Source organism: Sphingomonas sp. SAFR-052, assembly GCF_051965015.1.
Classification (GTDB): Bacteria; Pseudomonadota; Alphaproteobacteria; order Sphingomonadales; family Sphingomonadaceae; genus Sphingomonas.
Genome location: NZ_JBQCMO010000004.1, coordinates 115,344 through 226,381, shown reverse-complemented (window position 1 = coordinate 226,381; position 111,038 = coordinate 115,344). Strand labels below are relative to the sequence as shown.

At 66.5% G+C, this 111,038-nt stretch carries 114 protein-coding genes, 4 tRNA genes and 1 pseudogene (2 of these 119 cut by a window edge); 63 read left to right on the top strand and 56 right to left on the bottom strand.

From position 1 onward, the window contains the following. The 4 genes in view from ACTHQV_RS08910 to ACTHQV_RS08895 are tightly spaced (at most 40 nt apart) and all read right to left on the bottom strand, a layout consistent with a single transcriptional unit that may run on beyond the window. Positions 1-479, bottom strand: partial view of a sugar O-acetyltransferase gene (locus ACTHQV_RS08910; protein ID WP_440489688.1) — the 5' portion only. 67 nt of this gene lie to the left of the window's left edge; only the first 479 of its 546 coding nucleotides appear in the window; it begins with the start codon at positions 477-479; its stop codon lies beyond the left edge, outside the window. After that, entirely contained in the window at positions 476-1,162 is a 687-nt protein-coding gene (gene radC / locus ACTHQV_RS08905) for a RadC family protein (protein ID WP_440489686.1), read from the bottom strand. Before radC ends, ACTHQV_RS08910 begins: the two co-directional genes overlap by 4 nt. A gap of 40 nt (positions 1,163-1,202) precedes the next feature. Further along, complete coding sequence (locus ACTHQV_RS08900; protein ID WP_440489685.1) at positions 1,203-1,439, bottom strand: helix-turn-helix domain-containing protein; 237 nt, start codon at positions 1,437-1,439, stop codon at positions 1,203-1,205. Next, a complete protein-coding gene (locus tag ACTHQV_RS08895; RefSeq protein ID WP_440489684.1) occupies positions 1,439-2,056 on the bottom strand; it encodes a hypothetical protein in 618 nt (205 codons plus the stop codon). The genes ACTHQV_RS08900 and ACTHQV_RS08895 overlap by 1 nt, the downstream gene beginning before the upstream one ends. A gap of 90 nt (positions 2,057-2,146) precedes the next feature. Here ACTHQV_RS08895 and ACTHQV_RS08890 point away from each other — a divergent pair, with 90 nt between their 5' ends. Both ACTHQV_RS08890 and ACTHQV_RS08885 read left to right on the top strand, forming a co-directional pair. Continuing rightward, positions 2,147-2,821 (top strand): acyloxyacyl hydrolase, encoded by a 675-nt coding sequence (locus tag ACTHQV_RS08890; RefSeq protein WP_440489682.1) that lies wholly within the window; start codon positions 2,147-2,149, stop codon positions 2,819-2,821. Beyond that, a complete protein-coding gene (locus ACTHQV_RS08885; protein ID WP_440489681.1) occupies positions 2,821-3,144 on the top strand; it encodes a hypothetical protein in 324 nt (107 codons plus the stop codon). The genes ACTHQV_RS08890 and ACTHQV_RS08885 overlap by 1 nt, the downstream gene beginning before the upstream one ends. A 92-nt stretch (positions 3,145-3,236) precedes the next feature. Here ACTHQV_RS08885 and map read toward each other — a convergent pair whose 3' ends face one another. Next, positions 3,237-3,998 carry a type I methionyl aminopeptidase gene (gene map / locus ACTHQV_RS08880; RefSeq protein WP_440489680.1) on the bottom strand — a complete coding sequence of 254 codons (762 nt, stop codon included), beginning with the start codon at positions 3,996-3,998 and terminating at the stop codon, positions 3,237-3,239. Between the two features lies 1 nt (position 3,999). Then, a complete protein-coding gene (locus ACTHQV_RS08875; protein ID WP_440489679.1) occupies positions 4,000-4,206 on the bottom strand; it encodes a ParD-like family protein in 207 nt (68 codons plus the stop codon). 270 nt (positions 4,207-4,476) lie between these two features. Between ACTHQV_RS08875 and ACTHQV_RS08870 the strand changes: the two genes are divergently transcribed. The 16 genes from ACTHQV_RS08870 (at position 4,477) to ACTHQV_RS08795 (ending at position 18,101) form a co-directional block, all read left to right on the top strand. Beyond that, complete coding sequence (locus ACTHQV_RS08870) at positions 4,477-7,557, top strand: intermembrane phospholipid transport protein YdbH family protein (protein WP_440489678.1); 3,081 nt, start codon at positions 4,477-4,479, stop codon at positions 7,555-7,557. Then, positions 7,554-7,748, top strand: a complete 195-nt coding sequence (locus tag ACTHQV_RS08865; RefSeq protein ID WP_345876623.1) for a YnbE family lipoprotein — start codon at positions 7,554-7,556, stop codon at positions 7,746-7,748. Before ACTHQV_RS08870 ends, ACTHQV_RS08865 begins: the two co-directional genes overlap by 4 nt. 2 nt (positions 7,749-7,750) lie before the next feature. Then, complete coding sequence (locus ACTHQV_RS08860) at positions 7,751-8,134, top strand: YdbL family protein (protein ID WP_440489676.1); 384 nt, start codon at positions 7,751-7,753, stop codon at positions 8,132-8,134. Between the two features lie 162 nt (positions 8,135-8,296). Next, the gene (locus ACTHQV_RS08855; RefSeq protein ID WP_440489674.1) at positions 8,297-8,425 is read left to right on the top strand and encodes a hypothetical protein; all 129 of its coding nucleotides are present in this window, start codon (positions 8,297-8,299) and stop codon (positions 8,423-8,425) included. Positions 8,426-8,620: 195 nt separating this feature from the next. Then, on the top strand, positions 8,621-8,941 hold the full coding sequence (locus ACTHQV_RS08850) for an AtpZ/AtpI family protein (RefSeq protein WP_440489673.1): 321 nt from the start codon (positions 8,621-8,623) through the stop codon (positions 8,939-8,941). Positions 8,942-8,978: 37 nt separating this feature from the next. Beyond that, positions 8,979-9,764 (top strand): F0F1 ATP synthase subunit A, encoded by a 786-nt coding sequence (locus ACTHQV_RS08845; RefSeq protein ID WP_440489671.1) that lies wholly within the window; start codon positions 8,979-8,981, stop codon positions 9,762-9,764. Positions 9,765-9,803: 39 nt separating this feature from the next. Then, positions 9,804-10,031, top strand: a complete 228-nt coding sequence (locus ACTHQV_RS08840) for a F0F1 ATP synthase subunit C (RefSeq protein ID WP_055998526.1) — start codon at positions 9,804-9,806, stop codon at positions 10,029-10,031. 110 nt (positions 10,032-10,141) lie between these two features. Then, complete coding sequence (locus ACTHQV_RS08835; RefSeq protein ID WP_440489670.1) at positions 10,142-10,633, top strand: F0F1 ATP synthase subunit B family protein; 492 nt, start codon at positions 10,142-10,144, stop codon at positions 10,631-10,633. Further along, the gene (locus ACTHQV_RS08830; protein WP_440489668.1) at positions 10,626-11,258 is read left to right on the top strand and encodes a F0F1 ATP synthase subunit B family protein; all 633 of its coding nucleotides are present in this window, start codon (positions 10,626-10,628) and stop codon (positions 11,256-11,258) included. The genes ACTHQV_RS08835 and ACTHQV_RS08830 overlap by 8 nt, the downstream gene beginning before the upstream one ends. 125 nt (positions 11,259-11,383) lie before the next feature. Continuing rightward, positions 11,384-11,704 carry a DMT family transporter gene (locus ACTHQV_RS08825; RefSeq protein ID WP_440489667.1) on the top strand — a complete coding sequence of 107 codons (321 nt, stop codon included), beginning with the start codon at positions 11,384-11,386 and terminating at the stop codon, positions 11,702-11,704. 392 nt (positions 11,705-12,096) lie between these two features. Continuing rightward, positions 12,097-12,879: a DUF4349 domain-containing protein gene (locus ACTHQV_RS08820; protein WP_440489666.1), complete on the top strand. Its 783-nt coding sequence runs from the start codon at positions 12,097-12,099 to the stop codon at positions 12,877-12,879. Positions 12,880-13,342: 463 nt separating this feature from the next. Continuing rightward, positions 13,343-14,284: an alpha/beta hydrolase gene (locus ACTHQV_RS08815; RefSeq protein ID WP_440489664.1), complete on the top strand. Its 942-nt coding sequence runs from the start codon at positions 13,343-13,345 to the stop codon at positions 14,282-14,284. Between the two features lie 368 nt (positions 14,285-14,652). Then, on the top strand, positions 14,653-14,952 hold the full coding sequence (locus ACTHQV_RS08810; RefSeq protein ID WP_440489662.1) for a hypothetical protein: 300 nt from the start codon (positions 14,653-14,655) through the stop codon (positions 14,950-14,952). Between the two features lies 1 nt (position 14,953). Continuing rightward, a complete protein-coding gene (locus ACTHQV_RS08805; RefSeq protein WP_440489661.1) occupies positions 14,954-15,943 on the top strand; it encodes an oxidoreductase in 990 nt (329 codons plus the stop codon). A gap of 42 nt (positions 15,944-15,985) precedes the next feature. Then, positions 15,986-17,917 carry an excinuclease ABC subunit UvrC gene (gene uvrC, locus ACTHQV_RS08800; protein ID WP_242116130.1) on the top strand — a complete coding sequence of 644 codons (1,932 nt, stop codon included), beginning with the start codon at positions 15,986-15,988 and terminating at the stop codon, positions 17,915-17,917. Then, positions 17,895-18,101, top strand: a complete 207-nt coding sequence (locus ACTHQV_RS08795) for a type II toxin-antitoxin system CcdA family antitoxin (RefSeq protein WP_440489660.1) — start codon at positions 17,895-17,897, stop codon at positions 18,099-18,101. The genes uvrC and ACTHQV_RS08795 overlap by 23 nt, the downstream gene beginning before the upstream one ends. Before the next feature lie 3 nt (positions 18,102-18,104). Here ACTHQV_RS08795 and ACTHQV_RS08790 read toward each other — a convergent pair whose 3' ends face one another. Then, on the bottom strand, positions 18,105-18,275 hold the full coding sequence (locus ACTHQV_RS08790) for a hypothetical protein (RefSeq protein WP_440489659.1): 171 nt from the start codon (positions 18,273-18,275) through the stop codon (positions 18,105-18,107). A gap of 499 nt (positions 18,276-18,774) precedes the next feature. Here ACTHQV_RS08790 and ACTHQV_RS08785 point away from each other — a divergent pair, with 499 nt between their 5' ends. The 6 genes from ACTHQV_RS08785 to ACTHQV_RS08760 all read left to right on the top strand — a co-directional run bounded on the left by ACTHQV_RS08785 (position 18,775) and on the right by ACTHQV_RS08760 (position 24,381). Next, positions 18,775-19,728: a polysaccharide deacetylase gene (locus ACTHQV_RS08785; protein WP_440489657.1), complete on the top strand. Its 954-nt coding sequence runs from the start codon at positions 18,775-18,777 to the stop codon at positions 19,726-19,728. Beyond that, positions 19,725-20,636, top strand: a complete 912-nt coding sequence (locus ACTHQV_RS08780; RefSeq protein WP_440489656.1) for a GNAT family N-acetyltransferase — start codon at positions 19,725-19,727, stop codon at positions 20,634-20,636. The genes ACTHQV_RS08785 and ACTHQV_RS08780 overlap by 4 nt, the downstream gene beginning before the upstream one ends. Positions 20,637-20,753: 117 nt before the next feature. After that, positions 20,754-21,275: a hypothetical protein gene (locus ACTHQV_RS08775; RefSeq protein WP_440489654.1), complete on the top strand. Its 522-nt coding sequence runs from the start codon at positions 20,754-20,756 to the stop codon at positions 21,273-21,275. 43 nt (positions 21,276-21,318) lie between these two features. Beyond that, on the top strand, positions 21,319-22,050 hold the full coding sequence (gene recO, locus ACTHQV_RS08770; RefSeq protein WP_440489653.1) for a DNA repair protein RecO: 732 nt from the start codon (positions 21,319-21,321) through the stop codon (positions 22,048-22,050). A 72-nt stretch (positions 22,051-22,122) separates the two neighbouring features. Then, positions 22,123-23,166 carry a 3-isopropylmalate dehydrogenase gene (gene leuB / locus ACTHQV_RS08765; RefSeq protein WP_440489652.1) on the top strand — a complete coding sequence of 348 codons (1,044 nt, stop codon included), beginning with the start codon at positions 22,123-22,125 and terminating at the stop codon, positions 23,164-23,166. A 105-nt stretch (positions 23,167-23,271) separates the two neighbouring features. After that, a complete protein-coding gene (locus ACTHQV_RS08760; protein ID WP_440489651.1) occupies positions 23,272-24,381 on the top strand; it encodes a glycosyltransferase family 2 protein in 1,110 nt (369 codons plus the stop codon). On the opposite strand, the gene ACTHQV_RS08755 is transcribed toward ACTHQV_RS08760, so the two are convergent. Then, positions 24,378-25,610 carry a phospholipid carrier-dependent glycosyltransferase gene (locus ACTHQV_RS08755; RefSeq protein WP_440489650.1) on the bottom strand — a complete coding sequence of 411 codons (1,233 nt, stop codon included), beginning with the start codon at positions 25,608-25,610 and terminating at the stop codon, positions 24,378-24,380. The two genes, ACTHQV_RS08760 and ACTHQV_RS08755, sit on opposite strands and share 4 nt — an antisense overlap. Before the next feature lie 218 nt (positions 25,611-25,828). On the opposite strand from ACTHQV_RS08755, the gene ACTHQV_RS08750 reads away from it, so the two are divergent. After that, positions 25,829-27,052, top strand: a complete 1,224-nt coding sequence (locus tag ACTHQV_RS08750) for a class I SAM-dependent methyltransferase (RefSeq protein WP_440489649.1) — start codon at positions 25,829-25,831, stop codon at positions 27,050-27,052. Between the two features lie 39 nt (positions 27,053-27,091). On the opposite strand, the gene ACTHQV_RS08745 is transcribed toward ACTHQV_RS08750, so the two are convergent. The 7 genes from ACTHQV_RS08745 to ACTHQV_RS08715 all read right to left on the bottom strand — a co-directional run bounded on the left by ACTHQV_RS08745 (position 27,092) and on the right by ACTHQV_RS08715 (position 32,446). After that, positions 27,092-27,844 (bottom strand): DUF4019 domain-containing protein, encoded by a 753-nt coding sequence (locus ACTHQV_RS08745; protein WP_440489647.1) that lies wholly within the window; start codon positions 27,842-27,844, stop codon positions 27,092-27,094. A gap of 200 nt (positions 27,845-28,044) precedes the next feature. Continuing rightward, entirely contained in the window at positions 28,045-28,314 is a 270-nt protein-coding gene (locus ACTHQV_RS08740; protein ID WP_440489645.1) for an HPr family phosphocarrier protein, read from the bottom strand. Beyond that, a complete protein-coding gene (locus ACTHQV_RS08735; protein ID WP_056454184.1) occupies positions 28,311-28,718 on the bottom strand; it encodes a PTS sugar transporter subunit IIA in 408 nt (135 codons plus the stop codon). Before ACTHQV_RS08735 ends, ACTHQV_RS08740 begins: the two co-directional genes overlap by 4 nt. Positions 28,719-28,741: 23 nt before the next feature. After that, positions 28,742-29,599 (bottom strand): RNase adapter RapZ, encoded by an 858-nt coding sequence (gene rapZ, locus ACTHQV_RS08730; protein ID WP_440489942.1) that lies wholly within the window; start codon positions 29,597-29,599, stop codon positions 28,742-28,744. A gap of 32 nt (positions 29,600-29,631) precedes the next feature. Next, the gene (locus ACTHQV_RS08725; RefSeq protein ID WP_440489644.1) at positions 29,632-30,045 is read right to left on the bottom strand and encodes an HPr kinase/phosphorylase; all 414 of its coding nucleotides are present in this window, start codon (positions 30,043-30,045) and stop codon (positions 29,632-29,634) included. Further along, positions 30,042-31,616: a stimulus-sensing domain-containing protein gene (locus ACTHQV_RS08720; protein ID WP_440489642.1), complete on the bottom strand. Its 1,575-nt coding sequence runs from the start codon at positions 31,614-31,616 to the stop codon at positions 30,042-30,044. The genes ACTHQV_RS08725 and ACTHQV_RS08720 overlap by 4 nt, the downstream gene beginning before the upstream one ends. 122 nt (positions 31,617-31,738) lie before the next feature. Then, positions 31,739-32,446: a response regulator transcription factor gene (locus tag ACTHQV_RS08715; protein WP_440489641.1), complete on the bottom strand. Its 708-nt coding sequence runs from the start codon at positions 32,444-32,446 to the stop codon at positions 31,739-31,741. Between the two features lie 264 nt (positions 32,447-32,710). Here ACTHQV_RS08715 and ACTHQV_RS08710 point away from each other — a divergent pair, with 264 nt between their 5' ends. The 4 genes from ACTHQV_RS08710 to ACTHQV_RS08695 all read left to right on the top strand — a co-directional run bounded on the left by ACTHQV_RS08710 (position 32,711) and on the right by ACTHQV_RS08695 (position 35,459). Beyond that, entirely contained in the window at positions 32,711-34,318 is a 1,608-nt protein-coding gene (locus ACTHQV_RS08710) for a phosphoenolpyruvate carboxykinase (RefSeq protein ID WP_440489639.1), read from the top strand. 371 nt (positions 34,319-34,689) lie between these two features. Beyond that, positions 34,690-35,070, top strand: a complete 381-nt coding sequence (locus ACTHQV_RS08705) for a hypothetical protein (RefSeq protein ID WP_440489638.1) — start codon at positions 34,690-34,692, stop codon at positions 35,068-35,070. A gap of 19 nt (positions 35,071-35,089) precedes the next feature. After that, entirely contained in the window at positions 35,090-35,260 is a 171-nt protein-coding gene (locus tag ACTHQV_RS08700; protein ID WP_440489636.1) for a hypothetical protein, read from the top strand. Between the two features lie 10 nt (positions 35,261-35,270). Beyond that, positions 35,271-35,459, top strand: coding sequence for a hypothetical protein (locus tag ACTHQV_RS08695; protein ID WP_440489634.1), 189 nt, complete (start codon positions 35,271-35,273; stop codon positions 35,457-35,459). Here the strand turns inward: ACTHQV_RS08695 and yaaA are convergent. Next, positions 35,456-36,211 (bottom strand): peroxide stress protein YaaA, encoded by a 756-nt coding sequence (gene yaaA / locus ACTHQV_RS08690; RefSeq protein ID WP_440489633.1) that lies wholly within the window; start codon positions 36,209-36,211, stop codon positions 35,456-35,458. The genes ACTHQV_RS08695 and yaaA overlap by 4 nt on opposite strands. Before the next feature lie 183 nt (positions 36,212-36,394). On the opposite strand from yaaA, the gene ACTHQV_RS08685 reads away from it, so the two are divergent. Next, positions 36,395-37,693, top strand: a complete 1,299-nt coding sequence (locus ACTHQV_RS08685; RefSeq protein WP_440489632.1) for a tetratricopeptide repeat protein — start codon at positions 36,395-36,397, stop codon at positions 37,691-37,693. Between the two features lie 502 nt (positions 37,694-38,195). Here ACTHQV_RS08685 and ACTHQV_RS08680 read toward each other — a convergent pair. Next, a complete protein-coding gene (locus ACTHQV_RS08680) occupies positions 38,196-38,663 on the bottom strand; it encodes an Lrp/AsnC family transcriptional regulator (RefSeq protein ID WP_056454156.1) in 468 nt (155 codons plus the stop codon). A 178-nt stretch (positions 38,664-38,841) separates the two neighbouring features. On the opposite strand from ACTHQV_RS08680, the gene ACTHQV_RS08675 reads away from it, so the two are divergent. Genes ACTHQV_RS08675 through ACTHQV_RS08665 form a run of 3 tightly spaced genes read left to right on the top strand, consistent with a single transcriptional unit; the run spans position 38,842 to position 42,030 of the window. Next, positions 38,842-40,503 carry a histidine kinase dimerization/phospho-acceptor domain-containing protein gene (locus tag ACTHQV_RS08675; protein ID WP_440489630.1) on the top strand — a complete coding sequence of 554 codons (1,662 nt, stop codon included), beginning with the start codon at positions 38,842-38,844 and terminating at the stop codon, positions 40,501-40,503. Further along, positions 40,503-41,489, top strand: a complete 987-nt coding sequence (locus ACTHQV_RS08670; RefSeq protein ID WP_440489628.1) for a polysaccharide deacetylase family protein — start codon at positions 40,503-40,505, stop codon at positions 41,487-41,489. Before ACTHQV_RS08675 ends, ACTHQV_RS08670 begins: the two co-directional genes overlap by 1 nt. Positions 41,490-41,535: 46 nt before the next feature. Continuing rightward, complete coding sequence (locus tag ACTHQV_RS08665) at positions 41,536-42,030, top strand: nucleoside deaminase (RefSeq protein WP_440489626.1); 495 nt, start codon at positions 41,536-41,538, stop codon at positions 42,028-42,030. A 163-nt stretch (positions 42,031-42,193) separates the two neighbouring features. Here ACTHQV_RS08665 and rplA read toward each other — a convergent pair whose 3' ends face one another. After that, a complete protein-coding gene (rplA, locus tag ACTHQV_RS08660; protein WP_440489625.1) occupies positions 42,194-42,892 on the bottom strand; it encodes a 50S ribosomal protein L1 in 699 nt (232 codons plus the stop codon). 4 nt (positions 42,893-42,896) lie between these two features. Then, complete coding sequence (rplK, locus tag ACTHQV_RS08655) at positions 42,897-43,334, bottom strand: 50S ribosomal protein L11 (RefSeq protein ID WP_440489623.1); 438 nt, start codon at positions 43,332-43,334, stop codon at positions 42,897-42,899. A gap of 157 nt (positions 43,335-43,491) precedes the next feature. On the opposite strand from rplK, the gene ACTHQV_RS08650 reads away from it, so the two are divergent. Then, positions 43,492-44,313, top strand: a complete 822-nt coding sequence (locus tag ACTHQV_RS08650; RefSeq protein ID WP_440489622.1) for a hypothetical protein — start codon at positions 43,492-43,494, stop codon at positions 44,311-44,313. A 65-nt stretch (positions 44,314-44,378) separates the two neighbouring features. Here ACTHQV_RS08650 and ACTHQV_RS08645 read toward each other — a convergent pair whose 3' ends face one another. The 7 genes from ACTHQV_RS08645 to ACTHQV_RS08615 all read right to left on the bottom strand — a co-directional run bounded on the left by ACTHQV_RS08645 (position 44,379) and on the right by ACTHQV_RS08615 (position 50,117). Beyond that, entirely contained in the window at positions 44,379-45,620 is a 1,242-nt protein-coding gene (locus ACTHQV_RS08645) for a hypothetical protein (protein WP_440489621.1), read from the bottom strand. A gap of 210 nt (positions 45,621-45,830) precedes the next feature. Then, on the bottom strand, positions 45,831-46,370 hold the full coding sequence (gene nusG, locus ACTHQV_RS08640; protein ID WP_056454136.1) for a transcription termination/antitermination protein NusG: 540 nt from the start codon (positions 46,368-46,370) through the stop codon (positions 45,831-45,833). Between the two features lie 43 nt (positions 46,371-46,413). Beyond that, positions 46,414-46,611 (bottom strand): preprotein translocase subunit SecE, encoded by a 198-nt coding sequence (secE, locus tag ACTHQV_RS08635; protein WP_056454132.1) that lies wholly within the window; start codon positions 46,609-46,611, stop codon positions 46,414-46,416. Positions 46,612-46,808: 197 nt separating this feature from the next. Next, positions 46,809-47,474 carry an outer membrane beta-barrel protein gene (locus ACTHQV_RS08630; RefSeq protein WP_440489620.1) on the bottom strand — a complete coding sequence of 222 codons (666 nt, stop codon included), beginning with the start codon at positions 47,472-47,474 and terminating at the stop codon, positions 46,809-46,811. A 93-nt stretch (positions 47,475-47,567) separates the two neighbouring features. Beyond that, positions 47,568-48,155, bottom strand: coding sequence for a YqaA family protein (locus ACTHQV_RS08625; protein ID WP_440489618.1), 588 nt, complete (start codon positions 48,153-48,155; stop codon positions 47,568-47,570). A gap of 27 nt (positions 48,156-48,182) precedes the next feature. Further along, positions 48,183-48,258 (bottom strand) — tRNA-Trp (locus ACTHQV_RS08620). Between the two features lie 104 nt (positions 48,259-48,362). Continuing rightward, on the bottom strand, positions 48,363-50,117 hold the full coding sequence (locus tag ACTHQV_RS08615) for a fatty acyl-AMP ligase (RefSeq protein WP_440489617.1): 1,755 nt from the start codon (positions 50,115-50,117) through the stop codon (positions 48,363-48,365). Between the two features lie 126 nt (positions 50,118-50,243). Between ACTHQV_RS08615 and ACTHQV_RS08610 the strand changes: the two genes are divergently transcribed. From ACTHQV_RS08610 to ACTHQV_RS08590, 5 genes and pseudogenes are all read left to right on the top strand, one after another. Beyond that, on the top strand, positions 50,244-50,774 hold the full coding sequence (locus ACTHQV_RS08610; RefSeq protein ID WP_440489616.1) for a regulatory protein RecX: 531 nt from the start codon (positions 50,244-50,246) through the stop codon (positions 50,772-50,774). A gap of 130 nt (positions 50,775-50,904) precedes the next feature. Further along, positions 50,905-51,426 (top strand): cold-shock protein, encoded by a 522-nt coding sequence (locus ACTHQV_RS08605; protein WP_440489615.1) that lies wholly within the window; start codon positions 50,905-50,907, stop codon positions 51,424-51,426. Between the two features lie 4 nt (positions 51,427-51,430). Beyond that, complete coding sequence (locus ACTHQV_RS08600) at positions 51,431-51,922, top strand: DUF192 domain-containing protein (protein WP_440489613.1); 492 nt, start codon at positions 51,431-51,433, stop codon at positions 51,920-51,922. A 45-nt stretch (positions 51,923-51,967) separates the two neighbouring features. Then, positions 51,968-52,360 (top strand): NADH:ubiquinone oxidoreductase subunit NDUFA12, encoded by a 393-nt coding sequence (locus ACTHQV_RS08595; RefSeq protein WP_440489611.1) that lies wholly within the window; start codon positions 51,968-51,970, stop codon positions 52,358-52,360. 29 nt (positions 52,361-52,389) lie between these two features. Next, positions 52,390-52,809, top strand: a pseudogene (locus ACTHQV_RS08590) (DUF2155 domain-containing protein); the annotation flags it as partial. Positions 52,810-52,844: 35 nt separating this feature from the next. Here ACTHQV_RS08590 and aat read toward each other — a convergent pair. From aat to ACTHQV_RS08545, 9 genes are all read right to left on the bottom strand, one after another. Further along, positions 52,845-53,585, bottom strand: coding sequence for a leucyl/phenylalanyl-tRNA--protein transferase (gene aat, locus ACTHQV_RS08585; protein WP_440489609.1), 741 nt, complete (start codon positions 53,583-53,585; stop codon positions 52,845-52,847). 48 nt (positions 53,586-53,633) lie between these two features. Next, positions 53,634-54,683 carry a c-type cytochrome gene (locus ACTHQV_RS08580; RefSeq protein WP_440489607.1) on the bottom strand — a complete coding sequence of 350 codons (1,050 nt, stop codon included), beginning with the start codon at positions 54,681-54,683 and terminating at the stop codon, positions 53,634-53,636. Continuing rightward, the gene (locus ACTHQV_RS08575; RefSeq protein ID WP_440489606.1) at positions 54,680-55,273 is read right to left on the bottom strand and encodes a cytochrome c oxidase assembly protein; all 594 of its coding nucleotides are present in this window, start codon (positions 55,271-55,273) and stop codon (positions 54,680-54,682) included. The genes ACTHQV_RS08580 and ACTHQV_RS08575 overlap by 4 nt, the downstream gene beginning before the upstream one ends. Beyond that, positions 55,270-55,650: a hypothetical protein gene (locus ACTHQV_RS08570; RefSeq protein ID WP_440489604.1), complete on the bottom strand. Its 381-nt coding sequence runs from the start codon at positions 55,648-55,650 to the stop codon at positions 55,270-55,272. The genes ACTHQV_RS08575 and ACTHQV_RS08570 overlap by 4 nt, the downstream gene beginning before the upstream one ends. Beyond that, a complete protein-coding gene (ctaD, locus tag ACTHQV_RS08565; RefSeq protein ID WP_440489602.1) occupies positions 55,647-58,172 on the bottom strand; it encodes a cytochrome c oxidase subunit I in 2,526 nt (841 codons plus the stop codon). The genes ACTHQV_RS08570 and ctaD overlap by 4 nt, the downstream gene beginning before the upstream one ends. After that, entirely contained in the window at positions 58,169-59,143 is a 975-nt protein-coding gene (gene coxB / locus ACTHQV_RS08560) for a cytochrome c oxidase subunit II (RefSeq protein ID WP_440489600.1), read from the bottom strand. Before coxB ends, ctaD begins: the two co-directional genes overlap by 4 nt. Positions 59,144-59,269: 126 nt before the next feature. Further along, positions 59,270-60,667: a glucoamylase family protein gene (locus ACTHQV_RS08555; protein WP_440489599.1), complete on the bottom strand. Its 1,398-nt coding sequence runs from the start codon at positions 60,665-60,667 to the stop codon at positions 59,270-59,272. A 70-nt stretch (positions 60,668-60,737) separates the two neighbouring features. Beyond that, on the bottom strand, positions 60,738-63,683 hold the full coding sequence (locus ACTHQV_RS08550) for a TonB-dependent receptor (protein ID WP_440489597.1): 2,946 nt from the start codon (positions 63,681-63,683) through the stop codon (positions 60,738-60,740). An 8-nt stretch (positions 63,684-63,691) separates the two neighbouring features. Then, on the bottom strand, positions 63,692-64,720 hold the full coding sequence (locus tag ACTHQV_RS08545) for a LacI family DNA-binding transcriptional regulator (protein ID WP_440489595.1): 1,029 nt from the start codon (positions 64,718-64,720) through the stop codon (positions 63,692-63,694). A 171-nt stretch (positions 64,721-64,891) separates the two neighbouring features. On the opposite strand from ACTHQV_RS08545, the gene ACTHQV_RS08540 reads away from it, so the two are divergent. Together ACTHQV_RS08540 and ACTHQV_RS08535 are read left to right on the top strand one after the other, a co-directional pair. Continuing rightward, positions 64,892-67,177 (top strand): glycoside hydrolase family 3 N-terminal domain-containing protein, encoded by a 2,286-nt coding sequence (locus ACTHQV_RS08540; protein ID WP_440489593.1) that lies wholly within the window; start codon positions 64,892-64,894, stop codon positions 67,175-67,177. Between the two features lie 169 nt (positions 67,178-67,346). After that, positions 67,347-67,583: a hypothetical protein gene (locus tag ACTHQV_RS08535; RefSeq protein WP_440489592.1), complete on the top strand. Its 237-nt coding sequence runs from the start codon at positions 67,347-67,349 to the stop codon at positions 67,581-67,583. Here the strand turns inward: ACTHQV_RS08535 and ACTHQV_RS08530 are convergent. After that, entirely contained in the window at positions 67,520-68,338 is an 819-nt protein-coding gene (locus ACTHQV_RS08530) for an IclR family transcriptional regulator (protein ID WP_440489590.1), read from the bottom strand. The two genes, ACTHQV_RS08535 and ACTHQV_RS08530, sit on opposite strands and share 64 nt — an antisense overlap. Before the next feature lie 28 nt (positions 68,339-68,366). Then, positions 68,367-69,242: an ROK family protein gene (locus tag ACTHQV_RS08525; protein WP_440489588.1), complete on the bottom strand. Its 876-nt coding sequence runs from the start codon at positions 69,240-69,242 to the stop codon at positions 68,367-68,369. A 172-nt stretch (positions 69,243-69,414) separates the two neighbouring features. Between ACTHQV_RS08525 and ACTHQV_RS08520 the strand changes: the two genes are divergently transcribed. The 3 genes from ACTHQV_RS08520 (at position 69,415) to ACTHQV_RS08510 (ending at position 70,703) form a co-directional block, all read left to right on the top strand. After that, positions 69,415-70,440 (top strand): LacI family DNA-binding transcriptional regulator, encoded by a 1,026-nt coding sequence (locus tag ACTHQV_RS08520; RefSeq protein WP_440489586.1) that lies wholly within the window; start codon positions 69,415-69,417, stop codon positions 70,438-70,440. Positions 70,441-70,505: 65 nt separating this feature from the next. Continuing rightward, positions 70,506-70,581, top strand: a tRNA-Ile gene (locus ACTHQV_RS08515). Positions 70,582-70,626: 45 nt separating this feature from the next. Further along, positions 70,627-70,703 (top strand) — tRNA-Pro (locus ACTHQV_RS08510). Between the two features lie 36 nt (positions 70,704-70,739). Here ACTHQV_RS08510 and ACTHQV_RS08505 read toward each other — a convergent pair. The 4 genes from ACTHQV_RS08505 to ACTHQV_RS08490 all read right to left on the bottom strand — a co-directional run bounded on the left by ACTHQV_RS08505 (position 70,740) and on the right by ACTHQV_RS08490 (position 74,021). Beyond that, positions 70,740-71,540: a hypothetical protein gene (locus ACTHQV_RS08505; protein ID WP_440489585.1), complete on the bottom strand. Its 801-nt coding sequence runs from the start codon at positions 71,538-71,540 to the stop codon at positions 70,740-70,742. 10 nt (positions 71,541-71,550) lie between these two features. Next, on the bottom strand, positions 71,551-72,003 hold the full coding sequence (locus tag ACTHQV_RS08500) for a nuclear transport factor 2 family protein (RefSeq protein WP_440489583.1): 453 nt from the start codon (positions 72,001-72,003) through the stop codon (positions 71,551-71,553). 271 nt (positions 72,004-72,274) lie between these two features. Further along, positions 72,275-72,520: a hypothetical protein gene (locus ACTHQV_RS08495; protein ID WP_055999903.1), complete on the bottom strand. Its 246-nt coding sequence runs from the start codon at positions 72,518-72,520 to the stop codon at positions 72,275-72,277. 142 nt (positions 72,521-72,662) lie between these two features. Continuing rightward, positions 72,663-74,021 carry a M20/M25/M40 family metallo-hydrolase gene (locus tag ACTHQV_RS08490; protein WP_440489581.1) on the bottom strand — a complete coding sequence of 453 codons (1,359 nt, stop codon included), beginning with the start codon at positions 74,019-74,021 and terminating at the stop codon, positions 72,663-72,665. A 283-nt stretch (positions 74,022-74,304) separates the two neighbouring features. On the opposite strand from ACTHQV_RS08490, the gene ettA reads away from it, so the two are divergent. Together ettA and ACTHQV_RS08480 are read left to right on the top strand one after the other, a co-directional pair. Beyond that, on the top strand, positions 74,305-75,984 hold the full coding sequence (gene ettA / locus ACTHQV_RS08485; protein WP_440489580.1) for an energy-dependent translational throttle protein EttA: 1,680 nt from the start codon (positions 74,305-74,307) through the stop codon (positions 75,982-75,984). 10 nt (positions 75,985-75,994) lie between these two features. Next, positions 75,995-77,170: a sensor histidine kinase gene (locus ACTHQV_RS08480; protein ID WP_440489578.1), complete on the top strand. Its 1,176-nt coding sequence runs from the start codon at positions 75,995-75,997 to the stop codon at positions 77,168-77,170. A gap of 244 nt (positions 77,171-77,414) precedes the next feature. On the opposite strand, the gene ACTHQV_RS08475 is transcribed toward ACTHQV_RS08480, so the two are convergent. From ACTHQV_RS08475 to ACTHQV_RS08460, 4 genes are all read right to left on the bottom strand, one after another. After that, positions 77,415-78,191, bottom strand: a complete 777-nt coding sequence (locus tag ACTHQV_RS08475; protein ID WP_440489577.1) for an NYN domain-containing protein — start codon at positions 78,189-78,191, stop codon at positions 77,415-77,417. A gap of 32 nt (positions 78,192-78,223) precedes the next feature. Then, entirely contained in the window at positions 78,224-79,870 is a 1,647-nt protein-coding gene (gene ybaL / locus ACTHQV_RS08470; RefSeq protein ID WP_440489575.1) for a YbaL family putative K(+) efflux transporter, read from the bottom strand. A gap of 121 nt (positions 79,871-79,991) precedes the next feature. After that, a complete protein-coding gene (gene greB, locus ACTHQV_RS08465; RefSeq protein WP_242116216.1) occupies positions 79,992-80,474 on the bottom strand; it encodes a transcription elongation factor GreB in 483 nt (160 codons plus the stop codon). Beyond that, positions 80,471-82,519 carry a lytic transglycosylase domain-containing protein gene (locus ACTHQV_RS08460; protein WP_440489573.1) on the bottom strand — a complete coding sequence of 683 codons (2,049 nt, stop codon included), beginning with the start codon at positions 82,517-82,519 and terminating at the stop codon, positions 80,471-80,473. Before ACTHQV_RS08460 ends, greB begins: the two co-directional genes overlap by 4 nt. A gap of 78 nt (positions 82,520-82,597) precedes the next feature. Here ACTHQV_RS08460 and dapA point away from each other — a divergent pair, with 78 nt between their 5' ends. The 8 genes from dapA to ACTHQV_RS08420 all read left to right on the top strand — a co-directional run bounded on the left by dapA (position 82,598) and on the right by ACTHQV_RS08420 (position 94,274). Beyond that, positions 82,598-83,482 carry a 4-hydroxy-tetrahydrodipicolinate synthase gene (dapA, locus tag ACTHQV_RS08455; RefSeq protein WP_440489571.1) on the top strand — a complete coding sequence of 295 codons (885 nt, stop codon included), beginning with the start codon at positions 82,598-82,600 and terminating at the stop codon, positions 83,480-83,482. Positions 83,483-83,547: 65 nt separating this feature from the next. Further along, positions 83,548-86,160: an ATP-binding protein gene (locus ACTHQV_RS08450; RefSeq protein WP_440489569.1), complete on the top strand. Its 2,613-nt coding sequence runs from the start codon at positions 83,548-83,550 to the stop codon at positions 86,158-86,160. A 72-nt stretch (positions 86,161-86,232) separates the two neighbouring features. Further along, positions 86,233-86,715: an SsrA-binding protein SmpB gene (gene smpB / locus ACTHQV_RS08445; protein WP_066689565.1), complete on the top strand. Its 483-nt coding sequence runs from the start codon at positions 86,233-86,235 to the stop codon at positions 86,713-86,715. Further along, positions 86,708-87,283, top strand: a complete 576-nt coding sequence (locus ACTHQV_RS08440) for a DUF2062 domain-containing protein (protein WP_440489568.1) — start codon at positions 86,708-86,710, stop codon at positions 87,281-87,283. The genes smpB and ACTHQV_RS08440 overlap by 8 nt, the downstream gene beginning before the upstream one ends. Positions 87,284-87,537: 254 nt before the next feature. Then, positions 87,538-89,604, top strand: coding sequence for a M13 family metallopeptidase (locus tag ACTHQV_RS08435; RefSeq protein ID WP_440489566.1), 2,067 nt, complete (start codon positions 87,538-87,540; stop codon positions 89,602-89,604). A 214-nt stretch (positions 89,605-89,818) separates the two neighbouring features. Next, positions 89,819-92,206 carry a response regulator gene (locus ACTHQV_RS08430; protein WP_440489565.1) on the top strand — a complete coding sequence of 796 codons (2,388 nt, stop codon included), beginning with the start codon at positions 89,819-89,821 and terminating at the stop codon, positions 92,204-92,206. A 56-nt stretch (positions 92,207-92,262) separates the two neighbouring features. Beyond that, positions 92,263-92,616 (top strand): response regulator, encoded by a 354-nt coding sequence (locus tag ACTHQV_RS08425; protein ID WP_440489563.1) that lies wholly within the window; start codon positions 92,263-92,265, stop codon positions 92,614-92,616. Positions 92,617-92,699: 83 nt separating this feature from the next. Then, positions 92,700-94,274 (top strand): MFS transporter, encoded by a 1,575-nt coding sequence (locus tag ACTHQV_RS08420; protein WP_440489562.1) that lies wholly within the window; start codon positions 92,700-92,702, stop codon positions 94,272-94,274. Positions 94,275-94,510: 236 nt separating this feature from the next. Here ACTHQV_RS08420 and ACTHQV_RS08415 read toward each other — a convergent pair whose 3' ends face one another. After that, positions 94,511-96,313, bottom strand: coding sequence for a diguanylate cyclase (locus ACTHQV_RS08415; RefSeq protein WP_440489561.1), 1,803 nt, complete (start codon positions 96,311-96,313; stop codon positions 94,511-94,513). A gap of 236 nt (positions 96,314-96,549) precedes the next feature. On the opposite strand from ACTHQV_RS08415, the gene recA reads away from it, so the two are divergent. The 5 genes from recA to ACTHQV_RS08390 all read left to right on the top strand — a co-directional run bounded on the left by recA (position 96,550) and on the right by ACTHQV_RS08390 (position 99,587). Continuing rightward, the gene (recA, locus tag ACTHQV_RS08410) at positions 96,550-97,611 is read left to right on the top strand and encodes a recombinase RecA (RefSeq protein ID WP_440489941.1); all 1,062 of its coding nucleotides are present in this window, start codon (positions 96,550-96,552) and stop codon (positions 97,609-97,611) included. A gap of 219 nt (positions 97,612-97,830) precedes the next feature. Next, a complete protein-coding gene (locus tag ACTHQV_RS08405; protein ID WP_440489560.1) occupies positions 97,831-98,475 on the top strand; it encodes a glutathione S-transferase family protein in 645 nt (214 codons plus the stop codon). 170 nt (positions 98,476-98,645) lie between these two features. Then, positions 98,646-98,933, top strand: a complete 288-nt coding sequence (locus tag ACTHQV_RS08400) for a hypothetical protein (RefSeq protein ID WP_440489558.1) — start codon at positions 98,646-98,648, stop codon at positions 98,931-98,933. Positions 98,934-99,079: 146 nt separating this feature from the next. Beyond that, positions 99,080-99,211 carry a hypothetical protein gene (locus ACTHQV_RS08395; protein WP_440489556.1) on the top strand — a complete coding sequence of 44 codons (132 nt, stop codon included), beginning with the start codon at positions 99,080-99,082 and terminating at the stop codon, positions 99,209-99,211. A gap of 100 nt (positions 99,212-99,311) precedes the next feature. Then, on the top strand, positions 99,312-99,587 hold the full coding sequence (locus ACTHQV_RS08390) for a hypothetical protein (protein WP_440489555.1): 276 nt from the start codon (positions 99,312-99,314) through the stop codon (positions 99,585-99,587). A 185-nt stretch (positions 99,588-99,772) separates the two neighbouring features. Here the strand turns inward: ACTHQV_RS08390 and ACTHQV_RS08385 are convergent, their stop codons facing one another. Continuing rightward, the gene (locus ACTHQV_RS08385; RefSeq protein ID WP_440489554.1) at positions 99,773-100,393 is read right to left on the bottom strand and encodes a helix-turn-helix domain-containing protein; all 621 of its coding nucleotides are present in this window, start codon (positions 100,391-100,393) and stop codon (positions 99,773-99,775) included. A 15-nt stretch (positions 100,394-100,408) separates the two neighbouring features. On the opposite strand from ACTHQV_RS08385, the gene pcaF reads away from it, so the two are divergent. After that, positions 100,409-101,611, top strand: coding sequence for a 3-oxoadipyl-CoA thiolase (pcaF, locus tag ACTHQV_RS08380; RefSeq protein WP_440489552.1), 1,203 nt, complete (start codon positions 100,409-100,411; stop codon positions 101,609-101,611). A gap of 104 nt (positions 101,612-101,715) precedes the next feature. Here pcaF and ACTHQV_RS08375 read toward each other — a convergent pair. Further along, a tRNA-Arg gene (locus ACTHQV_RS08375) sits at positions 101,716-101,792 on the bottom strand. A gap of 56 nt (positions 101,793-101,848) precedes the next feature. Here ACTHQV_RS08375 and ACTHQV_RS08370 point away from each other — a divergent pair. Further along, the gene (locus tag ACTHQV_RS08370) at positions 101,849-102,598 is read left to right on the top strand and encodes a queuosine precursor transporter (RefSeq protein ID WP_440489551.1); all 750 of its coding nucleotides are present in this window, start codon (positions 101,849-101,851) and stop codon (positions 102,596-102,598) included. A gap of 1 nt (position 102,599) precedes the next feature. Here the strand turns inward: ACTHQV_RS08370 and purQ are convergent, their stop codons facing one another. Together purQ and purS are read right to left on the bottom strand one after the other, a co-directional pair. Continuing rightward, complete coding sequence (gene purQ, locus ACTHQV_RS08365) at positions 102,600-103,268, bottom strand: phosphoribosylformylglycinamidine synthase subunit PurQ (RefSeq protein WP_440489550.1); 669 nt, start codon at positions 103,266-103,268, stop codon at positions 102,600-102,602. After that, on the bottom strand, positions 103,265-103,495 hold the full coding sequence (gene purS / locus ACTHQV_RS08360; protein ID WP_242116258.1) for a phosphoribosylformylglycinamidine synthase subunit PurS: 231 nt from the start codon (positions 103,493-103,495) through the stop codon (positions 103,265-103,267). The genes purQ and purS overlap by 4 nt, the downstream gene beginning before the upstream one ends. A 134-nt stretch (positions 103,496-103,629) precedes the next feature. Here purS and ACTHQV_RS08355 point away from each other — a divergent pair, with 134 nt between their 5' ends. Beyond that, entirely contained in the window at positions 103,630-104,109 is a 480-nt protein-coding gene (locus tag ACTHQV_RS08355) for a PH domain-containing protein (RefSeq protein ID WP_440489548.1), read from the top strand. Then, entirely contained in the window at positions 104,103-105,527 is a 1,425-nt protein-coding gene (locus ACTHQV_RS08350; protein WP_440489547.1) for a PH domain-containing protein, read from the top strand. The genes ACTHQV_RS08355 and ACTHQV_RS08350 overlap by 7 nt, the downstream gene beginning before the upstream one ends. On the opposite strand, the gene ACTHQV_RS08345 is transcribed toward ACTHQV_RS08350, so the two are convergent. The 6 genes from ACTHQV_RS08345 to ACTHQV_RS08320 form a co-directional block, all read right to left on the bottom strand. Then, a complete protein-coding gene (locus tag ACTHQV_RS08345) occupies positions 105,516-106,796 on the bottom strand; it encodes a cell wall hydrolase (RefSeq protein ID WP_440489546.1) in 1,281 nt (426 codons plus the stop codon). The two genes, ACTHQV_RS08350 and ACTHQV_RS08345, sit on opposite strands and share 12 nt — an antisense overlap. Further along, positions 106,793-107,713, bottom strand: a complete 921-nt coding sequence (gene cysK / locus ACTHQV_RS08340) for a cysteine synthase A (protein ID WP_440489545.1) — start codon at positions 107,711-107,713, stop codon at positions 106,793-106,795. Before cysK ends, ACTHQV_RS08345 begins: the two co-directional genes overlap by 4 nt. Next, positions 107,710-109,038, bottom strand: a complete 1,329-nt coding sequence (locus tag ACTHQV_RS08335; protein WP_440489543.1) for an MFS transporter — start codon at positions 109,036-109,038, stop codon at positions 107,710-107,712. The genes cysK and ACTHQV_RS08335 overlap by 4 nt, the downstream gene beginning before the upstream one ends. Positions 109,039-109,155: 117 nt before the next feature. Beyond that, positions 109,156-109,983 (bottom strand): alpha/beta fold hydrolase, encoded by an 828-nt coding sequence (locus ACTHQV_RS08330; RefSeq protein WP_440489541.1) that lies wholly within the window; start codon positions 109,981-109,983, stop codon positions 109,156-109,158. Between the two features lie 72 nt (positions 109,984-110,055). After that, positions 110,056-110,247, bottom strand: a complete 192-nt coding sequence (locus ACTHQV_RS08325) for a hypothetical protein (RefSeq protein ID WP_440489539.1) — start codon at positions 110,245-110,247, stop codon at positions 110,056-110,058. 102 nt (positions 110,248-110,349) lie between these two features. After that, positions 110,350-111,038, bottom strand: the 3' end of a protein-coding gene (locus tag ACTHQV_RS08320; RefSeq protein WP_440489538.1) for an ATP-dependent helicase. The gene runs 1,600 nt beyond the window's last position; the window shows 689 of its 2,289 coding nt (coding positions 1,601-2,289); the start codon falls outside the window, past its right edge; it ends in the stop codon at positions 110,350-110,352.

Genomic DNA, 111,038 nt, shown 5'->3' with positions numbered 1-111,038 from the left:
CCGGCGCCGATGATCGCATCGTCGCCGATCGTAACCCCCGGCAGCAGCAACGCCCCACCGCCGATCCACACATTCGCCCCGATCACGATCGGCCGCCCGAATTCCAGCATCTGCGCCCGCACCGTCGGATCGCGCGGATGGTCGGCGGTCAGGATCTGCACGCCCGGCCCGATCTGCGTCTTCGCCCCGATCGTCACCGCGCACACGTCGAGGATGACGCAGCCATAGTTCAGGAACACGCCCTCGCCGATGGTGATGTTATAGCCGTAATCGACATGGAAGGGCGGACGGATGACAACCCCGTCGCCGACCGCGCCCAGCCCCTCGCGCAACAACGCCAGCTGCTCGCCGCGGTCGGCCGCGATCCGCGCATTATACCGGTCCATCCACCGCGCCGCCGCCATGACATCGGCGACCAGTTCGGGATCGCCCGCGTCATACAATTCGCCGGCGATCATCTTCTGCTTGTTCGATGTCATAGCATTCCCTGTGCGCGCAGGCTCGTATGTCCCTTCGCGCCGATGATGAGGTGGTCGTGGACGGTGATCCCCAGCGGCTTGCCCGCGGCGGCGATCTGTCGCGTCAGGTCGATATCGGCTCGGCTGGGGCTATGGTCGCCGCTCGGATGGTTGTGGACCAGGATCAGCGCCGCCGATCCCAGGTCGAGCGCGCGGTGGATCACCTCGCGCGTATAGAGCGGCGCTTCGTCGAGCGTCCCCTCCGCCACCAGTTCGTCGCGGATCAACAAATTGCGGGTGTTGAGATGCAGCACCCGGATCCGCTCGACCGCCTGATGCGCCATGTCGGCATGGAGGTAATCGAGCAGCGCCTGCCAGTTCGACAGCACCGGCCGCACCAGAACCTGCGCCTGCAACATCCGCGTCGCCGCGCACTGCGCGATGCGGATCGCGGCGACCGCGGTATCGCCCATGCCGCCGACCTTGCCGAGCGCCGCCGGATCGGCCGACAGCAACCCGCCGATCCCGCCGAATTCATGCAGCAGCGTCTTGGCCAGCGGCTTGGTATCGCGCCGCGGAATGGCGAGCGTCAGCAGATATTCGATCAGCTCATGATCGAGCAGCGCCTCCCCACCATGTTCCAGCAACCGCCCCCGCAGGCGCGCACGGTGGCCGGTGCCGTCGGTGTCGGGCGGGGCGGTCATCGCGACTGCCTACCCTATCGGGTGCGATGGGGCGAGGGGCTCAATCCTCGCTCGCCCCACGCCGATCGTCCTCCGACGGGGTGTAATCGAGAATGTCGCCCGGCGTGCAGTCGAGATAGTGGCAGATCGCCGCCAGCGTCGCGAAGCGCACCCCCTTCACCTTGCCCGATTTCAGCAGCGACAGGTTCGATTCGGTGATGCCGATCGCCTCGGCCAGTTCCTTCGAGCGTATCTTCCGCCGCGCCAGCATCACGTCGAGATTGACGACGACCGGCATCAGACGAAATCGGCCAGTTCGCGCTCGGCGCGGATGCCCGCCTCCAATGCCCAGATGGTTGCGTAAGCGGCCATCGCCAGCATCAGTCCAATGCCGATATCGGCAAAATCGACCGTGATGTACCAGTATCCGCCGGACGGCGTGCCCAGTGACAACAGGCTGGCCCGCAAGCTGGCCGATACGGGCTGTGCGATGGCCCAGACGATCGCCGCCAGCGACGCTCGCCGAAGCCATGGTAGCGCGCGACCCAACGGGTTGCGGCTGCGACGACCCAGGTGACGCAGTGCTGCGCCGACGCCCAGCAGTAACAGGGCGAACGGCGCGGAACCGATCAGGACGACACCGAGCAGTCCGGCCCGTACGATCGGGCGCGAGACGTGCGCCGAAAGCCGTCGTTCCGCTTCCGGCGATGCGGCAACCTTCAGCCTTTCGTCATTATCCAACATTCCGGCGGGGTCACTACGCCAGCGGCATCCGGTTTTGCAGTCGAACACGGGCGCCGGCCACAGGCTGATAACGAATGCCTCCGCCACGTTGCAGATCGCGAGAAACAGAAACACCGCCCCCGCGATCCGACAGAGCCGCGCCTTTCGCGGCGAAAGCTGGTACTTGTCCAACAGCAAGCTCTTTCTGTTTTACAGCAACTATTGTCGATGATACGACATCGGCAACGGCGAAGCGACTGCCGTTTGCGGGAAGGGGTTCGGATGATTCGGTTGCAAAAGGGCGTCCTGGGCGCCGTGTTGGCGCTCGTCTCCACGACAGCGATGGCGCAGGAGCGACCGGAAGCGGCCGTCCCCCGCGAAGCGGCGGAGGTTGCGGTGGGGGTGCTGCATCACGGCACCAACTTCCACCCGCTAGGCGAGAAGTTGATCTTCGACTTGCCCGACCTGCCGCCGGGCGAGTTCTATGAAGGGTCGGAGGAGGACGGCACGGTAGACGTGCAGATCGTCTATCGCACCGCGCCGCTGCGTATCCTGCTCAAGCCGCGCCTGACGGCCAAGGCGCAGATCAATACCGGCGGGCGCACCAGCTTCTTCAGCGCCGGTGCCGAATGGCGGCAGCATATCCTACGCGGCCGGATCTATGGACAGGTCGGGATCGGCGTGACGGCGATCGACGGCTACCGCTTCACGCCCGACCCGTTCCAGCCGGGCATTTCCGACGAAGAGGCATGGCGTCGCTACGACATTTATCGTCGGCGCACGTCGTTCGGGTCGAAAATCCTGTTCAATCCCAATGCATCGATCGGCGTGCGCGTCGACCGGCGCTGGGCGGTCGAGCTGGCATGGGAACATTACAGCCACCGCCAGATCTTTTCCGACACCAATCCGGGGATCGACAATATCGGCATCCGCCTCGTGCGCAGGCTGGGGCGGTGATGCTCGCCTTTCTCGCCGCCCTGATGCTGGCGCAGACCGCGTCGCCAACGCCATCACCCGATGACGATATCGTGGTGATCGGCGAACGACTCCGCAAGATACGGGTAACGGCCAAACGCGATCGCCGGACAGGCGCCAAGCGTTGTGTGTTGAAGGGGTCTACCGCTGATCCGCAACTCGATACGGGCATCTGCCAGACATATCTCGCCTGCCTACCCACGGCGCGGACTCCAGAGGAGTTGGAGGCATGCATGCGCCCCCCGCTCGAACTGGAAGTGAAAGCTTGGCGGGAACGGCGCAAGGCGGCGATCCAGACGCGCTGACCATCGGCGTCCTTTCCCTCTCCCGGCGGGAGAGGGAGGGAGCGGCGCAGCCGCGGAAGGGTGAGGGCGACCAACGCCGACCGGATCCACGCCTACGCCACCTCGTCCCGCCGCAGCGTCAGCACCTCGACCCCGTCCGCCGTCACCGCGACCGTATGCTCGAACTGCGCCGACAGCTTCCCGTCGCCGGTCACGACGGTCCAGCCATCCTCCTCGGTCTCCACGCGCCGCGTGCCCTGATTGACCATCGGTTCGATGGTGAAGGTCATGCCCTCGCGCAGCCGCACGCCCTTGCCCGGCTTGCCGAAGTTCATGACCTCGGGCGCCTCGTGCATTTCGCGGCCGATGCCGTGACCGCAATATTCGCGGACCACCGAATAGCCGTGCTTCTTGGCATGGCGTTCGATCGCGAAGCCGATATCGCCCAGATGCGCGCCGGGCTTCACTTGGGCAATGCCCTGCCACATCGCCTCCTGCGCGACCTTGACCAGCCGCCGCGCTGCCGGCGCGACCTCGCCGACCAGATAGGTCTTGCTCGAATCGGCGATGAATCCGTTCTTTTCCAACGTGATGTCGAGGTTGATGATGTCGCCGTCGCGCACGATCGTGTCGGCATCGGGCACGCCGTGGCACACGACCTGATTGATCGAGCAGTTCAGCACGAACTTGAAGCCATATTGCCCCTTGCTCGCGGGCCGCGCGGCAAGGTCGTGCGTGATGAAGCGTTCGACCAGATCGTTGATCGCCAGCGTCGACATGCCGGCCAGGTTCGTCGCGTCGAGCATCTCGAACACGCGCGCCAGCAGCCTGCCTGAAATCCGCATCAGCGCCAGTTCGTCGGGGGTCTTGACCATATCAGGCGGCGATCGCGTCGGCGGGCGGGGTCTGCACCGCGGCCAGTTCGGCACGGATGATCTCGGTAAAAGGTAGCGTCGGGTTCGCTTCGGCCAACATGCCGATCTTCATCCAAAATTCGGCCTGTGCGTTGATCGACCGGCACATCACCGCGCTCGCCCTGCGAACTTCGGCGTGCAAATCGTCGTCGATCTTCACGATCCCCATGGCCGTTGCTCCTCCTGGTGTTCAATACGAACCATATATGGTCCGTATAGTGGTGGGTCAATCCGGGCCATTCGCTACGTGTAACCTTCGCCAACTTCCGTTGCGCAGCCGGAACCGTTTCGCGCCTCTCGCGCTTGACCCCGGCGGGCCGAACCGCGACCAACGGGACGAAGTAGCGGAGTAGGTGGTCTGGGCGACGACGACGATCGGGCGGAACGGGCCGAAGCGTCGCCGCGCCGTGCCGGTCGCAGGCGGCGTCGCTTCGTACGGGTGCTGTTGGTCGTCTGCCTGATCGTCCTCGCCCTGGCGGCGCTGCTCTGGACCCAGCGGCGCTCGATCGCCGACGATATCGTCCGCCGCGAACTCGAACGCCGCGGCGTCACCGCCCGCTACCGCGTCGCCGAAATCGGCCTCGGCCGGCAGCGGCTCGTCGACGTCGTGCTCGGCAATCCCGCTGCGCCCGACCTGATCGCCGACTGGGTGGAGATCGATACCAAGGTCGGCCTGAACGGCGCGCAGGTCACCGGCGCGCGGGTTGGGCAGGCGCGGCTGCGCGCCACGCTGCGCCCCGATGGCACCGTCTCGTTCGGGCAGATCGATCGCCTGCTCCCGCCGCCCTCGGGCAAACCGTTCGCACTACCCGATTTCGACGTCGCGGTCGATGACGGCCGCATCCGCCTCACCACCCCCTATGGCCTGATCGGGGCCAAGCTCGCCGGGCGCGGCAACCTCGCCAACGGGTTCGTCGGGCAGCTGGCGGCGGTATCCGAACGCCTGTCGCTGAACGGCTGCGGCATCGACCGGCTGGCGCTCAACGTCTCGCTGCGCACCGCTACCACCGGTCCGTCGCTGACCGGCCCGGTCCGCGCGCGACAGGCCGCGTGCGGCGATGTGCGACTGGCATCGCCGGTCGTCCGCCTCGACGCGAAACTTGGCCCCGCTTTCGATCGCTGGCAGGGGCAGGCGGAGGTCGCCGCCGAAGCCATCGCCGCGCCGCAGACCCGGGTCGCCGCCCTGTCGGGTACGATCGGCTTCACCGGCACTGGCAGGGGCACGCACGGCTCCCTCGACTTAGCTTCGGGCCGGTTCGACCTGCCGCAACTCGACGGGGCAGGGCTGTCGATCGCCGGCCGCTACGAAGTCGGTGGCGTCCCGGCTTTCGAAGGGCGCGTCGGCGCACGCGGCGCCCGGCTCGACGACGCCCTGATCCGCCGCATCGAAGCGACCGGCAGTGCTGCCGATGGCCTGCCAGTCGCGCCGTTGCTGCAAGCCGCCACGCGCGCCGCCGGGCAGGCCGCCCGCCGCTTCGACCTGTCTGCGGAGGTCGCCGCACGGCCGCTGGGGGCGCGAATCGATCGGCTGGCCTTCGTTGCCGCCAACGGTGCCCGCGCGACGCTGCGCGACGGGCCGGTGCGCTGGGTATCGGGCAGGGGCGCGACGCTGAACGGCACGCTGGCGATGGGCGGCGGCGGACTGCCGGCGGCGAGCATCCGTCTGTCACATGCCGGGCCGGGGGCGCCGGTCGCCGGCACCGCCGTCGTCGAGCCATACGTCGCAGGCGACGCGCGCCTTGCCCTAGCTCCGATCCGTTTCCGCACCGCCGGCAGCGGCGCGACCCAAATCGAGACACGTGCCGAACTCAGCGGCCCGCTCGGCGACGGTCGTGTTGACCGGCTTGCGCTGCCGATCGATGCGCGCTGGGATGGCGGTGGGCGGCTGACGGTCAATGCCGATTGCGAACCCATCGCCTTCGATCGGCTGCGCGTTTCGGCGCTCGATCTCGACGCCACCCGCTTGCGGCTATGCCCGCACGATGGCGGCATGCTGCGGGTGGCGAACGGTCGGGTCGGTGGTGGCGTCGCCATCGGTACGACGCGGTTGCAGGGGCGGCTCGGCAGTACCCCGGTGACGCTCGCGGCGGCTAGCGGGCGCTTCGGTCTGGCCGACATGGGCTTCGCACTGGATGGCGTTAAGGCCCGGCTCGGCAACCCCGAACGGGTCAGCATTCTCGATATCGGCACGCTGACCGGCCGCGTTTCGAACGGCACCGTCACCGGCCGCTTCGACCGGGGTGAGGGGCAGATCGGCAATGTGCCGCTACTGATTCGCGACGCGTTCGGCGACTGGAAGCTGGCGGGCGGGGTGCTGTCGCTGAACGGCGATGTCGGCGTCCGCGATGCTGCAACCGAACCCCGTTTCGAACCGCTGCGCAGCGACGATTTCCGCCTGACGCTGAACGGCAACGATATCCGCGCGGCCGGCATGCTGAAACACCCGACCAAGGGCGTGAAGGTCAGCGACGTGACCATCGTCCACGACCTTGCCACCGGCCGTGGCGATGCCGTGCTCGACGTCCCCGGCATTACATTCGGCGATTCGTTCCAGCCCAACGACCTGACCCGCCTGACCTTTGGCGTCATTGCCGATGTGAAGGGCAGCGTGTCTGGTCGCGGCGATATCGCATGGAGCCCCGAAGGCGTCACCAGCACCGGCATTTTCCGCACCGCCGGCACCGATCTCGCCGCCGCCTTCGGCCCGGTCACCGGCCTATCGGGCGAGATCCGCTTCACCGACCTCCTCGGGCTCGTCAGCGCGCCGGGACAGGTGGCGACGATCGCCGAGGTCAATCCCGGCATCGCGGTCACCGACGGCGTCGTCCGCTACCGCCTGATCGAGGGGCAGCGCGTGCAGATCGAGGGCGGACGCTGGCCGCTCGGCGGGGGCGAGATGATCCTCGAACCGACCATCCTCGATTTCGCCGAGGACCAGGAACGGCGCATGACCTTCCGGGTGAAGGGCGTCGATGGCGGACTGTTCCTGCAACAGTTCGCGTTCGACAATCTCAATGCCTCGGGGACGTTCGACGGGGTGCTGCCGATGATCTTCGATGCGAGCGGCGGCCGGATCGGAGGGGGCAGGCTGCAATCGCGGGGCGCCGGCAACCTGTCCTATGTCGGCGAGGTGTCGAAGGAGGATGTCGGCTTCTGGGGCAACCTCGCATTCCAGGCGCTGAAGTCGATGAACTATCGCGGACTGACGATCGAAATGGACGGGCCGCTGGCGGGCGAGATGGTGACCGCGATCCGCTTCTCCGGGGTCAGCCAGGGGCAGGGGACGTACAGCAATTTCCTGATCCGCCGACTGGCGCGCTTGCCCTTCGTCTTCAACGTGCGGATCAAGGCGCCCTTCCGCCAACTGATCGATTCGGTGCAGAATTATTACGACCCGAAACGGCTGATCGAACGCAACCTGCCCGCGCTCCAGGCCGAACAGCGCCGCCGCGAACAGGGCTTGCCACCGGCACCGCTCGATACCACCATTCAGCCTTCCGAAAGCGAGACCGTGCCATGACGCGAACCGTGACGATGCTGCGATCCCTGACGATCGGCGCCGCTTCCTGCGCGGCGGCCGGGTGCGTGAACGTCTCCGCACCCGACAAGCCGATCGTCATCAACTTGAACATCAACATCACGCAGGAAGTGGTGTACCGTCTTGATGGAGAAGCGAAGACGCTGATCCAGGACAATCCGGGGATATTCTGACCATGCATGCTTTCGTGAAATACGGCCTCGCTGCAGCCGCCATCGTCGCGGTCGCCGGGATTGCCGGCACCGCATGGGCACAGCGCGACCCCGCCTATCAGGCTGCACGCGCTGCCGGCCAAGTTGGCGAACAGCCCGATGGCTATCTGGGCGTGGTGGGCGCGGGGACGCCCGAGCTTCGTGCGCTGGTCGCGAACATCAATATCCAGCGCAAGGCAGCGTATACGCGCGGCGCGCAGTCGGGCGCGACGGTAGAGCAGTTCGCGTTCGTATCGGGCTGCAACCTGATCGCGCAGACCAAGCCGGGCGAGAAGTACAAGACGCCGGGTGGCGCGTGGGAAACCCGCGGCAATGGCCCCCCGGAGCGCGATCCGCGCTGCGTGTGAGGGTTGAAAATTGGCGATCTATAAGTTATATATTGGTTGCTGAGTCAGAAGTTCGTTGAACTCGTCTCCGACCCCGGTTGTGTCCGCAACCGGGGTCTTTTCGTTTGGGGACCGAGTGTCCGCTCGGCCCCCTCCCGTCGCTACTTGGAGCGAGTGACCTCGATGATTTTGATCACCAAGGTCATGAAAGCCATCATCAGCATAGCGATGCCGATAATGACCATTGCTGAGTCATGGTCCGTTGTCCTCACCTCCTCTGCGACCGACGTGTCGGTCGCGCATCCGGTGTAGCCGCGATTTGCGGAGATGGAAGTCGACGAAGAGGTGGAAGGCGCGCTGCCGTCATCCTCCGTTCATTGTCCCGAAAGGTTTCGGCGCGAACGCTATGGTTGACTCGAAACCGTCACCTTCCTAAAGCGCGCCTGCCTTGGCGGGCTCGCCATCCGGCGGATTCCGGCCCGGCCTGTGCAGGTCCAGGGAGGAAGCATGGCGGAGAACGAGCCCGGACTAGACCCCTTGCCCGAAGACGCCCGGATCACCTCGCTCGACGCGCGGCTGAACCAGGCGAAACAGGACGAGGCGATCCGGACCGGTCAGGCGCGTGACGAAGCGGGGGAGAAAAACTACCGCCTCGGCAATCGCGTGCTGGCCGAACTGATCGGCGGAATGGTCGGGGGGGCGGTGATCGGGGGAACCCTCGACTATCTGCTCGGCACCTCGCCTTGGCTCCTGCTCGTGTTGCTGACCCTCGGGATCGTCAGCGCGTTCAGGAATATCATCAGGATTTCGAACCGGCGTCCGGACTGAAAGTTTCGGGCGCCTTGGCATATCGGGGCGAAGCGACGTGGCGCAGGCAGGCAAGATCGATCCGATGCACCAGTTCGAGGTGCAGACGATCTTCAACATTCCGCTCGGCGATACCGTCCTGCCGTTCACCAATTCGGCACTGTGGATGATCGTCGCGGCGGTCGCGCTGTTCGTGTTCATGATCGGCGGCATGAAGCAGCAGCAGGTGCCCGGTCGCTGGCAGATGGCGGTCGAGGGCTTCACCGGCTTCATCGACAAGCTGCTGGCCGCCAATATCGGGCATGAGGGGCGCAAGTACCTGCCCTATGTCTTTTCGCTGTTCATGTTCATCCTGTTCGCGAACGTCGTCGGACTGCTGCCCTTCGGCCTGGTCGGGCTGCACCCGTTCACCGTCACCAGCCACTTCACGGTGACCGGCGTCCTCGCCATCGCCAGCTTCTCGATCGTGCTGATCGTCGGCCTGTTCAAGCACGGCCTGCGCTTCTTCAGCCTGTTCGCGCCCAAGGGCACGCCGATCCCGGTGCTGCTGCTGGTCGCGCCGATCGAGTTCGTGTCGTTCATGGTTCGCCCGTTCAGCCTCGCCCTGCGACTGTTCGTGGCGATGACTGCGGGCCACATTCTGCTGAAGGTGCTGGCGGGCTTCATCATCAATTCGAGCGCCGCCGGTGCGGGCATCGGCGTGCTGGTCAGCGTGCCGAGCTTCGCGCTGATGGTCGGCGTGTCGGCCCTCGAAATGCTGGTCGCCGGCGTGCAAGCCTATGTCTTCGCGCTCTTGACCTCGCTCTACATCAACGATGCCGTGCACCTGCACGACCATCACTGATCCCAACCCAAACACAGTTTTTCCAAGGGAGTTTTCGACATGGAAGCAGACGCCATCAAGTTCCTCGGCGCCGGTCTGGCCGCCATCGGTGCCGGCCTCGCGGCACTCGGCGTGGGCAACGTCTTCGCCGCTTTCCTGCAGGGCGCACTGCGCAACCCGTCGGCCGCTGCCAGCCAGCAGGGCAACATGTTCATCGGCTTCGCCGCCGCCGAACTTCTGGGCCTGCTGGCGTTCGTCGTCGCGGTGCTGCTGATCTTCGTCGCGTAACTGCGTGACGCCCGGCGCGGGGGTTTGCCCGCGCCGGACTTCCGGCCCTTGACGGGCCGGTTTCGGCCGGGCGATGGCGTCCGGTCGACCAGACCAATACGGGACGTTTCATGCCGCAAATCGAGCAGCTCGCCGCGACCTGGGGGTCGCAGGTCTTCTGGCTGGTGCTGACCTTCGGCATCGTGTTCCTGGTCGTCGGCCTCGGCATGGTGCCCAAGGTGCAGGGCACCGTCGACAAGCGCGATCAGGGCATCGCTGCCGATCTGGCCGCCGCTGACCAGGCCCGCAATGCCGCCGACGCCACCGAAGCGGCATGGCGTGCCCGCGAAAATGCCAGCCGAGAAGCGGCGCAAAAGCTGCTGGCCGAGGCGCGCGCCAAGGGTGCCGCCGCCGCCGCCGAACGTCTGGCCGCCGCCAACGCCGATGTGCAGGCGCGCGTCGCCCAGGCCGAAGCCGATATCGCCGCCCAGCGCAGCGCGGCGATGGCCGAAGTCGAACAGGTCGCTGCCGAAGCGGCGCAAGCGATCGTCGCTCGCGTGTCGGGCGTTCAGGTCAGCGAACAGGACGCGCAGGGCGCGGTAAGGGCGGTGCTCCATGGCTAATCCCAATGCGGCTGCACATGTCAGCCCGACGCTGAACGAAGCGATCCACGAGGAAGGTCTGCCCAAGACCGGCGTGGATGCGGTCGAGAGCGAGCATGGCAGCACCACCGCCGCCAACCATCCCGATCCGACCGCGCTGGGCCTGGACGGCACGGCGTGGGTCAGTGCGGCGATGCTGCTGTTCCTGATCGTGCTGATCGTGAAGGGCGTGCCGGCAGTGATCGGCCGGCTGCTCGACGGGCAGATCGCGGTGATCCGCACCCGGCTGGACGAGGCGCGCAAGCTGCGGGCCGAGGCCGAGGCGCTGCGTGACGAGTACACCGCGAAGATCGCCGGGATCGAGGCGCAGGCGGCCGAAATGGTCGCCCATGCCGAAGCCGAAGCGCAGGGGCTGCTGGCCAAGGCGGAAGCCGATGCCGCCGATCTGACCCAGCGTCGGGCCAAGATGGCGACCGACAAGATCGCCGCCGCCGAGCGCGCTGCCATCGCCGAGGTCCGCGCGACCGCCGCCGATGCCGCCGCAAAGGCTGCGACCGCGTTGATCGCGACGCATTTGTCGGGTGATGCCGATCGCGCGCTAGTCGACCGGACCATCGCCGGTCTGGGTGGCAACCGGCTGAACTAATTGACTTCATCGACGCGGATACGCCGCTCTGCCGAACCGGCAGGGCGGCGTTTCGCGTTTTGGGGTGGCGTCTCTTTCGGGTTTCCGGCGCGCCCTCCCATCACCGAGCCCGCAGGAGAAACGCCATGGCTTGGGCCATATTGGCGGTTGCGGTCGTGTGCGAGATCATCTGGGCGCTGAGCCTGAAATGGGCAGCGGGGCAGGCGACGTTGGTTGCATCCGCCGTGCCGATCACGCTGTCGTTCGTGAACATGGGGCTGCTGGCGCTGGCGATGCGCGGCATTCCGGCAGGAACGGCCTATGCGGTATGGACCGGGCTGGGCGCGGTCGGCGTCATCATCGGCGGGGCGGTGCTGTTCGGCGAGCGGATCGCGCCGTTGCAGGCGGGGTTCATGGTGCTGATCGTGGTCGGGGTGGTCGGCACCAAATTGTTCGCGCAGGGGTGAGCGAAGGTGACGAAGGTTACACCTGTGCGACGCTCGAAAGGTCCGGATGTCCGGTCATGTCAAAGAACGTCGCGAGTTTAGGGCGAGGGTTCGGTGTAGGAAAGCAGCGAATTTAGCTGCGTGATTACAGGTGGATAGCGGTGTTCCTTTGCGTCATTCGTCTCGGGTAAGGCGTCGTCCGCCGCCTTCGGGCGCAATGCCAAGCTGACGTTCGGCGGCGGAAGTTGACACGGACGTGGCGCGTTGACCGCGTGCCGGGCGATCCGTCATGCTCGACCCCCAAGCGGGAGGGCGGGTCGATGCGGTGGCGGGCAGGTATCTGGGGCGTCACGGTGCTGCTTGCGGCGTGCGGTAGCACGACCCCGACGAAGCAAGACACGGTCCTCTATGATGTGGAACCGTCTTTCGAAATGGCGGTCGCGGCGAAGGGCGGCCCGCAAATCGCCTATCGCTATACCATCGGCTATGCCTTTGACCGGCCGACCGTCGCGGCGGTGCAGGGCCGGCAACTCGCGCTTTGCCGGCAGTTGGGGACCGCGCGCTGCCTGATCGTCAATTCGACGCTCAACACGCCGGGACCGGGTGAGCATGTCGTCTCGGACGAAGCGGTACTGATGATCGATGCCCGGCAGGCGGAGGCGGCCATCCGCCGGTTCGACGCGATCGCTACCGCCGAGGGCGCCCGCCCGTCGCGCCGCGAAGTCGCGGCCGAGGACGTGACCCGGCAGGTGATCGATGCCGAAGCCGCCGTGCGCGCCAAACAGGCGCTCGCCGAGCGACTGCTGACGATCATCCGGTCGGGCAATGGCAAGGTCGGCGAACTGGTCGCGGCCGAGAGCGCCTATGCCAAGACCAATGAGGAACTGGAGGCGGCCAGGGCGACCCGCGCGGCGCTGGCGCAGCGTGTCGCGATGTCGGAAATTACCATCCGCTATGCGTTCGACGACACGCCGGGCGGGACGTCGCCGGTGCGGGCGAGTATCGCCGATGCCGGGCAGACGCTGTCGACCAGCGTCGCGGCGCTGGTGACGTTTCTGGTCGCGGCGCTGCCATGGGTGGTGGTCGGGTTACCGTTGTTGTGGGGATTGCGGCGACTGGCGCGGCGGCGCGGCTGGCGCTTGCCGTGGCGGCGGAGGGTCGATCCGGCGGGTATGGAGAAGGTCGGGCAGGATTGACGTGATCTAAAGCGGGTCGCGACTGGTCCGGGCATCGGATTAGATTTGATCGGTGCCTTTGCGAACGTCTGCTGTATCCCCGCGCGGGCGGGGACCCAGGGTGTCACACGCAAGCTTTGGTTTTGCTTGGCCCTGGACCCCCGCCTTCGCGGGGGCACATTAGGGTTCGGCGACAGGTAGAGGATGTTCGTAGGTCTCGCCTGCGGCGGGCCAGCCATGTGCTGCGCTATACAGGCACGTTGCGCCGTGGGTTGAACCCGATCCGGGCGGTGCATTTGCGACCGAAGGCGAAGCGGCGGGGCTTCGGATGGAGATCGCGATTAAGATCACGCAGGTCTTGCAGCGGGACCCGCACCGAGACAACCGACAACCGATCCACTCCGGCCGTTACCGCTAACAGAATCGTTGGACAAGCGGCACGACCGCGCGGATACTCGCCTGATAACAAAGGGAGAGGATGGTCATGCTGGGTAGGAAACAGGTGCGTCTGCGGCAGTTGGCGTGGATCGTCGGCGGGGCGATGATCGCGGTGGCGACGCCGGTGCTGGCGCAGAGCGACAAGATGGAGCCGATCGCGATTCCCGCGCAGCCGAACGCGATCCCGCTCAAGACGGGGACGCTGCCCGACGCCAAGGCGCGCGAGGCATGGCATCAGCAATATGGCAGCGTGTTCGCGCGCAACGTCACCGACGCAACGCTGACGCCGTTCCTGCCCGATCCGGCCAAGGCGAATGGCACGGCGGTGATCGTCGCGCCGGGCGGCGGATTCCGCACGCTGTCGATGCAGAATGAGGGCTGGGACGTGGCCAAGGCACTGGCCGCGCGCGGCGTGGCGGCGTTCGTGCTGAAATACCGGCTGAACCAGACGCCCGCCGACATGGCCGGGTTCGAAAAGTCGATGACGGCGATGTTCTCCGCGACGGCACAGCGGCCGCCGCGGCCGAACCCGGCGGCGGCGGCCAACGCGCTGGCGCCACAGATCGCCGATGCCAATGCCGCCTTCGCATTGGTCCGCTCGCGTGCGGGCGAATGGAAGATCGATCCCAACCGGATCGGCATGATCGGTTTCTCGGCGGGCGCGATGCTGACCATGGCGACGACGCTGTCGTCGAACGAGGCGAAGCCGGCGTTCATCGGCGACATCTATGGCCCGCTGGCGGCGTCGAGCGTGCCGGCCGATGCCCCGCCGCTGTTCGTCGCACTGGCTGCGGACGATCCGTTCTTCGCCAATGGCGGATTCGGGCTGATCGAATCGTGGAAGGCAGCGAAGCGGCCGGTCGAGTTCCACCTGTACGAACAGGGTGGGCACGGGTTCGGCATGTATCAGAAGACGACGACCAGCACCGGGTGGTTCGACGCGTTTGCCAAGTGGATGGAGATGCATGGCTGGATGAAGCGGGGGTAGGGCGCCGGGGGGGGCTTTTCCACCCCTGCAAACGTCCGCCGCGCCGTGTCCCCGCGAAGGCGGGGACGCAGAGCCACATGCGCAATCCTTTGTTCTGCTTGGCCCTGGGCCCCCGCCTGCGCGGGGGCACGGTGGCGAAACGGCGTTCGGCGCGGCCGTGAATCTTTCCTTCTTGCGTTACTCCGACGGAGGCGGGGGTCGAGTTCGGCACGCGTATCGGTGAGGTGACGGCGTCGTCGAACGGGGCGGTGCTGGTTCATTTCGGGACAGGTTTCGTGCACAGCCACCGGCGACCGCCGCCGCTTGGCGATCGTGTACCGGGGCGCTAAGTCCTTGTGCGGGCGACCAGGCCCATGGAGGGATTGCCGATGAAACTGCTCCTGACCGCCGCGCTGCTGGCGATGCCGATCGCTGCAACCGCACAGACCGCGCCGACTCCGGCGGCACCGGCCGCCGCGAAACTGACCATCGACAGCAGCATCGAGAGCATTGCTGCGAACCCGAAGGGCAAGGCGATCCTCGACGCGACCTTTCCGGGCATGCTGGCGCATGAATCCTATGCGATGTTCAAGGGGATGAGCCTGAAGCAGGTCCAGCCCTATGCCAATGGCCGGATCACCGACGAACAGGTGGCGAAGGTCGCCGCCGAACTGGCGAAGCTCGGCTGAGATGGTGCGCGTCGGCCTGATCGGGTTCGGCCTTGCCGGCGCGTCATTCCATGCGCCGTTGATCGCATGCGTCGAGGGTATGGAACTGGCGGCGATCGCGACGTCGCGGTCGACCGACCGGTTCCCGACGGCGAAGCGCTATGCCGATCCACAGGCGCTGATCGACGACGACAGCCTCGACCTGGTGGTGATCGCGACGCCGAACGACAGCCATGCGCCGCTGGCGCAGGCGGCGTTGGCGGCGGGGCGGCATGTCGTGGTCGACAAGCCGCTGGCGATCGACGACGAGGATGCGGTGGCGTTGGTGCAGCTGGCGCGTGGCGCCGGGCGGTTGCTCAGCGTCTTTCACAATCGTCGGTGGGACAGCGACTTCCTGACCGTCGAGCGGCTGCTGCGCGACGATGTGCTGGGTGAGGTGATGCTGGCCGAGTTCCGCTGGGACCGGTTCCGCCCAGCGATCAAGTCCGGCTGGCGGGAGGAGGGCGGTCCGGGCAGCGGACTGCTCAACGATCTGGGGCCGCATATGATCGATCAGGCGATCCGCCTGTTCGGCATGCCCGATGCGGTGGCGGGTGACGTGACGCAGCAACGGCCGGCCGCTGGCGTCGACGATTATTTCGAGATTGTGCTCCGCTACGGCGCGCGGCGGGTGACGATCGGGTCGGCATCGCTGGTCGCAGCACCCCGGCCCCGGTTCGCGCTGCACGGGACCAAGGGCAGCTTCGTCAAATATTGCATTGATCCGCAGGAGGCAGTGCTGCGCGCCGGTGGGATGCCGACCGACAGCGGCTATGGCATCGAGCCCGAGGCGCAATGGGGCGTGCTGACCGATGGTGAGGGCGCGTCGCGGCCGGTGCGGTCGGAGGCGGGCGACTGGCGCGGCTATTACCGGGCGATGCGTGATGCGGTCCGGGGTGACGGCGCGGTGCCGGTCGATCCGGTCGACGCGGTGCGTGGGTTGCGGGTGATCGCGGCGGCGCGGGCGGGCTAAGCCGTCTGGCGCAACTCCACCCGACTCCCTAAATCGGCGGCGATGTCGGAAACACCCAACGCGCCCAATCGCTTCAACGAGGACAAGGCCAGCTTCACCGTGCGCGGGTCGGACGCGCCGGATATCGATGCCGGGATCGCCGCGATCCGCAACGTGCTGGCGACATTGCCGGTGCGGCCGGGCGTGTACCGGATGCAGGATGCGCGCGGCGAGGTGCTGTATGTGGGGAAGGCGCGGGCGCTGAAGAACCGCGTGGCGAACTATACGCAGGTGTCGCGCCTGACCAAGCGATTGCAGCGGATGGTCGCGCAGACGCGGTCGATGACGATCGTCACGACCAATAACGAGGCGGAGGCGCTGCTGCTCGAGGCGCAGCTGATCAAGCGCTATCGCCCGCCGTACAACGTCCTGCTGCGCGACGATAAGTCGTTTCCGTTCATCCTGTTGCGGGCGGATCACGACTTTCCGCGCATCCAGAAGCATCGCGGCGCGCGGCGGGCGAAGGGCAATTATTACGGTCCGTTCGCGTCCGCCGGATCGGTCACGCAGACGCTGAACGCGTTGCAGAAGCTGTTCCTGCTGCGGTCGTGCACCGATGGTTTCTTCAAGACGCGCGACCGGCCGTGCCTGCTGTACCAGATCAAGCGCTGTTCGGCGCCGTGCGTCGGGCGGATCGATCAGGCGGCCTATGCCGAGCTGATCTCCGATGCGAAGGACTTTCTGGCCGGCAAGTCGACCAAGGTGCAGGCGAAGCTGGGCGTGCAGATGCAGGCGGCGGCGGAGGCGATGGACTTCGAACTGGCCGCGGTGCTGCGCGATCGGTTGAAGGCGCTGACGTTCATTCAGGGGTCTCAGGCGATCAACGCGGACGGCGTCGGTGATGCCGATGTCTTTGCGATGGCGTGTCTGGAGGGGGTGATAGGCATCCAGGCGTTCTTTATTCGCGGCGGGCAGAATTGGGGGCATCGCAGCTTCTTCCCGGCGCATACCAATGACGTGCCCGAGGATGAGGTGCTGTCGGCCTTTCTGATGCAATTCTACGAAGAGGTGCCGCCGCCGCGCAACGTCTTCGTCGATCGCGAACTGGCGGAAGGCGAGGTTCTGGCCGAGGCGATGGCCGAGCGTGCCGGGTTCAAGGTCGCACTGTCGGTGCCGCAACGCGGCGTGCGGCGGCGGCTGCTCGATCAGGCGAAGCGCAATGCCGAGGAGGCGCTGCAACGGCGTAACGCCGAATCGACCACGCAGGCGCGGTTGCTGCGCGAGGTCGCCGAATTGTTCGAACTGGAAGGGCCGCCCGACCGGATCGAGGTCTATGACAACAGCCATATCCAGGGGACCAATGCGCTGGGGGCGATGGTCGTCGCCGGGCCGGAAGGGTTCCGCAAGGGCCAGTATCGCAAGTTCAACATCAAGCAGGCGCAGACCAACGACGACTTCGCGATGATGAAGGAGGTGCTGACCCGCCGCTTCGCCCGCGCACAGGAGGAGAATCCCGATCGCGAGACCGATCGCGACGGCAATGGCTGGCCCGACCTCGTGCTGATCGACGGCGGCAAGGGGCAGTTGAGCGCGGCCAAGGCGGTGCTGGAGGATCTGGGCATCGAGGATGTGTGCATGGTCGGCGTGGCGAAGGGGCCGCATCATGGCCGCGACGGGCGCGAGGTATTCCACCTGATGGACGGGCGCGAGCTGACGTTGCCGGTCAATTCGCCGGTGCTGTTCTATCTCCAGCGGCTGCGCGACGAGGTGCACCGTTTCGTGATCGGCGCGCATCGCGACAAACGGTCGAAGGCGATCGGCGCCAGTCCGCTCGACGAGGTGCCGGGCATCGGGCCGGCGCGGAAAAAAGCGCTGTTGATGCATTTCGGCACGGCGCGGGCGGTGCGCAATGCCAGCCTCGCCGATCTGCAAAAGGCGCCGGGGGTCAGCAAGGCGATGGCGCAGGGGGTGTATGACTATTTCCACGCCCGCTGAGCCGGTCGCGCTCGACGCGGCGCTGCTGGCGCGCGCAAGGGCGGCGGGGGTGGATGTCGTTGCGACCTGCGACGCGGCGCTGGCGCGGGCGATCGAGGAAGCGGCGCTGGCGACGCAGCGGGCGGAGAGCGCGGCGGCGATCGCGGAGTGGAACGACTGGGCCGGGTCGCCGCCGGGTGGGTGATCGCTAGGCCATCGCGCGTTCAGGGAAACTGCGGATCGCCAGCCAGCGTTGCGCCTCGCCCCGGTCGCCGCGGCCAAGCGCGCCGGCGGTCTGTGCGGCGGCAACCTGCAACGCGTTGCGGCCATGTTGCGCGACGAGGAAAATCGCGTCGGTCCGGTCGATATCGTCGATCATTCTGCCCCCGATATGGTTTAGAGCGTGATGGCATGGTTTTGACCCATCGGGATTGCGTTGGGGCGTTTGCCGGCGAGGAAGGACGCGCAGCGCGGGCTATCGGCCCGGGCAAGCTTCCTGACGACGTCCGGCGAGCGCCCCAACGCAACCGCATGGCGGCGGGCGAAAATGGCTGCGTGGCAGCGTTGCTCGTCGGTCTCGGGGGCAAAGCCCCGCTCGCTCCTTGCCACGCAGCCTTTTTCGCTCCGTCACGATGGGTCAAAATCATGTCATCACGCTCTTAATTCGGCCGCGTAACGGATCGGCCGACGATCCTGTTCCCGGAATGGAAGGAACGAAACCGGGCAAATTGCGGGACTTGCCCGCGGAATCTGCGCAGAATGCCAGCCGATGTGCGGGGATGGATGGTTAACGCTCGATCGGTCCGCAGCGTGCTGACCTTGCTGACGACCGCCGGTCATTTCATCGGATATTTACGCGCCACGGGCAGGACAGCAGCATGACGACCCCCGTCTTCCTGACGATCGATACCGAACTGATGTGGCGGCACCATGCCGCCGATCTGCCGGCCGATACCGTGGTGCAGCGGTCGCTCGAACCCGCCGGGGTCGGGGTGACGTGGCAGCTCGAACGGTTGCGCGCGCATGGGCTGAAGGCATGTTTCTTCGTCGATCCGCTGCCGGCGCGGCTCTATGGCATGGCGGCGATCGCGCCGACCGTCGAGGCGATCCTGGCGGCGGGGCAGGAGGTGCAGTTGCACCTGCATCCCAATTGGGCGGGGGCGGCGCTGGCGGACCGGCGCCGGGCGCATGTGTTCGAACTGGTCGACCTGTCGCGGCAGGAACAGCAGGACCTGTTGGGCGAGGCGCGCGACCTGTTGGGCGCCGCCGGGGCGCCCGATCCGGTCGCGTTTCGCGCGGGCAGCTATAGTGCCAACGACGTGACGCTCGATGCGCTGGCAGCGCTCGGCTTCGCCTATGACAGCAGCCATAATGGCGCGCACCATCCATGGCCGAGCATGATCGCGCTGTTGCCCGACGTGATCGCGCCGGTCGCGCATCGCGGGCTGATCGAGGTGCCGGTGACGACCATCGCCATGCCGGGCGGCGGGCGGCGGCATTTCCAGATTTGCGCGCTGTCGGCGGCCGAGATGCGCGCGGCACTGGCCCATGCCGCCGCGCAGAACCATGCCGCGGTGACGATCGTCAGCCATGGCTTCGAACTCGCCAACCGGAGCGGTACGCGGGCGAACGCGGTCCATGTCCGACGGTTCGAGGCGCTGTGCCGCACGCTCGCGAAGCACGCCGATCGCCTGCCGACGACGCATTTCCGCGATCGTCCGGCATTGCGGCTGGGACAGGACGACCGGCCGCTGCCGGCCAGTGCGCTGCGGACGCGGTGGCGGCAGGCCGAACAGCTCTGGTCGAACTGGATCGAGGAGCGCGCCGCGTGACGCAGGTCCAGCCCTGGCCGATCAGGTTCCAGATCGGCGCGCGGACGCTGTTTTCGGTGCGGCGGCGGCTGGTGCGCGTGCCGATGGAGTTGCACGACGTGCTGGCGGGGGAGGTGCCGGTGCTGCCGCCCTTGCCCAAGGGCGCGGATGGCTGGTCGGTGACCTCGCTGCCCGAGCCGCTGATGCCGGCGGCTGTTGCGGAGGCGGGGATCGTGTTCGTGCGGCAGCGCTATACGCGCTACTACACCGACCTCACGATCGGGTTCGATGCGTGGTTCGCGGGCCTGTCGGGCAATGCGCGGTCCTCGCTTAAGCGCAAGCGCAAGAAGCTGGCCGAGGTGAACGAAGGCGCGCTCGACATCCGCACCTATCGCACCGCGCAGGAACTGGCCGAGTTTCATGGCCTCGCGCGCCGCGTGGCCGAGCGGACCTACCAGGAAAAGCTGCTCGGCGCCGGGCTGCCGGCCGATGTGCCGTTCCGCGCGGTGATGCAGGGCAAGGGCGCGCGAGGCGAGGCGTTCGGCTGGCTGTTGTTCGTAGGCGGCACGCCGATCGCGTACCTCTATTGCCCGATGAGCGGGGGCGATGTTCGCTACGACTATGTCGGGCACGATCCGAGCTGGGGCGAATGGTCGCCGGGCAGCGTCCTGCACATGGAAGCCTTCCGCACGCTGTTCGCCGAGCCGGCGGCGCTGCGGTTCGATTTCACCGAAGGCGAAGGGCAGCATAAGCGGCAGTTTGCGACCGGGGGGACGGTGTGTGTCGACCTGCTGTTGTTGCGCGACAGTAGAGCCAATCGGGCGGTGGTGCGGGCGTTGCAGGCGTTCGATGGAGTGGTCGAGCGGGTGAAGCGGGCGCGGGACTGGCCGGTGGTTGATAGGTTGGTGAGTAGGGTACGTCGTGGTTGATCTCATTGCGATCGAAGCTAGCGTGAAGGCCCTAAACCTCAAATCAACGTAAAGCGTGTCGAGTAGCATTCGGTACGGCAGCGTTGCAGCTGACCGATAGTTCGGACAGTATGCGATATGGCTGCTAAACGTCTCTTTTTGAGCTTCGGGGTGATCGTAGCTCTAGTGATATTGGCCGGCGTTATCTGGTATGCAATTGATCGGCCAAAAGTTCTAGAGTTGGCTTGCAAGGCGGGATTGCCGAACTTTTCTCGGCCAGAAGGGATTCCGAGTAATGCAGTTCACTGCGTCATCTTGGGTGAACTCGAAACAATCAACGGAGTCGTTTTCTCGAGCGATCATGGTTCATCCCTTGCCATACCGGGCGCGACGGTTCCTATTTCGCTATGGTTCGGCGATTTTCCTTCAAGCCTTTCGAAACAGATCAGGCGGTCTTGGGCAGAAAAGTGCGTGAATGGGGCATCTGTGCAGTTGGTGGGTTGGCGAACGCGAACCGCAGGTTCGTACGGAGAAACTGGATTTGCGACCGAGCAGTTTTACGTTGACCACGTAACCGCAGTCGGTCCTCTTCCGAAATGGATACTTGTCGATATCGACAAGCACGCGAGATACTGCAAAACGCTACAAAGCTATCTCTGATACTCCTAACCCGCATGGTATCAAACCCTGCTAAACCAACCCCATGCACCTCAACACCACCGCCATCCTCCTCTCTGCGCGCCCACATGGCGAGCATGGCGCGGTCGTGCGAGCGTTGACCGCGCAGGCGGGCGTCCAACCGGGCTATGTCCGCGGCGGGCGGAGCCGGGCGATCCGGCCGGTGCTGCAACCCGGCAATATCGTGCGGGGGGACTGGCGGGCGCGGAGCGATACGCAGTTGGCGGCGCTGACCGTCGAACTGGTCGAGAGTCGGGCGCCGTTGTTTGCCGAGCCGGTGCCGGCGGCGGCGATCGACTGGATGTGTGCGCTGACCGCCTATGCCCTGCCCGAGGCGCAGCCCTATCCGCGCATTCATGCCGCGCTCGACGGGCTGTTCGCGGCGATCGCCGCGGCCCCGGCGGCGCGGGCGTGGATCGGGGCGCTGGTGCGGACCGAGTTGCTGATCCTGTCCGAACTGGGCTTCGGACTGGCGCTCGACGAATGTGTTGCGACGGGGGTGCGCGATGACCTGACCCATGTCAGCCCCAGGAGCGGCGGCGCGGTGTCGCGCGGGGCTGCGGTCGGGCTGGAGCACCGGCTGCTGGCACTGCCGGCGTTTCTGGCGGAGGGTGGGCCGGCGAGCTGGGAGGCGACGTTCGACGGCCTCGCGCTGTCGGGTCATTTCCTGTCGCGCGACCTGCTGGGCGGCAGGGGGCAGGACGTATTGGCGGCACGCGAGCGGCTGGTGGAGCGATTGAAAAGGACGGTTGCGTGACCCGCCCGGCTTGGGGCAGGGGCTTTGGCCGACGAAACGCGCAATCTTCGTGCGCGAAACAGGAATGACGCAATGGCCTTGATCGCGATACTGCCCGGCGACGGGATCGGACCGGAAGTGGTGGCGGCGGCGCGCCGGGTGCTCGACGCGCTCGATCTGAACCTGACGTTCGAGGAAGCGCCGGTCGGTGGCGCGGCGTACCGCGCGCATGGCCATCCGCTGCCACCGGCGACGCTTGATCTCGCGAAGCGCGCCGATGCGGTGCTGTTCGGTGCGGTCGGCGATCCGGAATTCGACAATGTCGCGCGCGAACATCGTCCCGAACAGGCGATCCTGGGCCTGCGCAAGGCATTGGGGCTGTTCGCCAATCTGCGTCCGGCGAAGCTGTTCGCGGGGCTGGAGGATGCGTCCGCGCTCCGCCCCGAGGTCGCCGCCGCGATTGACATGGTCATCGTGCGCGAGCTGACCGGCGACGTCTATTTCGGCGAGAAGGGCCGCGGCACGACTGCCGAGGGGCTGCGTGAGGGCCACGACCTGATGCGCTATGACGAGGCCGAAGTGGCGCGCATCGCCCGCGTCGCGTTCGAGACCGCGCGGACCCGCAACCATCGGCTGTGTTCGGTCGACAAGGCGAACGTGCTCGAGACCTCGCAATTGTGGCGCGACGTGGTGATCGAGGTATCGGCCGACTATTCCGATGTCGCGCTGACGCACATGTATGTCGACAATGCCGCGATGCAGCTGGTGCGCAATCCGGGGCAGTTCGACGTGATCGTCACCGGCAACCTGTTCGGCGACATCCTGTCGGATCAGGCGAGCATGTGCGCCGGTTCGATCGGTATGCTGCCCTCGGCCGCGATCAACCAGGACAAGAAAGGCTTGTACGAGCCGATCCATGGTTCGGCGCCCGATATCGCCGGGCAGCGCAAGGCCAACCCGCTGGCGACGATCCTGTCGGCGGCGATGATGCTGCGCCATTCGCTGGGGCAGGCCGACCCTGCGGACCGGATCGAGGCGGCGGTGACGGCGGCGCTGGTGGCGGGGCATCGGACGCCCGATCTGGGCGGGAGCGCGACGACCGAGGACATGACGAACGCGGTGTTGGCGGCATTGTGATCCTTACGCGCTATCGTATCCCCGCGCAGGCGGGGATCCAGTGCCGCGAAAGACATCGCCTGTGGCTCTGGACCCCCGCCTGCGCGGGGGTACGGTAGTGCGTTTATGACTACCCTCGATCTCGCTATCGTCGTTCCCGTCTTCAACGAGCGCGGCAACGTGCCGTTGCTGGTCGCGGCACTCGACACGGCATTGGCCGGCCTCGCGTGGGAAGCGATCTTCGTCGACGACGACAGTCCCGACGGCACCGCCGATGTGGTGCGGGAACTCGCCCGGCGCGACCCGCGCATCCGCGTGCTCCAGCGCATTGGCCGGCGTGGGCTGTCGACCGCCTGTATCGAGGGGATGTGCGCCACCGCCGCGCCACTGGTCGCGGTGATCGATGGCGACCTGCAACATGACGAGGCGCTGTTGCCGCGCATGGCGGCGACGCTAGCGAACGATCCGGCGCTCGATCTGGTGGTCGGCTCGCGCTTCGTGGCGGGCGGCGGGACCGGGGCGTGGGACGCCGATCGCGTCGCCAAATCGGCGCTCGCCACCCGCCTGTCGCGGCGCGTGCTGAAGGCCGATCTGTCCGATCCGATGAGCGGCTTCTTCATGATCCGCAGCCATGTGGTGCGCTCGGTCGCGCCGCGGCTGTCGGGGATCGGGTTCAAGATTTTGCTCGACATCCTGACCGCCGCGCCGGAGCCGCTGCGCTTCGTCGAACTGCCCTATGTGTTCCGCACCCGCGCGGTGGGGGAGAGCAAGCTCGACCATGTCGTCGCGCTCGAATATTTGATCGCGCTCTACGACCGGATGTTCGGGCGGGTGGTGCCGGTGCGCTTCGTCATGTTCTCGGCGATCGGCGCGGCGGGGGCGATCTTGCATCTGGCGGCGCTGGGGCTACTGCTGGAGTTGGGCAGCGGGTTCGTGGCGGCCACGATCGCCGCGACGATGGTCGCGATGACGTTCAATTTTTTCCTGAACAACCATCTGACCTATCGCGACCGGCGGCTGCGCGGGGCGCGGGCGCTGGTCGATGGCTGGGTGTCGTTCTGTGCGGTGTGTTCGGTCGGGGCGGTGGCCAATGTCGGGCTAGCGGCATTTCTATACGACGTGCGCGGGGGCGCATGGGCGTTGCCGGCGCTGGCGGGCATCGCGGTCGGCGCAGTGTGGAATTTCGCGCTGTCGTCGCGCTTTACCTGGGGGCGGTATGGCCGGCGGGCGGCCTAACGCCAGCTGTCGAACCACATCCAGCGATTGAACGCCTGCGGCCCCGACAGCGGGGCGGCCGAGAGGATCGGGTAGAAATAGACGAACAGCATGATCGCGGGCAGCGCGAACCATTCGTCGGCGCGGGCGAGGCGGCCCTTGGCATGGGCATGGAAGGCGGCGGCGAGGGCGAGGCACAGCCAGATGCTCGACAGATGGTAATAATAATAGAAGCCGAGCGATTTGGGGATCACCGCCCAGACCGCGAGCGACCCGACCCAGAGCAGCCCGACCCCCAGCAGCGCCGGTGCCCGCCGCTTCCACCCGCTCCACAGGCACACCGCGACCGCCAGCAATCCGCCCCACATGATCGCCGGATTGCCGAGCAGCAGCACGCCGCGCTGCACCCCGTCATCGGGTTCGTAGAAATACCAGATCGGTCGCGCCAGCAACGGCCAGCTCCACCAGCTCGATTGATAGGGATGCGCCGCCAGTATCTGCGTTTGGCGCTGGTACATGTCCCATTGGAACGGCAGCAGCCGTGCGAAGGTCAGCGGTTCGGAGGCGTAGAAGAAGGCCGGGGCGAAGGTCGCGAAATAGGTGGCGATGCTGACGACCCCAAGGATCGCCAGCGCCGGGATCAGCCGCAGCCCCGGCCAGTAATCGCGTCCGCCGCTCTTGCCCCATAGCAGCAGCATCCCGGCCCCGGCGACATAGGGCACCGCCGCCCATTTGACACCGACCGCCAGCCCGAACAGCAGTGCCGCCAGCGTCAACCGCCATGCCGCCCGCCCGCGCATCGACCAGAGCAGCGCGGCAATGCCGAGCGTCACGAACGCGCCGAGATAGACTTCCAGCATCGCGGTCCGCGCCTCGACCAGCAAGGTCTGGTTGAGGATCGCCATCGCCGCGCCGAACGCCGATAAATGCGTCCGCCGGAACAGCAGTTGCAGGATCGCGAAGACGCCCAACACCGTCGCGGTCCCGGCCAGCGTCCCCATGATCCGCCAGCCCCATGGCGTGTCGCCGAACAGCGCGATGCCGAGCGCGATCCATTCCTTGGCGACAAGTGGATGTTCGGGATTGGCCGGATAGGCGAGCGTCAGCAGGATCCGCGCGGCGGGGACGTAATGCACCTCGTCGAACGACAGCCTGCCCGGCCGCCCGAGCCCCCATGCGAACAGCAATTGCGCCGCCACGCCGATCAGCAGCGCGGTGGTCCAGGGGCGATCGCGCAGGCGGGAGAGCATGGGGGGCGTGTAGCGGAACCGCCAGCCCAAGCAAATCCTCCCCGGCACGGGGAGGGGGACCAGCGAAGCTGGTGGAGGGGGATGTCCGTATCCGGAACCGTCGCGTTGCGCGGCCAACCCCCTCCACCATCCTGCGGATGGTCCCCCTCCCCGCGGGGCGGGGAGGAATTCGTTAATCCGCCTATCACTTGCCACATTCGGTCCTTAACGGACCGTTCATGGCATTGATCGATACGTTCCTGTCGCGCACCGTTCGTCGCGGCACCCTGTCCCTGACCCACGCCGATGGCCGCACCGTCCGTTTCGGCAGCCCCGACCCGGCCTTTCCCGATGTCGCGATCCGCTTCACCAAGTCCGGTGTCGCCGGCCGCATCGTCCGCCATCCCGCACTGGGCGCGGCGGAGGCGTTCATGGACGGTGAGCTGGTCATCGATCGCGGCGACATCCGCGATCTGGTCGAATTGCTGACCGGCAACACCCCGTGGGGCCGGGGCGGCGGATTGCAGCCGTCGCTGCCGATCCGCCTGTTCGACGCGGTCCGCCACCGCGTCGACCGGGTCAACATGGCGCGCCGGTCGAAGCGCAACGTCGCGCATCATTACGATTTGTCGGACCGGCTCTACGCGCTCTTCCTCGATACCGACCTGCAATATAGCTGCGCCTATTTCACCAATGCCGACAACGGCCTCGAACAGGCGCAGATGGACAAGAAGGCGCATATCGCCGCCAAGCTGGCGTGTCAGCCGGGGATGCGCGTGCTCGACATCGGCTGCGGCTGGGGCGGGATGGCGCTGTATCTGCACGAAAAGACCGGGGCCGAGGTGCTGGGCGTCACCCTGTCCGAAGAACAAATCAAGGTCGCGCGCCGCCGCGCCGAAGCCGCCGGCGTCGCCGACAAGGTCAAGTTCGAGCTGATCGATTACCGCCACGTCACCGGCCGGTTCGACCGGATCGTGTCGGTCGGCATGTTCGAACATGTCGGCCCGCCGCAATATGGTGCCTTCTTCCGCAAATGCCGCGAGCTTCTGACCGATGACGGGGTGATGCTGCTCCACACCATCGGCCGGATGGGCGTGCCGGGGGTCACCGATACCTTCACGACCAAATATGTCTTCCCCGGCGGCTACAACCCGGCGCTGTCGGAGATCGTGCGCGGCTACGAAGGCACCAAGCTGATCGCCAGCGATATCGAGGTGCTGCGCGTTCATTATGCGCTGACCATCGACCATTGGTATGCGCGTACGGTGGCGGCGAAAGACCAGATCGTCGCGCTGTACGACGAGAAATTCTACCGCATGTGGACCTTCTATCTGGCCGGCGCGGCGGCGGCGTTCCGCCATGGCGGCATGGTCAATTACCAGGTGCAACTGACCCGCGACCGCTGGGTCCTGCCGTTGACGCGCGACTATATGGTCGAGGAAGAACGACGGTTGCGCGGGTAGTCGGTACGCGCCCCGGATCGGGTCCGGGGCGGCGGGTTCTCAACCGACGGTGATGCCGACGACCTTCCACTCGGTCGCTTCCTGATCCAGCATCACCGTCTCGATCTGTTCGCCACCCTTGGCGTAGCGGGTGCGGAACTTGACCGATCGATAGCCATAGGGCGGGGCGGGGACATATTCCTGCCCGATCAGCGTCCGCGACACGACCGGACCGAGCGGCGTGCGGACTTTCTCCGATACATCGGCCCACACGTGCTCGGTGTTCAGCTTGCGGAACGCGACGCCGAACCGGCGATAGCTGTCGCTCCAGCGGCCCTGATCGACCAGTTCGAGGAAGGCGCGCGCCGCTTCGGGGGCGGGGGTCGCCGGTGCGGTCGCGGGGGGCGGGGGCGGCGTCTGCACCGTTGCGGGTGTCAGGGTGAGGGCAAGCAGGCCGAAGGTGAGAGTCATCAGCAAAGCTCCGATCCAGAACCGGGGCGACCGGACGGCCGGCCCCGCGCCGTCGTCCGGCGCGGTTTCGACATCGATCGCGGTTGCCGCCGCGTCGTCCCCGTTTCTGTTGTCCGTCAATTTTTCGGGGGTCGCGCCTTCCGCCTCGAACAGCATCCGCGCCGCCTCACGGCTGCTCGACACCGCCAGCTTGCGCCGCACGTCGCGCAGCCGTTCGTTGATGGTATGGACCGACAGGCCCAGCGTGACCGCCACCGACTTCGCATCATGCCCGCGCACGATCAGACGCAGCGTCTGCTTTTCCTTCTCGGTCAGGGCGTCGAGGGCCGTCTTGGTCGGCATATTCATGGTGTTCGGCCTATGGCCGGGGCGGGGGTGGGGCCACCCCCAAAAATTTGGGGGGCGGTTCGCCGTTCTCCTCCCTCTCTGATCCAAACGTCGCCCCAGCGAAGGCTGGGGCCTCCCGCGGCTCCTGTCTTGTGCGATCACCGGAAGATCCCAGCCTTCGCTGGGATGACGGGCGTGGGAGCGGGCGTGCGCCCTCAATCCTCGCCGAAGCGGTCCTCGACCAGTTGCGCGAGTTGCCCGACCACCGCTTCGGCGCCATCGCCCGACGCGCTGATCGTAATATGGTCGCCCTTGGCCGCGCCCAGCATCATCAGCCCCATGATCGACGTACCGGTGACGCGCGATCCATCCTTTTCGACGCTGACCTCGATCGGTTGCGCGGCGGCCATCGTCACGAATTTCGCGGACGCGCGGGCGTGCAGGCCGCGGCGGTTGGTGATCTGCACGGTGCGCGAGGTGGTCATGCCGCTGCTTCCCCCAGAACCTCGCTGGCGACCGAGATATATTTGCGGCCCGCCTCGCGCGCGGCGGCGACCGCTTCGGCGACCTTCATGGCCTTGCGCGCACCGCCCAGCCGGATCAGCATCGGCAGGTTGATGCCGGCGATCACCTCGATCCGACCGGTTTCCATCAGCGAGATGGCGAGGTTGCTGGGCGTGCCGCCGAACAGGTCGGTCAGCACGATCACGCCCTGTCCGGCATCGACCGCGGCGATCGCGGTGGCGATGTCGGCGCGGCGTTCCTCCATATCGTCCTCGGGACCGATGCACACCGTCTCGATCCGCTCCTGCGGGCCGACGACATGCTCCATCGCAACGACGAACTCCTGGGCAAGACGACCATGCGTCACCAAAACCAACCCGATCATGTTCGTCGTCGTTCCTACATCCGTCATGGTGCGCGCCGTGCGCCTTCCAGCGAGTCCTGCGGCGCGGTGCCGAGATCGCGATGGTCTATCGTGGGCGAAAAACCCTGTTCGCGCAACCATGCCCCCATGCGTTCGGCGACATGGACCGACCGGTGTCTCCCGCCGGTACACCCGAACGCGATGGTGACATAGGATTTGCCCTCTGCCTTGTACCGCGGCAGCAGGATCGACAGCATCGTTTCGAACGAGGCGATGGCCGCGTCATAGGCGGGATCGGCTTGGACATAGGCGGCGACATCGGCGTCGAGGCCGGTGCCCGGCCGCAGCACCGGGTCCCAGTGCGGATTGCGCAGGAACCGCATGTCGAGCACGATATCGGCGTTGCGCGGCACGCCCCGCGCGAAACCGAACGACAGCACCGACAGCACCGGATCGGCGCTGCCCGGCGCGGCAAAGGTCTCACGCACCCATTCGGACAGCGCGTTGCGCGAGAAGTTGGTCGTATCGAGCAGCCGATTGGCGAAGGCGCGGAGCGGTTCGAGCACCTCGCGCTCGGACTCGATCCCGTCGGCGGCGGTGCGATCGGTCGCCAGCGGATGGCGGCGACGCGTCTCGTTATAGCGGCGCTCCAGCTCGGCCTGGCTGCTGTCGAGGAACAGCACGCTGACGCCCAGATCGGGCCGGTCGCGGATCGCGTTGACAATCTGTTGCGCATCGAAGCCGCGCGTGCGCGTGCCGATGCCGATCGCCAGCTGCCGCTCGGCATCGGCGGGGCTGGCGGCGATCAGGTTGCCGAGCAGGCGCAGCGGCAGGTTGTCGACGATGTCCCAGCCGCTATCCTCCAGCGTCTTGAGCACCGTCGACTTGCCCGCCCCGGACATGCCGGTCACGAGCAGTATATCGGCATGGCGCATCATCGGAGAATCCTGTCGAGCATGAGGTCGATCTTGGCGGGTGCCGAGGCTTCGAGCAACGCCAGTCTATAGGCGGGGATGGCGATCCCGGCGATAAGCTGAGTCGACGGTTCGGGCATGCGCTCGGGCGTGCCGGCTTCGACGAACAGGGCGATGGCGACGCTCGGCACGGTCGGGCGATCGACGATGCCGATCCCGCGCACCTCGATCCGGCCGGCGATGGTGGCAGGGGCGGTCGCGCGGAGTTCGTCACCTTCTGCATGGAGCAGCGTGTAATCGTCGCTGACCAGTATCGCGCCACGCTCGATCAGCCGCAGCGCAAGGTCTGACTTGCCCGATCCCGACGGGCCGGCGATCAGCACGCCGACCCCGCGGATCGCGACGCAGCTGGCATGGATCGGCGGGTCGCTCATGCGCCGGCGATCGGCAGCTGTACGACGAAGCGCGCGCCTTCGCGGCTGTCGCGGCGTGATTCGGCGGCGATCATACCGCCATGCCCTTCGACGATGGTCCGGGCGATGGCAAGGCCGAGGCCCGAATGCTGGCCGAACGCCTCGCCACCGGGGCGGACCGAATGGAAACGGCGGAACACCGCCTCGCGCTGTTCGGGGGGGACGCCGGGGCCGTCGTCGCTGATTTCGATCTCGACGAGGTCGCCGTCGTTGCTGCCGCCGATCCGCACTTCGCCGCCGGGCGGCGAGAAAGAGATGGCGTTGTCGATCAGGTTGGCGAACACCCGCTCCAACCGGGCGCCTTCGCCGTTCACGACCAACGGATCGTCGCCATCGCGCTCGAACTGCAGCGTGACGCCGCGCTCGACCCCGCGATCGACGCGGTACGCGACCAGCGCCGCGATCAGCGCCGCCAGATCGACATCCTCGAACTTCGCCCGGGCCAGCTGCGCATCGAGGCGTGAGGCGTCGGAAATGTCGGTGATGAGCCGGTCGAGCCGGTGGACATCGTCCTGCACGATCGCCAGCAACTGGTCGCGCAGATCGGGGTCCTTGACCGTGGCGAGGCCATCGACCGCCGATCGCAGCGAGGCCAGCGGGTTCTTCAATTCATGCGTCACGTCGGCGGCAAAGGCTTCGGTCGCGTCGATCCGGCTGCGCAGCGCCCCGGTCATGTCGGACAGCGCGCGGGCGAGCATGCCGATTTCGTCGCGGCGGCTGGGCAGGCGGGGCACCACGACCTCACGGTCGCGGCCCAGCCGCACCCGGATCGCGGCGCGCGCCAGCATCCGCATCGGCCGGACGATGGTGCGGGCGAGGAACAGCGACAACAGCACCGACAGCAGGAACGCGACCGCGAGGACCAGGCTCAATCGCGCGCGTTCGGTCCGCACCGTCTGGGTAATGTCGCGGGCGTTGACCGTCGCCATCAGCACCCGGTCCTCGGGCAGCGGCGCGGCGGCGGTGACGACCGGCGTGCGGTCGGGCGCGCGCCATACCGTCGCCGCCGTGCCACCGGTGGTGCGCACCGTCACCACGTCGGGCCAGCGCAGGCCGCGTCCGGGTGCGCGTTCGCGGTACAGCGGGTCGCGATCGTTGCGCACGACGGTGTCGATCACCGCGTCCAGCGCGCGCGCGGCATCCTGTTGCCAGCCATCCTTGTCGGGATCGAGCAGCTGGAAATTGCGCACGCCCAGCTGCCGGCTGTCGGCGACCAGCCGCCCGCGCCGGTCGTAGATGCGCAGCCGCAGCCCCGATTTGCGCGCGAAATTGACCATTTCGTCGGTGCGTTCGTCGGGCGCCAGCAGCGTCAGCGCCTCGGCGATCAGCCGGACCTCGCGCTCGGCCTGCGCCACCCGCCCGTCGACGATCCGCGCGCGGTAGCTGTCGAGATAGAAGAAGCCGCCCGCCAGCAGCGCGAGTGCGAAGATGTTGACGAACAGGATGCGCGGGGTCAGCGACACGCGGCCCGACCAGCGCAACGACAGTGCGCCTTCGTCGGGCGGCCGGTCGATGGGATCAGCGTCGGGCATGCCTCTCCCCAACCACTACCGTACCCCCGCGCAGGCGGGGGTCCAGGGGCCCCAACCACCAGCCGACGTTTTGCTCGGCTCTGGACCCCCGCCCGCGCGAGGGTGCGGCGAGGCTGGCCATCTCAATCGTCGGCGAAGCGATACCCCGCGCCATACAATGTCTCGATCGCGTCGAATTCCTTGTCGACCTGCCGGAACTTGCGGCGCAGGCGCTTGATATGGCTGTCGATGGTGCGGTCGTCGACATAGATGTCGTCCTGATAGGCGGCGTCCATCAGCTGGTTGCGGGTCTTGACGATGCCGGGGCGGCTGGCGAGCGTTTCGAGGATCAGGAATTCGGTGACGGTCAGCGTCACGTTCTCGCCGTTCCACGTCACCTTGTGCCGCGCCGGGTCCATGGCGAGGCGCCCGCGTTCGAGTACCGGCTGCCCGCCTTCAGCGCTGCCCGGCTCGCCCGCCTGTGCCGGTTCGGCCCGACGCAGGATGGCGCGGATACGCGCGATCAGCAGCCGCTGCGAAAACGGCTTGGCGATATAGTCGTCGGCACCCATCGCCAGGCCCAGCGCCTCGTCCAGCTCGTCGTCCTTGCTGGTCAGGAAGATCACCGGCAACCGGCTGCGCTCGCGCAATCGGCGCAGCAACTCTAGGCCGTCCATGCGCGGCATCTTGATGTCGAGCACGGCCAAGTCGGGCGGATTTTCGGCAAATGCCTTCAACGCCACTTCGCCGTCCGAATAGACGCGGGTCGTGAACCCTTCGGTCTGCAACGCGATCGAGACGGAGGTCAGAATGTTGCGGTCGTCGTCGACCAGCGCGATCGTGGCGGTCATGGCCTGGGGTCCGTCTGCATCGCGATCAGGGTTAGGGGAAAGGGGGGCTAGGCTCAATGGGTTCGGCAAACTCAAATCATCATATAATTGTTCGCCGTATTCGGTTCGTCCCATATTGGTCGCCCACAACAAACGGCATGTCGAAAATCATGTTTAACGTGTTTGACGACGTGCTCTGCCAAGCATAGAGGAAGCACAGCGAACTCGGCGCGGGACGGCGGACATGGCGTGCGCTGCCCGTGATTCGACAGGGAGAAGGGCAGCATGGCGATCGTGACGCCGCAATACGGGCTGGCAGCGATGGGAATCGAGACCGGGGCCGATGTGCACTGGAATCTGCAGACGCCGCAGCTCGTCGAACAGGCGGTGGCCCGGGGCGAGGGGCGGCTGGCCAAGGACGGCCCGCTGGTCGTCACCACCGGCCGCCATACCGGCCGCAGCCCGCAGGACAAGTTCATGGTCCGTGACGCCATCACCGAAGATACGGTGTGGTGGGGCAAGACCAATCGCGCGATGAACCCCGAACATTTCGCGGCGCTGAAGGCCGACTTCCTCGAACAGCTGACCACCGAACCGACGCTGTTCGTGCAGGACCTGTTCGGCGGATCGCAGCCCGAACACCGGGTGAAGGTGCGCGTGATCAACACGTTGGCGTGGCACAATCTGTTCATCCGCACGATGCTGGTCCGGCCGGAAGCCGCCGACCTGCCCGATTTCATGCCCGATTTCACGATCATCGACCTGCCGACCTTCCGCGCCGATCCCGAACGCCATGGCTGCCGCACCGAAACGGTGATCGCGGTCAGCATGACCGAAAAGCTGATCCTGATCGGCGGCACGCAATATGCCGGCGAGATGAAGAAGTCGGTGTTCGGCCTGCTCAACTTCCTGCTGCCCGAAACCGGCACGATGCCGATGCACTGTTCGGCCAATATCGGCCCGAACGGCGACACGGCGGTGTTCTTCGGCCTGTCGGGCACCGGCAAGACGACGTTGTCGGCCGATGCCAGCCGCACGCTGATCGGCGACGACGAACATGGCTGGTCCGACACGGCGGTCTTCAATTTCGAAGGCGGCTGCTATGCCAAGATGATCCGCCTGTCGGCCGAGGCCGAGCCGGAAATCTTCGCAACGACCAAGCGCTTCGGAACCGTGCTGGAAAACGTGGTCATGGACCCGGACACCCGCACGCTCGACCTCGACGATCCCAGCATCGCCGAAAATTCGCGCGCCGCCTATCCGATCGACTTCATCCCCAATGCGTCGAGCGACAATATGGGGCCGACGCCGCGCAACGTGGTGATGCTGACCGCCGATGCCTTCGGCATCCTGCCGCCGATCGCGCGGTTGACCCCTGACCAGGCGATGTACCACTTCCTGTCGGGCTATACGTCGAAGGTCGCTGGCACCGAGATCGGCGTGACCGAGCCGGAACCGGTCTTCTCGACCTGCTTCGGCGCGCCGTTCATGCCGCGTCACCCCTCGGTCTATGGCAATCTGCTGAAGGAGCGGATCGCCAAGGGCAATGTCGATTGCTGGCTGGTCAATACCGGCTGGACCGGCGGCCAATATGGCGAGGGACGTCGCATGCCGATCAAGGCGACGCGCGCGCTGCTCAACGCCGCGCTCGACGGGTCGCTGGCCGATGCCGAATTCCGCACCGATCCCAATTTCGGGTTCGAAGTGCCGGTATCGGTACCGGGCGTCGACGCCGCGATCCTCGACCCGCGTTCGACCTGGGCCGATGGCGATGCGTATGACCGCACCGCCGCCAAGCTCGTCGACCTGTTCAACCACAACTTTGCGCAGTTCGCCGATGCGGTCGACGCCGGCGTCCGCGACGCCGCGCCCAAGGTGCGCGAACTGGCGTAACGGTCAGGAGAGGGAGCGCCCCCGCCACGCAGCGGGGGCGCCTTTTTGGTTCGAAGACGTTTCTGTCACGCTCGTCACCGCAGCGAAGGTGAGGCCTTTGCTACGGTCCACCAGCTATCGCCGAACCCATTCGTACCCCCGCGGAGGCGGGGGTCCAGAGCCAAGCAAAACAAAGGCTTGCGCCTCTGGCCCTGGGTCCCCGCCTTCGCGGGGACACGGCGGCGGATCTTTTCGGAGGTCTCGCGAGGGCTGGAATATCCCACCAATTGCTCGACCTGCCATCGCGTAACCTGCTGTAAGTTAGCGACTTTATCCGGAACCGGCCTGATCCGCCCGCCGTTCCCGACGCATTCGCCAGCGAAGGGACGACCATGGACTATCGCAAGCTGGGCTTCGGCCTCGGACTCTTTTCGATTGCGCTTGGCGCAGTCGAACTGCTCGCCACAAAACGCATTACCGCATCGCTCGATGCCGATGGGCATGAGGGGCTGGTAAAGGGCTTCGGTGCCCGCGAACTGCTCGCCGGGGCCAATCTCCTCGCCGCGCCCGCCGTCGCCACCAATGTCTGGAACCGGGTGGCGGGCGACGCGATGGACCTGACCGCGCTCGCCTTCGCCGCCCGATCGGCGCCCAGGAACCGGGCGGTGTGGGGATCGATCGCCTTCGTCATCGGCGCGACGCTGCTCGACATCGTCACCGCGCGCGGGCTGGATCGCACGACCGGCAAGACGCTGCCCGTTCGCGCGGGATAGCAATCGCGATTGCGGCGTTATGGCCCGGATGACCGATCCCAATCGCGCCGCTCTGACCCTGCGCGCCGGCCGCAAGTTGCGGCTGAAGGCGGAGGTGTCGGTGACCCCGGTCGGGCTGTTGTCGATCGGCGCGTTGGTCTCCGCAATCCTGTTGTCGAGCGCGGCGATTGTCGTCGCGGCGCGTCGTTGAAGGAGGGGCGATGTTCTACGACTCCAACGCCTGGCCACCGCCGCCCGACGGCTATGAACCGCCGCAACCGCCCGCGCGACTGACCCGGCCGCAGGAACGGGTGATGATCGGCACGATCGCCATGTTCCTACTGGTCATGTTCATCGGCCCGCTCGCCGGATCGTCGGTGGTGCTGGCGCTGTTGTCGCTGTTCACCTAACCGCGAACGAACGTCCAGCGATCCCCCTCCGCCCCGGCAAAGCGATAGCCGTCGCTGTCGAACCCCTGCATCGCGTCGACATCGGTCACCCGATGTTCGCACATCCACCGCGCCATCATCCCCCGCGCGCGCTTCGCATGGAAGCTGACGAAGCGCGGCCCGTCCGGCCCGTTCTCGCGGAAATCGACGTCGATCACCCGCACATCGCCCGGCAGCTTCCCCGCCACCGCATGCCAATATTCCTGGCTGGCAAGGTTCAGCACTACCGCGTCGCCGCTTGCCGCCACGTCCTGTGCCAGCAGGTCCGCGATCCGCGTCCCCCAAAAGCCATAGAGGTCGCTCGCCCGCCCCGGCGCCCAGCGCGTCCCCATTTCCAGCCGATAGGGTCGAATCACGTCCATCGGCCGCAGCAGCCCGTACAGCCCCGACAGGATTCGCACATGATCCTGCGCAAAGGCGAAACCCGGCTCCTCCAGCGACTTCGCATCGAACCCGGTATAGACGTCGCCGGCGAACGCCAGCAGCGCCGGCCGCTCGGGCGCACCGTCGAATTCGCGATAGCGCCGTGCGTTCAGCTCGGCGAGTTTCGGCGAAATCTTCATCAGCGTCGCCAGCTTCGCCGCGCCCAGCCGCGCCGCCCCGCGCGCAATCTGTCCGGTCTGCTCGGGCAGGCGCGGCATGCTGTGCTGCGGCAAAGCGGGCAGGGGGCTGTCGTAATCGAGCGTCTTGGCGGGGGAAAGGATCGCGATCATCGTCGTCGCCTATCCGCCCGCACCGCTGTCGTCAAAGGGAGGGACCCCAACCGTTCAACGCGCGTTCACGCGGTGTCCGGCAACGGACGACGCGCGCCCGCTTGTGCGGATGCGTCGTTGGACCTACAGGAACCGCGCCTGCCGGGCGTGTTTCCGGCACCAGTTTTCGGGAGAGATCACGGCATGACGTTCGTTTCCAAGGCTGCCCTCGCCGCCATGCTCGGCCTGGGTGCAACCCTGGTCGTCGCCCCGCCGGCCGACGCCCAGAAGCGCAAGAAGGAAGAAGCTGCCCCCGCCGGCCCGCAGGTCAGCGAAGCATTCCGCACCGCGATCCTCGCCGCCGACGCCGCGGTGAAGGCGAAGGACTTTGCGACCGCCGATGCGCAGCTCGCCGCTGCGCAGGCGGCGATGACCGCCGGCAACCAGGACGAGGCTTATTTCCTCGCCCAGATCAAGGTGCAGGCCGCACAGGGCAAGAACGATCGCCCGGCACTCGCCGCCGCGATCGATGAATTGCTCGCCAGCCCCAAGCTGAAGCCCGAGGAACGCGGTGGCCTGTATTTCAACCGCGGCATCCTCGCGCTCGACGCGAAGCAGGGCGACGCCGCCAAGCAGTTCTTCCAGCGCGCGCAGCAGGCTGGCTATAACGACCCCGACCTCGACCTGCGCCTCGCCCAGATCGAGATTCAGGGCGGCAATATCGATGCCGGCATCCAGAATATGGACAAGGTCATTGCCGCGAAGAAGGCCGCCGGTCAGCCGGTGCCGTCGCAGTGGTACGACTATATGGTGTCGCAGCTGTACAAGGCGAAGCGTTCGGCCCAGGCCGGCCAGTGGGCGCGCCGTCAGCTGACCGACTATCCGACCCAGGCGAACTGGCGCAAGGTGCTGATCCTGTTCCGCGACCGTGCCGACAATAACGGCGCGACGCTCGGCAACCAGGCGCGTGTCGACGTGCTGCGTCTGATGCGCGATACCAAGTCGCTGGCCGACCAGAACGACTATCGCGAATATGCGCAGGTCACGCAGGACATCGGCCTGCCGTACGAAACCGTCACGCTGATCGACGAAGGTCGCGCGCAAGGCAAGATCCCGGCATCGGCGACGGTGTTCAACGGTATCAAGACCACCGCCCAGACCCAGATCAAGGCCGATGGTTCGGTCGCGGCGCTCGAGACCCGCGCGAAGTCGGGCGCGAACGGCCGTGCCGCGGCGGCAGCCGGCAACGTCTATCTCGCGACCGGCAACAACGGGAAGGCGATCGAGCTGTATCAGCTGGCGCTCCAGAAGGGCGGCGTGGACGCTGACGAAGTCAACACCCGCATCGGCATTGCCCAGGCACGTTCGGGCAACGCGGCCGAAGCCAAGGCGTCGCTCGCCAAGGTGACCAACGGCCCGCGCGGCGAAATCGCGACCTTCTGGACGCTGTTCGTCGACCAGCCGCGCATCGTCGCCTCGACCCCGGTCGTCGGCAACAACTGATCGCGGTCAGCATGACTACGAAGCGGCCTGGACAGGCGACTGTCCGGGCCGTTTTTGTTTGGGCGGGCCTACCTTCATCCACAGAAAAAACCGTTCGGTTCGAGCAGCTTCGAGCTTGTCGAGAAGCGCCCGTCGAGAACGCTGTAGTTTTGGGCACCGCCTTCTCGACTACGGTTCTCGACAGGCTCGAACCTGCGCTCAAAGCAAACGGGAGAGGGCGAGGGTAGGAAGCGCAGGAAAGACGCCGCATCCAGGACTTGGAGTCCCAAGCCACAACCCACAAGCCACAAACCCCAAATCCGTTCGGTTCGAGCAGCTTCGAGCTTGTCGAGAAGCGTCCGTCGAGAACGCGCCGTTTGTGGCACCACCTTCTCGACGACGGTTATCGACAAACTCGAACCCGCGCTCGAAGCGAACGGGTGGAGGGCGAGCGGCCGGTGGGGTAGGGGGAAGCAGGGCTACCGCAGCGCCGCCGGGAAATATTCTCCCGGCAACCCCAACCCTATTCCGTAACCACCGGTATCCCCGGCAATGCCTTCGAAGTCCGCACCGTCGGCGACGTCTTCACGCTCGCCACATTCGGCGCGGTAATCAGCTGCGTCGTCAGCATCGACTGGAAGCTTTCCAGATCGGCCGCGACGATCTTCAGGATGAAGTCGATCTCGCCGTTCAGCATATGGCATTCGCGGACCTCGGGGATCGTCGCGACATGCGCCTCGAACGCCGCCAGATCGCTGCCCGCCTGACTCTTTAGGCTGACCAGCGCGAACACCGTGATCGTAAAGCCCAGCAGCCGCGGGTCGAGCGCGGCGTGATAGCCCTTGATCGCACCCGCTTCCTCCAGCGCGCGTACGCGGCGCAGGCAGGGCGGGGCCGTCAGCCCGACGCGCTCGGCCAGTTCGACGTTCGTCATCCGCCCGTCCTCCTGCAATAGCGACAGGATCTGCCGGTCGATACGATCGAAAGCCATAAGTTACGGTCCGTGGTTCGGTTCGAATGAAAGCCCTGCCTACAGCATCACAAAATTGCGCGGAAGCGTAATTGTCCCACATTGCGACGTACCGAAATTGAGCAGTTTCGGAATGCGTTTCTCCTCGTTAAGGGTTCCTTAGCGTCGCGGCTTCGCGGGGCGTTTTCACGGGTGGCTGGTGCACTTCGACGACACTCTCGAAACGGTTCTCGCTGCCGATTTGTCGGGTGAGGGCGCGCGCGCGTCGGTGTGGCGGCAACTGGTCGACCTGATCGGGCGCGGCCGGGTATCGCCCGACCCCCGCGCCATCGCCCTGCTCCACGATCTGCGCGATCATGTGCCGCGCACCGTGCGCATCGCCAGCGCCCGCGACCTCGAATATGCCCGCCCGCCGTTCGAACTGGTCGACTTGCTCGCGACCGACGTGATCGAGGCCGCGTTGCCGGTGCTGCGTAGCGCGTCGCTGTCGGTCGATCAGTGGCAGGCGCTGTTGCCGCGCCTGTCGCCGCCTGCGCGCGGCGTGGTGCGCAACCGCCGCGACCTCGATCCCGCCGTCCACCGCGCGCTCGACAGCTTCGGGTCGGTCGATCTGGTGCTCCCCAACGACCGCCCTGTCGAGCAGGCCCCGCCTGTCGCCCCCGCACCACCGCCCGTCCTCGCGGCGGTGCCACAACCGGTCGCCGAGCAGTCCGTTCCCGAACCGAATTTCCTCGCGCCGGCCGCCGAACCCGATCCCGCCGGACCGTTCCGTATCGCCGACGTCATGGCGCGGATCGAGGCGTTCGAGCGCGCGCATGACGGCGCGCCGCCCCCGCCGCCGCCGGTCACGCCGCAGGACAGTTTCCGCTTCGAAGCCGACGCCACCGGGCAGATCCGCTGGGTCGACGGGGTGAGCCGCGCGCCGCTGATCGGCCTGTCGCTCGATTTCTGCGCGACGCCCGGCCATGCCCGGTTCGACGCGATCGCCGCCGGTGCGCTGCGCAAGCGCGCGCCGTTCCGCGATGCGCGCCTGACCATCGGCGGGGACAGCGATGCCACCGGCGAATGGTTCGTGTCGGGCGTGCCCGCGTTCGACCATGCGACCGGCCGCTTCATCGGCTATCGCGGTACCGCCCGGCGGCCCTATCACGGCGAACGCGCCGAACCCAATCGCGACGCCGGCGTCGCCCAGCTGCGACAGCTCGTCCACGAACTGCGCACGCCCGCCGGTGCGATCGCCGGTTTTGCCGAGATGATTCAGCAGGAATTGCTGGGCCCGGTGCTGCCGGTGTATCGCGACCGTGCCGGCGCGATCCTGAACCATTCGCGCGATCTGGTCGCGGTGATCGACGATCTCGACCTTGCCGCGCGGATCGATGGCGACGCACTCGACCTGCGCGACGACCGGGTGGCGCTGGGGCCGCTGTTCGACGTCATCGCCGCCGATCTCGTGTCGCTGTGCGAATTGCGGGGCACGCTGCTGGAGGTCGAGCCGACCGATATCGCCGTCGCCGGCGATCGCCGCGCGGTCGAACGCCTGCTCGCGCGGCTGCTCGCGACCCTGGTGTCGGCCGGCGGGCGAGATGAATCGATCCATGTCCGTGTCGGCCTCGAAGGCGACGGCTATGTCGCGATCGTGCTCGACCGTCCGCAGGCGCTCGACGCGTGGCCGGGCAACAGCGTGTTCGACGTCGATGATGGCGAAGAGGACATGTCGCTGCTCGGCACCGGCTTCGCGCTGCGCCTCGCACGCAACCTCGCCCGCGAGCTCGAGGGCACGCTGGTGTTCGGCTCGGCGACGCTGACGCTGCGGCTGCCCGCTGCCAATGTCGTGGAAATCGGACGGGCGCAGCGGCGCTGATGGTCCCGTTCCGGCCCGCCGACGGCCGTCCGGTGACCTGGCGCGACGGTTTCGGCACGCGCTTCACTGTCTTCGTCGATACCGAGGAGGAGTTCGACTGGCGCGCGCCGTTCCGCCATGACGGCTGGGGGGTGAGCGCCGTCGCCGCCTTGCCCGACGCGCATCGCCGCTTTGCCGACCATGGCGTCGCAAGCTGCTATCTGGTCGACTATCCGGTCGCGACCGATCCCGCGGCGATCGAAGCGTTGCGCGGCATCGTCGCGCACGGCCGCGCAACGATCGGTGCGCAGCTACATCCGTGGGTCAACCCGCCGTTCGACGAGGCGCTGACCGCGCATAGCAGCTTCGCCGGCAACCTGCCGCCTGCGCTGGAGGCTGCCAAGCTCGACCGGCTGACCGACTCGCTGACCGCGATCACCGGCACTCGCCCGACCGTCTATCGCGCCGGCCGCTACGGGCTGGGGCCGGCGACGCTCACGTTGCTGGCAGAGCGCGGCTATCGCCTCGATAGCTCGATGCGCGCGCGCTATGATTACCGCGCACAGGGCGGACCCGATTATCGCGCCATCGGCAACGCTGCGTTTCATACCGGTCCCGACGGCTGCCTCGTCGAACTGCCGCTGACCACCGTCTTCACCGGGCGGCTGCGGCGTGGCGGCCAGCGACTGTACGAAGGCGCCGGCCGTATCCCGCGTGGACGCGGCGTGCTCGCTCGGCTCGGCCTGCTCCATCGCGTCGCACTCACGCCAGAGGACATGCCGCTGGCCGACGCGCTGGAGGCGATCCGGGTCGCGGTGGACGAGGGGGTGCGCGTCCTCAACTTCTCCTATCATTCGCCCAGTCTCGTGCCCGGCCACACCCCCTATGTCCGCGACGCCGCCGATCTCGCCGCCTTTTGGCGCTGGTGGGATGCGGTACTGGCCCTGCTCGCGACGCTCGGCATCGCTCCGGCCTCCAGCGACGATATCCTCGCCGCCGCGACCTGAATCTTTCGCGTCGCCTGCGCGTTACGCCGCGCGAAGGGAATTGCCGATGCTGAGCGCACAAGACGAACACTGGATGCGGCAGGCGATCGCCATCGCCCGGACCAAGGGCGACGACCCGTCTTGCTCGCCGCTCGGCGCGATCATCGTCCTGGGCGATCGCGTGCTGTCGGCCGAACCCAACCAGACGCAGGAACTGCCCGACGCCACGGCGCATGCCGAGATGATGGCGATCCGTCGCGCCTGTGAGAGCGAGGGCGACATGGAGCTGCGCGGCGCGACGCTCTATTCGACGCTGCAACCCTGCGGCATGTGCACCATGGCCTCGATCTGGTCGAAGGTCGGCCGTGTCGTCTATGGCGCCGGCCGCGACGACGTCCACGAAATGTATTTCGAGGACCGCCATATCGATACGCTGAGCTTCATCGCCGACGCCTATCGCGACGATATCGTCATCGAGGGCGGGTGCCTGCGTGCGGAATGCGCGGCGCTGTATTATGGCCCGGACGATGACGTGCCGGAGGCGGAGCAGGGGAATATTTGAGGGTAAGAGAAAAGGGGCCGGAAGCACCAAGCCTCCGACCCCTTGTTCTGTCTGGCGGCCGACGCGGGAGTAAATCCCGCGTCGTCGGTCGGGTGCTACGCCCCGCCGGCCGGTTGTCAGCCGTCTCCGATTTAGCTGACGCTAAAGCGGTGCGGCCCGAAGCTTACGCTCCGGCGACTTCCGTCGTGTCAACTTTAATCCCCGGGCCCATCGACGAGCTGACCGCAACCTTGCGGACATACTTGCCCTTGGCGCCCGACGGCTTGGCCTTGACCACCGCATCGACCAGCGCGTCGAAATTCGCGCGCAGGTCTTCGGCGGCGAACGACGCCTTGCCGATGCCCGAATGGATGATGCCGGCCTTTTCGACACGGTATTCCACCTGGCCGCCCTTGGCCGCTTCGACCGCAGCCGCGACGTTCATCGTGACGGTGCCGAGCTTCGGGTTCGGCATCAGGCCCTTGGGACCCAGGATCTTGCCGAGACGACCGACCAGACCCATCATGTCCGGGGTCGCGATGCAGCGATCGAAATCGATCTTGCCGCCCTGGATGGCGTCCATCAGGTCTTCGGCGCCGACGACATCGGCACCCGCCGCGGTGGCTTCTTCAGCCTTCGCGCCGCGGGCGAACACGCCGACGCGCACGGTCTTGCCGGTGCCCTTGGGCAGGGTCACCACGCCGCGGACCATCTGGTCGGCGTGACGCGGATCGACGCCCAGGTTCAGTGCGACTTCGATCGTCTCATCGAACTTGGCGGTCGCATGGGTCTTCGCCAGCGCGATCGCTTCGTCGACGCCGTACAGCTTCTGCGCATCGACGGCAGCGGCGAGGGTCTTCGCCTTCTTGGTCAGCTTGGCCACAGTCTTAACCCTCCACCACTTCGAGGCCCATCGCGCGGGCCGAACCTTCGATGATCTTCGTCGCCGCGTCGATGTCGTTGGCGTTCAGATCCTTCATCTTCATCGTCGCGATCTCGCTCAGCTGCGACCGCTTGATGCTGCCGGCCTTCACCTTGCCCGGTTCCTTCGAACCCGACTTCAGGTTGATCGCCTGCTTGATGAGATAGGTCGCCGGCGGCGTCTTCGTCTCGAAGCTGAACGAACGGTCGGCATAGACGGTGATGATCGTGGGCAGCGGGGTGCCCTTCGAAATGTCGCCCGCCGAAGTCTGCGCGTTGAACGCCTTGCAGAATTCCATGATGTTCACGCCGCGCTGACCCAGCGCCGGGCCGATCGGCGGCGATGGCTTGGCTTCGCCCGCCGGCACCTGCAGCTTGATATAGCCGGTAATCTTTTTGGCCATGGGTATCACTCTCTTTCAAGTTTAGCGGTCCGTGCGGCGCGGCCCTGTCGGACCGGCCTCCCGCCATGGTTTCCAAAACTGTCGTTTGGGAAGGCGCGCGCTTAGCGCAAAAGCACCCCCCTTGCAATGTAGGATTCCGCCTGATCCTCTTGGCGCCATGTCCGATCGCAAACCCCGCCCGTACAGCCGCAAGCAGGCGCTGCAGAACGCCGCCTTCCTCTCCGAACTCGAACGTAGCGGCAACGCCCGCGACGCCGCGCGCGTAACCGGCCTCAACCGCTCGATGCTCACCAAGCGCCGCAACGCCGACCCCGACTTCGCCCAGCGCTGGGAGGCGGCGCTGACCCTCGCCGCCGCCCGCCTCGCCAAACCCGAGCAGACGGAAGGGCCGGCACGCATCGTCCGCTCGAAAGGCCGCCTGCAACTGCGCGTCTCGAAAACCCGTACGATCGACCGCGACGCCGAACAACGCTTCCTCGCCGGCTTGAGCGCCACCGCCAACGTCCGTCTCTCCGCAGCCGCCGCCGGCTTCGCGCATTCGAGCTTCTACGCCCGCGCGCGCAATAACCCCGGCTTCGCCCGCGAAATGCGCGTCGCGCTGGCGGTTGGGTCCGAACGCCTCGAACTCGCGCTACTCGAAAGCTCGCTGCCCGAAGCGAACGTCCACGACCATTGGCAGCACAACGATCCCCCGCCGATCCCGGCGATGACCGTGCATCAGGCGATGCAGATGATCGCGTGGAACGACAAGCGGGCGAAGGGACTGGCCGAACCCGACCTCGCCCCGAAGCGCGGCGAGAGCAACGCGGCGTATCTGGAGCGCAAGGCGAAGGACTACCGCGCGCGGTTGTTGTTGGCTGAGGAGGAGATGCGGATGGTGGAATATGCGCAGCTGGAATGGCGGCGGGGTGGGCGGCGCAGCCAGTGGGAGCCGGGCGGGTGGGAGGTGGCGTTGGAGATTGCGCTTCGGGGGAAGTGAAGGTTGACCAGCTAACAGTGAATTTCGGTCATGTACTATCGCACCCAATAACAACCCCGGACGTACTATATCGTTAGCTTGGCTTGGGGGAAATACATCGAAACTGGGGTGTCTACCTCCATTCCCACATCTAGCGCTCGACGGGCTTGGCTCGCTATTTCCGATCGGTATAGTTCAACATTCGGAAGCAGAGTATAAATGTCTCTATTATCGATAATAATTGTACGCATTTGATTTATATCAAAAGGTATCGGGTCTCCATGGCGAATGATTTGAACAATGGGTAGGCGGATTGCATGACGGAGCGCGAGTTCGTAAAAGACATTCGCATTAGAAAAAGATAAATCTGCGACAACGAGTCGTGCTTTTAAAAGGTATTCAATTATCTGTTTAGTGATCATGCCGGGCGTGTCGATCTGATCAGCCCTTACAACCCTCAAGCCAAGTGTCTGTATAGCTGGTTCGACAATATTCGCTAGAAATAGGTTTGAGTGTTTTCTCTGATCGGAATCTGCTGGGCCAATCGCTGTTATGTAGAAACAGGTTGTTTCAAATTCAGCCTGCTCTTGGGTCATAAGATTTTGGCCAGTCGAAGCGACCGGTGTAGCTGAATCTGCGTAGCTGTTTCGATTGACTGACGGAAGAGAATCCATCAGGTGGTCTATCGAAACTACTCGGTCTGCCCCTGAAAGATTTTGTAGTAATCCTACAAACTTCAAATTCACAATAAATGTATCGACGCCTTCCTCTATTGTCTCATCTGCTATGCCGAACTCATTCAAGGAGTCGATAAGCGTAGCACGAGGCGGTAATTTTGCATTTGCAAACTTGTCGTACAGATATTTGAACGGAGGGATATCCAATATAGCCAGCTTAGCAGATAAGCGCGCTTTCTCTCGAATGCTGGTGCTTTCATCAAATAGATTGTTGCCGTCATCCGTAAGTTCTAATTGAGGGCTAGTGTAATTTCCCTTTATTAATCCGTATCTGCTGGCATTTGTTACCAACATGCGGCTGAGGCCGCTATCTGGTGCGCGTTGTAGATGATCAAACAGCGTTAAGCGTCGAACTGGAGTACCGCTTCCTAAATCATATAAAGTCTTTGAAAATTTCGCAGCTTCATCAAAGGGGCCTGCTGGGAAAGCTCTAACCGGGCGTGATCGTTTCGGTTTCACAGGTTTTTCTGCCACTGTTTTACGGTCCGGAGCAGAAATATTTTTTGGCTTTCTGGCTTGGGAATTTCGCGGCACCTTTGGTTTGCGGACGGCCGGAGTTTCTGTAGTCTCTGCCTCGGCCTCTTCCGTCATTGGTCGCATATCCTTTCAAGGTTTCTTCGATCCTAGAAAGCTCATAGACGTCGGTGCAAGGCAAATTTGGCTGCGCAGTTTTAACAAAAACGGCGCAGGGCCTTCGCCCTACGCCGCTAACGTCGGTCGGGTTGTACCCGCCGGCCGGTGTCCGCCGTCTCACGAATAGCGTTCGCTATTCGTGTGCGGACAGCAAGTTTCGGCTTCGCCTTACTTGCTTCGTTCCACCTGCTCGAAATCCAGTTCGACCGGCGTTGCCCGCCCGAAGATCGACACCGAAACCTTCACCTTCGACTTGTCGAAGTCCAGTTCCTCGACCACGCCGTTGAAGCTCGCGAACGGGCCGTCCAGCACCTTGACCGAATCGCCGATCTCGAAATCGACCTTGATCTTCTGCTTGGTGGGCGAGGCGGCGGCCTCTTCCTTGCTGTTCAGCATCCGCGTGGCTTCCGCCTCGCTGATCGCCTGCGGCTTGCCCGACGATCCCAGGAATCCGGTGACCTTCGGCGTGTTCTTGACGAGGTGATAGACCTGATCGTTCAGGTCCAGCTTCGCCAGCACGTAACCGGGCATGAACTTGCGTTCGGACTGCACCTTCTTGCCGCGCCGGACTTCGGTCACATTCTCGGTCGGGACCTCGATCGCCTCGACCGCATGGTCGAGGCCGAGGCGCGTCGCTTCGGACAGGATCGAATCGCGGACCTTGCCCTCGAAACCCGAATAGGCGTGAATGATGTACCAGCGCGACATGCGTATCCTTTGAACTATCCGAAGGGGCAGGGGGACGGATCGGTTACTGGGCGAGCTTCAGCAGCGCCTTGACGATCGCATCGAACGCCGAATCCACGCCGAGGAAGAACAGCGCCAGCAGCGTCGTCATGATGACGACCATCACCGCGGTCATCACCGTTTCGCGCCGCGTCGGCCACGTCACCTTCGCGGTTTCGGCCCGGACCTGCCGCATGAATTCGACTGGGGTAACCTTCGCCACGTGCCTGACCTTCGTTAACGGTTTGACCGACCGCGGGACACAAGGCCCCGTCCGGTTCCTCTTGGAAACCGGCGCTGCCCATCCACGCTGTCGGATTGGGCATGGTATCTAGCGATCTCGGCGCGCCGACGCAAGCGCGCGGGACGGGGGCGTCGGACGGAGGCGGGCGGCACGCCGGCGGTGCCGCCCCACGGGGGTCAAAAGCGGACGCCCAGCCCCGCGACCGCGTGACGGCGGTCGAAGTTCAAATCCTCATAGGTCTTGCCGTTGGTGCGGAAATCGGTTGCGACCAGTTCGGCCTTCACGAACGCGCCGCCGCCAATGCCCAACTCGCCGCCGAACCCGAAATGGAAGCCGGCATAGGTCTCGCTCTCACGGATCGTGTCGAGCGAGAATTCGAGCGGCATCGACGCATAGCCGACCTTGCCATAGAGCTGCGACTGGCGGCCGATCCGCAGCCCGACGCGCGCCCCGCCCGAAACCTCGCTTTTGGGGCGCTGGCAGATCGTGCCGATCGCCACGCCGAAATCGTCGCACCGCTTGATCGACGATCCGGCATAGGCGGCATAGGCGCCGACCAGGACCTTGCCGCCGATTGCGAGGTCATAGCCGATTTCGCCGCCATAGCGGACGCCGTCGGCACCGTCATAATATTTGGTGTCGTCCTCGACATAGTTGATCTCGAGCCGGTCATAGCCACCCGCGACCTCGAACCGCAGCCCCTGCAACGGATCGTCGGGCTGGCGCTCGCGCATCTCCGGATAGGGTAGCGGTGCGGGCGCCGTGCTCGGCGCCATCTGCGCGGCGGCAGGCTGGGCGAACGCCATGGTCGCGGCCAACACGGCCGCTGCCTGAAACTTCATCGAATACTCCCCCTTCGGTCCGCGCGATTATCGCGTCGGACGGGGGGCGGTTAGCGTATAAAGGTTACGAAGTCGCCTGTACTTTGGTCCGGTTCAGAGCAGACTGACCGCCGCGAACCCGCCGACCAGTGCCACGACCAGCAGCGTCCCGATCAGCGTCAGCCGCTTCTCGATGAACGTCTGCACCGGCTGGCCGTATTTCTTGAGCAGGAAGGCGATCAGGAAGAACCGGAAGGCGCGGGTGATCGTCGCGGTCAGCACGAACATCGCGAAGTTGAACTTGGCGAGCCCCGACGCGATCGTCACCAGCTTGAACGGGATCGGCGTCAGCCCTTTGAGCAGGATGATTGCCGCGCCATATTCCGCGAACCCCGCCTGGAACTTGGCCGCCTTGTCCTGCAACCCGTACAGGTTGATGACCCACGCCCCGACCGTATCCCACAGGAAATAGCCGATCGCGTAACCGACCATGCCGCCCAGCACCGACGCGATCGTACAGATCGCAGCGATCTGATAGGCGCGGCTGCGGTGTTGCAGGATAACCGGCACCAGCACGACATCGGGTGGGATCGGAAAGAACGAGCTTTCGCAGAAGCTGACGACGGCGAGGCTGCGTACCGCGTGCCGATGGTTGGCAAGGCGAAGCGTCCAGTCGTACAGCGCACGAAACATCGTCGGCATCCATTTCGGGGTCGGCGCGGGGTGCGCTGGCACGAGTGGAGGGATTCGAACCCCCGGCCCTCGGTTTTGGAGACCGATGCTCTACCAGCTGAGCTACACTCGTGTGCGGACGCGGCCTCTATCCCGGTCGAACCGGAAGGGCAAGGCCGATTTGTGGTTAGGGGAGCGGGGGCCGGTAGGAAAGCGAAAAATGCCGCTCCGCCAACGTCAGGCGGCGATCGCGTAGGGCTTGATCTCGCCTTCCAGATACAGCTTGCGCGCCTTGGCACGGCTCAGCTTCCCCGACGAGGTGCGCGGCAGGGTGCGTGGCGGGACCAGTTCGATGACGCAATTCATGCCGGTAACCGACCGCACCCGCTCGCGAATTTCCTCGCGCAGCCGCTGGCGTTCGCCCTCGTCCGACGCGCGGCACTGGACCAGGACGGCGGGCGTTTCCTCACCGCCGGGCGTGGTGATCGCGAAGGCGGCGATGTCGCCAGCCTTGAAACCGGGCAGCTGCTCGACCGCCCATTCGATGTCCTGCGGCCAGTGATTCTTGCCGTTGACGATGATCATGTCCTTGGCGCGACCGACGATATAGACATATCCGTCAGACAGATAGCCCATGTCGCCGGTGTCGAGCCAGCCATCGACCATGCAGGCCGCGGTCGCTTCGGGATCGCGGAAATAGCCGCTCATCAGCGACGGTCCCTTGCACCAGACCTTGCCGATCGCGCGTTCAGGCAGCGGCGTGCCGTCCTCTTCGCGGATCTCAATGGCCATGTCGCGTACCGGTTTGCCGCAATTGACGATGGCGCGGTAACGCTGCGGCCGGTCGGCGCGGCCGGCGTGACCGGAAAGCTCCGTTTCCTCAACGAGTTCGACGATGATCCCTTCGCCCGGCGGCATGATCGCCACCGCCAGCGTCGCTTCGGCAAGGCCGTAGGAGGGCAGGAAGGCCGACGCCCTGAACCCGGCATCGGCAAAGGCGTCGACGAACGACTGCATCACGTCGGGCCGGATCATGTCGGCGCCATTGCCGGCCAGCCGCCAGCGCGACAGATCGAACCGATCCGCCGCCTTCGTCTGGCTCGACATGCGCCGCGCGCAGATATCGTAGCCGAAGGTCGGCGAATAGCTGATCGAATTGCCCTGATTGCGGGTGATGAGATCGAGCCACGCGAGCGGACGCCGCGCGAAATCCTCAGTCTTCAGATAATCGGTCGATACCTGGTTGGCGACGACCGAGAGGAAGCAGCCGACTAGCCCCATGTCGTGATACCAGGGCAGCCACGAGATGCAGCGATCCTCGGCGACCAACTGCATGCCATGGCTGTGTGCCGCCAGATTGTTCAGCAGCGCCGCGTGGGTGATCTCCGTCCCGTGCGGGAAACGGGTCGATCCACTGGAATATTGCAGATAGCAGATATCGTCGGTCGAGGCGGCCGGCAGGTCGACGACCGGCGCCGCGTTTGCCGAAAAGCTTTCCCAATCAATCCCTTCGACCCCGGCGATTCGCGCGGCTTCACCGGCCATCGCCTCGAGTTCGGCAGGGTAGAACAGCGTCTTGGGATCGCAGCTGTCGAGCTGGACACGGAGCTGTTCGACATACGCTTCGCGCCCACCGAACGAGGTGGGCAGCGGCAGCGGCACCGGCCACGCGCCAGCATAGACCACGCCGAAAAACAATGCCGCGAACTCGGCACCGGTTTCGGCGATGAGCGCGATGCGGTCGTTGGGCCGCACCCCCTTCGCGATCAGACGATACGCCTGTTCCAGCGCATCCGCGCGCATTTCGCGGAACGGATAGGCGCGCTTCAGCGTGCCGCGCGCGTCGTGGAAATTCAGCCCGCGCGTGCCCTGCGCGGCGTAATCCATCGCCTCACCCAGCGTCGCGAAGTCCGCGAACCGGCGCGGCAAGGCATCGACCGTCGGAGTCGCTTCCAGCGCGATTGCAACACTTCCTTCAAGATTCGTCGTCATTCTTGTCCAACTCTCGGCACCGTTCGCACGCGTTCGCGGCGTTCGAAGCGTGTCGCCATAGCGGCAAAGTGTCGCCCGGCACAGTTGATTTCAAAATCGCGACGCAGTGTGGCACAAACATGGCGCATGCCCCGTGACCCGCGCCGACCCTTGCCGCCGCTCGATCAGCCCGCTCTGGAGCGCGCCGCCTTACGCTATGTTGAACGATATGCAACGACGCGGGCGAAGCTGGTCGCCTATCTGACGCGCAAGCTGCGTGAGCGGGGGGCGGACGGGGTCGTCGATGTCGCGGCACTGGCCGACCGCATGGCCGAGTTGCGCTATGTCGACGACCGCGCCTTTGCCGAGGCGCGGGCGGCGTCGATGACACGGCGCGGGCTGGGCGCGCGGCGTGTGCACGACGCGCTGCGGCATGCGGGCGTGGGAAGCGACGACAGCGCGGCGGTGGTGGATACGCTGGACGAGGGGGCCGAGGCATCGGCGATGGCCTTTGCCCGGCGCAAGCGGATCGGCCCGTTCGCTGCCGAACCGGTCGAGCGCGACCGCCGCGAAAAGCAGATCGCGGCGATGGTCCGCGCTGGCCATTCCCCCGCGCTGGCACGACGGATCGCTGGGATGGCACCGGGCGACGAGGAGGACGTCACGGTCGATTGGTAAACTGCAAAGAAATCGTCGCGTTCATGAAACATCGTGTTACAAAGGACGCCAGGGGGAGTAAGCAACGATGCGTCTGGAAGCGCGAACGATTGCCGATGATTGCGCGGTCCCGCCGGCCGCGGCTGCGGCAGTGTCCAATATCCGTGACGAGGTCGTCACGGCGGTTCGCGGCGTCGTGAAATGGTTCGACGTCACCCGCGGCTTCGGGTTTGCGGTGGCCGACGACAGCAGCCTGGGCGACGTACTGATCCATTTTTCGGTGCTGGAGCCGCATGGTCGCCGCACCCTGCCCGAAGGGGCGATCGTCACCTGCAACGCCGCCCGCCGCAGCCGGGGAATGCAGGCGGTGGAGATCCTCGAGATCGACCTGTCGCTGGCGATCGAGCCGGTGCGCCGCGCGGTCGACCGGCCTGACCGGGTCGCGCTGGCGGAACAGGCGGGACCGTTCGAACCGGTGTCGGTCAAATGGTTCAACCGCCTGAAAGGCTATGGCTTCCTGGTCCGCGACAGCAAGTCGGGCGATGTGTTCGTCCATATGGAAACGCTGCGCCGCGGCGGAATCGAGGAGGTCGAGCCCGACCAGCGGCTTGTCGCCCGCATCGTCGAAGGGCAAAAGGGGCCGATGGCCATTGCGGTCGAACCGGGCGAGTGACGGCGTGACAGAATTGCGATTTTCGGGGCTGGCGGCGATCGCGCTGCTGGCGGCACTGGGCGGCTGCAAGGGAGAGGCGCCCGGCAAGGAAACGGTCTCCGAACATGGGATGGTCGTCAAGCCGGTGACAATTACGACCGCCGATGGAGAGACCCATATATTCAAGTCGGAAGTCGCCGCGAACGAGGCGCAGCAGCAGCAGGGTCTGATGTACCGTGCGCGGCTGGCGCCCGATGCGGGAATGTTGTTCGCGCCCTATCCCCCTGACGGCGGACCGCCCAAGGCGGCAAGCTTCTGGATGGAGAATACGCCGAACGCGCTCGACATCATCTTCATTCGCGCCGACGGCACGATCGCGACCATCGGTGAAAATGCCGTGCCGTTTTCGCGGGCAAAGGTCGAATCGGGCGAACCGATCGCAGCGGTGCTGGAGATTGCCGGTGGACGGGCGGGCGAACTGGGGATCGGGCCGGGCGACAAGGTGACGTGGAAATGATCCGCCCCATTGTCGCGGGCGCGGGCAGGCGCTAAGCGGTCGCGCATGGGAATCCTCGCGAACGTCTTCACCTGGTGGAACGGTGCCACCTTCGGTACCTGGCTCGGCTTGCGCGGCAAGACGCAGGTCGGGACCGACCATCTCGGCAACGCCTATTATCAGGGCGGTCGCGACACCAACGGCAATCCGCGCCGCTGGGTGATCTATGCGGGGTCGAACGACGCGAGCCGCGTGCCGCCCGAATGGTTCAGTTGGCTGCACCACCAGATTGAGGGGACGCCCGACGAGTCGCTGCCGCCGGTGCGTCAGTGGCAGAAGCCGCCGGTCGAGAACCAGACCGGTACCGCGCTCGCCTATCGTCCGCCCGGCGTTCTCGAAAAGGGTGGCGCGCGCGTGCGGGCGACCGGTGATTACGAGGCGTGGAGCCCCGACGCGTGAACCCACGCCGCTGGCTGGCCGGGCTGGCGATGGCGATAGTGCTGGCGGTCGCGGGCTGGTTCGGCTGGCGGCAGTGGCATCGGCAACCGGACACGACCCGCCCCGCCACCGCTGAGGTCGCGGTGCCCGAATCGGTTCGGCCCAACCCCAATGCCCCCGAAGTGGTCAGCGTCGATACCGGGCTGGACAGCAGCCTGCTCGCCGGCTCGACACCGATGGCCAAGCGCGTCGCGGTGGTGGGTCTGCTCAACAAGCGTAATGGCGAGACCCGCGACCTGACGCTGAAACCCGGTCAGGCGACGCGCATCGGTGACGTGATCGTTCGCCTGCGCGCCTGCGAACGCACCGCCCCGTGGGAGCAAGAGCAATATACCGGCGCGTTCGTGCAGATGGACGTGCGCGGCACCGATGCCAAATGGCGGCGGGCTTTTTCGGGATGGCTGTTCAAGGAGCGTCCGGCACTGAACGTCGTGCTCCACCCGATCTACGACGTGTGGCCCAAGAGCTGCACGATGTCTTTCCCAGATAGAGGGCCGGACACGGTATCGGCCGGTACCGGTGTGACGTCGTCGGGCACGACCCCACGCCGATCGAGCGCATCGAACGCGGCGGAGGCCAGCCCCGAAGCGCCTTCCGAATCGAACCCCAGCGCCCCGGCCAACAGCACCGAATAGGTTTTGCGCGGTACCTCGACCGCGCCCATCGTCCCCAGATGGTCGGTCAGGAACTGACAGTCGAGCAGCTTGAACCCGCCGACGCGCAGCCGTGCGACCAGCCATGCCAGCGCGACCTTCGACGCGCTGGGCGCGCGGCTGACCATCGATTCGCCGAAGAATGCCTGACCGAGCGCGAGGCCGTACAGCCCGCCCGCCAGTCGCTGACCATCCCAGACCTCGACCGAATGGGCCAGCCCCATTTCGTGCAGGCGGATGAAGGACTGTTCGATCGTACCGTTGATCCATGTCTCTGGTCGGTCGGACGCGCTTTCGGCGCACAGGCGGATGATATCCTCGAACGCCTGGTCGGCGGTGACGCGGTAGCGATCGGATGCGATCAGCTTGCGCAGCGACCGCGACAGGTGGAACCCGTCGAGCGGCAATATGCCGCGCAGCTTCGGTTCGACCCAGTAGATGCCGGGCGCGTCGCGATCGTCGGCCATCGGAAAGATGCCGCTGGCATAGGCGCGCAGCAGCGTTTGCGGGTCCAGTTCGAACAGGGGCGCCATCGGCCGCACCCTATCGTCGCCGGCGATGCTGGCAATGGCGACCTGCGATCATTGCCCGGCGAGGTAGCGCGCGACCGGTTCGATCATGTCCTCGGGGATGCGCCGCGCGATGACCGGCATCGTCGCCTGGTCCTTGCGCGCGTCGACCACTTCCTTCTCCCCGCGCCAGTGGCGCAGCCGTTCGGCGATATAGACCGCGCGTTGGCCGTCGATGACCGGAAAGCGCTTGGTGCCGGCCGCGTCGTGACAGCTGCGACAGGCGGGAAGCTGCTTGTCGGGCAGGCCGCGCTCGACGATCCGGCGGGCGGCGGCGTCGCCATTGCCGCCGCGCCCCGGCGCAATGCCGGGCATCGCCGCGAACCGCCGGGCGAGGGCCACGCGCTCCTCCGGCGTGAGCTGGGCGGCGGCGTTCGACATCACCGCGCTCTGGCGGGTGCCGGTCGCATAGGCTTCGAGTGCTGCGACGAGGTAGGCGGGGTCTTGTCCGGCAAGGATCGGGATGTCGGCCTGACCCCGGCCGAGGCCGTCGGTGCCGTGACAGCCGGCGCAGCTGTCGAACCGGCCATTGGCGGCGCCGAACCCCTGCGCATTGCTGCCCGCCAGCACGCGATATTGCTCGGGCGTCATCGTCGGCAGCAGGCGGACGAAGGCGACCATGCGCTTGACCTCGTCCGGCCGATCCTTTGCGGCCCAAGCGGGCATACCGCTGAACTTCACGCCATGTTCGAGGATCCAGAACAGCTGGCGGTCGGTCCATTCCTTCGCGTTTTTCGACAGGTCGGGGGCGGGGGGCGTCGCCTTCTGCATCAGCGGCAGCGGGCGCACGCCCGGCGCGCCATGGCACGATGCGCAGGACGATGCGTAATAGCCCGCCGCGCTGACGAGGCCGCTGTCGTCCTTCGCCTCGTTTGGCGTCGAGAAGGCGGCGCGGGTCTGCACCGAATTGCGCATCACCCAGTGCAGGAACCAGTCGGTGATTGCCCAATGGCCCGACGATGCGGCGACGTTGAACAGCCCCGACCAGGCATAGGCCATGCCGAGTGCGAAAATGCCGAGCAGCGTCACGATCACACGCTTCCAGGTGAGGCGGATGGTCATGTGGTCGGCTCCGGATGGCGCAATAACGTGGCGAGCAGCGCGAGGCCGCCGAGGAAATAGCTGGCGGCACCAACCAGCAGCATGACGACGCCACCCAGTTGCTGGTCGGCGAGCGCATCGTGATGCCCGTGCATCATTGCCGGATAGAGCGGGCGGGGGGCAAGGCCGATCAGCGCGCCGAGCAAGGTCATGTGCATCGAGGTCAGCAGCAGCGCGCCGACGCCCGCCGCGCGGCGATCGGGACCCGTGCCGAGCACCGCCGCCCAGAGCAGCCAGCCGGCGGCAAGGAACATCGCCTGTTCGACGACCATCGCCGCGATATTGCTGTCGGCGAGCATCCGCAGCGCCGGCAAGTGCCAGCCCCAGACGGTGGCGAGTTCGACCAGCGACATGGCGAGCGGCGTAACGACATTCGGCCAGCGCCGCGCGGGGTCGAAGGCGCTGTCGGCAAGGCCGAAGGCGAGCAACGGTGCGGCGACCGCGACCGCGATCATGTGCCCGGCCATATGCCCGACCATCCCCGCCTGCGCCGCCGCCAACCAGCCCAGCGGCAACAGCACCAGCCCGGCGATCAGGCTGACGCGCCTCATCGGCAATCCGTCAGGAACAGCACGGGCGCGGCGGTGAAGAGGATGCCGACGAAGCTCAAGGCGGCGAGCAGCACGGTCGAGAAGGCGAGGAAGCGCATGCGGTCGCTGTCGGTGCCTTCCTCATGCGGCGGGGTGTCGCCGGGGACGCGTGACTGGAGGTGGGCGATGATCCCGGCACCGGCGATCAGCAGCAGCGCGACGATGGTGCCGACGGCGTAGAGGATCGGCAACCGGGGGAAGCCGCCGACCTTCGCGCAATGGATCGCCGCCCACAGGTAGGAGAACAGAAAATGCGCCGCCCAGACGGTCGGCGGGACGATCAGCGTCCAGAGCGTCACCTTCAGCTTGGTGACCATGCCATGCAGCCCGCGTTTCATGCGACCCCCGGGAACAGGCCGATCGTCGCATAGGTGACGATGGCAGTCAGTGCCATGAAATGCTGATAGACGGTGATGTTCCGCAAATCGGCGTCATAGCACGGCGTCATCCGTCCCGCGATGCTGCGGGCCAGCGTATAAGCCTGCATGATCGCACCGACCCCGGCATGGGCGGTGGTCCAGATGACCAGCACCCATACGATTGCGGGATAGCTGTGCAGTTCGGGATCGAGCCCGGTGGTCAGCGGTCCCTGCAACCCGGCCCAAATACCGGCGAGGCTGGCGGCGATGCCGATCACCAGCAACAGCCGCGCAGTGCCGACGATACCGCGCCGGTTGGTCCCGCGCGCCGCGACCGTAGCACCCCAGCTGAGCGCCGCCAGCGCCAGCGCGACCATCGGCCAGAAGGTGCCGGGGCCGTCCATGCCTGGACCCGAGGGCGGGAACTCCGGATGCACCGTCCAGAAGAAATAATAGCCGAACACCAACCCCGAAAAGGCGGTCGCATCGGCCATCATCGTGATGAACATCGCCCACCATCCCGGCGCGGCTGAGCCCGAGACATAGAGCGGCAGTTCGATGCCGTGCCCGATCGGCTTACAGTCCTTTTCCGGAATTTCCGCGGTGCCGGTCCACAGCCAGTAGAGGACGAAGCCGAGCGTCAGGACAGCACCCGCCAGCGACCACCAGTAAAGGTGATAGGTGGTAAGAATGAACACACTGCCAAGTGCAATCGCGGTCAGCATCGGCACCCAGCTGGGCGTGCCGAGCCGGACGACGTAGAGCGGGCGGGCGTCGAGCACGGTCGTCACGATCGTCTCGCGCCGGCCTTCCTCGGCATCGGGCAGGAAGAAGCGGCCTTCGTCGACCTTCTTCACGAAATCCTTCTGGTCCCAGATCGGGTAGCGGCTTTCGATCAGCGGGACCGACCGGATGCCCCAATCCTCGTCATCGGGATGCGCCAGCCATTCGAGCGTCCCGGCGTGCCACGGATTGCGCGGCGCCTTCTGCCGCCATGGCGAGCGAGCGAGGTCGAAACAGATGATCGCGGTACCGGTCGCGAACAGATAGGCGCCAAGGGTCGAAGCAAGGTTCAGATAGTCGATGCCGAGTTCGCTGGGATAGGTGAACACGCGGCGCGGCATCCCGTACAGGCCGCTGAAATGCATCGGGAAGAAGGTCAGGTTGGCTCCGACGAACAATGTCCAGAAGGCGGTGCGCCCCAGCCGGTCGGACAGTTTCTTGCCGGTAATCAGCGGCCAGTAATAATAGAGCCCGCCGAACAGCGGCAGCAGCGTGCCGCCGATCAGCACGTAATGGAGATGCGCGACGACGAAGTAGGTGTCGTGCGCCTGCCAGTCGAACGGCGCGATGGCGACCATCACCCCGGTCAAGCCACCGATGACGAAGATGGCGAGGCTGCCCGACGCGTAGAGCAACGGCGTCGACCATTTAACCTTGCCCGCCCACAGCGTGGCGATGAACGCGAAGATCTGGATGCCGGTCGGGATCGCGACCGCTTCGGATGCGGCGGAAAAGAAGGCGAGGCTGATCTTGGGCAGGCCGGTCGCGAACATGTGGTGGACCCACAGGCCGAACGACAGGAATGCGGTGCCGACCGCCGCCAGCACGATCCACGGATAGCCGAGCAGGTGGCGCTGCGCGAAGGTCGGGATCATCATCGCGAACAGCGCGATCGACGGCAAGAACACGATATACACTTCGGGGTGGCCGAAGATCCAGAACAGGTGCTGCCACAACAGTGGATCGCCGCCGCGCGCCGCATCAAAGAACGGCCAGTTCAGCAGGCGTTCCATTTCGAACAGCACGTCGCCCGCGATCAAGGGCGGAAAGGCGAACAGGATCATCACCGCGACGACCAGGATGTACCACGCATAGAGCGGCATCAGGTTCAACCGCATACCCGGCGGCCGGCATTTCAGCACGCCGACGATCAGCTCGACGGCGGCGGCCACCGACGACACCTCGATGAAGGAGAGGCCCAGCATCCAGATGTCCGCGCCGAGGCCCGACAGGTCGGTGCGGGTAGTCAGCGGCGGATACATGAACCAGCCGCCATCGGGCGCGGCGTTGAAGAAAATCGACCCGCCGACGAACACCCCGCCCAACAGGAACGACCAGTAACCGAAGGCGGACAAGCGCGGAAAGGGCAGGTCGCGCGCACCAAGCAACTGCGGCAGCAGGATGATCGACACCGCCTCGAACATCGGCACGGCGAACAGGAACATCATCATCGAGCCGTGCAGCGTGAACAACTGGTTGAAGGTGTTCGCCGAGACGAGGTCGTTTTCCGGCGTCGCCAGTTGCGTCCGCATGATGAGTGCCAGCACGCCCGCAAACAGCATGAAGGCGAACGCGGTCAGCGTGTACCATGCGCCGACCCGGTTGTTGTTGCAGTCGGTCCAGCGCAGGAAAATGCCTTGCGGTGCCTTCCATACGGCGCGCAGCCGTTCCTCCTGCGCAGCGCGGAGCGCGGGGTCGTCTTGCGCGTGCAGGCTCATTTCATGCTTTCCAGATAGACGGCGATTGCCTGCGCGTCTTGGCGCGACATTTGCGGATAGGCGGGCATGCGCGCACCGGGCTTGACCGCCGGCGCATCCTTGATGAAGCGGACGAGGGCGGTGCGGGTCATCGGCTGCGTGCCCGCACCCAGCGAACGGCGACTGCCGAGATGGGTCAGGTCGGGGCCGATCTGCCCGGCGGCCTCGGTCCCGGCGATGGCGTGGCACCCGGCGCAACCATTGGCGGCGAACGCCTGCGCCCCGGCGGCGGTGCCGGGGGCGGGGGCCGCTGGCCGCCGCTCGTTCGCCAGCCATCTGTCGAACGCCGCCGGCTCCATGGCGACGACATCGAACGCCATCAGCGCATGGCTCAGCCCGCAAAATTCGGTGCAGACGCCGCGGAACGTTCCGGCCTTCGTCGCGCGGACGATCAGGCGGTTGGTCCGGCCGGGGATCATGTCCATCTTGCCGGCCAGCCCGGGGATCCAAAAACTGTGGATCACGTCGCCGGCGGTCAGGTCGAACTGTACGGTGCGGCCAACGGGGATGCGGATTTCATTGGCGGTGACGACCGGCGCAGCGCCGGGCGGCTGATACTGGACACGCCACCAGAATTGCTCGCCCTCGACGGCGATACGCAAATCGCGATCGGCTACCGGGAGCGGCCGCATCGCCGGCAGGCTGTAGAGCAGCAGGCCGAGCAGCACGACTACCGGCACGACACCACCGGCCCAGCCGACCAGCTTCATCCCGCCTGACAGGGTCAACCGCCCCTCGGGCGCGCGGACGGCCGCGATCATCAACGCGGCGACGCCGGCGGCAATTACGATCGCGCCGATTAGCATGACGATCGTCAAATGACGGACGGTCGCCGCCTCTTCACCGAAAACGGTCAGCGCCGATTGATGCCGATTACAGCCCCCCAGGGCGAGCAGCGCGGCCGCACCGCAACTGGCTTTGACGCCGCGCATAATCCCCCTTCGACCCGCGCCGGATTATACGGCACGGAAGCGAAACGAGATGGCGGCGGTTGCGTTCCATCATGCCGACAATCGGTCCGCTCCGCGCCGGAACCTGCAAGCCGTCGGCCGCGATGCTCAGGCCAGCCAGCCGCCGGTGAAGCCCGCCCGTACCAGCCCCCGGCGGATATGCGGGTTGCGGCGCATGACGTCCCAAATCATGCCGCTGCGCTGGTTTTCGATCATCAGCACGATCGGCCCCTGATCGATCCCCAGATAATCGCCATCGACCCAGCCCACACCGGGCACCAGCCTGCCATGTTTCAGCGGCTCGTCGGTGCGCGTCAGCGTCGGGTTGAACGAATCCAGAAAGCCGTACTTCTCATAGATGCCGGCGCTATAGCGCGCATGCATTTTGCCGATCATCGGCGTGACGATGTCGGGGGCGAAGGCGATCGAGCCGAGCGCCGCAGTCGGGGCCAGCGTGCCGTCGTCGCGTTCGCCCGGGCCCCGCGCCGAATAGCTGTAGAATTCGCGCGACCGGCCATCGATCGTCACCGTAAAATCTCCGGGGCCATCGCACGCGGTCAGCCCCCAGTAATCGTCGCCATAGCCGACCTTCCCGCCCGGATTTTCGTTGGCATAGGCACGCTGCGCATAGGTCGCGCGGCGGCTGTTCTCGAAATAATCGATGCCCTTCGACGCAATATAGGGATCGCGGATACCCCGGAAATCGATCCAGACATGGCTGTACTGGTGACCGAACATCGGCGCGAACTGGAGATGCGGCTCGCCCCAGCGATTGCCCCAGCTCTTGTCGAACTGCTGCGTCAGCGCGGCCCAGGTCGCGGGCGGCAGCGGGTGGGTCGGGCTGGCCAGTGCCAGCACATAGAGGATCATGCCTTCGTTATAGATGTTCCAGTCGGAGCGGATGAAGCCGCTCTCCGGGTGCCAGCCCATCGACACAAACGGCGGACGCGGCACGATCCAGTCCCATTCGACCGCGCGATAGAGTTGTTCGGCCAAGTCGCGGATGCGTGCTTCCGCAGGGTCGGCGCGATCGAACCAGCTCTGCGCGAACAGCACGCCACCCAGCAGCAGCGCGGTGTCGATCGTCGACAATTCGCATTTGGCGAAACGCAACCCCTTGGTCATGCCGAGAAAGTGGTAGAAAAAGCCCTTATAGCCGCTGAACCCGGTCTCACCGTCGCCCTGTGGCGCCTTGGCAAGGAATTCGAGCGTGGCCAGCGTGCGGGTGCGATGCTGTTCGCGCGTGATCCAGCCATGCTTCTCGCCGACGCCATAGGCGGTCAGCGCGAAGCCGATCGCGGCGATCGAGGCGAAGCTGGGCGTCGGCCAGCGATCGGGCGCGAGGCCCGTCGCGGCATCGGTCGTCTCCCAGAAGAAGCGGAACGTGCGCTCCTGTATGTCGGCTATCAGGTCGGGCGCAGTCCCGGATCCGACCCCGGTCCGTGCGGTGCACCCGGCGACGAGCGCCGCGGTGCTGGCGGCAAGGAAATGGCGGCGATCGATCACGGGCAAGCCCCTTTACTGCATACAAAAATGCCGGGACGAGCACAGGCGCGTCCCGGCAGGGGAGGGAAGGTCAGAAGCGGTAGCCGACGCGGAACTGGATGCGCCGTGGCAGGGTCAGCAGGTTGGTTCCGATCCGGGCCCGCTCCAGCGGGTCGATCGCTTCGCCGGTCGTCGGGTTGATCTGGTTGTTCACGAACCCATCGAAGCCGGAGAAGTTGTTGTTGTTGAAGGCGTTCAGCAGATCGACCGCGATCTCGGTCTCACCGCCCAGGATCTTCAGCTTGTTCGCCAGCGTCAGGTTGACTTCGCAGAAGGCGAAGACGCCCTTGATGCAGTTCTTTTCCGGATAGCCCGCGCGGAACCGGCGCTGGCCCGGATCGGACCCTTCGGTCACGTCGGTGACAAGGAAGGCCTGTCCCGAACCGAAGGTGCTGAGCGTCGAGAACTGGAAGCCCAGCGGCAGGTCGACGATACCTGACAGGACGACACGGTGGCGCTCGTCGCCGCTGCGCGGACGCCAGCCATAATCGTCGGGCGTCACTTCATCGAGGCTGAAGAGATCGCCGCCGTTCTGTTCGCCCTTCGACAAGGTGTAGGCCACGTTGACGCCCCAGCCCGAGGTCTGGGTATAAGGCTTGTCGGCGGTGAAGTAGATCGCCTTGTACCGGGTATCGAGACCGTCATAGCCGATGATCGCATTCGAAAAACCGAACGGAATGACCGGTGCGGTGTCGCAGCACGGGCCGGTGCCATTGTCGCGGCGCGTCGCGAACAGGTTCGTATAGCCGTTGCGTCCGCGCTGATACGAACCGGTCACTGCCAGCTGCCACGGGCCGACCTGTTGCCGGACGCCCAGGCTGACCTGATCGTTGACCGGCGGCTTGGTATTGTTCTTGACCGCGAACAGTTCGGGCAGGCCGCTGGTGGACGATGCCCGCAACGCCAACAGGCCATCGCGGGTGAGATACGCCGGGTTCCACGCGACGGTCGGCAGGCCGTTGCGTGGCTGCCCGTCGCGCGAGAAACGGAACACGCCGATCGGATTGATCGTGCGCGACTGTTCGTCGACCGTGTTGTTGAAGTTGTTGCGATCATAATAGCGGCCGAACCCGCCGAAGATCACCGTCCGCGCATCATCGAAGATGTCGTAGGAGAAGCCGAAGCGCGGTGCGATGGCACCTGCGAACGGCTTCCGGTTCGAGCCCGTGCTGATGTAGTTTTCCGGGTCGAAATAGCTGGTCGTCGGCAGGGCACGCAGCGCCGCCGCAGCGTTTGCCGGCGTGATATAGTCGTTGTTCGCACCGTTGGTTTCATAATCCCAACGGACACCGACGTTCAGCTGCAACCGATCGGTCACGTCCCAGTCGTCCTGCGCATACAGGCCGATCTGGGTGTTCGAACCACGGACGATCCCGTTGCCGAGCCCAAGCCGGGCCTCGGCCGGGAACGTGAAGTCGGTATTATTGGTCGTGTCGACGCGGAAGATGAAGCCCGGTTGCAGGAACGCAAGGTTGGCGAATTCGATATCGGTCACCTCGACCCGCGCGCCGACCTTGATCGCGTGATCGTCGATGCCGGTGTAGGTGAAGTCGTCACGCAGCGTATAGCCCTGCTGGACCTCGCGACGGGTCGAATCGCGACCGCCGAACACGATCACGCCGTCATAGTTGAAGCTCGGGCTGTCCGGGTTGAGCGACGTCGGGTTGAAGATATAGTTCAGGTAGTTGAGGTTGACTTCGTTGATGAAGCTGTCGCCGCGATAGGTCCACTTCAGCAGATAGGTATCGACGGTGTTGATCTTGTTCTCGGCGAACTCGTACGAGGTATTGCCGCCAAAGCCCTGAATGTCGGTCTCTTCACGGCGGCTGTACGACAGGTCGAAGGTCTGGCGATCGTCGGGCGTGAAGGTCAGCTTGCCGAAGAAGAAGTCGCTGCGGAACGGGCTGACGAAATTGCCTTCGAACTCGGACAGGCGACGGCCGGTCGCGGATTCGAACGCCGCGATATTGGCTGCCGAACCGGTCGAATCGACGATGAACGCGCGGTCCTGATCGTTGCCTTCATAGGCGCCGAAGAAGAACAGCTTGTCCTTGATGATCGGGCCGCCGAGCGACACGCCATATTGCTTGCGTTCGAAGGCCGGCTTCTCGCGGCCAGCTTCACGATCGAGGAAGCTGCGTTCGGTCAGGCTGCGGTCGGTATATTGGCCGAATGCCTCGCCATGGAATTCATTGGTGCCCGACTTGGTAATCGCGGTGATGATCGCCGAACCGGCTTGCTCATATTCGGCCTTGTAATTCTGCGTCAGGACGCGGAATTCCTGCACCGCCAGCTGGCCAAATGGGTTGCCGCGGCTGTTCTGCTGACCGGCAACGCCGCCTTCGCGCAGCTTGTTCTTCAGGCTGACGCCGTCGATGAACACGTTGACCTGCGACGCGGTCGAGGCGCCGGCCTGAATGCCTTTGTCGGTTTCGCTGTCATTGTAACGGACGCCGGGGGCAAGCGCCGCAAACGACAGGAAGTTGCGATCGGTCTGGGGCAGGGTGCGCAGCTGCTCCTGCGTCACGTTGGTCGCGATTTCGCTGGTGCGGCTTTCGATCAGGCGGCGACCGGTCACGACGATCGTATCGTCGCCTTCCGCAGCGACCGTCTCGTCGGGCGTCCCCGGGGCAGCGGCAGCACCCAGTGTCACGTCGAGGCTTGCCGCCTGCGCGATGCCGACCGTGACTTCGCTGGTCGCGGTTTCGCCGTTCGGGCCGGTGACGGTGACCGAATAGCCGCCGGCACGGATGCCGTTCAGCGTGTAGCGACCGGTCGTATCGGTCGTCGCGCGATAGGACTGGTTCGTCCCTGTCGACGTCGCGACGACCGTAGCACCGGCCACTACGGCCCCCGCCGCGTCACGGACCGTACCGCGGACCGAAGCGGTGGTGGTCTGTGCCGACGCAGGTGCGATCGGCACGACGACCGCGCCCGTCGCCAGCGTCGTCGCGGCGGCGAGGGCCGCGCGGATCATGGTTTTCCTCATGCGTATATTCCCCTTGTTCCCCGGTGTTCCGGGTCTTCCCTTGGTGAAGTGGTTTCGCGCACGATCAGGGTCGGCGCGCGAAGTTCGATGCTGCGGTCGTCGGTGCCGCCGATCTGGTCGATCAGGCGGGCGATGGCGCGTTCGCCGAGTTCGGCGATGTCGATGCGCAGCGTGGTGAGCGAGGGCGAGATTAGGCGGGCGAGCGGCACGTCGTCGAACCCGGCGACCGCGACCCGGTCGGGAACGGCCACGCCGGCGCGACGCAGTCCCATCAGGACGCCGATCGCCATCATGTCGTTCGCGGCGAATACCGCATCGACCGCGCTCCCCTCCCGCATCATTTTTTCCGCTACGGAAACGCCCGACTCTTCGAGAAAGGTTCCGCGTTCGATCCATGGCTCGAGACCGGCGGCGGCGATGCCCGCGCGATAGCCGTCGACCCGTTCCTCTGCATCGATATTGCCGACCGGACCGGCGAGATGGAGGATGCTACGGCGGCCGGTCGCGACCAGATGGTCGACCATCGCCCGCGCGCCTGCGGCATTGTCGATGCGCAGTTCGGGTCGCGGCTGGTGGTGCGGCGCGCAGTTGACCAGCACCACCGGCACCCCGGTCGGCAGATGCGCGAACAACTGGTCGGGATCGATATGCGGCGCCATCACCACCATGCCGTCGACCCGCCCGCGCATGGTGCGCAGCGCCTCCACGCCGCGCGCCGGGTCGGCGTGCATGTTCGACAGCAGCAGTTGCAGACCCCGCGCCGACGCCTCCCGGTCCATGCCGCGCAGCAGTTCGGAGAAGAATTCACCGTGCAGGTCGGGCAGGACGACGCCGATCGCGTTCGACCGTGCGAGGCTAAGCGAGCGCGCGCCGGCATGCGGCACATAGCCGAGCTTGGCGGCAGCGGCCTCGACCCGTAGGCGCAATTCGGGGCGGACATTGTCATGTCCGTTCAGCACGCGCGACACCGAAGCGACGGACACGTCCGCCGCGCGAGCCACATCGCGGATGGTGGCGTTCGCCATGCCGTTGCCCGTTCCACTCCCTGCATCGCCGCGCCCGTCGCGGCGAATCCGTCGGCTTCCGACCGATCGCTCTTGATGTAACCGGTTACATGATCTTAGAACGCGGTTCAACCGAAGATTCGAAACACAACCGGCGCACTATCGTTGCGCAAACGACACAGAGGGGATCGCATGGAAGACATTCGCATTTCGCGACGGGCGATGATGATGGGCGCCGGTGCGATCGCCGCGTGGGGCGCATCGCCGGCGCGTGCGCTGCTGGCGCAGGCGGGCGATCGGCTGCCGGCATCGGTCGAATCGCTGATCGGGCAGATGACGGTCGAGGAAAAGGCCGGGCAGCTGACGCTGATGGCGGCGGCGTGGGCGGGCGGGGCGGCGAACGCGCTTAATCCGATCAGTGCGACGGCGACGTTCGACGAGCAGCTGGTGCAGGTCCGCGCCGGGCGGCTGACCGGGGTGTTCAACGGCAACGGTGCCGAGATGGCGCGGCGGATGCAGACGGTGGCGATGCGCGAACAGCGGCTGAAGGTGCCGTTGCTGTTCGCCGCCGACATCATCCACGGCTTCCGCACCGTCTTTCCGATGCCGCTGGCCGAGGCGGGCACGTTCGACGCCGATCTGGCCGAACGCACCGCCCGGGCGGCGGCGGTCGAGGCGTCGGCGGCGGGGATCGACTGGACCTTCGCGCCGATGGTCGACATCGCCCGCGACCAGCGCTGGGGCCGTGGGATCGAAGGGGCGGGCGAGGACCTGCTGCTCGGCAAGACGATGGCCGATGCGCGGGTGCGCGGGTTTCAGGGCCGGCGCGGGTTGAGCGCCGACGATGCCGTTGCCGCCTGTGCGAAGCATTTCGCAGCCTATGGCGCGGGCGAGGCGGGGCTCGACTACAATACCGTCGACGTGTCCGAACGGACGCTGCGCGAAACCTATTTCCCGCCGTTCCAGAGCGCGTTCGCCGCCGGGGCGCCGACGACGATGGCCGCGTTCAACGAATTGTCGGGGGTGCCGGCGACCGCCAATCCATGGCTGCTCGACACGATCCTGCGCAAGGAATGGGGGTTCGGCGGGCTGGTCGTGTCCGACTATACCGGCGACGAGGAACTGATCGCGCACGGCTTCGCGGCGAATGCGCGCGAGGCGACGAAGCTGGCGTTCCTGGCCGGTGTCGACATGTCGATGCAGTCGGGTTTTTATATCAAGCACCTCCCCGATCTGGTCGCGAAGGGCGAGGTGCCGATGGAACGGCTCGATCAGGCGGTGCGACGCGTGCTGGCGCTGAAGGCGCAACTTGGCCTGTTCGACAATCCGTTCCGCCGCATCGATCCGCGCCGCGAGAAGCAGCGGGTGCGCACGCCCGAACATCTCAAGCTGGCGCGCGAGGCGGGGGCGCGGTCGATCGTTATGCTGAAGAATGACGGCGACCTGCTGCCGCTGCCAAAATCGGGCAAGCGCCTCGCGCTGATCGGGCCGTTCGTACAGGGGCAGCGCGAATTGATCGGGACGTGGAACGTCTATGGTTCGGATGCCGAGGCGGTCGACCTGCTGACCGGCGTGCGCGCCGCGGTCACCGACCCAAAGCTGGTGAGTGCGGTCGACGGATCGGGCATCACCGATGCGATCCCCGGCGGGATCGAGGCGGCGGTGATCGCCGCGTCGCAGGCGGATATCGTTCTGCTGGCGATCGGTGAATCACAACGCATGTCGGGCGAGGCGCAGTCGCGCGTCGATATCGGCATTCCCAAGGCGCAACTCGATCTCGCCGAAGCGGTGCTGGCGACCGGCAAGCCGACCGTCATCCTGCTGCGCAACGGGCGGGCGATGGTGCTCGACAAGCCGGTGCTCGATGCACGTGCGATCCTCGTTACGTGGTTCCTGGGGTCGGAGAGCGGGCCGGCGACCGCCGACATCCTGTTCGGCAATGTGTCGCCATCGGCGCGGTTGCCGGTCAGCTTTCCCTATGCGACCGGGCAGGAACCCTATTATTATGCGCACAAGTCGACGGGGCGCCCGAATCCGCCGGGGCCGCTCGCCGAATACAAGGCGCGCTATCGCGAGGGGCCGAATGCGGCGCGGTTCCCGTTCGGGCATGGACTGACCTATGGCCGGATCGCCTATAGCGACCTCGATCTGGGCGACGGGCGGCTGAATAGCGACGATGCGCTTACAGTGCGGGCGCGGGTCACCAACAGCGGCACGCGCGCCGCGACCGAGGTGGTGCAGCTCTACATCCACGACGTCGCCGCCAGCATCACCCGCCCGGTCCGCGAGTTGAAGGCGTTTCAGCGGGTCGCGCTGGCACCAGGGGAATCAAAGGTCGTCGAATTCTCGCTGCGGGCGAATGATCTGCGCTTCATCGGCGTGCAGAACCGGCCGGTGGTCGAGCCGGGGAGCTTCCGGATCTGGGTCGCGCCGTCGGCCGAGGCGGACGGGGTAAGCGGCAGCTTCGTGGTGGCGTGACCATACTCCCTCTCCCTTCAGGGGAGAGGGCCGGGGAGGGGGGGAAGGCCAAGCAAACCGCTCGCGACTGCCCCTCTCCCAACCCTCCCCGCAAGCGGGGAGAGGGCTATTGGATGCACCCACATCGTCGACCGGCGCGTTAACCCCTTCACCACGAAGGAGAACCACCATGACCGACGGCAAGCAACCCAATCAGGCGGTCGGCTCCGGCAGCGACACCGCCAAGCCCGACGGCGTCAACACTTCGCCCAGCGGAGGTGAATCAGCTGGCGGCGCATACCCTAACCCCCACGACGCCAGCGACGCCGGTCGCTTCGACGGCGGACAGAGCCTGAAGGACTATCATGGCAGCGAAGGCGCCAAGGAGAACGACGCCACCGGCACCGAAGGATCGGGATCGGCATAACCCAGGTCGCGGCTGATCGCCCGCGCGGTCGCGGCGACCTGCGGGCCGATCATCGCGACCTTGTTGGGGGTCAGATACTGCGCCGCGGTGGCGATGCCGATCGCGGCGACGATCCCCTCCGACACATCGCGGATCGGCGCGGCGATCGATCGGATGCCGTCATTGCCGACGCTGTCGTGGATCACATGCCCGCGATCGATATTGGCGCGCATCGCGGCGACCCATTGGTCGACTGCCTGCTCGTCCGCCATACCGGTCGCGCGGACCAGCCGTGCAAGGCCGTCGTCGCGTTCGTCGAACAGTAGCGCCTTGCCCAGCCCGGTCTGCGCCACCGGCCGCCGGTCGCCGGGGCGGGTCGACACCTCCAGCCGCTGTCGCCCCGCCGCCCGGTCGAGGTGCAGCGAATAGTCACCGTCGCGCCGTCCGAGGAACACGCACAGCCCGGTATCGGCCGACAGCGCCTCCATTCGTCCTCGCGCCACACGGATCAGATCGATGCGGCGATGCGCGGTGAACCCCAGTTGCAGCAACGTCGGCCCTAGCGTCAGCAGCCCGCGTTCGGCCTGCGCGACATAGCCGCGTTCGACCAGCGCCGCCGCCAGCCGGTGCGTCGTCGTCCGGCTCAGGCCTAATACGCGCGCCAGTTCGGCGACGCGCAGCGGCTCATCGCGCAACGCCTCGACCAGGTCGAGGCCGCGCATCAGCGTCTGCGTGCCGCGCGATGCGCCCGACGGTTCTTCGCTTTGATCGTTCATTGCCCCGACTGTGGAGCAGCGCGGCGCGTTACGCCAGCGCGTCTTGCGCCATGACGAGCGTACCCAATGGACCGGCCTCCTCACCTAGCGCCGCCGGCACGATCCGCTCACCGATCGATCCGGCATCGACGAAGCCAAGATACCCGCCCAGAGCCGCGACCACCCGTTCGCGCACCATCGGCAGTACCTGCGGCTGACCCAGCCCGACCCCGCCGCCGACGATGATGCGGGCGGGGGAGAGGGTGAGGAACAGCGTCGCGAACGCCTCGCCCAGAGCATCGGCGACATCGCGCCATGCCGGATCGTCGGCGGACAGTAGATGTGCCGGCCCGCCGGTCCGCGCCGCGATCGCCGGTCCGCTGACCAGTCCTTCCAGACAGTCCCCGTGAAAGGGGCAGGCGCCGGCGAACGCATCGTCGGCACGGCGCCGGACGCGGATATGGCCCGCCTCCGGGTGCATCATGCCGGTCACCGGCCGCCCGCCGGCAATGATCCCCATGCCGACCCCGGTACCGACGGTGACGTACAGAAAGTCGGACAGGCCGACGCCCGCGCCGAACGCGCCTTCGCCCAGCGCCGCGCCGGTCACGTCGGTGTGGAACGCTACCTTCTCGAACCCTTGCGCCAGTGGCGCGACGATCTCCGCCCCCGCCCAGTGCGGTTTGGGCGTCGGCAGCATCGTGCCGTTGGCGACCGAGACGGGGCCGAAGCTGGCGATGCCGATCGCGGCGGGGCAATGGTCCCGTCGCCAATCGGCAAGCTTCGCGGCGATCGCGCCCAGCGTTTCTTGCGGCGTGGTCGTCGGTACCCGGAACCGGTCGATGATCTCGCGCCCGCGCCCGACCACCGCGATCGATTTGGTGCCACCCAGTTCCACGCCAGCCACGATCGTGTCGGAATGCATGTCGATCCTCTCCCCGTTGGTCGGCCGGCGTTGTGCCGCACCATGGCGCGATGTCGCAAGTCACGCCGGCACCGTCGATCCGCTATCGACTTTCGCAAACGTTTGCAATGTTTCAATACGGACTGATATTTCTGCTGGCGGATCGCGAGTTTTTCTTCGTACAAGCAGCGGCATGGAGCAGAATGCACAGATGTCGCGGGTGCGGACCATCGCCGATCTGGCGCGGCTGGCGGGGGTGTCGCCGGGAACCGTGTCGCGCGCCCTGGCCGGTAAGTCGTTGGTCAACGCGGAAACCCGCGACCGCATCCAGGCACTGGCCGCCGAACACAGCTTCCGCCCGAACCAGATGGCCAGCCGGCTGCGGACTCAGCGCACCGGGGTGATCGGGGTTGTCGTACCGCTGGGCCATGAACGGCGGCAGCATCTGTCGGACCCGTTCTTCATGACGATGCTCGGCTTTCTCGCCGACCGGCTGACCGAGGACGGCTACGACCTGATGCTGTCGCGCATCATTCCCGACGCGACCGACTGGCTGGAGCGGATCGTCGATTCGGGGATGATGGACGGCGTGCTGCTGATCGGCCAGTCGGATCAGGTCGACACGATCGAGCGCGTGGCGCGCCGCTATCGCCCGCTCGTCGCATGGGGCAGCAGCGACCTGCCGGGGCAGGTGCACTGCGCGGTCGGCACCGACAATATCGCCGGCGGGCGTCTGGCGGGTGAGCGGCTGATTGCCCGCGGGGCGCGGCGCATTGCGTTCCTCGGCGAACTCCGCGCCCCCGAAATCCGCCAGCGCTACGAAGGGGTCGCGGCCGCCGTGGCGGCGGCAGGTATCGAGCATCCGCCGATCCAGCTCGACACCCATCTCGCCTCCGACATCATGGTGCAGGAAGTGACCGCGCATCTCGACCGCGTCGGTGGTGAGATCGACGGCATCGCCGCCGCATCGGACGTGATTGCGCTCACCACGCTGCGGGTGCTGGCCGATCGCGGTATCCGCGTGCCCGACGACATGCCGGTGGTCGGCTATGACGATCTGCCGCTGGCGCTCAGCGCCGTGCCGCGCATCACGACCGTGCGACAGGATATCGCACGCGGTGCCGACGAAATGGTCTCCGCGCTCTTCCGCCGTATCGCTGGCGAGGATGCGCCCTCGGTGATGATGCCGCCGGTGCTGGTCGAACGCGATTCGGCATGAAGGGCAGGGGCATCAACGCCCTTGCGCAGGCGTAGGCGGCGACGCTATCGCTCGCGCCACAGGTGGGGCCTGTAGCTCAATGGTTAGAGCTGGCCGCTCATAACGGCTAGGTTGCGGGTTCGAGTCCTGCCGGGCCCACCAAATGCTTGCGTCCCGGCCGATACCGGCCTAGGCGCAACCCTTCGTCGGGGAGTGGCGCAGTCTGGTAGCGCGCCTGCTTTGGGAGCAGGATGTCGCAGGTTCGAATCCTGTCTCCCCGACCATCCGCATTTTCGTCCTTATCGTTTCCGGACCCGACGTTATCGAGCGACGCGCGGCGGGACTATGCGCCATACCCCATCAAGGAGCGCGCCGCTCGCGATGGCGGCGGCGATTGCAAGCGGGGCGGGGGGCAGGTCGGTCAGCAGCGTGATGCAGCGTTGCCACGTGGCGGTGCCGCCGATCGTCTCGAACGCGATCATCTGCGCGGCGGTCGCGGCGGCGGCAAAGGCGAAGCCGATGCCACGCCTCGGCCCCCGCATCGCGAGCAGAATGGCGGTCAGCAGCGTCACAAGGTTGGCGAGATGGAACGACAGCCGGAACCCGCCGAACCCCGCTGCACCGCCGGTGGGAAAGTCGGGGATCGCCGGCAGCAGCCGGCCGAGAATCGGCGGCAGCACCAGCAAGGCCGTCGCCAGCATCGCCGATGCGTGCACCGCCACCCGCCGTCGCTGGGCAAGGGCATAGGCGACGACAACGATCACCGCGGCGCCGGCGATCAGGTCGACGCTCGCCAGCCGCGCGCCGTAGGTGGCATGAAACGGGTCGGCACCGCTCCGCCATAACGACGCCATGCTGTGCAGCGCCAGCGGACCCGCCGCCGCGAACAGCGGCAGGACGACGAAGGTCGCAAGACCGCTCGCCCGGTGCCACGCGATCCGGCCGGTCGCGATCGACCAGCTCTGCACGGTCAGCAGCGCCAGCCATGCGGTGGCGGTAATGCCATGCGCATGCAACGCGAACGGCACGTCGCCCAGCCGTCCGAAATACCCCGGCCAGAAGGCGATGGCGATCAAGGGAAACAGCGGCAGCAGCCAGCGATGCGCATGACAATAGGGCATGATCCCGATGCTACCGGGCGTCGGCGATCGTCGCCTGGCGCGCGATCAGCAGCCATGCGCCGCCGCGCTTCGCCCAGATGTCGGTAAAGGGCCGTACCACCTGTTTGCCGGCCGCCGGCCCCTTGAGCGGGACCATCGTGTCATATCCCATGACTACGGTCACCTCGGGCTTGCGGTCGATCAGGGTGATGTGTTTGCGTAAATCGCGATAGTCGAGCAGGTCCTGCGCCATTGCCGCGATCACCTCTTCGCGCCGCAGCACCGCGTTGTTCGGCGCGTTGACGACGAAATCCTCCGCCCAGACGGTGCGGACGCCCGCCGCGTCATGCGCCATCATCGCCTTGCCGAGCCGACCATAGGCCGCGCCGATCTCGGGCGGCATGGTCACGCCGGGGGCCAGTTGTGCGAGCGACGGGGGCGCCAGCAGCAACGCCGCAATGGGTGCGAGACAGACTCCGAACATCCTTGTGCGTTGCTTCATCGATCGCCCTTCGCTGCGTAGCGGCGAATCGTAGCGCAGACAGGAGGCGCCGCCTGTCCTCCATTTGGCGTAGGACCGAGCTGCCGCATTCACGCCCGGCAACGGATCAGCCGCAATCATGCCCCAATCGCGCCACCGTGACATCGCGGGCGTAACGATCTGTCACGCGCACGAAAAAAAGGCGCCACCGTTGCCGGGACGCCCTTTTTCCGAATTCCGGTTTCCCGTGACCCAAAGGTCACGGGAACGGCAATTACATGCCGTTCAGTTCGGCCGAGTTCTCGATCGCGTCCGACGCGTCTTCGGCGTTTTCCGAAGCGTTCATCAGGTCGGCAGCAACGGCTTCGTTCGAGGTGTTCTCAGCCTGCGCTTCGAGGTTGTCGGCCAGCATTTCCAGGTTGTCCGACGCTGCGTCCGCGGCGTTGTCGGTCGGGGTGTTCTTGCAAGCGGCGACCGAGAGGAGGCCGGCAGCGGCGGCGACGAGCATGATCTTCTTCATAAGGGTAACTCCCAGAGAAATCCATTTCGCGAAAGGCCGGCGTCACCGCCGTCGCGAAGTTGCCGCAATAGCGCCTTCCGCGCCGCCGTCAATCGCCAATTGTGGCGAGAATGCGGCTTTGCGACCAATGGTGGGCCGTTTCCTACTTGCGACGAAACGCGCCAATCGGTTCCGGCGCGTTGGCGACGACCGCCAGCATCGCCGTCCATGCCGCTACGTTTTGCTGCAATTGCACAGGGTCGACTTTGTCCAGCGTGTCGTCGGGGGTGTGGTGCAGATCGAAATAGCGCAGCCCCGATTGGGCGAGATCGACGGCTGCGACATTTTGCGCGAGCGTGGGGCCGATATCGGTGCCGTCGCCTGCCACCGCTGATCCGCGCGTGATACCCAATGGGGCCAGCGCCGTTGCTAGTCGGTCTGCGATCGCCGCCGATTCGGGGGGCAGGGCGACGTCGAACTTCCACACGCGGTCGGCACCGAAGTCGCTTTCGGCGGCAAGGGCATGGCGGTCGCCGGCATGCGCCTTCGCATAGGCCGCGCCGCCGACCCCGCCGACTTCCTCGGCGCCGAACCAGACGACGCGGATCGTACGGCGCGGGCGGCCGGCGTCCATGATCCGCTTGGCAGCCGCAGTGGTGATGCCGAGGCCCGCGGCATCGTCGAACGCGCCGGTGCCGAGATCCCAGCTGTCGAGATGCCCGCCGATCAGCACGATGCCGGCCGCAGAATCACTGCCCGGCACCTCGGCGATGACGTTGCCCGATTCGCGCATCCCGATCTGGCGCGGCGTCAGCGTCAGGCGCAGCCGGACCGGCCGTCCGCGCTTGAGCACCCGTTCGAGCTGTTCGGCATCGGGCACCGACAGCGCGCCCGCCGGGATCGGCGTCGTACCGGCCGGAAAGACGGTGCTGCCCGCGTGCGGATTGCGGTGATGGTCGGTGCCGAGCGAGCGGATGACGATCGCCGCCGCGCCCTTCTGCGCCGCGATCGCCGGACCGGCACGGCGGACCGCGCCGAACGCGCCATAGCTCGACCCGTCCTGCGTCGCGGCCATGCGGTGGCTGACGAAGGCGATCTTACCCGTCAGGCTGCCGGCGGGCGCCGCCTTCAGATCGTCAAGCGTCGGAAAATAGACGATCTCGGCTTCCAGTCCCTTCGCAGGGGTCGCGCCCGAATTGCCGAGCGCGGTGATCGCCAGCGGTTGCGGGAAGGGGCTGACGATCGCCGCGCGCTCCTCACCCCGGACCCATACCGGCATCTGATACGGTTCGATGCGGACGTTGCTGAACCCCAGCGCCTTCAGCCGCACCACCGCCCATTCGCGGGCACGTGCTTCGTCGGGTGTGCCGGCAAGGCGCGGGCCGATCTCGGTGGTCAGGCCCTCGGTGATGTCCCATGCGATGGTGTCGTCGAGCGCCGCGTCGCGCAGGGTGGCGACGTCGATCGGCTGGGCAAAGGCGGGGAGTGGCAGGGCAAGGGCGGCGAGGAGCAGGCGGCGCATGGAGTTCCCCTTGTTCGGTTCGCGGCTTTCCATACGGGCAACGTCAAGGAACGCAAATCCTCCCCGCCTGCGGGGAGGGGGACCAGCGAAGCTGGTGGAGGGGGAGGGCCGCGCAACGCAACCGTTCTGTCTGCCGCTATCCCCCTCCACCGTCCTGCGGACGGTCCCCCTCCCCGCGAGCGGGGAGGAGCTTTGGGCCGCGCGTTGCCAAGTCACCGGGCCATCGCTACATCGCGACAGAACCCGAACCCCCATCCAGACATTCGAAACGGAGCCTTCGGCAATGGCCGTACAGTACAGCTATGTGATGAAGGGTCTGACCAAGACCTTCCCCGGCGCGAACAAGCCGGTGCTGAACAACATCCACCTGCAATTCCTGCCCGATGCGAAGATCGCGATCATCGGTCCGAACGGCGCCGGCAAGTCGACGCTGATGAAGGTCATGGCCGGCATCGACACCGAATTCACCGGCGAAGCTTGGGCCGCCGAAGGGGTCAAGGTCGGCTATCTGCCGCAGGAGCCGAAGCTCGACCCGACCAAGACGGTGATGGAGAACGTCAAGGACGGGGTGCGTCCGGTCGCGGACCTGGTCGATCGCTTCAACGCGATCTCGGCCGAAATGGGCGATCCCAAGGACGATACCGATTTCGACGCGCTGATGGAGGAGATGGGCGAGCTTCAGGCCAAGATCGACGCCGTCGATGGCTGGAGCCTCGACAACCAGCTCGAAATCGCGATGGAGGCGCTGCGCTGCCCGCCGGGCGACGCGTCGGTCGAAAACCTGTCGGGCGGTGAGAAGCGCCGCGTCGCGCTGTGCAAGCTGCTGCTCGAAAAGCCGCAGATCCTGCTGCTCGACGAACCGACCAACCACCTCGACGCCGAAAGCGTCGCGTGGCTGGAAAATTACCTCAAGGAATATACCGGCAACGTCATCCTCGTCACCCACGACCGCTACTTCCTCGACAATGTCGTCAACTGGGTGCTCGAGCTTGATCGCGGCCGCTACTACACCTACGAAGCCAATTATTCGGGCTATCTGGAAAAGAAGGCGAAGCGCCTCGAACAGGAGGAGCGCGAAGAGGCCGGCCGGGCCAAGGCGATTCAGGACGAACTGGCATGGATGCGGCAGACGCCCAAGGCGCGCCAGACCAAGTCCAAGGCCCGCATCCGCGCGTTCGACGAACTGGTCGAGCGGCAGGAGAACCGTGCGGTCGGCAAGGCGCAGATCCTGATCCAGATTCCCGAGCGCCTGGGCGGCAAGGTGATCGAGGCGCAGGGCCTGACCAAGGCCTATGGCGACAAGCTGCTGTTCGAAAATCTCGACTTCAACCTGCCGCCCGGCGGTATCGTCGGCGTGATCGGCCCAAACGGTGCGGGCAAGTCGACGCTGTTCAAGCTCATCACCGGCCAGGAACAGCCCGATGGCGGATCGATCGAGGTCGGGCAGACGGTGAAGCTCGGCTATGTCGACCAGTCGCGCGACGATCTCGACCCCAACAAGAATGTCTGGGAAGAGGTGTCGGACGGGCTCGACGTGTTCCGCTTCGGCAAGCAGGAACTGGGCACGCGCGCCTATGTCGGCGCATTCAACTTCAAGGGGCAGGACCAGCAGAAGAAGGTCGGCCAGCTGTCGGGCGGTGAGCGCAACCGCGTCCACATCGCCAAGATGCTGAAGGAGGGTGGCAACGTCCTGCTACTCGACGAACCGACCAACGACCTCGACGTCGAGACGCTGCGTGCCTTGGAAGAGGCGCTGGAGTCGTTCGCGGGTTGCGCCGTGGTCATCAGCCACGATCGCTTCTTCCTCGATCGGCTGTGCACCCACATTCTGGCGTTCGAAGGCGACAGCCATGTCGAATGGTTCGAGGGCAATTTCGAGGCGTACGAAGCCGACAAGCGTCGCCGCATGGGCGATGCCGCCGACCGTCCGACGCGTCTGGCGTACAAGAAGCTGACGCGCTGAGGCGATGCCGGTGGTCGAGGAAAATGGGGCGGGGTCGGACGATCCCGCCGATGCGATCCGCTATCGCCTCGACCAGCAGCGCATCCTGGCCGAGTTCGGCGGGATCGCGCTACGCAGCCGCGATATCGATGAGATCGTGCGGGCTGCGGTCGAGCTGGCGGCGCGCGGCATGCGTACCCGGCTTGCCAAGTTCCTGCACCATGATCCGGCGCGCGGCGGGCTGATCGTCCGCGCGGGTATCGGCTGGAACGAGGGCGTCGTGGGCGGGGCGGAGATGGGTGACGATCTGGGATCGCCTGCCGGGTTCGCCTTCCAGACCGGCGAGGCGGTGATCTCCAACCATCTACGCGACGAGAAGCGCTTTCGCACGCCGGGCTTCATGGCCGACCATGGCGTCAAGCGCGCGATCAACGTGCTGGTCGAGGCGAATGGCAAGCGCTTCGGCGTGCTTGAAGTCGACAGTCGCTCGGACGGCCGGTTCGAGGAAGACGACCTTGCCTTCATGCAGGGTTTCGCGAACCTGATCGGCGTCGCGATCGAGCGGCTGGAGGCCGAGCAGAATCTCCGTGCCGCGATCGAGCATCAGGAATTGCTGACGCGCGAGGCGTCACACCGGGTCAAGAACAGCCTCGCCATGGTGTCGGCGATGCTCAACCTGCAGATGCGCGAGGATGACGACCCGCGCGTGCAGCGCCTGCTGGGCGACGCGCAGGCGCGGATCGTGGCGATCGGGCAGGCGCACGATCAGCTATGGCAGGGTGAGCGTGTTGGCGTCGTCGCGCTCGATCGGCTGCTGTGCGGCATCGTCGACCAATTGCGCGAACAGGCACCCGATCACGCGATCGACTGCGACATCGCCCCATTGACGGTCAGCGGCGATACCGCAATTCCGATGGGACTGTTGCTGACCGAACTGGTCACCAACGCGGTCAAATATGCCTATGGCGAGGGCGGCGGTCCGGTACGGATCATGACGCGGTGTGACGACGGGGGGCTGACGATGACGGTGGCCGACGACGGTGTCGGCCTGCCGGTAGGTCTCGATCCGACGATCGCGCGACCGACCAGCCTCGGCATGCGGATGGTGAGCAGCCTGACCCGGCAACTGGGCGGTACGCTGGCGTTCGAGGATGCCGCGCCGGGGACGCGGGTGGTGTTTTCGATGCCGTTGCCCGAGGGGGTTTAGGCGCTTCCCTCGCGCCGGTTGTTCGCCTCACTACCCCGTTCGCTTCGAGCAGGTTCGAGCGAAGTCGAGAACCTACCGTCGAGAAGGCGGTGCCACAAACGACCCGTTCTCGACGGACGCTTCTCGACAAGCTCGAAGCTGCTCGAACCGAACGGGGAGGGCAGGAGGTTCTCCCTTACGTTCGTGCTGAGTAGGGGCAAGCTCGAACCTGCTCGAAGCGAACCGATATTGAGGAGGGGCCACCTCAAACCAGCTTCACGAAGACCCCGGTATCGCGCCGCTCGACCTCGAACGCCTTCACCTTCTCGATCAGGTCCGACAGCCGCTTGAACCCGTAATTGCGTGTGTCGAAGCTCGACCGGTTCGCCGCGCGCTGGCCGACCTCCGACAGGCTGGCGAAGCCGCGCTTGTCGACCTTCGACGCGTCATAGGCGTCCGACAACAGCTTCACGAGCGCGGCGTCGATCTTCTGCTGCTTGCGTGCCGGGGCGGGTGCGGGTTTGGCCGCCGGGGTTGCGGCGGGAGTAGCGACGCCACCGATCGCCGGCGGCAGCGGCATGTTCGCCACATCCTCGACATCCAGCGACGCGACGTCGATGAAGCGGGTGCAGCTCTCCCGAAATCCCTCGGGCGTGCGGTCGGTGCCGAAGCCATAGACCGGCACCCCTTCCTGGCGGATGCGCTGGGCGAGCGGCATGAAGTCGCTGTCCGACGACATGATGCCGAACCCGGTGATGCGCCCGCGCAGCAGCAGGTCCATCGCGTCGATGGTCATGCGCATGTCGGTCGCGTTCTTGCCCTTGGTGATGTCGAACTGCTGGAACGGTTCGATGCCGTGGCGCATCAACAGCGCCTTCCAGCTTTTCAAGCCCGGCTTTTCCCAATTGCCATAGGCGCGGCGGACATTGACCGTGCCGAACTCGGCCAGCACCGTCAGCACCGAATCGAGATAGGCGGCGCCGGCATTGTCGGCATCGATCAGCAACGCGACGTTGCCGGTGGGCGGAGTGTGGGTGACCATCGTTACTCCCTACTGCACGCTGCACCCGGCGGCTATGCTTCCTGCGCGCGGCGTTCCTCGGCCCGGCGCAACATGGTGTGGGCCAGTTCCTCCTCGCCCAACACGACCTGATCGACGCCGTGCCGCTCCAGATAGCTGACCTCCTCCGCCGAATGCGCGCGCGACAGGATGTAGAGGCCGGCATTCAGCCGCCGCGCGTGCTGGACGATCGCCCCCGCCTCGAACCCGCCAGGGATCGCGATCAGCAGCTTGGTCGCCTCGCCCACGCCGGCATCGCGCAGGACATTGGGGTCGAGCGCGTTGCCGAGCACCACGCTCCAGCCATGCGCGGCGGCGACGCGCGCGGTATCGGCCTGATCCTCGATCACGACGAAGGCACGGCCGGCATCGCGCAACCCTTCGGCGACCAACCGCCCGACCCGGCCCGCGCCGACCAGCACGACATGATCCTTGCGCGCCTGTTCGCGCTCGCTCTCGCGCGCCGCGTTGACCGACGGTTCGTCGCCCCGCCCGGCGACCGCGCCGAACAGGAACGGGTTGACCATGATCGACAGGATCGCGCCGGCCAGAATGAGGTCGCGTCCCGCATCGGGCAGGATGCCGAGATTGGTGCCGATCCCGGCAAGGATGAACGAGAATTCGCCGATCTGCGCGAGGCTGGCGGCGATGGTGGCGGCGGTGCGGTTGGGGTGGCCGAACGCACGGACGATGGCAAAGGCGGCGGCCGACTTGCCGATCACGATGATCGCGATCGTGCCAAGCAGCGGGCCGGGCTGTTCCACCACCACCTTCGGATCGAACAACATGCCGACCGAGACGAAGAACAGCACCGCAAACGCATCGCGCAATGGGAGCGTCTCCTGCGCCGCGCGGCGGCTGAGCGGCGTCTCGCCCAGGATCATGCCGGCAAAGAACGCGCCCAGCGCGAACGACACGTCGAACGCCAGCGCCGCCCCGAACGCGACCCCCAAAGCGATCGCCAGCACCGCGAGGCGGAACAGTTCGCGCGACCCGGTATGCACCACCCAGTGCAGCGCCCACGGGATCGCCCGCCGTCCGACGACCAGCATCAGCGTGACGAAGCCGGTGACCTTCAGCAGCGTCATCAGGATCGCGGTCACGATCGCGCCCGGTGCGGCGGCCTTGGCCGGATCAACCGCTGCGGCGACGACCGGCAGCAGGACAAGTGCCAGGACCATCACCAGATCCTCGACGATCAGCCAGCCGACGGCGATCCGCCCACGTTCGGTCTGCACCAGCGCGCGCGCCTCCAGCGCGCGCAGCAACACCACCGTACTCGCCACCGACAGCGCAAGGCCGAAGACGATCCCGGCCATCAGCGGCCAGCCGAGCCACTGGCTCAACCCCCAGCCCATCGTCGTCGCCACCGCAATCTGCACGATCGCGCCCGGCACCGCGATCCACCACACCGACAACAGGTCCTTCAGCGAAAAATGCAGCCCGACCCCGAACATCAGCAGGATGACGCCGATCTCCGCCAGTTCGGTCGCGATCCCCGAATGGGCGACGAAGCCCGGCGTAAACGGCCCGATCAGCACGCCCGCCAACAGATAGCCCGCGATCGGCGATATGCGCAGCCGGTGCGCCGCCGCGCCCAGTATGAACGCCGCGACCAGCGCGGTGACGATGGTTCCGATCAGCGGGGTGTAATGGGGCATCGGCTCTCCAGGGTCGGTTGCCGAAAACCAACGGACGTCGCCCCGCTTGGGTTCGCCAACGTACCGAAATTACCGAGGAGGCGCGACGTGGCCGCCTCCCTGACAGGTGAGGGAAGGGCGATTACGGATAGGCGATCGCCATCACCTCAACCTCCTTCGCCCCCGCCGGCAGTGCCACCGTCCGCACGTCGCCGACGGCACTGCCGCGCAGTGCGCGCGCCATAGGGGAGTTCCACCCGATCCGCCCCTTGCCCGCGTCCGCTTCGTCGTCGCCGACCAGTTCGAGCGTGCGGTGGTTGTCGTCCTCGTCGGCGATCGTCACGGTTGCCCCGAACCAGGCGCGGCCGCGTTCGGTCTGGGCGGCGGGGTCGACGACCCGCGCCGCCTTCATCCGCTTGGCAAGGAAGCCTAGTCGCCGGTCGATCTCGCGCAGGCGTTTGCGGCCATAGATATAGTCGCCATTCTCCGACCGGTCGCCATTGCCCGCGGCCCAGGCGATGACATCGACCAGCTTCGGCCGCTCCTCGCCCAGCAACTGGTCATATTCGGCCTTCAACACGGCATAGCCCGCCGGCGTGATATAATTCGGACGCGGTTCGCTCATCCCGGTCGGTTCTTCCCCAGATACCAGCTAAGGTTGTTCGGCCCGCGCGACCGCGCCTTGGTCGTATGGATCAGGTCGTAGACGACCGCATTCTCCAGCACCCGCTGCACATAGCCGCGCGTTTCGGACAGCGGAATCCTTTCGATCCATTCGACCATGTCGACGCCCGGCGTGCGCGGGTCGCCATTGGCGCGGATGAACTTGTTCACATTGCCGGGGCCGGCATTGTAGGCGGCGATCGCGAGCGGATAGCTGCCGCCATAATAATCGAGCATCCGCTGGATATAGCTCGACCCCAGCGCCATGTTGAACGCCGGATCGTTGAGCGCGGTCGGGCTGTAGGTCAGCCCCAGCTTGGTCGCGGTCTCCCGCGCCGTCCCCGGCATTAGCTGCATCAGCCCGCGCGCGCCCGCGCGGCTGACGGCGGTGCGGTCGAACTGGCTTTCCTGCCGGGCGATGGCGTGGATCAGCGTGAACTGGTCCTGTTGCGGCCCGCCGACCGGCACCGCCGGATAGCCGGCCAGCGTATAGTCGCTATGTCCGTTCAGCAGCGCGCTGCGCCCGACCATCACCGCCAGGTCGGGGCGGTCGATCGCCTTAGCCAACTCGACCGCCAGCGCATGATCGGTGTCGCTGCGCGCATCCTCGGCGATCTTGCGGATGAACAGGCTCTGGTCGGCATATTGCCCGGTGCGTCCCAGATAGCGGACGGCGCGCGTCATCTCGCTGTTCATATAGGCGGTCCGCAGATCGGCGGGCACCGCGCTCGCGACGGCGGTCGCGGGCGGCGCACGCAGCGGACGCCCAATCCGTTCGCTCGCCAACTGGCCGTAGAACAGGTCGCCCAGATCGGCGGCCTGCGCATACCAGCGATCGGCGGTCGGTCGATCACCGGCCGCTTCCGCCGCGCGCCCGGCCCAGTAATAGCCCTTGGTCCGCACAGTTGGCGTCCGCGACCCGCTGGCATAGCGCGCGAACATGCCGGTCGCGTCGCTCGGCCGGTTCAGCTGCTGCAGCGCGACCGTGCCCGCCAGCCACGCAAGGCTGGTATAGTCGTCGCGCTCGCCATAGCCGGCATCGGCAATGACCGTGCCCGCCGGGAACGCATCGTCGATCTGCGACGCGATGCGATAGGCGAGGTCGTACTGGCTGTCGGCCTGCGCCGCGCGGGCATTGGTCAGCAGGACTTCGAGCCATTCCTCGATATCGCCGGGCGTCCGCGACAGCCGGTGCGGCCGGGCGAGATAGGCGCGCGCCGCGCCCGACTGACCCGATCCACGCAGCCAGCTGGCACGGTCGGCGATATAGCCCGGATCGGCGCGATCGACGCCCGGCTGCTCGCCGCGCACGCTGGCATCGGCGGCATTGGTGCGGAACGCCATGCGCGCGTCGAAGGTCGGGCGCATCGCCGCCGAGGCATAGCCGATCTGGCGCAGCCCGGCGGTCGTCGCGCCCTGCCACAGCATTTTGTCCATGCGCGCGTCGTGATCGACCGGGGCCAGCGCACTGGCGAAACCGGCGAGCAGCGTCGCTTCGTCGTTGGGCCGCAACACTCCCCGGCGCCACGCTGCCCGCGCGGCCGTCTGCGCCTCGGGCAGGCGACCGCTCGCCGCCAGCGCCTCGGCATAGCGCAACTGCCCGGCAGCGGTGCGCGGCGGGAAACGGGTGAAGAAGCGCAGCACCGTCGCCGCATCCTGCCCGCCATCCACCAGCACCGTTTCGGCGGCGGCGCGGCGGCTGGCCTCACCCGGAAAGCCCGGATGCGCCAGCAGGAAGCGGGCATAGTCGGCGAAGGGATAATTGTCCGACTGCTGCAACCGTTTCCATTCGGACAGCACCGGCTGGATCGGGTCTTGGGTGGCCGGGGGAATCTGAACGGGGGGAGGCGAGGGGACATAAATATACCCCTGCGGCGACGGCTGGCGAGCGACATTCGTCGACTGGGGCAAGGGGGCCTGCGGAGCGGTCTGGAACAGCCCGGTGGCCATGGCGGCGCTCGCGACGCCGGTGAGCAGGAACGCGCTCTTGAACACGGTGGTCAGCATACTGGACATGATATGGAAGCGCGCCCTATCTGTCGCCACCTTTTCGGCTCGAATCCCTGTCCACGGAGCGCAACCCCCATGTTTTCCGGCTCGATCCCGGCTCTCGTCACGCCGTTCGCGGACGGCAAGTTCGACGAAGCCTCGTTCCGCGCGCTGGTCGACTGGCAGGTCGAAAGCGGGTCGAGCGCGCTGGTCCCGTGCGGCACCACCGGCGAGGCGGCGACGATGACGATCGAAGAGCATGACCATGTCGTGCGCGTCTGCGTCGATCAGGCGCAGGGCCGCGTGCCGGTGATCGCCGGCTGCGGATCGAACGACACCGCGGTCGCTCTGCACCATATCCATGCCGCAAAGGCCGCGGGCGCCGCCGCCGCGCTGCTGGTCCCGCCCTATTACAACCGCCCCAATCAGGAGGGCGTGTTCCGCCATTTCGAGGTGCTGGCCGCGCAGGGCGGACTGCCGATCGTCCTCTACAACGTGCCCGGCCGCACCATCACCGACATCGCTGTCGAAACGGTCGAGCGCATCGTGAAGGCGTTCCCCGACGTCGTCGTCGGTATCAAGGACGCGACCGGGCAGATGGCGCGCGTGTCCGAACACCGGCTGCGCTGCGGCACCGGTTTCGCGCAACTGTCGGGCAATGACGACATGACGCTTGCCTTCATGGCGATGGGCGGGGTCGGCGCGATCTCGGTCACCGCCAATGTCGCGCCGGCGATGTGCGCCGAGTTCCAGGATGCGTGCGCGGCGGGCGATTACGGCCGGGCGCTGACGATCCAGGACCGGCTCTTTCCGCTGCACGCCGCGCTGTTCAGCGATGCGTCGCCGGGACCGGTCAAATACGCGCTGGGCCGGGTCCGTCCCGGCTTCCCGACCGACCTGCGCCTGCCGATGACCCCCGCGTCGGAAGCGTCGCGCGCGGCGGTCGATGCTGCGCTTGCCCATGCCGGTCTGCTTGGCTAGGCTGGGCCCCACACTCCATACACGTTATTGCGGCGGGCGCTCGACGTCCGTACCACGTCGCCCATATGCCTAACGGACATCTGTCGCTGCAAACCCTTACCGGTCGTGAAATTGCCGAACGCGACTGGTCGAGCACGCCGCTCGGCCCGATCGAATCGTGGCCGGTATCGCTCCGCTCGCTGCTGGCGATGATGCTGTCCTGTCCCATGCCGATGTTCCTGGCGTGGGGACCGGAGCTGCGCTGCTTCTACAACGACGCCTATCGCCCGATCCTGGGCGTACGGATCGACGGCGCGCTGGGCGAGCGGTTCGACATCGTCTGGGCCAACATCTGGGACGAACTGATCCCGCTGGTCGAGCGGACGATGGCCGGCGGCAGCATCACCGCCACCGACATGAAACTCGACCTCGCCCGTACCGGCGAGCCCGAAGACAGCTGGTGGACGTTCACCTATTCGCCAGCCTTCGACGATCAGGGGCGGGTCGCGGGCCTGCTGTGCGTCACCGGCGAGACGACCGCACGCGTCGTCGCCGAGCGCGAGCGCGCCGCCGCCGACGAGCGGCTGCAACAGGCGCTGTCCGCCGGGCGCAATATCGGCGCGTGGGACTGGGACGTGCAGGCCGATATCGTCCGCGCCGATTCACGGTTCGCGCTGCTCTATGGCGTCGATCCGGCGGTGGCGGAGGCGGGGGCGCCGATCGGCACCTTCTTCGCCGGGCTGCATCCCGACGACCTTCCGCAAGCGCAGCAACTGATCGCCGCCGCGATGGACCCGGCGGGCGACGGCACCTTCATCGCCGAATATCGGCTGACCCGCGCGGACGGCAGCTGCCGCTGGGTATCGGCGCAGGGGCGGTGCACCTTCGACGACGAAGGCCGGCCGCTGCACTTCCCAGGCGTCAGCTACGATATCGACGACCGCAAACAGGCCGAGCTTGCCGCGCTGGCGGCGAAGGCCGAGCGCGAGTTCATCCTGTCGCTCAGCGCCCGGCAGCGCGCGGCGAGCGATCCCGATGCGATCATGCGCTTCACCGCGCGGGCGCTGGGCGAATGGCTCGACGTCGATCGCATCTGTTTCGCGCGGGTCGGCCAGAATCGCGTGCGCTACGTCGCGGGATGGAACAACGGCGCGCTGCCGCCGCTGATGGGCGACCATTCGATCGACCGGATGGGGCGCAGCAACACTTCGCTGCTGCGCGCCGGGCGGACGGTGGTGTCGGACGCCTTTGCGCAGGACGACCGGTTCGAAGCCGATGTGGTGCAAAGCTACAGCGCGCGCTCCGGCCTTGCCGTGCCGCTGCGCCGCGACGGGCGGCTGGAGGGGCTGCTCATCATCGGCCATGCCGAACCGCGCCACTGGCTGCCGAGCGAGGTCGCGCTGGTGCAGGAGATCGCCGAGATCAGCTGGGTCACGATCCAGCGTGCCGATGCGCTGCTGCGGCTGGAGGCGAAGGTCGGGCGGCAGGGCGCGCAGCTCGAACGGGTGGCGACCGAATTGCACGACGCCGCCTCCGCTCGCGCCGCTGCCGAAACGCAGGTCCGCCAGTTGCAGAAGATGGAGGCGGTCGGTCAGTTGACCGGCGGCATCGCCCACGACTTCAACAACATGCTGGCGGTGGTGATCGGCGGGCTCGACATGATCGACCGGCGGCTGGCCAGCGGGCGCACCGATGTCGGCCGCTATGTCGAGGCGGCGAGGGAAGGCGCCGGCCGCGCCGCTGCGCTTACCCAGCGCCTGCTCGCCTTTTCTCGCCAGTCGCCGCTGTCGCCCGAACCGGTCGAGGGCAACCGCCTGATCGCCGACCTGACCGACCTGCTCGCCCGGACGCTCGGCGAACGCATCGCGGTTGAAACCGTGCTCGGCGCCGGACTGTGGCGGGCGGAGGCCGATCGCGGTCAGCTCGAAAATGCGATCGTCAACCTCGCGGTCAATGCCCGCGACGCGATGCCCGATGGCGGGCGGCTGACGATCGAGACCGCCAACGCCCATGTCGGCGACGATTATGCGCGCGAGGCCGACATGGAGGCGGGCCAATATGTGCTGATCGCGGTCAGCGACACCGGCACCGGCATGGCCCCCGACGTGCTGGCCAAGGCGTTCGACCCGTTCTTCACCACCAAGCCGGTCGGGCGCGGTACCGGACTGGGCCTGAGCCAGGTGTTCGGCTTCGTCCGCCAGTCGCGCGGCCATGTCCGCATCTATAGCGAACCCGATGTCGGCACGACCGTCCGCCTCTATCTGCCGCGCTTCTATGGTGAGGCGCCGACCCCGACCGTGCGTACCACGCTGGCTCCGGTCCGTGGCGGCGGGCTGCATGAATCGATCCTGGTGGTCGAGGATGAGCCGCGCGTCCGCAGCTTCTCGGTCGAGGTGTTGCGCGATCTCGGCTACAACGTCTTCCACGCCTCCGACGGGCCGGAGGCGATCGGCCTGCTCGAAGACGGATTGCAGGTGACGTTGCTGTTCACCGATGTCGTCATGCCCGGTATGACCGGCCGCGAACTCGCCGACCGGGCGCTCGCGATGCGGCCCGACCTGCGCGTGCTCTACACCACCGGCTACACGCGCAACGCCGTGGTGCATAACGGCGTGCTTGATCCGGGCACGCGGCTGCTGCCCAAGCCGTTCGACGTCGACGAACTGGCGAGAAAGGTAAGAGAAGCGCTGGACGCGTAATTCCTCCCCGCGGAGCGGGGAGGATTTTGCGGAACGCTTCCCCTCCGCCTTCCGACCTCCTATGTCCGCCCCATGAGCCGTCCGCGTCCCCAGCTGTTCGACAAGAAGAAGACCGTTGCCGAAAATCGCCGTGCGCGCTTCGATTACGAGATCGATACCGTTTACGAGGCCGGCATCGCGCTGACCGGTACCGAGGTGAAGTCGCTGCGCTTCGGCGAGGGGTCGATCACCGAAAGCTATGCCGATGTCCGCGACGGGCAGGTGTGGCTCATCAATTCGAACATTCCCGAATTCAGCCACGGCAACCGCTTCAACCACGAACCGCGCCGCCCGCGTAAACTGCTGCTTCACGAACGCGAGATAAACAAGATGCACGGGGCGGTGGCGCGCGACGGCATGACGCTGATCGCGCTATCGGTATATTTCAACGGCAAGGGGCGGGCGAAGGTCGAACTGGCACTGGCCAAGGGTCGCAAGAACCACGACAAGCGCGAGCATATCAAGGAGCGGGACTGGAAGCGTGAACAGGGAAGGTTGCTCCGCGACCGTGGCTGATCCGGCTGGCGACGACCGGGGGCTGGGCGCCCGCGCGCTGCGCTGGGTCCGTGCGAACCTGCCGACGCGTGAATCGATCGAATCGATCCGGTTCCTGCGCCCGGTCGCGCACCGCGTGCTGGCGCCCGAATTGTGGCGCTTCACCCGCCGTTCGGTCCCGCGCGGCGTCGCGCTCGGCATGTTCACCGGCATCCTGATCCCGCTCGGCCAGATTCCAGCGTCGGCGGTCCTCGCGCTACCGCTGCGCGCCAATGTGCCCGCCGCGGCGCTGACGACCTTCTTCACCAACCCGATCACCACGCCGCTGCTGTTCATCCTGTATTACAAGGTCGGCGCGTGGCTGCTCCACCTCGACCGGGTGGTGCCGGGCGACCCGATCGGCAACGCGGTCGCCGCACCGCCCGGCTGGCTCGACTGGCTGGTGGCGGAGGTCGGGCCGGCGACGGCGCTCGGCATGGTGGTCTGTTCTGTCGTCGGCGCGGTGCTCGGCTACGCCATCGCGGCGCTCGGCTGGCGCTGGTGGATCGCCGCCAAGTGGAAGCGGCGCGGGCATGGAGCGCGGTCCTGAAACCCTCTCCTTCCTCAACCTAACCCGTTCGCTTCGAGCGCAGGTTCGAGCCTGTCGAGAACCGTAGTGGAGAAGGGGTTGCCACAAACAGGGCGTTCTCGACGGACGCTTCTCGACAGGCTCGAAGCTGCTCGAACCGAACGGGGAGGGGGGTAAAGCTGCTTTTGCCGGCGGGACGAGCCACAGGAGATATTGACGATCGATATGCCCGAGTGCAGCATGACCGTATCACCCGATACGAAGAGGCTTTCCCGATGCGGCGTAGTTTCGTCCTGACCACCTTGCTCGCGGCTTCCGCTCTGTCCGCTTGCGCGACGCAGCCGACCGCTCCCGTTGAAACCGCCGCCGTACCGGCACCCCCGCCCGCCGAACCCGCCCCCGCGCCCAAGCCCGAGATCGGCGATTTCGGCTTCGACGTCGCCGGCATGGACCGCAGCGTGAAGCCCGGCGACAATTTCTACAAATACGCCAACGGCACCTGGGAAAAGATCACGCCGATCCCTGCCGACAAGTCGAACTACGGCATGTTCACCGCATTGGACGACCTGTCGAAGTCGCGCACCCGCGAACTGCTCGACGCGGCGAAGAACGATCCCAATTCGAAGATCGGCACCGCCTATGCCACCTATCTCGATCAGGCCGCGATCGAGGCGAAGGGGCTGGCCCCGATCCAGCCATGGCTGACCGAGATCAAGGCGCTGAAGTCGAAGGCCGGCTATGCCGCGCTCGCGGCCAAGGCGTCGCAGGCCGGGGTCGGCGCACCGTTCGGCGCCTATGTCGGCCCCGACGACAAGCAGCCGAGCGTCTATGCGTTGCAGACCGCGCAGGCCGGTCTCGGCATGCCCGATCGCGACTATTACCTGTCGACCGATGCCAAGCTGGTCGAACAGCGGAAAGCCTATCAGGCGCATCTCGCCAAGATGCTGACGCTGGCGGGCGAACCCGATGCCGCCGCACGCGCCGCCGCGATCGTCGCGTTCGAAACCCGGATCGCCAAGGCGCACTGGACGCGGATCGAAAGCCGCGACGCGAACAAGACCTATAACAAGATGACCGTCGCCGACCTGCAGCGTCGCGCGCCGGGCTTCGACTTCGCCACCTATTTCCGGGGGTTGGGCGCCAACACCACCGATGTGATCGTCGCGCAGCCGACCGCCTTCACCGGCATGGCGAAGGTGATCGGCGGGGCACCGCTGTCGGTGCTGAAGGACCAGTTGCTGGTGCGCTCGCTCGACAATTTCTCGGGTGTGCTGCCCAAGGCGTTCGACCAGGAAAACTTCGCCTTCTACGGCACCGTCCTGTCGGGCACACCCGAGCAGGAGGAGCGTTGGAAGCGCGCGGTCGACTTCACGTCGGACGCGGTCGCCGATGACGTCAGCCAGGCCTATGTCGCCAAATATTTCCCGCCCGCGACCAAGGCGGCGGCGGACACGCTGGTCCGCAACGTGACCGAGGCGATGGGCCGCCGCATCGACAATCTCGACTGGATGGCGCCCGAGACCAAGGCGAAGGCGCGTGCCAAGCTCGCCGCCTTCACGCCCAAGATCGGCTATCCCGACCAATGGCGCGACATGAGCAACCTGACGATCACGCCGGGCGATGCGTTCGGCAACATGCTGCGCGCGAACCAGTGGCAGCAGCGCTACAACGTCCAGCATCTCGGCAAGCCGATCCAGAAATGGGAATGGTTCATGACGCCGATGACCGTGAACGCCTATGCGAACCCGGTCATGAACGAGATCGTGTTTCCGGCCGCGATCCTGCAACCGCCCTTCTTTGATCCGAATGCCGATCCGGCGGTCAATTACGGCGCGATTGGCGCGGTGATCGGCCACGAGATCAGCCACCATTTCGACGATCAGGGTCGTAAGTACGACGTCAACGGGAGCCTCACCGACTGGTGGACGGCCGAGGACGTCAAGCGGTTCGAGGAACGCACCGCCGCGCTGGTCAAGCAGTATGACGCCTATGAACCGCTGCCCGGCCTGCATGTGAAGGGCGAACTGACGCTGGGCGAGAATATCGCCGACCTCGCCGGGCTGACCGCGGCGTGGGATGCCTATACCCATGCCTATCCGAACGATCAGAAGGCGATCGACGGCTTCACCCCCGAACAGCGTTTCTATCTCGGCTGGGCTCAGGTATGGCGGCGCAGCTACCGCGAGGCGAATTTGCGCCAGCGGCTGCTGACCGATCCGCACAGCCCGTCCGAACAGCGCGCGTGGGTCGTCCGCAACCTCGATCCCTGGTACAAGGGCTACACCCCCGCGGCCGGCGAATATCTGTTCCTCCCCCCCGAACAGCGCGTCCGCATCTGGTAACCCCGACATCCCTCTCCCCATCAGGGGAGAGGGATGCGCAGACTTGGTCTTCGCGCAAGCGAAGGCCTAGTCGAAGCTGGGAGAGGGGATGCGCTCGCCTCGGCGAGCGCGCGAGCCAAAGGCTCGCGTCGCTTAGGCTCTCAACCGCCCGTTTGCCGCGACCCGGCCCGCACAACGCTTGACGGACGCAGGCGCTCACCCCAACAGCCTATCCATGTTGCCGAAATTTTCCGCTGGCCCGTCGCCGGTCCTGCCGCTGATTACCGCGCTTGCCGCCGGGGTCGTCGCGGGCGCCATCATCCTGTGGATGATCGGCAGCGTGCCGGTCGCGGCGGGCTTCGCGGCGGCGGCGGTGGTGCTGGCCGGCGTGGCGCAGGCGGTGCTGCACTGGACCGATACCCGCGAACCGGTCGAGCCCGGCATCGACTGGTCGCTCGTGCAGACCATCGCCGCCACCTGTCCGCACGCACTGGCGGTGACCGACCGCGCCGGGCGGCTGGTCATCGCCAATGATCGGTTCGCGACGATGTTCGGCGGCTATCCGACCCCGCCCGGCGTGCTGGGCGACGGTGTCGATGCCAATATGCTGGCCGGCGCGGCCCGATCGGCGTGGCGTGATGGCGAGGCGAAGGCGACGGTGCGGCAGGGCGACGCCCCGCTCAACGTCACGCTCTATCGCGCCGGTGACAACATGCTCGTCTGGCAGTTCGAAGGCGGGCAGGTGATTGCCGAAGCGGTGTCGATCCGCACCATGGTCGCCGGGACCGCGGGCGACCGGCTGGGTACGGCGGGGGTGATGCTCGCGCTGCTGACCTCCGACGGCCGCATCCGCGCCGCCAACCGCGTGTTCCGCGCCCGCGCCGTCGGCAACGAGGAAGCGGCGATCGAGGGGCGCGACTTCGCCCGCTTCCTCGTCACCGACCATCGCGGCCGGGTGCGCTTCGAACGCGAGGGGCTGGGCGGCGACCCGCTGCGCATCGTGCAGGTGCCGATGACCGACGATCCCGCCGGTCCGATGCTGGTCGCGCTGCTCGACGAGGAAGAGGCGCCGGTCGGGCTGATGCCGATCGCCGCGCCCGGATCGGCGGGGCAGGTGCGGGCGCTGGTGTCGCTGCTGCCGGTCGGCATGGCGCTGGTCGATCGCGACGGCCGCTTCCAGCACATGAACGACGCCTTCATCCGCGCGACTGGTGTCAATCCGGTCGCGCCGCCGCTCTATCCGGGCGATCTGGTGGTGCGAGAGGACAAGGCGGCACTGGCCGACGCGGTCCGCCGCTTCGCCGGGGGGGCGCAGCACAGCGCCGACATGGCGGTGCGGCTGGCCGATCGCGCCGACGAACCGATCGCGTTGTCGATCGCCGGGGCGCGCGGGCTGGGCGATGCCGCCGTCGTCCTGTCGCTGCGCGATACGGGCGAGGAGGGCAAGCTCAAGCGGCAGGTGGCGCAGGCGACCAAGATGCAGGCGGTCGGCCAGCTGGCCGGCGGCGTCGCGCATGATTTCAACAACATCCTGACCGCGATCATCGGCCACTGCGACCTGATGCTGATGCGCCATTCGCCTGGCGACAGCGATTATGACGACATTCAGCAGATCCGCGCCAATTCGAACCGCGCCGCGAGTCTCACCCGCCAGCTGCTCGCCTTCTCCCGCCAGCAGACGCTGCGGCCGCAGGTGCTGCAGCTGCCCGACGTCATCTCCGAAGTCTCGAACCTTTTGAAGCGCCTGCTCGGCGAAACCGTGCAGCTGGTCGTCAACCATGGCCGCGGCCTTGGCTCGGTGCGCGCCGATCCGGGCCAGCTCGAACAGGTCGTCGTCAACCTCGCCGTCAATGCCCGCGACGCGATGCTGGCGCAGGGCGGCAACCGCAACGTCCTGACGATCGAGACGCTGGCGACCACCGCGCAGGAAGTGCGGGCGATGGACGACGACGTGCTTCCGGTCGGCGACTATGTGACGCTCAAGGTTTCCGACACCGGCACCGGCATCCCGCCCGACGTCCTGCCGAAAATCTTCGAACCCTTCTTCACTACCAAGGAAGTGGGGAAGGGGACCGGCCTCGGCCTGTCGACTGTCTATGGCATCATCAAACAGTCGGGCGGCTATATCTTTGCCGAATCGCGCGCCGGGCGGGGGGCGACCTTCGTCATCCACCTGCCGGTCCATGCGGCTGCCGCCGAGCCGCCGCGCATCGGCACCAACCCGAAGCTCAAGAGCGAGCCGACCGCCCCCGCCTGGGGTTCGGGCACGGTCCTCTTGGTCGAGGACGAGGACATGGTCCGGGCTATCGCCGAACGCGCGCTCACGCGACAGGGCTATACGGTGATGACTGCCGAGAATGGCGAGGCGGCATTGGAGCTCCTCGCCGAGCGGCCGCATATCGACCTGCTGATTTCCGACGTGGTCATGCCGACCATGGACGGGCCGACGATGGTCGGCCATGTACGCAAGGTCTATCCGACCTTGCCGATCCTTTTCATGTCCGGATATGCTGAAGAGCAGCTTCGTCGGTCGATTGATCTGGATCAGGTTTCGTTCCTGCCGAAACCCTTTTCGGTCCAGCAATTGGCGACGGCGGCGCGCGATGCGTTGGCACAGACCTGACCATGCGCTGAATCCTGTTGCGGTGTTCCCGCTTTGACCGCTAAGGACCGCGGCGTATGACTTCGCCCGCGCGTATCCTCGTTGTTGAGGACGAACCCCTGATCGCCATGATGCTCGAGGATTTCCTCGACCTGCTGGGGCGAACCGTCACCGGCACCGCCGACAGCGTCGCTTCCGCGATGGCTGCCGTCGATAAGGGCGGCATCGACGCCGCGATCCTCGACGTGCATCTGCGTGGGGGGGAAAAGAGCTGGCCGGTCGCCGACAAGCTGGCGGCGGCGGGCATCCCGTTCGTGCTGGCGACCGGCGGATCGGGCGACATGATCGAACCCGCCCACCGCGACCGCCCGGTCCTGTCCAAACCGTTCACGATGGACGCGGTCGAAAAGGTACTGAACGAGTTGGGCTGACACGTCGGCATCGACCGTACCCAGCGGACATAACCGCTTCACCCTACCGCCCGCACCCGCTAACCCACCCCCGGGAGAGGCGCATGGGTTCGATCAAATCGACATTATCCGATCGGCAGGCCGTCTGGGCGTTCGTGCTCGGCTGTATCGCGGTGACGATCGGCGTGGTCGCGCATCTGCCGATGTTCGCGATGGCGCGCTCGATGGGGTATCACATGGCGGGCATGCCGATGGACGGCATGATGCTGGGCGGCATGGCGCTGATCGTCATCGGCACGCTGGTCGCCGCCTATGGCCTGCTGCCCCGCGACCTGTCGGCACAGCGCGCCGCCGCGGCCGAAATCGTGGTCGCCGCGCCCGAGGATGCCGAACTCTCGCTCGCCCATTGGGGGCTGATGGCGGTGCTGGTGGTGGCGCTCATCATCGACGTGATGAAGCCCGCCTCGCTCGGCTTCACTGTGCCCGGCATGATCGCCGAATATGGCGTGCCCAAACGCACCGTGTCGCTGGTCCCGTTCTTCGCACTCGCTGGCACCGTAACCGGATCGGTGCTGTGGGGCTGGATCGCCGACGTCTATGGGCGAAAGGCGTCGATCCTGTTGTCGGCGGTGATGTTCGTGGGCACGTCGATCTGCGGCGCGATGCCCAGCCTCGCCTGGAACATCGCCATGTGCTTCATGATGGGCGCTGCCGCCGGGGGCATGCTCCCGGTCACCTATGCGCTGCTGGCCGAGATGATGCCCAACCGCCATCGCGGCTGGAGCCTCGTGCTGGTCGGCGGGTTGGGCGCGGTCGGCGGCTATTTCGCGGCGAGCGGCATTTCGGCGGTCCTGCAACCGATCTTCGGCTGGCGCATCCTGTGGCTCGCCAACCTGCCGACCGGGCTGACGCTGGTCCTGCTCGGCGCGCTGATCCCTGAATCGGCCAAGTTCCTGCTCGCCCGCGGCCGGGTGCAGGAGGCGGAGGCGGTGATGCGCCGCTTCGGTGCAAGGGCCAGCCGCGCCCCCGTCCGCATCACCGGCCCGCGCGCGACCGCGCTGACCGGCGCCAAACTCTATGGCAAACTCGCCGCGCTCAGCATCTGCGCGCTTTCCTGGGGCCTTATCAATTTCGGCCTGCTGCTGTGGCTGCCCGCCGATCTGGTCGCCAAGGGCTATTCGGTCGGCGTGTCGAGCCGCCTGCTCGCCGAAAGCGCGCTGATCGCCTTCCCGACCGTGTTCCTCGCCGCCTTTCTCTACAGCCGGTGGAGCACCAAATGGTCGCTCGCCGTCATGATCGGACTGACGCTCGCCGGGCTGTTGCTCGTCCTGCGTCTCGAACTGGCGGGCAGCGGCAGCCCGGTGCTGCCGGTCGCGCTGCTGATCGTCGGCACCAACGGCATCATCGCCATCGTCCTGCCTTATGCCGCCGAGAGTTTCCCGATGCGGGTGCGCGGGCGCGCGACCGGCTGGGTCGCCGCCTGTACCAAGGCGGGCGGGCTGATCGCGCAGGGGCTGACCATCGCCGGCGTGGCGCTGTCGATGGGGTCGTCGTCGCTGCTGGTCATGGTCCCGACCGCATTGTCGCTGGCGCTGGTCGCGTGGTTCGGGCGCGAGACGCGCGGCCGTGACCTGCGCGATCTCGACGCCGACAACGGCCAGATCGGCCACGCGGCTTAGAGGGTGATGGCAATAGGTAGAACGGTTCGTGCTGAGTAGGGGCTGAGCCCTTCGACTGCCGGCCTGCGGCAGACGCTGCGGACAGGCTTCGGTGCTGCGCACCGAAGTCGAAGACCCGTATCGAAGCACCTGTCGCCAACGGTTCCTCGATACGCCATTTCGACAGCGCAATGGCTACTCGGGACGAACGGGTCTGACCGATGTCATCACGCTCTGAGCGTCCATCCGCCCGGCCGCTACGCCGCCAGCCGCAGCGCGTTGCGCCCCTCGCGCTTGGCGACATACAGCGCGGCATCCGCTCGGCGCAGCAACCCTTCGGCATCCTCGCCCGGCGCCAGTTCGGCGACGCCGATGCTGATCGTCACGCACGGATCGCGGCCGCCCGCTTCCACCGCGCGGCGCACGCGTTCGCCGACGGTCATCGCCGCATCGGCGCCGGCATCGGGTAGGATGATGACGAATTCCTCGCCGCCGAACCGGCCGAGCATATCGGTTGCGCGCAACTGGCCCCCGGCATCGGCCGCGACCCGTTGCAGTACCCGGTCGCCGCCATGATGGCCGAACTGGTCGTTGATCCGCTTGAAATGATCGACGTCGAACATCGCCACCGACACCCGGCGACCCTGCCGCACCGCGTCGCGCACCGCTTCGTCCAGCATCAGCGCGGTACGCCGCCGGTTGGCGATGCCGGTCAACTGGTCGGTCTCGGCCATGATCGTGGCATGCGCCGCCGCTTCCTCCGCCCGGACGCGTGCCGCCTCCAGCGCGGTTTCGTGCGCGACCTGGGCGGTGATGTCCTGGATGATGCCGAATAGCCCCGGCGGGTCGTCGTCGGCGCGCCCGTCGATCTCGCCGCGCGACAGGACGTGGCGGATCTCGCCATCCGGCCGCACGATCCGCGCGGTGAACACGAAGCCGCACCGCTCGGCGATCGCCGCCTCGATCCGCTCCGACACCAGCGCCCGGTCCTCGGGATGATAGGCCTCGATCGCCGCGTCCAGTGCGGGCGGAACGTCGCCGTCGATGCCGTGGATACGAAACACCTGCGCCGACCATGTGATCGTGCCGCTTCCGGTGTCGAGCCGCCAATGGCCGACATTCGCAGCACTCTCCGCCAGTTGCAGCAGCCGCATCTTCTCGGCCAGCCGCGCCTGCAGCTTCGCCCGCATCGCCAGCAGCGCCGCCACCGGCAGTGCCGCGGCAAACAGCGCGAGCAGGTAGAATTGCAGAAAGATGCTGCGCACCAGCGGCCCGGCATGGATCAACGTGGGCGGCCCGGAATGGGCGCTCAGTGCGACCGAACTGACGATCGCCACGATCAGCACGCCGCCCGCCGCACCCGCCGGACCGATCCGGAACGCGGCGAACAGCACCGCCAGCATCGGCACGAACAGGATCGGATAGCTGTGCTGAGCGAAAGTGACGCTGGCGACGACCGCGACCAGTAGAAATACCGCCGCGCGTTCCCCGACCAGGCGCGGCGTGCCGACCGGTTGGCGGCGGCGCAGCGCCTGCCCGACGATCAGCATCAGCGGCGTGACGACGAGGATGCCGAGCAGGACGGTCGCAAACCACGAGAACCAGAACTCGCCCGTTCGCGCCGGTCCCAGCAGCGTGGCGATGGTCGCGCTACTCGCCGCGCCGATCGCCGCCGCAAGGCTCAAGCGGCGCAGGTCGCCGGGATCGGTGAAGCAGAGCCGGGTCGATCCGCTGCGGGTCAGCAGCCACGCGCCGACCGACGCTTCGGTCATGTTGGCGACGGTGAAGGCAGCGGCCATTCCCCAGCCATTGCCCGCGCCGAGATTGGCGGCGATGCTGGCGATGGCGGCGGCGGCGATATGCCATCCGGCCTGTCGGCGACGGGTCATCAGCAACGCCGCGAACAGGATGCCGCTGCCGGGCCACAGCGTCGCGATACCGGCGCTGCCCCGTGTCAGCGACAGTGCCAACAGCGCGACAAGATAATAGGCGATGCCCGTCGCGATCGGCGCGGCAAAGGATCGCGACCCGGCCCGAAAACGATGAACGACCTGTTTCATCCGCCCGATGCTACAATCGATTAATTGACGATCCGTTCGTGATCGGCAGCTTTTGGCCTTTCGTACGGCATGGTCGTTTGCAGGTATCGATCGTCGGATTTGTCGCCTGCCGGCCCCTTGCGGAACGGGAACAAAACAGATACATGCAAATCCAACAGACGCGTTGAACCCTCGACGCGGTTGCTCTACGCGAAAGGCTGGACATGGCGGCAAATCTGAAGGCGGTCGATAGCAAGATGGCGGCGGCAAACGACAAGGCGGCGGGCGAACGGCAAAAGGCGCTCGACGCTGCGCTGGCACAGATCGACCGTGCGTTCGGCAAGGGTTCGGCGATGAAGCTGGGCCAGAAGGAAGCGATGCAGGTCGAAGCGATCTCGACCGGCTCGCTCGGGCTCGACATCGCGCTGGGCGTCGGCGGCCTGCCGCGCGGGCGCGTGATCGAAGTGTACGGGCCGGAAAGCTCGGGCAAGACCACGCTCGCGCTGCACGTGATTGCCGAGGCGCAGAAGAATGGCGGCACCGCCGCGTTCGTCGACGCCGAACATGCGCTAGATCCGGTCTATGCGAAGAAGCTGGGCGTCAACATCGACGAACTGATCGTATCGCAGCCCGATACCGGTGAACAGGCGCTGGAGATCACCGACACGTTGGTCCGTTCGAACGCGATCGACGTGCTGGTGGTGGACTCGGTCGCCGCGCTGGTGCCGCGTGCGGAGATCGAGGGTGAGATGGGCGACAGCCATGTCGGCCTGCAGGCGCGGCTGATGTCGCAAAGCTTGCGCAAGCTGACCGGCTCGATCAGTCGCTCGCGCTGCATGGTGATCTTCATCAACCAGCTGCGCATGAAGATCGGCGTGATGTACGGCAATCCGGAAACCACGACCGGCGGCAACGCGCTGAAATTCTACGCCTCGGTCCGTCTCGACATCCGCCGCACCGGGCAGATCAAGGACCGTGACGAAATCATCGGCAACGCGACCCGCGTGAAGGTGGTGAAGAACAAGGTCGCCCCGCCGTTCAAGCAGGTCGAATTCGATATCATGTACGGGCAGGGCATTTCGAAGATCGGCGAGATTCTCGATCTGGGTGTGAAGGCCGGGCTGGTCGAGAAATCGGGCGCGTGGTTCAGCTATGACAGCGTGCGGATCGGGCAGGGGCGCGAGAACGCCAAGACCTTCCTGACCGAACATCCCGAACTGCGCGACAAGCTCGAAGCATCGATCCGCCAGCGCACCGAAAAGGTCGCGGAGGAGATGATGACCGGTCCCGACGCCGATGACGGCGACGACGATCTGTAATCGGTGACAATATCGGGCGGCAAAGGTGCCGCCCGATTGCTGTCCGGCTATGGCTTAACCACTGATCCAGAACGGTTTTCAGGCTTAGGTCCGGCTCGGCCGAACGCCGGTTTCGTGTAACCTTCGTCAACTTCCACCGATCCCGCGACGTCCTCGTGCAACCTCACCCGGCCTGCCGCATTGGTTCGGCCAAGCCGTTGACCGCACACAGGGATTCCGATGATCGTCATTCACCACCTCGAAAACTCCCGCTCGCAGCGCGTCCTCTGGCTGCTCGAGGAACTGCGGCTTCCCTATGAGGTGAAGCGCTACGAACGGAACAAGGCGACGATGTTGGCGCCCCCCGAACTGCGCCGCATCCACCCCCTGGGTAAGTCGCCGGTGATCGAGGATGACACCGCTGCTGCCACCGGCGGGCCACTGGTCGTTGCCGAAACTGGCGCGATCGTCGAATATCTGGTCGAAAAGGCCGATGGCCGGCTGGGCATGCCCGCGCACCGCCGCGCCGCGCTCCATTACCGCCACTTCCTCCATTATGCCGAAGGATCGCTGATGCCGCCGCTGCTGGTCAAGCTGGTGCTCGGCCGCGTGCCGCTCTTGGGCAAGGCGGCGCAGAAGAAGATCCAGCCCATGATCGACGTCCATCTCGACTATGTCGAATCGCACCTTGCCGCCAACGAATGGTTCGCCGGCGACACGCTGACCGCCGCCGACATCATGATGAGCTTCCCCCTCGAAGCCGCACGTAGCCGAGCCGGCCTCGACGCGACCCGGCCTCGCACCATCGCCTGGCTGGAGCGCATCCATGCCCGCCCCGCCTATCAGGCCGCGCTGAACGCCGGCGGTACCTACGCCTATGCCTGAGCGCGGCGGGCAAGCCGACCTTGCTCCTATTTCGGGGCAACCGGGAGTTCCGCGCGTGAGGCGTTCGCCCATGTTGCCGACCTGGGCGCGGCGTATTTTCGCGATCAGTCCGTCGATCTGCTCGAAGGGTTGCCGCCAAGGCCAAGGCCGAGCCATCGGGCGTTTCGCTCGTGCGGCGCAACGAATATTGGAGCGTGTTCCGCGGTGAACGCATCCTCGCATTGCTCGACCGGCTGCCCGCAGGGGTGAAGCTAGACGTGAATACCGCGCATCTGACGATCGCCGGGATCGACCCGGTGGCGTTCCTCACCGCGCAGCGCGAGCGGATCAACTGCATCCACCTGACCATACCGCGTTCGTCGATGCCGCGGAGACGTGGCAGACTGCCAATCCGGAGTTTCCCGAACACCGCGCGACCAAGGTGTTCCGCGATCCCGGCGCCGGCAATGTCGACCTGACTAGCATCGTCAGCCTGCTCCGCCAGACGGAGTAGGCTGGCCGGTCGTGTGCAGCGCCCGTCAGACGCGCGATCCGTTCCTGGCGCTGCTGCGCACGCGCGCGCTCCTTAACCATCTCCAGAACAAAGCCGGACGGAGTCTCCGCCATGCCCAACATCCGCTATACCGACATCCTGCCGCTGTTCGGGGCGCCCGAAGCCTTCACGGCATTTGCCGGGGAGCGCGAGGTCGAGGTGATCGGCATGTTCCATGGCGCACGCGTCGTACTAGGCGGATAATCTCGACGAGGCGGTCCGGTCGGCGTGCGAGGCGGTCGATACGATCGTCAGGTTCGGCGGCAGCTACCGGAACACCTCCTCGCCCCAGAATTATTTCGGATTGGGGCCGCTGACCCGCGAAGAGGTGCAGCAATGCGCGAACCTGCCGAACCACCGTGAACTGATCGAATCGACCGATCCGCGCTATGCGCACAATTGTCTCGACACCGCGCAGGTGGCGATCATGGGCGAGGATCTGCTGACCTTCTATCGCGATTATTGCGACCGGATCAGCACCTTCCACCTTAAGCATACCGCGTCCGAACGCCAGCCCGACAGCGTGCGCTATGCGCAGGATCCCGAGATTACCGCCGACGGGACGCGCTGGTTCTGGTAGCCTGGGCTCGGCACGCTCGATCTGGCCGGGCTGTACCGCCTGCTAGAGGAGGATGGGTTCAAGGGCTGGATGTCGATCGAATATGACGGGTCGCCGACCTGCTCGCTTCGATGGCGCTGACCCGCTACTATTTCGACCGGGTATTGCGGCCGATCTACGACTGACCGGGCGGGGGGGGGTAGGCGCTACGTGCGACTGCCCCCCGTCGTCCGAAACGTGCGCTGCGACACACCGGCATGGCGGGTGAAGAAGCGCGTGAAATAGGCCGGGTCGGCGAAGCCGGCGGCAAAGCCGACTTCGGCTACCGACAGGTTGGTGTACAGCAGCGCGCGCTTTACCTCCAGCATCGCGCGCTGATCGAGCATCGCCGCCGGCGACAGCCCGGCGATCCGTGTGCGGGCAGTGCGCAGGCGGCTTTCGCTGACGCCGAGCGCGGCGGCGTGGACCGCGATCGGTTCGCGCAGGCGGAAGCGTTCGTCGATCCGCGCGCGAAAGCGGGCGACCAGCGCGCTCTGCTGACCGGGCAGGCTGGCAGCGTCGGGCGCCGCCGGCCCCCCTGCGCGCCAGGTTCCGACGAGGATGCCGAGCAGCGCGGCATCCACGGCGGCGTCGTGGCCCGATGCGGCCCAACCCAGTTCACGCATCAGCGCGGTGACACACGCCGTGATCGAAGCGAGCGCGGCCTCGTACAGCGGTATCACCCGTGGCGACCCGAATAGCGCCGCCAAGCCGGGATAGCGGGCATCGAGCAGCGACAGGTGGCGCACCGACAGCGTGATGACCGACCCGGCGGACTCCTGCTGCATCGAGCAGGAAAGTTGATGCCCGACGCTTACGTTTGCGACGCGATCCGCACCCCGATCGCCCGCCTGAACGGTGCGCTATCGAGCGTGCGTGCCGACGATCTCGCCGCGATCCCGCTGCGCGCACTGACGACACGCAACCCGCAGGTCGATTGGGCAGCTGTCGATGACGTACTGCTCGGCTGCGCCAACCAGGCGGGTGAGGATAATCGCAATGTCGCGCGGATGGCGGTGTTGCTGGCCGGGCTGCCCGAAGCGGTGCCCGGCGGCACGATCAACCGGCTGTGCGGGTCGGGGCTGAATGCGGTCGGCAGCGCTGCCCAGGCGATCCGCAGTGGCGATGCCGACCTGATGATCGCGGGCGGGGTCGAGAGCATGACCCGCGCACCGTTCGTGATGGGCAAGGCGAACAGCGCGTTCGATCGCGGGCAGCAGATCGAGGACACGACGCTTGGCTGGCGCTTCATAAACCCGGCGATGCGTGCGGCTTACGGCGTCGATACCATGGCGCAGACCGCCGAGAACGTTGCCGACCAGTGGCAGGTGAGCCGCGCGGAACAGGACGCCTTCGCACTCGCCAGCCAGCAAAAGGCCGCCGCCGCCATCGCTAGCGGACGGATGGGCGTGGAAATCGTGCCGGTGTCGATTCCGCAGCGAAAGGGCGACCCGATCGTCTTCGCGCAGGACGAACATTCCCGCGCGACCAATCTGGAGACGCTGGCCAAACTGAAACCGGTCGTCCGCGCCGACGGTACGGTCACGGCGGGCAATGCGTCGGGACTGAACGATGGCGCGGCGGCGATGCTGATCGCGTCGGAAGCGTCGGCCGCCAACCACGGCCTCACCCCCCGTGCCCGCATCCTTGGCATGGCGTCGTCGGGCATCGCGCCGCGCGTCATGGGGGCCGGGCCGATCGAGGCCGCGCGCAAGCTCAGCCGCAGCACCGGCATCACCCTCGACCAGCTCGACGTCATCGAACTCAACGAAGCCTTTGCCGCACAGGCGATCGCGACGCTCCGCGACCTGAACATCGCCCCCGACGACCCGCGCGTGAACCGAAACGGCGGCGCCATCGCGCTCGGCCACCCGCTTGGCATGTCCGGCGCCCGCATCGCGATGACTGCCGTCGGGGAACTTTACCGCACCGGCGGCCGCTACGCCATGTCCTTTATTTGCATCGGCGTCGGACAGGGGATCGCACTGATGCTCGAGCGTGTTTGACCGACCCGGATCGGCGTGGCGTGGCAGCGTGACACGACCTTCAGGTGTGCAATCCGGCACACCCCCGTTGTCGGGCTGAAACCCGCAGAAAAGTGGGAAAATATTGGCGCACCCGGAGGGATTCGAACCCCCGACCAAGGAGGTAGAAGCTCCTTGCTCTATCCAGCTGAGCTACGGGTGCCCGCCGCTTCGTTAGCGTGGATTGCGACGGAGCGGAACCGCTATCATAACGCCGTCATGCACGAACCGTCCGCTGCCGTCCCGACCCGAATCGATGCCGCTACGGTCCCGGCGCAGGGGTTCCGCCATTTCGATATCGTCATGGCGGCGTTCGTCGCGATCCTATTGCTGTCGAACGTTATCGGTGCTGGCAAGGTCGCGGCGATCGACGTCACAGGCACGCCGTTCGTGTTCGGCGCGGGCATCCTGTTCTTCCCGGTATCCTATGTCATCGGCGACGTGCTGACCGAAGTCTACGGCTATGCCCGCGCCCGGCGCTGCATCTGGGTCGGGTTCGCGGCACTGCTGTTCATGGCGTTCATGGCCGCGACCGTCGTGGCGATGCCGCCGGCGCCCGGCTGGACGGGGCAGGGCGCCTATGAAACCGTGTTCGGGCAGGTGCCGCGCATCGTCTTCGCCTCGATCGCCGCCTTCTGGGCCGGCGAGTTCGTCAACGCCTATGTCCTCGCCCGCATGAAGATCTGGACCGAAGGCCGCGCGCTGTGGACGCGGACGGTCGGATCGACCGTCGTGGGGCAGGCGGTCGACAGCGTGATCTTCTATCCGCTGGCGTTCCTCGGCGTCTGGCCGACGGGCCGAGTGCTGACCGTGCTGGTCACCAACTGGGCGATGAAGGTTGGTTGGGAGGTCGCGCTAACCCCGGTCACCTATGCCGTGGTCGGCTGGCTGAAACGGCGCGAGGGCGTCGACGTGTTCGATGCTGCGACCGACTTCTCCCCCTTTGCGGGCGAGCGCCGGTCGCGGTAGTTCAGGCGCCGACCTTCGCCAGCAACCCTTCGAACAGCGCGCGACCGTCGCGGCCGCCATGCGCGGCTTCGATGCGGCGTTCGGGGTGCGGCATCATGCCCAGCACATTGCCCTGCGCATTGACTAGCCCGGCAATGTCGCGCGCCGATCCGTTGACCGGCTCGGCATAGCGGAACGCCACCTGCCCCTCGCCCTCGATCCGGTCGAGCGTCGCTTCGTCGGCGACGTAGTTGCCGTCATGATGCGCCACCGGCACGCGGATCGTGTCGCCGGGGCAATAGCCGCTGGTAAAGACCGATTTGGTCTCGCCAACCGTCAGCGCCACGTCGCGACACACGAACGACAGGCCGCGGTTGCGCATCAGGGCGCCCGGCAGCAATCCCGCTTCGGTCAGGATCTGGAACCCGTTGCAGATGCCGAGCACCGGCAGCCCCTTGCCCGCGGCATCGACCACCGCGCGCATTACCGGCGATCGTGCCGCGATCGCACCCGAGCGCAGATAGTCGCCATAGGAAAAGCCGCCGGGCACCGCGACCAGGCCGATATCGCCCGGCAGGTCGGTGTCGCGATGCCACACCATGGTCGGTGCGGTGCCGGTGACCGATTCCAGCGCCACCGCGATGTCGCGGTCGCAGTTCGACCCCGGAAAGACGATGACGGCGGTCTTCATGCCCGTTCGACCCGATAGTTTTCGATCACCGTGTTGGCGAGCAGCTTGCGGCACATCGCGTCGATCGTCTCGTCATCGGTGCCGTCGGCAACCTCCAGCTCGATCAGCTTGCCGACGCGCGCTTCGCCGACACCCGCGAAGCCGAGCGAGGCCAGCGCATGTTCGATGGCCTTGCCCTGCGGATCGAGTACGCCGTTCTTGAGCGTCACGACGATGCGGAGTTTCATGGGGGATTGCCTCAAGTCCGAATGGGGAGTTGTCGCGGGCGCTATGGCCCCGCCTGCGCCCGCGCACAAGAGGCCTGGGCCGATGCCGCCGGATTCGCTTGAGCGCGGCGTATTGCCTGCCTATCACACTCGCCATGGAAGCCACGCCCCCCTCGCTCGCGCCGCTCGACCGGCGTTTCGTCACCGTGCTGCGCTGGCGCTCGGCCATCGTCGCGCTGGCGATCGTCGCGGTCGCGGGCATGGCGGAGGCGATACTGTACGATCGGGGGCTGCCGAACGGGCTGGCCGGGGTGCCAGCGCTCGCGATCGCACTGTGGATTGTTCTCGTCGCCCCGCCGCGCCGGTTCGCGCACTGGGGCTTCGCGCTCGACGATCGCGAACTGCATGTCGCCCATGGCTGGCTGACGCGGGTGCACACCATCGTGCCGATCGGCCGGGTTCAGCATATCGACCTGACGCAGGGACCGATCGAGCGCGTCTGCAGGATCGCCACGCTGGTACTGCACACCGCCGGCACCGATCATAGTCTGGTGAGCGTGCCCGGACTGGCGCGCGAACAGGCGGAGGCGGTTCGCGACCGCATCCGCCGCGCCATCGAATCCTCGCCATGGTGAACGTGGAGCCGCGCCGGCTGCATCCCGGCACGATCGTCCTGCGCATCGTGACCAAGGCGCCGCAGCAGATCGCCGGCCTCATCGCGCTGGCCGCCGCCACGTCGCGGGCGGGCATCTGGCCGATGCTCGGCATCCTCACGGTGCTGTTGATCGGGGCGGGGGCGTTCACCTGGGTCAAATGGCGGTCGTTCACCTATTTGATCGACGGCGGCGAACTGGTGATCGCCGATGGCGTGCTGCACCGCAAGCGCCGCTCGATCCCGTTCGATCGCATCCAGGACGTCTCGATCGACCAGAAGCTGCTGGCCCGCCTGTTCGGGCTGGCACGGGTGCGGATCGAAACCGGCGGCGGCGAGGCGGACGAGGCGACGCTCGACAGCGTCTCGCTGGCCGAGGCGGCGCGACTGCGCGAAGTCCTGCGCGGTGGCGGCACTGTGGCCGTCCCGTCGGTACTGCCCGCCGAACCGGCGCGCGATACGGTGTTCGCCATGTCGCCCGGCCGGGTGCTGACGATGGGCGTGTTCGGTTTCTCGCTGGTGTGGGTCGGGCTGTTGTTCGCTGGTCTCAATCAGGTCGGCGACGTCATCGGCTGGAACTGGATCGACGTGCGCGACTGGGCAGGCGTTGCGCGGCAAGAGGCGATCGCACTGGCCACGCCTTTGTTCGCGGCGATGGCCGCGGTCGTCGCGCTGGCGGTCGGCGCGATCAGTGGGGTCGTGCGGACCGTGCTGATTGAATATGGCTTTCGGCTGGAGCGCGAGGGCGGCCGGCTGCGCCGGGTGCGCGGCCTGACCACCCGGACCGAGGTCGTGGTGAGTCTGCGCCGGATTCAGCTGGCGCTGATCGAACGCGGGATGGTCAGCGGGCGGCTCGGCTGGTCGGGGCTGCGGTTCCAGACACTGGGCGGCAGCGACGATGTTGGCGGGCGGCAGAGCGTCGCCCCGTTCGCGCGGGACGAGGAGGTTACGCAGGTGCTGGCGGCGGCGGGCTATGCGCCGTTCGATCCGCTGCCGCTGCGGCCGGTGGCGTTCGGCCATGTGCTGCGGACCGGGCTGGTCCGGGGCGGATTGCCGCTGATCGGCGTGATCGTCGCCATGTTCTTTTTGCCACTTGCCGGGCTGGCGCTGCTGCTGGTGCCCATTCCCATCGCCCTCGCGCTGTTGGCGCGGCGGCACCACCGCTATGCGATCGTCGGCGACACGTTGCAGGTGATGCGCGGCGTGCTGTCCAAACAGATATGGATCGTACCACTTGCCCGTATCCAGGCGGTGTCGGTGCGGCGCTCGCCCTTGCAACGGTTGCTCGGGCTGGCGACGGTCCATGTCGATACCGCCGGGGCCAAGGGGCTGGGGCGGCCGAACATCGTCGACGTCGCGATCGAGGATGCCGAGCAGCTGACGGCGACGCTATTGCGCTGACGGGGCCGGCGCCGGATCGCCGGTGCGGCGGACCCCAGAGAGTGGCGGCACCTCGCTACGTCCCGCGGTCACGGGCGGCGCGGGCGGCGGGGCGGGCAGGGCGCGGCGCATGCACGACGCGGCGGGCCGCGAGACGAGCTGGCAGTTCCAAAGCTGCTTCTCGACGCCCGCGCCCCGATCGCGCAGATAGCTGAACGACATGGTGTTCAGCGCGGCCGGCTCCCATGCCAGCCCGGCGCGGGTGGGCACGGCGGCGGGATCGCGCCAGCCGAGGAACTTGCACCGCGTCCGCTCACCGCACGTCGCCTGGGCGAAGGCAGACCATTTGTCGGGCGTCAGCGTGTCGAGGGGCACAAGGAAGGTGACCGGATCGTCGCTGCTCGGCCGCGGAAGGGCGCCGGGCGCGAAGCTGCCGGTCAGCACGCCCGCTTCCTGTTCGACCGCCAGTACCTCGGGCAGCTTGTGCGCAGGCGAATAGGGGGCAAGCTGTTCGATGCGCGGCTCGGTGGTGCCGACGACGCGACGGAACGCACCGGGCGTGCCCCACCATCCCGCCCAGCGGAAGAACAGGTGGGTATCGACCGCCGCGATCTTGTCGAGGCTCGACTGCCAATAGGGCACGACCCAGTCGGTATGGTAATGCGTCGCATAGCCGACCGGCGCATAGACGCTGCCCGCCAGCGCCGCCGCCGCGACCTTGCGTGCGCGGTCCCAGAAGGGCTGCGGGTAGACACGGGCGAGCGCCCCGTCGCAGGTGAAGGTGAACTGGCAACCGGTGGTCCGCTCCGACCCCTGAAACACCACGCCGCACACACTTTTTGGAAAGGCGGGATGGCGCAGCCGGTTGAGCACGACCTGTGCCACCGCCCGCTGCCCCTTCGCATCGTCGCCGGCTTCATAGAGGACGGCGGCGGCGAGGCAGTCGGTCGCGCGGGTGCGATTGTAGAGATCGCCGGCGAAGCGGAACGGCCGCGCCGCCGGGTTGGGGCCGGTGACGAACGGTACCTTCGCATTGAAGGCGCGGGCGTCGTTGGGTTCGAGCGCACGATATTCAATCGGTTCGACCGGGGGCGGGGGCGCCTCGGGCGATGTCGCCGCCACCTGCCGCCGCTGCTCGGCATGCGAGGCGGCGGCGCGGATCGGCGGGGTCGACCGGATCAGGACCGCGGGCACGGTGACCGCCGCGACCGACAGCGCCACCAAGACGCCGTCGATCGCGATCGATCCGCTGCCGATCGCGCGCCGTTCGACCACCGCCGCTTCGCTCATTGTTCGGGCAGGAAGTCGGGCACCGAGAGATAGCGCTCGCCGGTATCGTAGTTGAAGCCGAGCACGCGGACACCGTCGGGCAGGTCGGGCAGCTTCTGCAGGATCGCTGCCAAGGTCGCCCCCGACGAGATACCGACCAGCATCCCCTCTTCGCGTGCCGAGCGTCGTGCCATGTCCTTGGCGACCGCCGCATCAACCTTGATCACGCCATCGATCGCGCGGGTGTGGAGATTGGCAGGGACGAAGCCTGCGCCGATGCCCTGGATCGGGTGCGGTCCCGGCTGCCCGCCCGAAATCACTGGCGAGAGTTCGGGCTCGACCGCATAGACCTTCAAGTCCGGCCACTGCGCCTTCAGCGTTTCGGCGACGCCGGTAATGTGCCCGCCGGTGCCGACGCCGGTGACGATGACGTCGATCGGATTGTCGGCGAAGTCGTTCAGGATCTCCTGCGCCGTCGTCCGCACATGGACGTCGATGTTCGCCGGATTTTCGAACTGCTGCGGGATCCACGCGTCGGGCGTTTCCGCGGCCAGCTCGTGCGCCCGCTCGATCGCACCCTTCATGCCCTTTTCGCGCGGCGTCAGGTCGAAGGTCGCGCCATAGGCCAGCATCAGCCGGCGGCGCTCGATGCTCATGCTTTCGGGCATCACGAGCACCAGCTTGTAGCCCTTGACCGCGGCGACCATCGCCAGGCCGACACCGGTATTGCCGCTGGTCGGTTCGATGATCGTGCCGCCGGGCTTCAGGTCGCCCGATGCCTCGGCCGCCTCGATCATCGCCAGCGCGATGCGGTCCTTGATCGACCCGCCGGGGTTGGAACGCTCGGACTTGATCCACACCTCGGCATCGCCGAACAGCCGCTTGACGCGGATATGCGGCGTATTCCCGATCGTTTGCAGGATGGTATCGGCCTTCATGGCTGGGTCTCCTTGGGCGTGACTTCGAGGTCTTTGGGCGGCGTAAAGCTGCGCGCAGCGCGCAGCTCGGGAAAAAGCTTCGACCAGAGCATGGTGACGCCGATCGCCAGCACGCCACCGCCCGCAACGGCGACGACCGGCCCGACCAGCGCAGCGAGGAAGCCGGATCGCGCCTCGCCCAGTTCGTTCGATCCCGATACGAACAGCGTCGACACCGCGCCGACCCGTCCGCGCATGGCGTCGGGCGTGTGCAGCTGGATCAGCGACTGGCGGACATAGACCGACACCATGTCGGTCGCCCCCACCACGAACAACGCGGCCAGCGCCAGCAGCGCGGCAGGCGCGAAGTCGCTGCCGATCGCCGCCTGCCCGAACACCGGGATGAGCAACGGCGCGGACAGGCCGAACAGCGCGGTCGCTGCACCGAAACCCATCACCGACAGCAGCATCTTGGCACCGACATCCTTCGACAGCGGCTTCACTGCGAACACTGCCGCCACGACCACCGCGCCCAATGCCGGCGCGGCGCGCAGATGCCCAAGGCCGTCCGCGCCGATCTGCAGGATGTCGCGGGCATAGATCGGCAGCATCGCCGTCGCCCCGCCGAGTAGCACCGCGAACAGGTCGAGCGAGATCGCCCCGAACACCAGCCGGTTGCGTCGGACATAGGACAATCCGTCGAGCATCTGCCGCCACGGATTGGCCTTGCCCGCGATAACCGCGCGCGGGATCGGCGGGATCAGGAACAGCATGGCCAGCCCGAATAGGAACAGCGCCGCCGACACCGCATAGGGGACGTAATGGCCCGCGGCATAAAGATAACCGCCCATCGCCGGGCCCAGCACCGATCCGCCCTGCCAAGCGATCGAACTCATCGCAATCGCGGTGGGCAGCACGGCGGCGGGGACGAGATTGGGGGCGAGTGCCTGCAACGCCGGCCCGGCAAAGGCGCGTGCGACGCCCAGCATCGCCGCAACGAAGAACAGCCAAGGCAGGGTGATCGCACCGCTATAGGTCAGCCACGCGAGCAGCAGCGCGCAGCTACCCTCCAGTGCGACCGAGCCCCTCGCGATCCAGCGCCGGTCGATCCGGTCGGCAACCCAACCGGCGACCAGCGACAACACCAGCAACGGCAAAAACTGCGCAACCCCGATCAGCCCCAGCTGAAACGCGGCCTGCCGGATCGTCATCGTCTCGCGCGCGATGTCGTATACCTGCCACCCGATCACGACGACCATCGCGATCTGCGCAAGCGTGTTCGACAGCCGGGCAAGGAAATAGGCGCGAAACGCAGGAATGGCGAAGGGGTGGGGGGACGCGGACATGGGGTAGGGGTTTAGGTCCGCTCTTGGGCCGGGGCAATGCAGATCGGCTTGGGGGGTATTGGTTCAGGCTTTGGCACGCGGCGTCCTTCCGGTTTGCGACCGGAAGGACGCTTACCCTTAACGCCGGCCGAGGAACGACAGCAGGTCGTCGGTCAGCCGGTCGCTCTCGGTCGCGAACAAGCCGTGCGGTGCGCCGTCATATTCGATCAGTTCGGCATTCGGCAGCGCCTTGGCCAGCGCACGGCCGGTCGCATCGATCGGCACCGTCTGATCCGACGTGCCATGAATGATGAGCGTCGGCACGGTGATCGACGGCAGGTCGGGGCGGAAATCGGTCGTCCCGAACGATTCCGCGCACGCCAATGTCGGCTTGAGCCCGGCCAGCATCGCGGTATTCCATGACAGGTCGAGCACCTCCTCGCTCACCGGGCTGGTGATGAAGCCGACGCCGTAGAACTGGTCGAAGAAGGTGCGGAAGAATTTCGGCCGGTCCGCCTTGATATTGTCGGCGATTTCCTGAAGCTGGTCCTGCGGCACGCCGTCGGGATTGTCGTCGGTCTGGAGCATGTAGGGCACGACCGAACCGATGAAGCCGACCCGGCTGACGCCCTTGCCGCCATGGCGAGACATATAGCGTGCGACCTCGCCACCGCCCATTGAGAAGCCGATCAGCGCGGCATCGTCGCTGACGCCGGTTTCGGCCATCACATCGGCCAAATCGTCGGACAGGCTGTCATAGTCATAGCCCGACCAGGGCTGGTCCGATCGGCCGAAGCCACGCCGGTCATAGGCGATGACCCGGTATCCCGCGTCGGCCAGCGCCATCGCCTGCGGGTCCCAGCTGTCGGCGGACAGCGGCCAGCCATGGATCAGAACGACCGGGCGACCTTGTCCCCAATCCTTCACGAACAGGTTGGTGCCATCGCGGGTCTTCACATAGGGCATCGATCGGTCCTTATCGGGAATTGCCCGACCTGAACGACCGACAAGGGCGGCGGTTGCCTGTCGAAGCGCAGGTCAGTCGCGCGGAACGATTCCCAGCAACGGCCGGGCGAGCCCACTGCGCTCGGCATCCTGCAACATCACCGAATAGCGTTCCGCCATTTCGTGATGCACCCGCCGCACTTCGGGCAGTTGTGCGCTCTCGGCGCGCGCGCGTGCCTCGTCCAAGCGGCGGCGATAATATTCGGCATTATCGACGATCGACATCGGGTCCTCCTGGCCTTCCGTACAGGGTAGACCAAACAATATGCCGAAAAGCCTATTCAGTCGCTGATATACATTAAGCAGCGGTTCAGGCCTGTCGATACTTCATCCCGGTGTGACGAAACTGTCGAGCACCCGCTTCTGACCGGCGGTTTCGAACCGCACTTCCAGCTTGTTGCCCTCGATCGTTTCGATCGTGCCGTATCCGAATTTCTGATGGAACACGCGCTGCCCGGTCGACAGGTCGCTGCGCCCCTTGTTGCCCAGGCTGATCGCACTCGCCCGCGCCTCGACCACCCGCGACGGGGTGGTGGTGAAGCTCGAGCCTTGCGACGCCGCCCGCTGCCACCCCGGCCCTCGCCCGGTACCGCGCGCGACATCGGCGAAGGGATCTGCGCGTTCGCTCCAGTTCGCCCGCCACAGGCTCTCGCCGCCCGACATCGTCGTCTCGGTATCGATATGCTCGGCCGGCAGCTCGCCGACGAAGCGCGAGGGCAGCGACGAATTCCACTGGCCATAGATGCGGCGATTGGCGGCATGGAACACGACCGCCAGTCGCCGCGCGCGCGTGATCGCGACATAGGCGAGGCGGCGTTCCTCCTCGAGGCTGGCGGTGCCGCCCTCGTCGAGCGAGCGCTGCGACGGGAACAGTCCTTCCTCCCATCCGACGCAGAACACGGTGTCGAACTCCAGCCCCTTGGCGGCATGGATGGTCATGATCGTGACCTTCGGCTCCTCGGCCGACGCCTCGTTGTCCATCACCAGCGACACGTGTTCGAGGAACGCGCCGAGCG

Bases quoted from the DNA above. Each gene is read 5' to 3' on its own strand.
- radC (WP_440489686.1), bottom strand. From the start codon at position 1,162: ATGACCGCCCCGCCCGACACCGACGGCACCGGCCACCGTGCGCGCCTG.
- ACTHQV_RS08900 (WP_440489685.1), bottom strand. From the start codon at position 1,439: ATGCCGGTCGTCGTCAATCTCGACGTGATGCTGGCGCGGCGGAAGATA.
- ACTHQV_RS08890 (WP_440489682.1), top strand. From the start codon at position 2,147: ATGATTCGGTTGCAAAAGGGCGTCCTGGGCGCCGTGTTGGCGCTCGTC.
- ACTHQV_RS08885 (WP_440489681.1), top strand. From the start codon at position 2,821: ATGCTCGCCTTTCTCGCCGCCCTGATGCTGGCGCAGACCGCGTCGCCA.
- map (WP_440489680.1), bottom strand. From the start codon at position 3,998: ATGGTCAAGACCCCCGACGAACTGGCGCTGATGCGGATTTCAGGCAGG.
- ACTHQV_RS08875 (WP_440489679.1), bottom strand. From the start codon at position 4,206: ATGGGGATCGTGAAGATCGACGACGATTTGCACGCCGAAGTTCGCAGG.
- ACTHQV_RS08865 (WP_345876623.1), top strand. From the start codon at position 7,554: ATGACGCGAACCGTGACGATGCTGCGATCCCTGACGATCGGCGCCGCT.
- ACTHQV_RS08860 (WP_440489676.1), top strand. From the start codon at position 7,751: ATGCATGCTTTCGTGAAATACGGCCTCGCTGCAGCCGCCATCGTCGCG.
- ACTHQV_RS08855 (WP_440489674.1), top strand. From the start codon at position 8,297: ATGATTTTGATCACCAAGGTCATGAAAGCCATCATCAGCATAGCGATG.
- ACTHQV_RS08850 (WP_440489673.1), top strand. From the start codon at position 8,621: ATGGCGGAGAACGAGCCCGGACTAGACCCCTTGCCCGAAGACGCCCGG.
- ACTHQV_RS08840 (WP_055998526.1), top strand. From the start codon at position 9,804: ATGGAAGCAGACGCCATCAAGTTCCTCGGCGCCGGTCTGGCCGCCATC.
- ACTHQV_RS08835 (WP_440489670.1), top strand. From the start codon at position 10,142: ATGCCGCAAATCGAGCAGCTCGCCGCGACCTGGGGGTCGCAGGTCTTC.
- ACTHQV_RS08830 (WP_440489668.1), top strand. From the start codon at position 10,626: ATGGCTAATCCCAATGCGGCTGCACATGTCAGCCCGACGCTGAACGAA.
- ACTHQV_RS08825 (WP_440489667.1), top strand. From the start codon at position 11,384: ATGGCTTGGGCCATATTGGCGGTTGCGGTCGTGTGCGAGATCATCTGG.
- ACTHQV_RS08815 (WP_440489664.1), top strand. From the start codon at position 13,343: ATGCTGGGTAGGAAACAGGTGCGTCTGCGGCAGTTGGCGTGGATCGTC.
- ACTHQV_RS08810 (WP_440489662.1), top strand. From the start codon at position 14,653: ATGAAACTGCTCCTGACCGCCGCGCTGCTGGCGATGCCGATCGCTGCA.
- ACTHQV_RS08805 (WP_440489661.1), top strand. From the start codon at position 14,954: ATGGTGCGCGTCGGCCTGATCGGGTTCGGCCTTGCCGGCGCGTCATTC.
- uvrC (WP_242116130.1), top strand. From the start codon at position 15,986: ATGTCGGAAACACCCAACGCGCCCAATCGCTTCAACGAGGACAAGGCC.
- ACTHQV_RS08795 (WP_440489660.1), top strand. From the start codon at position 17,895: ATGACTATTTCCACGCCCGCTGAGCCGGTCGCGCTCGACGCGGCGCTG.
- ACTHQV_RS08790 (WP_440489659.1), bottom strand. From the start codon at position 18,275: ATGATCGACGATATCGACCGGACCGACGCGATTTTCCTCGTCGCGCAA.
- ACTHQV_RS08785 (WP_440489657.1), top strand. From the start codon at position 18,775: ATGACGACCCCCGTCTTCCTGACGATCGATACCGAACTGATGTGGCGG.
- ACTHQV_RS08775 (WP_440489654.1), top strand. From the start codon at position 20,754: ATGGCTGCTAAACGTCTCTTTTTGAGCTTCGGGGTGATCGTAGCTCTA.
- recO (WP_440489653.1), top strand. From the start codon at position 21,319: ATGCACCTCAACACCACCGCCATCCTCCTCTCTGCGCGCCCACATGGC.
- leuB (WP_440489652.1), top strand. From the start codon at position 22,123: ATGGCCTTGATCGCGATACTGCCCGGCGACGGGATCGGACCGGAAGTG.
- ACTHQV_RS08760 (WP_440489651.1), top strand. From the start codon at position 23,272: ATGACTACCCTCGATCTCGCTATCGTCGTTCCCGTCTTCAACGAGCGC.
- ACTHQV_RS08755 (WP_440489650.1), bottom strand. From the start codon at position 25,610: ATGCTCTCCCGCCTGCGCGATCGCCCCTGGACCACCGCGCTGCTGATC.
- ACTHQV_RS08750 (WP_440489649.1), top strand. From the start codon at position 25,829: ATGGCATTGATCGATACGTTCCTGTCGCGCACCGTTCGTCGCGGCACC.
- ACTHQV_RS08745 (WP_440489647.1), bottom strand. From the start codon at position 27,844: ATGCCGACCAAGACGGCCCTCGACGCCCTGACCGAGAAGGAAAAGCAG.
- ACTHQV_RS08740 (WP_440489645.1), bottom strand. From the start codon at position 28,314: ATGACCACCTCGCGCACCGTGCAGATCACCAACCGCCGCGGCCTGCAC.
- ACTHQV_RS08735 (WP_056454184.1), bottom strand. From the start codon at position 28,718: ATGATCGGGTTGGTTTTGGTGACGCATGGTCGTCTTGCCCAGGAGTTC.
- rapZ (WP_440489942.1), bottom strand. From the start codon at position 29,599: ATGTCCGGGGCGGGCAAGTCGACGGTGCTCAAGACGCTGGAGGATAGC.
- ACTHQV_RS08725 (WP_440489644.1), bottom strand. From the start codon at position 30,045: ATGAGCGACCCGCCGATCCATGCCAGCTGCGTCGCGATCCGCGGGGTC.
- ACTHQV_RS08720 (WP_440489642.1), bottom strand. From the start codon at position 31,616: ATGCCCGACGCTGATCCCATCGACCGGCCGCCCGACGAAGGCGCACTG.
- ACTHQV_RS08715 (WP_440489641.1), bottom strand. From the start codon at position 32,446: ATGACCGCCACGATCGCGCTGGTCGACGACGACCGCAACATTCTGACC.
- ACTHQV_RS08710 (WP_440489639.1), top strand. From the start codon at position 32,711: ATGGCGATCGTGACGCCGCAATACGGGCTGGCAGCGATGGGAATCGAG.
- ACTHQV_RS08705 (WP_440489638.1), top strand. From the start codon at position 34,690: ATGGACTATCGCAAGCTGGGCTTCGGCCTCGGACTCTTTTCGATTGCG.
- ACTHQV_RS08700 (WP_440489636.1), top strand. From the start codon at position 35,090: ATGGCCCGGATGACCGATCCCAATCGCGCCGCTCTGACCCTGCGCGCC.
- ACTHQV_RS08695 (WP_440489634.1), top strand. From the start codon at position 35,271: ATGTTCTACGACTCCAACGCCTGGCCACCGCCGCCCGACGGCTATGAA.
- yaaA (WP_440489633.1), bottom strand. From the start codon at position 36,211: ATGATCGCGATCCTTTCCCCCGCCAAGACGCTCGATTACGACAGCCCC.
- ACTHQV_RS08685 (WP_440489632.1), top strand. From the start codon at position 36,395: ATGACGTTCGTTTCCAAGGCTGCCCTCGCCGCCATGCTCGGCCTGGGT.
- ACTHQV_RS08680 (WP_056454156.1), bottom strand. From the start codon at position 38,663: ATGGCTTTCGATCGTATCGACCGGCAGATCCTGTCGCTATTGCAGGAG.
- ACTHQV_RS08670 (WP_440489628.1), top strand. From the start codon at position 40,503: ATGGTCCCGTTCCGGCCCGCCGACGGCCGTCCGGTGACCTGGCGCGAC.
- ACTHQV_RS08665 (WP_440489626.1), top strand. From the start codon at position 41,536: ATGCTGAGCGCACAAGACGAACACTGGATGCGGCAGGCGATCGCCATC.
- rplK (WP_440489623.1), bottom strand. From the start codon at position 43,334: ATGGCCAAAAAGATTACCGGCTATATCAAGCTGCAGGTGCCGGCGGGC.
- ACTHQV_RS08650 (WP_440489622.1), top strand. From the start codon at position 43,492: ATGTCCGATCGCAAACCCCGCCCGTACAGCCGCAAGCAGGCGCTGCAG.
- ACTHQV_RS08645 (WP_440489621.1), bottom strand. From the start codon at position 45,620: ATGACGGAAGAGGCCGAGGCAGAGACTACAGAAACTCCGGCCGTCCGC.
- nusG (WP_056454136.1), bottom strand. From the start codon at position 46,370: ATGTCGCGCTGGTACATCATTCACGCCTATTCGGGTTTCGAGGGCAAG.
- ACTHQV_RS08630 (WP_440489620.1), bottom strand. From the start codon at position 47,474: ATGAAGTTTCAGGCAGCGGCCGTGTTGGCCGCGACCATGGCGTTCGCC.
- ACTHQV_RS08625 (WP_440489618.1), bottom strand. From the start codon at position 48,155: ATGCCGACGATGTTTCGTGCGCTGTACGACTGGACGCTTCGCCTTGCC.
- ACTHQV_RS08615 (WP_440489617.1), bottom strand. From the start codon at position 50,117: ATGACGACGAATCTTGAAGGAAGTGTTGCAATCGCGCTGGAAGCGACT.
- ACTHQV_RS08610 (WP_440489616.1), top strand. From the start codon at position 50,244: ATGCCCCGTGACCCGCGCCGACCCTTGCCGCCGCTCGATCAGCCCGCT.
- ACTHQV_RS08595 (WP_440489611.1), top strand. From the start codon at position 51,968: ATGGGAATCCTCGCGAACGTCTTCACCTGGTGGAACGGTGCCACCTTC.
- aat (WP_440489609.1), bottom strand. From the start codon at position 53,585: ATGGCGCCCCTGTTCGAACTGGACCCGCAAACGCTGCTGCGCGCCTAT.
- ACTHQV_RS08580 (WP_440489607.1), bottom strand. From the start codon at position 54,683: ATGACCATCCGCCTCACCTGGAAGCGTGTGATCGTGACGCTGCTCGGC.
- ACTHQV_RS08575 (WP_440489606.1), bottom strand. From the start codon at position 55,273: ATGAGGCGCGTCAGCCTGATCGCCGGGCTGGTGCTGTTGCCGCTGGGC.
- ACTHQV_RS08570 (WP_440489604.1), bottom strand. From the start codon at position 55,650: ATGAAACGCGGGCTGCATGGCATGGTCACCAAGCTGAAGGTGACGCTC.
- ctaD (WP_440489602.1), bottom strand. From the start codon at position 58,172: ATGAGCCTGCACGCGCAAGACGACCCCGCGCTCCGCGCTGCGCAGGAG.
- coxB (WP_440489600.1), bottom strand. From the start codon at position 59,143: ATGCGCGGCGTCAAAGCCAGTTGCGGTGCGGCCGCGCTGCTCGCCCTG.
- ACTHQV_RS08550 (WP_440489597.1), bottom strand. From the start codon at position 63,683: ATGATCCGCGCGGCCCTCGCCGCCGCGACGACGCTGGCGACGGGCGCG.
- ACTHQV_RS08545 (WP_440489595.1), bottom strand. From the start codon at position 64,720: ATGGCGAACGCCACCATCCGCGATGTGGCTCGCGCGGCGGACGTGTCC.
- ACTHQV_RS08540 (WP_440489593.1), top strand. From the start codon at position 64,892: ATGGAAGACATTCGCATTTCGCGACGGGCGATGATGATGGGCGCCGGT.
- ACTHQV_RS08535 (WP_440489592.1), top strand. From the start codon at position 67,347: ATGACCGACGGCAAGCAACCCAATCAGGCGGTCGGCTCCGGCAGCGAC.
- ACTHQV_RS08530 (WP_440489590.1), bottom strand. From the start codon at position 68,338: ATGAACGATCAAAGCGAAGAACCGTCGGGCGCATCGCGCGGCACGCAG.
- ACTHQV_RS08525 (WP_440489588.1), bottom strand. From the start codon at position 69,242: ATGCATTCCGACACGATCGTGGCTGGCGTGGAACTGGGTGGCACCAAA.
- ACTHQV_RS08520 (WP_440489586.1), top strand. From the start codon at position 69,415: ATGGAGCAGAATGCACAGATGTCGCGGGTGCGGACCATCGCCGATCTG.
- ACTHQV_RS08505 (WP_440489585.1), bottom strand. From the start codon at position 71,540: ATGCCCTATTGTCATGCGCATCGCTGGCTGCTGCCGCTGTTTCCCTTG.
- ACTHQV_RS08500 (WP_440489583.1), bottom strand. From the start codon at position 72,003: ATGTTCGGAGTCTGTCTCGCACCCATTGCGGCGTTGCTGCTGGCGCCC.
- ACTHQV_RS08495 (WP_055999903.1), bottom strand. From the start codon at position 72,520: ATGAAGAAGATCATGCTCGTCGCCGCCGCTGCCGGCCTCCTCTCGGTC.
- ACTHQV_RS08490 (WP_440489581.1), bottom strand. From the start codon at position 74,021: ATGCGCCGCCTGCTCCTCGCCGCCCTTGCCCTGCCACTCCCCGCCTTT.
- ettA (WP_440489580.1), top strand. From the start codon at position 74,305: ATGGCCGTACAGTACAGCTATGTGATGAAGGGTCTGACCAAGACCTTC.
- ACTHQV_RS08475 (WP_440489577.1), bottom strand. From the start codon at position 78,191: ATGGTCACCCACACTCCGCCCACCGGCAACGTCGCGTTGCTGATCGAT.
- ybaL (WP_440489575.1), bottom strand. From the start codon at position 79,870: ATGCCCCATTACACCCCGCTGATCGGAACCATCGTCACCGCGCTGGTC.
- greB (WP_242116216.1), bottom strand. From the start codon at position 80,474: ATGAGCGAACCGCGTCCGAATTATATCACGCCGGCGGGCTATGCCGTG.
- ACTHQV_RS08460 (WP_440489573.1), bottom strand. From the start codon at position 82,519: ATGCTGACCACCGTGTTCAAGAGCGCGTTCCTGCTCACCGGCGTCGCG.
- dapA (WP_440489571.1), top strand. From the start codon at position 82,598: ATGTTTTCCGGCTCGATCCCGGCTCTCGTCACGCCGTTCGCGGACGGC.
- ACTHQV_RS08450 (WP_440489569.1), top strand. From the start codon at position 83,548: ATGCCTAACGGACATCTGTCGCTGCAAACCCTTACCGGTCGTGAAATT.
- smpB (WP_066689565.1), top strand. From the start codon at position 86,233: ATGAGCCGTCCGCGTCCCCAGCTGTTCGACAAGAAGAAGACCGTTGCC.
- ACTHQV_RS08435 (WP_440489566.1), top strand. From the start codon at position 87,538: ATGCGGCGTAGTTTCGTCCTGACCACCTTGCTCGCGGCTTCCGCTCTG.
- ACTHQV_RS08430 (WP_440489565.1), top strand. From the start codon at position 89,819: ATGTTGCCGAAATTTTCCGCTGGCCCGTCGCCGGTCCTGCCGCTGATT.
- ACTHQV_RS08425 (WP_440489563.1), top strand. From the start codon at position 92,263: ATGACTTCGCCCGCGCGTATCCTCGTTGTTGAGGACGAACCCCTGATC.
- ACTHQV_RS08420 (WP_440489562.1), top strand. From the start codon at position 92,700: ATGGGTTCGATCAAATCGACATTATCCGATCGGCAGGCCGTCTGGGCG.
- ACTHQV_RS08415 (WP_440489561.1), bottom strand. From the start codon at position 96,313: ATGAAACAGGTCGTTCATCGTTTTCGGGCCGGGTCGCGATCCTTTGCC.
- recA (WP_440489941.1), top strand. From the start codon at position 96,550: ATGGCGGCGGCAAACGACAAGGCGGCGGGCGAACGGCAAAAGGCGCTC.
- ACTHQV_RS08405 (WP_440489560.1), top strand. From the start codon at position 97,831: ATGATCGTCATTCACCACCTCGAAAACTCCCGCTCGCAGCGCGTCCTC.
- ACTHQV_RS08395 (WP_440489556.1), top strand. From the start codon at position 99,080: ATGCCCAACATCCGCTATACCGACATCCTGCCGCTGTTCGGGGCGCCC.
- ACTHQV_RS08385 (WP_440489554.1), bottom strand. From the start codon at position 100,393: ATGCAGCAGGAGTCCGCCGGGTCGGTCATCACGCTGTCGGTGCGCCAC.
- pcaF (WP_440489552.1), top strand. From the start codon at position 100,409: ATGCCCGACGCTTACGTTTGCGACGCGATCCGCACCCCGATCGCCCGC.
- ACTHQV_RS08370 (WP_440489551.1), top strand. From the start codon at position 101,849: ATGCACGAACCGTCCGCTGCCGTCCCGACCCGAATCGATGCCGCTACG.
- purQ (WP_440489550.1), bottom strand. From the start codon at position 103,268: ATGAAGACCGCCGTCATCGTCTTTCCGGGGTCGAACTGCGACCGCGAC.
- purS (WP_242116258.1), bottom strand. From the start codon at position 103,495: ATGAAACTCCGCATCGTCGTGACGCTCAAGAACGGCGTACTCGATCCG.
- ACTHQV_RS08355 (WP_440489548.1), top strand. From the start codon at position 103,630: ATGGAAGCCACGCCCCCCTCGCTCGCGCCGCTCGACCGGCGTTTCGTC.
- ACTHQV_RS08350 (WP_440489547.1), top strand. From the start codon at position 104,103: ATGGTGAACGTGGAGCCGCGCCGGCTGCATCCCGGCACGATCGTCCTG.
- ACTHQV_RS08345 (WP_440489546.1), bottom strand. From the start codon at position 106,796: ATGAGCGAAGCGGCGGTGGTCGAACGGCGCGCGATCGGCAGCGGATCG.
- cysK (WP_440489545.1), bottom strand. From the start codon at position 107,713: ATGAAGGCCGATACCATCCTGCAAACGATCGGGAATACGCCGCATATC.
- ACTHQV_RS08335 (WP_440489543.1), bottom strand. From the start codon at position 109,038: ATGTCCGCGTCCCCCCACCCCTTCGCCATTCCTGCGTTTCGCGCCTAT.
- ACTHQV_RS08330 (WP_440489541.1), bottom strand. From the start codon at position 109,983: ATGCCCTATGTGAAGACCCGCGATGGCACCAACCTGTTCGTGAAGGAT.
- ACTHQV_RS08325 (WP_440489539.1), bottom strand. From the start codon at position 110,247: ATGTCGATCGTCGATAATGCCGAATATTATCGCCGCCGCTTGGACGAG.